The organism is Hyphococcus aureus (genome assembly GCF_042643165.1).
GTDB lineage: Bacteria > Pseudomonadota > Alphaproteobacteria > Caulobacterales > Parvularculaceae > Hyphococcus > Hyphococcus aureus.
Genome location: NZ_JBHRSH010000002.1, coordinates 458,847 through 574,189, shown reverse-complemented (window position 1 = coordinate 574,189; position 115,343 = coordinate 458,847). Strand labels below are relative to the sequence as shown.

Below are 115,343 nucleotides of genomic sequence, written 5' to 3'. Positions count from 1 at the left end.
CGCCAAAGAGCGTGCGGGCTCGCCCGCATAAATCCTTAATTTCTCCGAAGATCGGCCCCTGTCCGCGCCCATCGTGATGATGAGAGACAAGGAGAGGACGATATGCCCGCCACGATCTTCATGAATGCCGTCACCGCCGCTTTCGCGAGCGTCGCTGTCGCCGCCGCTTCTTATGCGGGGCTAAAGCCGGGCGGCGCCTATGATGATGGCGCCCTGAAGGCTCTGTCCCGCTCAGAGGCTGCGGCACACGCGCAATCCACCTTTGTTCGCGCTGATCGCAATGGCGATGAGGCTCTCGATGTGAACGAGTTCGCGGCCATGACCGTGGTCACGGCGGAGCTCGCCAATCTCAACGGATTTATATCGGTGGAAGACGAAGCAGGCGTGAAAACCATCGCGCTGCCTATCGCGGCGCCGCTGGCGCTTGGCGATGCAGAGCAGACACGCATCGACGCCGTCGCCCGCCACACCTTCTACGCCTTTGCAGGCGAAGACGGCAAAATGCAGCAGGGGGAGTATTTGGGTTTGCAGAACGCGATTTTCGCTTCTTCGGACCTCAATGCGAACGGTGCGCTTACGAGCGCCGAACTGTCGCTTTTTGCACAGCGTCAGGCTTTTCTACGCCCAAAAGCCTAGCACTGGTCTTAGTGCTGGCCTGACGCAATCCGGCGGCCGCTATTCGTCTCGCCCTAGGCGGATAGCGGCCAACCGGCGGCTTCCTTCATTGTGGAGAGAACGAAGTGGGACGAGGAGTCCTTTACGCCCGGAAGGCGCACAAGCTTTTTGAGCGCCACTTCTGCGAAGCGGTCCATGTCTTGTGCGACGACTTGTAAAATGTAATCGCCGCCTCCCGACACGGCGGAGCAAGAGACCACTTCGTCCATCTGTTTTATCTGTTTCTCGAAGGCGGAGAGATGGTCTTCCGCGTGCGAGTCGAGCTTGATGAAAACATAGGCGAGCACGGTGAGCCCGGCCTCAGCCCGGTCCACTTTGGCGCCATATCCCTTGATGACCCCTGAGGCCTCAAGCTGCTTCACCCTGCGGTGGGCGGCGGACACCGACAGGCCGACCTGGTCGGCGATTTCGGCGTTGGTGAGCCGCCCATTCTCCTGTAGCAGCATCAGGATTTTCTTGTCAGTTTCATCAATCACAGGAAGATTTCCGAAGTTATGGGATGTTTTCGAGAAAATATACCAAATTTCGCTTATTTTCCATGAAGTCTGGCAAGAAATTTCATCCAAAATCCCCATAGTACAACCTATGAGCGATATGAACGCATCCGCCGCAACGGCGCCGAAAAACCCCTTCGCTGCGAACACCAGCCATGCGCTGCGCGGCGATTACGAGCATATGCGCGAAGACTACACTGTGGCGCAGCCTTATGAGCGGTATACGGAGGCCGAGCAGGCGCGTTGGCGCTTTCTTTATGATCGCCAGAAAAAGCTGCTGCCCGGCTATGCGGCTCACGAATTTATCAGTGGTCTTGAAAAGCTGAACGCCGGCGACGCCATCCCCCGGCTCGACGAAGCCAACAAAGTGCTGGGCGACGCCACCGGCTGGCAGCTTGTCGCTGTGCCCGGTCTCATTCCCGACGACGTCTTTTTCGATCACCTCGCCAATTGTCGCTTTCCCGTGGCGTGGTGGATGCGCGGTGAGCACGAGCTTGATTATCTTGTGGAGCCGGACATTTTCCACGACTTCTTCGGTCATGTGCCGCTGCTTTCTAACCCTGTGTTTGCAGAATATATGCGCAAATACGGGCTCGGCGGCCCCAAGGCAATTGAGCATGGCGCGCAGAAAATGCTGGCGCGGCTGTACTGGTACATTGTCGAATTTGGCCTAATCAATACCAAAGACGGTCTTCGCGCGTTCGGCGCCGGGATGCTGTCATCGAAGGATGAGACGATTTTTTCGGTGGAGAACCCGAAGCCGAACCGTGTCGCCTTTGATCTCGAGCGGGTGTTGAACACCGCTTACATGGTCGACGATTTCCAGAAGACCTATTTTGTGATCGACAGTTTTGATCAGCTTTTTGAAATCTGCGATTGCGATTTCACGCCCTATTATCAGCGCGCCGACGGCAAGCCTCCGATAGATCCGGCGACGGTGCTGGCGAGCGATACAGTCATCACCAAAGGTCAATTCTAACCTGATTGCGCGCTGATATGCGGCGCCGGGGCGTCTAGGCGGAAATACGAATTTCGGTTAGGCATCGCTTATGGCGATTACATTGGACACATGGCGGCTTAACCCGGCGCTTGATCTTGCGAAATATGCTGAGATCTACGCCCGGCGGGGGATCGTTCAGATTCCAGATATCCTCACATCAGAGTCTGCGGAAACCCTGAACTCGATATTGTCAGGAAAGTTGGACTGGCGGGTTCTCGCGACCGATGCGAATGACAGGCCCGTGCATTTCACGCAAAGCGAACTTGCGGCGATGCCGAAAGATCAGCGCGATGCGTTGTTCCGGGACATCATGCTGCGCGCACGGGAGAACCGCGGTTTTTTCTATCATACCTATCCGTTGATCGAGGCTTACATGAAGGGTTGGGATCAGGGCCACCCGATCCATACCATAACAGAGTTCGTGAATAGTCCGGACTGGCTCGGCCTTGGCCGTCGGGTTACTGGCGTTGAGCGTATTACCAAAGCGGACGCCCATGCGACTGCTTACAGCCCATCGCATTTTTTGACCCGTCATCTCGATTATGGCGATGACCGGGAGCGCCGCGCCGCCTATGTGCTCGGTATGACAAAAAGCTGGCAGCCTGACTGGGGCGGGCTTTTGTTATTCCTGAATGAAAGACAGGACATCACGGAGGGCTATCTGCCCCGCTATAATGTTCTCACCATTTTCGATATCAAATATCTGCACACGGTGACGCAGGTCTCGAGTTTCGCCGGCGGCATACGCCGCGCTGTCACCGGCTGGTTCCGCGATGATCCGCCCGCTAAAGGCTAGGGCAGCTATTTAGGTTAGGTCGTGTTTTCTGACGAGGCCGCGTATCTGATCATAGGTGAGGCTAAGCGCGTCAGCAGCCTGTTTCTGGCTTTCTCCGTGCGCTGCAAGCGCCTCTGAGACGAGCCTTTTTTCGATCTCGTTCAAATGCGCGCGCAAATCATACCGCATGCCGGGAGCGGATACCGACTCCGGCTTTGCGGGCGCCGTATAGGGCGGTTCAGAATGAAGGTCTGCAAGGGGGCCAAACGCCGCTTCGAATGGATCAAGCACGATATTATCGACAGGGCCCTCGCCGTCGAGTTCAGCCCAGTGAAAGACGGCGCGTTCTGCAGCATTCTTCAGTTCACGGACATTTCCCGGCCAGTCATGTTTTTTCAATGCGGCTGCCGCTTCTGGTGAAAATCCAGGGAAGGTGATGTCCAGTTCCGCCGCGACAGCGCTGGCGAAATGCGCCGCCAGCAACATGATGTCATCCTGGCGTTTTCTCAGCGGCGGCGCCGCCACAACGTCAAAGGCGAGGCGGTCGAGGAGATCGGCCCGGAACTCGCCTTCTTCAGCTTTCTTCCGCAAGTCCACATTTGCGGCGGCGACGATCCTGACATCGGCCTGGCGCGTCTTCTCGTCCCCGATACGTTCATATTCTCCATATTCAATGACGCGCAGGAGCTTTTCCTGAACCCGTAATGAGGCTGACGAGATTTCATCCAGAAAGAGGGTGCCGCTTTCGGCGCGTTCAAACCGGCCCTGATGGCGTTTGGCGGCGCCGGTAAAGGCGCCGGCCTCGTGCCCGAAAAGCTCGCTTTCAAGCAGGGTTTCATTCATCGCCGCACAGTTGACCTTCACCAGCGGTCCGTCCCACCGCCCGGAGAGAAAGTGGATGCGCGCCGCTAAAAGCTCCTTGCCAGAGCCTCGCTCGCCCATCACCAGCACTGGGCGGTCGACTCTGGCAATGCGCGAGGCGTGATCGAGCGCGTCCAGAAAGGCGCGGGATTGGCCGATAAGATCCGGGGGGGTGGGTTGTGACGCCATAGGTAATAAATACCACATCATATGGGTAAATAATACCAAAATAGCGGTGATTTTAGCCTATAAAAATTTCAACCGTGCGGACGAAATGGAATAATATTCAACAATATCAATTGGATATGTGATCTGTCCAAAGTTGGCACGGCTTTCGCAATAGAAGAGGCAGACGGGGTTAATCAACAACCCAAACGCTGAGGAGATCAACATGAGCCGATACTCAAGATACGAAGACCGAGATTGGGAGCAGCGCATGCATACCGCGTTTCGCGGTCGCGCCGGCTTTGCCTGGGGCGCGTTCTTCCTCGGTTTCATCCTCGGCGGCATCATTTTTTAGGAGTTCTATCCATGGGCGTTTTTTCCCGACTGAGCGACATCGTCAATTCCAATATCAATTCCATGCTCGATAAGGCGGAAGACCCGGAGAAGGTCGTGCGCCTGATCATTCAGGAGATGGAAGACACCCTCGTTGAGGTCCGCTCCAATGCGGCCCGGGCGCTGGCGGACCGCAAGGAAGTTACTCGCAAGAAAGACGAGTTTGTCCGTCGCTCCGTTGAGTGGGAGTCCAAGGCCGAATTGGCCATCGCCAAGGGGCGTGACGATCTCGCCCGCGGCGCGGTGGCGGCCAAACGCAAGGCCGAAGAGATGATCGGTCTGCTGGATGGCGAATTGAAAGCCATCGACGGCACCGTCGACAAGACGAATGACGATCTCTCGAGGCTTCAGGCCAAGCTGAAAGAGGCGCGCGCCAAGCAGCGCTCGCTCGAAATTCGCCGCCATGCCGCATCGGACAGCGTCCGCATTAGCCGCCAGGTCAATGACGGCCGTATTGAAGAAGCGCTGGCCAAATTCGACCGTTATGAGCGCCGAATTGATGAGCTGGAGGCGGAAGCTGAAAGCTGGGCGCTTGGCCGTCCGCGCACGCTGGAGCATGAATTTGCTGAGCTTGAGGCCGAGGATGCGGTGAATGCCGAACTCGAAGCCTTGAAAAAGAGGGTCGCAAACCGCACCTCCACATCAGGGCAAAATTAAGGCAAGGGCAAAGGGGCATATCCCATGGAAGATGGATTTATGGCAGTCGCGATCGTAGCGATCATCTTTGTCGCTTGTCCTGCGGTGTTCATGCACTACCAGGCGGAGCTGAGAAAGACGAAGTCGATCTCCACCGACGATGAGCGGCTTGTGGATGACCTCTGGAAGACTGCGCAGCGCCTTGAGCGCCGCGTGGACGCCCTGGAGACCATCCTCGACAAGGAAGCGCCGGACTGGCGCAAAGATTATCCGGAGCGGCCCCATGCCTGAGCATCATCACCACCATCATCACTGGCGCGATCGTGACAGCTACGCCTATCGCGCCGGTCAGCCGGGGCCGGGCCCGAATTTCCACCGTCTACGGAGGAATACGCGGCGCGGAAAGATTGCGGGCGTGTGCGCTGGCTTCGCCGAGTATTTCGGATGGAATCTGAAATGGGTGCGGATCATTTCAATCCTCGCAACCATATTCTTCTTTCCCATGCCGGCGATCGCTTATCTCGCTGCGGCGGTGTTCATGAAAGCCGATACGGATTTGCCGCCGCAAACAGATTTTCGAGATGAAGAGGCGGAACGCTTCTGGCGCACTTTTTCCACACGGCCAAAGGCGACCTTCTCGGAGTTGAAACACCGGTTCCGGGCGCTTGATGCGCGCATCGCAGATCTGGAATATGCGGTGACGTCAAGCGAGTACGGATTAAGAAAAGCGTTCCGCGACCTCGAACGCGGCGCCTGAACCAAAACAGCATTACGAACGACCAAGAGGGATGCCCGCGCTGCGGGCGGATACGGGGAACGTGCATTCTCATTGCACGGACAAGGAGAGAGACATGACTTTTTTTGCGATAATTGCGAAAGGGATCGTGATGATTGCGCTGGCGGGAGCGGCGTTCATCGCACTGGCTATCGCTATTGGGTATGAGCCTGCCGCGGCGAAAACGGCGGCGCAGTGTGAGGCGAAACCCGCCCCGGCTTGCCTGTTCATGATCCTGTAGCCCTGCCGGGCTGTTGCTGCGGCGGGCCCGGGCGGGCTGTTCCATCCATGCTTGCCGCACAGCACGGCGCCGACTACCATTCACGTCAACATCAGAGCCGGATGACGGCTCCAGCGAGGACGCGAATGATGAGTGACAGTAAGCGCGGGGGGCGCGCGGGCGGTGAAAACCGTAAAGACCGCAAGACCAGACCTCCTACAAAATCCACAGAAAAGAAAGCTTCATCGCAGGGCCGTCGGCGGCGGCCTTTACGGCTTGCGGCGCTCGATCTCGGCACAAATAACTGCCGCCTGTTAATCGCGTCGCCTCACCGGAGCGGTTTTCGCATTGTCGACGCCTTCTCCCGCATCGTGCGACTCGGGGAAGGATTGTCGCAAAGCGGTGTCTTGTCCGAAGAGGCGATGGAACGCACCATCGGCGCCCTGAAGGTCTGCGCGGATAAGGTCAACCGGCGCAGCGTGTCGCATATGCGCTGCATAGCGACGCAAGCCTGCCGTGGCGCTGCAAACGGCCCTGAGTTTCTTGATGCGGTAGCGCGGGAAACCGGGCTCAAATTCGACATCATAACAACGGAAGAGGAGGCCCGGCTCGCGGTCGCCGGTTGCGCCGATCTGCTTGATCAGGACGCCGAAGCGGGACTTGTTTTCGATATTGGCGGCGGCTCGACGGAATTGTCCTGGGTACGGCGCAAGAATGGCGGCGCGGAGATTGCGGCGTGGACGTCCTTGCCTTTCGGCGTCGTCTCTATTGCGGAGAAATGGGGTGGGCATGAGATGAGCGAGGAGACATACGCCGCGGTGGTGGCGGATGTGCGCAAATCCGTGGCGCAAATCGGTGACCCCGCCGGCATGAAGGAGATTTTCGCGCGTGACGCGGCGCATCTTCTGGGCACCTCAGGCACGGTGACGTCTATCGCCGGCGTGCATCTCGGTCTTGCGCGCTATCGCCGCGACCGGGTGGACGGGCTCTGGCTTTCCATCCGCGACGCCAAAACAGTGACGTCGAAATTATGTGCGATGAACTTTTCCGAACGCGCGCGCGAGCCGTGCATTGGTGAAGAGCGAGCAGACCTTGTTGTGTCGGGTTGCGCCATTCTCGAAGCGCTTCAGGCCGAATGGCCCGCGACGCGAATCCGCGTCGCCGACCGGGGTTTGCGCGAAGGTGTGCTCGCGGATTTGGCGCTGCAGGCGAAGTCGTCTCGAAGAAATTGGGTGCGGGGAGAGGATTTGAACCTCTGACCTTCAGGTTATGAGCCTGACGAGCTACCGGGCTGCTCCACCCCGCGCCAACTTCGCAAAACTCTGTCGAGAGTTGCTGTCTCCCGCAGCGTTATGGGCGCGATCGGCGCGCCCCGCGAACGGGAGAGCGGGGTATAGCGAAGCCGGGCGGGCCTCGCAAGGGCCGCCAGCCGATTATTTTTCTTCAGCTTTTTCGGCGTTTCAGGCTGCGTCGGGCAGGTCCGCCGCAGTTTCCTCGACCAGCATGTCCACAACCTTGATCAGGGCCTCGGCGTCATCTGCGCCGTCGGCGCGGGATTTGGCGAACATCTCCACCTGACGGCAGGCGCTGGTCCCGCGCTTCAGGATGGTTCGCGCATGCTGCACTTCCTTGAGGCAGCCAAGCGCGACCGCGCCTTCCTCGATAATTTCGAGCATCTCTTCAATCAGGGAGCCGAAGGGCAGGCATTCGCCGCGGCCAAGATCAATCATGCTTTTGGTGCAGCCATAGCGCTGTGCGCGCCAGCGGTTTTCTTCGAGCATGATGCGCGGATAAATCCGCCAGCGCATGTTTTTCTGTTTGATGCGCGCGAGCATGCGCAGGATAGATTGATAAAACGCCGCAATGCAGAGCGCGTCTTCAAGGCGTGTGCAGACATCAGTGATGCGCATTTCAAGCGTCGGAAAGCGCGCGCTCGGCCGCATATCCCACCAGAGTTTGCTGGAATCCTCCATGACGCCCGCATGCACTAGGCGCTCGATCATGCGTTCATATTCCGACCAGCTTTCATAACGGTCGGGAATGCCGGTGCGCGGCATGGAGTCGAATATGCCAAGCCGGGAACAGCGCATCTGCATGTCATGACCGCCCCAGAAGGGCGACGATGTCGACAGTGCGAGCAGGTGGGGCAGGAAATAGCGTGTCTGGTTGAGGAGGTCGATGCGCAGCTCCTTGTCCTCGACGCCGGCGTGAACATGCATGCCGCAAATCAGCATCCGGCGGATCGCGCCGCCCATATCAGCATCGAGCAGGTCATAGCGCGGCGCGGCGGTGTGTTTCTGCCGGCCCCATTGCGCGAAGGGATGGGTCGAGGCCGCCATCAGCTTCATGCCATGTTTTTCGGCGGTGTTGATGATCGCGGACCGCAAGGCCGTCAGGTGATGGCGCGCTTCCTTAATGTCTGCGCAGACTGGGGTGCCGATCTCCACCTGACATTTGAGAAATTCCGGCGTGACGCGCTCGCCGAGCCGGTCTTTGCAGTCTTTCATAAAATCGGGAGAGGGCTCCGGAACGAGATCGCGTGTGTCCGGATCGATGAGGAGATATTCCTCTTCCACTCCCAATGTCAGCGCAGGCAGCATGAGCCGATCTCCCGTTCGTTCATGTCGCCTCGGACTATGAGACGATCTTGCGCACTCCCGCGCTCAGAATATCCGCCATTGCGGCGACGCCATCATTGTCCGAAATCAAATCCTGACGCGCCTCGAGAGTGATATGGGATAGTGACCGGGGTCCGATATGGCGGTCAACGGAATAATTGAACTCGCGCGCGTCATAAGGCTCATTGTCGCCGATGCGCCAATCCGTCTCCGTTTCAAGATGTCTGATCATTCCGCGCGCGGATAGCTCATCCTCGCGCCAGAGAAGGCCGAGCGCCCATGGGCGGTCTTCAGCGGCGCCCATTAGGCGATTGGTGAAGCTGTGGACCGAAATGACGAAGGGCGCGCCAGAGGTCGCGATGATATCGTCGAGGGCGGCATCCAGAAGGTCATGATACGGAACATGGAACTGATTGATCCGGGCCTCGCGGTCAGCTTCGCTTAACATCTGATTGCCGGGGATCGGAATCTGATCGCTTGTGTGCGGGATCAGCCCCTCAGCCGAGAGGGTGCGATTGGGGTCTATGATCAGGCGAGAAAATTCGCAGCGAAACAGCGTTCCCTGAAGGCGCTGCGCAAGCCCTGCGGCCAGCGCGCCGGCGCCGATATCCCAGGCGATGTGAGTTTTGAGAATATCCTCCGGCAGCCCCAGGCAATTGAGCGAGGCCGGCATGGCGTTTGATCCATGGTCGCAGAAGATAAAGACCGGCGCGGCGCCGAATTTTTCAAGCCGGGCTAATTCGAAATCACTCATGGCCTTAATCATGCGCGTCTTCGCAGGGCGCGCAAGGGCGAGGGTGACGCATCGCCTCTAAGACTCGATAATTTCGACGGCGTCTTTTTTCAGCTTCAAGGCGATTTCGCCGCGTTTGAGACGCAGCGCCGCCTCGCCATAGACATCGCGGCGCCAGCCATGAAGGGCGGGGACGTCAGCCTCATCATCAAGCGCGATGGCCTCGATATCGGCGCTCGACGCGATCAGCTTCGGCGCGACGTGAAAGGCCTCGCATTGACGCTTCAGGAGCACCTTCAACAGGTCCACCACATCTGCCGGCGCCTTTTCCTTTTCGACCTTTTCGATCGCCGGCAGGTTATCGCGGGGGATTTCCGTCCCTTCCTTGATTGCCTTCAGGATGGCCGAGCCGGACTTGGAGCGTTCAAATCCTGAAGGGATCGACCGGGCGCGGGCGAGGGATTTTGCGTCGCCGGGTTGAAGCCGGGCGAGTTCGAAAATGGACTCGTCTTTCAAGACGCGGCTCCGGGGCGTGTCTTTGGTTTGCGCCTCCTGCTCGCGCCATTCCGCGAGCTTCATGACGACGCCGATTTCTTTCGGGCGCACGCCGCGCAGTTTCAACCGCTTCCAGGCGCTCTCGGGCTGAACATGGTAAAGACCGCCATCGTTCAACGCCTCCATTTCTTCCTCGACCCATTTGCGCCGCTCGCGCTTTTCAAGGGTGTCGGTCAGGAGCGGGAAGGCGTCGCGCAGATGCGTGACGTCGGAGAGCGCATAGGTGAGCTGCGCATCGGTGAGCGGACGGCGCGCCCAGTCGGTGAAGCGCGACCCCTTGTCGATCTTGGCTTTCAACAGCGTGCGCATGAGCGGCTCATAGCCGATCTGGTCGCCAAAGCCGCAGGCCATGGCCGCGATCTGTGTATCAAACAGAGGCGCCGGCACATCGCCAATGAGGCGGTAGAAAATCTCAAGGTCCTGACGCGCAGCGTGAAAGACCTTCACCACCTTTTTATCGGTCATCAAGTCCAGAAAAGGGGAGAGATCCAGCTTGTCGGCGAGCGGGTCGATGATCGCCTCCTCGCCTTCGCCCGCCGCCTGAATGAGGCAGAGGATCGGCCAATAGGTCTTTTCCCGCATGAATTCTGTGTCGACCGCGACAAAGGGCTGTTCGCGGAGCGCCTTGGAAAACCGGGCCAATTCGTCTGTGGTGGAGATAACTTGCATGGATGGCGCTTCTATCGGCGCGGACGGGCCCCGGCAAGCATCCTTCGGCGCAGCAAAAACGCGCAACTTGCGCCGGGCCCGGGCGGGGCTGACCACCCTGTGGAAAATAAGGCGGTCAGGGGCCGGGGATCGAACCAAAATGTAAAGTAAGCTGGACATTATGCACTTGAGGTACCATGCGGGATATTGCTGACCTAATTCATATATTTTTCCACGTTCCCGGGTGTTCTCCTTGTTTTTCAGAAAGGATCATGATCCGTGAACAAATCCCCAATTCTGGGGAAAAAGTGTTCGCTAAAACGAGGGAACATGGCTAGGCGCCGGGAACATGTTCATATATTGTCCGCCTTCCAATTGGACAGGAGGCGCCCCCATGACAGGCGAAACCGTAAGCTTCGACAAGGCAAAAGCTGACACCGACAAAGGCGATTCGGCCCCGCGCCAGCAGTCTTCCATCATGTTCCCAAACGTCGATCTGGCCAACGCTGTGGAGGTCGCAAAGGCGGTATATTCTCGGCAGGGCTTGGGGCCGTGCCCTTTGGACGAGCTGGCCGCCGAAATGAACGTGACTATGAGCGGCAATTTTCGACTGCGCACATCCGCCACTCGAATGTTCGGATTTATCGAAAAAGAGGGAAATTCAGCGGTAAAGCTGACGGACCTTGGAACGCGCCTCCTTACGCCAGAGTCGGAGGCCGACGCGAAAAGCGCCGCTTTTCTTAATGTTCCGCTGTATTCAAAAATCTTCGAAACCTATCGCGGCAAACTACTCCCTCCGGCCAAGGCGTTGGAGCGTGAAATGATCTCACTTGGCGTGGTTGCAAAACAGGCCGACAGGGCGCGTCAAGTCTTTCAGCGCTCGGCTAAAGAGGCAGGATTTTTCGATAGCGGCGATGACCGTCTCGTGAGGCCGCGCACCGCTTCGTCCTCCACTTCTGAGTTGCGCGATGCTCCTTCGTCCGATCAACCCGAAACCGCCGCCGTTGACGTTGGTCAGCCTCCGTCGAGGCCCCCCTATTATGGCGGCGGAGGCGGCGGCAGCGGAGGAGACGGCGATTATCACCCCTTTATTGAAGGTTTGCTTCGCACCCTGCCAGAGACAGGGAAATCATGGTCGCACCGAGACCGCGCAAAGTGGCTGACACTCGCCGCTAACGCCTTCGACATGATTTATGAGACCGAAGAAGGCGACTTGATCGGAATAGAAATCAAGTCGGTAAAAAAGAACGGCGGCTCCTGATGGAGCCGCCGCAGAATTTCGGATCGCTCGACGGCCAGTTTCACAGGCCGGAACCGTTGAGCGGAACTCCAACAGGGAGGCCGCAAGGACGGCGACGCCTATGGTTTTAAGAGCCTAAACTAAAGACCCGGCGGTTGACGGCGCGTTAGCGTCGGTACCCCGCCGGGCATAATTTATCACTTAACTAGCGCCGGCGCCAGCACGTCGAGTGTTGGATTTTTTATGACGATGAAGTTTGGAAAAAACGGTGTCTACGTCCGGCACCCAAGGGAACCTTGGGAGGCTTTGGGCACTCCTATGCTTCATGTACATGCGCAATACGATCAAGTTAAGGGGACCTGGGGCGGCTATTCTGCGGAAGAAAAGGGGCAATTTGTAGAGACATACAGAAAGGCGAAAACAGAGTTTCAAATGGATCCCGCATTTGAAATAGTCGAGCGCGTCGTAAGTGGCGACGTTGTCGATCTGCTGATAGACGATGCATTTTCGCGTAATCGAGCCCCCATAATTGCGTTTCCTCACCCGTCCTTTGACGATGAGGATGGGGTGGGGTTTGAGGCCCCCATGCGGGGACCTACCAATGCCTTACCGTTCGCATATGCGGCATATTTGCAACAGTTACTGGGTTGTTACGTTGATAAGGCGATAATACAGGCCGCCCGTGTTGGTAGGACGAAATTAAAGCTTTTTAGCCGATTCTTGTGCCAACCTGCATTTGTTGGTGAAATTTCAAGGGGTGCTCCCTACCTTTTGATAGACGATACCTGCACCACAGGGGGTTCATTAGCGGCCCTGAGGAGCCATATCCTCAGAAACGGCGGTTACGTTGTCGCCGTAAGTGTGTTGTGTAATAAGGAAGGAAGTTCCACGCCTTTTGGTATTACGCGAGGAACTATTGGTGACCTCCATGCGTATTATGGAGATGGGTTTCAAAGCTATTGGCAGGAAACGTTTGGACATGGCCCGGAGTGCCTTTCAGAAGCTGAAGGACAAAATCTTGCGGCGTGGGCGCGCGCCCGCACCAGTGAAGGTGTGCCCGCCGGAAACCAGCTTTTACAGCGACTCCGAGATCGAATTAATGAGGCAGCAGGCAAAGGCGGGTAAAGAGCTTGCCAGAAAAGTTGCTAAAGATCGCGGTCATAAGCTACACCCCAAAGTGGCGGCCATGAGAGGCGAAGCGTAGGTTTCTTGGAAAACCCTGAACACAAAAAGCATGAGATGCTGGATGATGGTAAAATCGCGTTACGTCGCGATGAAGTCATAAAGCGCATGTTAAGAACTCTACCAAAGGAACATCCCAAGCCAGAGCCCGGCAGAAAGCCGGGCCGTCCTATCACTTCCCCTTCGTCCGCCAGCGAGCCTTCCGATTAGGCCCCTTAAGCTTGCGCGGCTTCCCGTCCAGAAGTTGCTTCATATAAAAGACGCTTCCCGACAGTTGCCTTGATAGCCTTCTCCGTGCGCTGCGTGTCGTCAATGCCTAGCGCTGCGCGATTGGAGTAGCGGAAATCAAATTCACTCAGGTAACGGTGCAGGTGTTTTTTATCGCAATGCTGATACACGCCACGCATTCCACGCTTAAAGATGCCGAAATATCCTTCAATCGTCTGGGTATGGATCGTGTTGTCTTCGCGGTTAACGTATTCGTCAGCCGAGTGATTGACGCTGTAATGCTTCGCAAACGTATCGCCGATGCCGCGATAGTGCGGGGCCTCATCGGTCATCAGATGCGCTTCACGGGCAAGGTTTTCTTCTAGGATCGGCTTGATCGTTTTCAGGCTGATGTTGTCGACCACATAACTGCGCACACGCCCTGAATTGCGGTCAACAAGCGAAACAACCTTGCACATATTGCGGATAGGCATACGGCTCTTAGGCGCATCGGGATCGCGTCCGATGAAAGTTTCGTCTGCCTCAACCTTGCCGCCACCGGAGCCCATGGAAGGCTCGAAATCTTCCGGGCGCATCGCCTCGCGGATGCGGTGAGCCATAAACCAAGCCGTCCGGTAAGAGCCGAAACCAAGGTTGCGGTGAAGCTGGGCGGCGCTGATGCCTTTTTTCGAAGAGCACATCAGGTGCGTGGCCAGTAACCACTTATGGAGCGGGATATGGGACCGCTCGTAGATCGTGCCGATGGTCACGGAAAAGGGCTTCCGGCATTCCTTGACCTTGCACTTGTAGAGGCCGGGGCGCGTGGATTTGCCCTTCAGAAGGGTCGAAAATTCGTCGCCTACCACGCCGCAGTGAGGGCAGACCCGGCCATCAGGCCAGCGCAGCGCCTCGTAGTGAGCGCGGGCGGCTTCTTCATCGTGGAAAATCGGGTCTGTGAGCTTCTTGGCCATTGTCTCTCTCCAATGACCAAAAGATAGGAAATCAGTCTTGGTATGTCAAGTGAATAATGTCCAGTAAGCTTTACTTTTTGGCTTATGGCGTGAAGCAATCGTCTCGCTTTCGAACCTGACCTCGCGGCCTTGACATTGCATGTGGTAATCGCCACTCCGGCGCGACTAATTTCAGTGGGGAATAGAATGCACGCCTATCGTAGCCACACCTGTGGAGAATTGCGCAAAACCGAGGTTGGCGAGACCGTTCGCCTCTCAGGCTGGGTCCACCGCAAGCGTGACCATGGAGGGCTCCTGTTTATCGACCTGCGCGATCATTACGGGCTGACACAGCTCGTGGTTGAGCCTGAAGCGGCGTTTTTCGCAGAGGTCGAGAAAGTTCGCCAGGAAAGCGTCATCATGATCGACGGCCGGGTGGTCGCGCGCGACGCCGAGGCCGTGAACCCGAACCTCCCCACGGGTGATATCGAAGTCCGCATGGACGCGTTTGAAGTGTTGTCCAGCGCGGACGAGTTGCCGCTGCCGGTTTTTGGCGAGCCTGACTATCCCGAAGACATCCGGATGACGCACCGTTATCTCGATCTCCGCCGTGAGACCCTGCACCGGAACATCATGATCCGTTCCAAGATCATTACGGCGATCCGGGGCGGTATGGAAAAAGCGGGCTTCACCGAGTTCCAGACGCCGATTCTGACGGCGTCATCGCCGGAAGGCGCGCGCGATTTTCTGGTGCCGTCGCGGCTTCACCCCGGAAAATTCTATGCGCTGCCCCAGGCGCCGCAGATTTTCAAACAGCTCATCATGGTGTCGGGCTTTGACCGCTATTTCCAGATCGCGCCATGCTTCCGCGACGAGGATGCGCGCGCTGACCGATCCGCCGGCGAATTCTATCAGCTCGACCTCGAGATGAGTTTCGTTGAGCGCCAGGATGTGTTCGACGCTGTCGGCCCGGTCATGGAGCAGACCTTCAAGGCGTTTGCCGGCGAGCGCGCGGTGACGAATTATCCGTTCCCGATGATCCCTTATGATGAGTCTATGCTGAAATATGGTTCCGACAAGCCGGACCTTCGCTGCCCCATCGAAATGCAGATCGTGTCGGATCATTTCCGTGGATCGGGCTTCAAGATCTTCGCGCAAATTCTCGACGCCGATCCGAAAAACGAAATCCGCGCCATACCGGCGCCGGGCGGCGGTTCTCGCGCTTTCTGCGACCGCATGAATTCCTTCGCCCAGAAGGAAGGTCTGCCGGGCATGGGCTACATGATCTTCGACGAAACGGAAGTGAAAGGTCCGCTGGCGAAGAATATCGGTCCGGAACGCGCCGAAGCGGTGCGCGCGCAGCTTGGCATGAAAGCCGGCGATGCGGCGTTCTTCCTTGCGGGCAAGGCGGAGGATTTCCAGGCGGTCGCCGCGAAAGCGCGCGTGGTGATCGGCGAGGAATTAGGCCTCACCGACAAGAACAAATTCGAAATGGCCTGGATTGTCGATTTTCCCATGTATGAATGGGACGAGGAAAACAAAAAAGTCGAGTTCGGCCACAATCCGTTTTCCATGCCGCAGGGAGGCCTTGAAGCGCTCGAAAGCGTGAAGACCGACGAGGATTATCTCGCGATCAAGGCCTATCAGTACGACCTCGTCTGCAATGGATATGAGCTTGGCTCCGGCGCGATCCGGAACCATCGTCCCGACATAATGTATAAAGCCTTTGACGTCGCCGGTTACGGCAAGGAAGTCGTCGAGGACAAGTTCGGCGGCATGTTGAATGCGTTCAAATATGGCGCGCCGCCCCATGGTGGGTGCGCCATGGGTATTGAGCGGATCGTGATGCTGCTCTGCGACCAGGTGAACATCCGCGAAGTGACGATGTTCCCGATGACTCAGCAGGCTGAAGATCTGTTGCTTCATGCGCCGATCGAAGCGTCGCCGGAACAGTTGAAGGACGTTCACATCCGTGTGGTGATGCCGATCACGGAAAAGAAAGACTAAAGGGCGAGGCCCCGAAGGGAAGCAATGATCAAGATCTCAAGCGATTTCGACAGCGGCAACATTCTCTGTACGAACGCCGACAATCCATCGAATATAGAGCTTGAGATCAAACCCGACGGCAAGGCCAACTTCTTTCAGTGGTTTTTCTATTGCGTTGAGGGTGCGGAGGGGCAAGCCCTGAAGATGCGTCTCACCAATGCGCAAGGGGCGTCGTATCTTGGCGGCTGGAAAGACTACCGCGCCGTCGCCTCCTATGATCAGGACGACTGGTTCCGCGTGGATACGGCGTTTGACGGCCGCGAGCTGATAATCACGCATAAGCCGGAAAAAGATAAAATCTATTACGCCTATTTCGCGCCTTATCCGACCAGCCGCTACCGCACCTATATTGAAAATATCAAAGAGTCGCCGGTGCTCTCGCATGAGGTTCTTGGCGAGACTTTGGACGGTCAGGAAATCGATTATTTCAAAGCCGGCGAAGGCGCGCGGCACTTCTGGGTGATTGCGCGCCAGCATCCGGGCGAGACCATGGGCTCGTGGTGGATGGAAGGCTTTCTGGAGCGTCTCACCGATGAAGGGGATGGCGGCGCCAAGACCCTGCTGGAGCAGGCGACGTTCCATATTGTGCCGTGCATGAATCTCGACGGCGCCCAACGCGGACATTTGCGCACCAACGCCGCCGGAAAAGACCTCAATCGCGCATGGCGCAACGCTAGCATGGAGGAAAGCCCGGAAGTCTTCCTCACGCGCGAAAAAATGCGCGAGACCGGCGTCGATTTTTTCCTCGACGTCCATGGCGATGAGGCGATCCCCAACAACTTCCTTGACAATGCTTTTGGCATTCCGTCGTGGGATGAGCGCCACGAGAAGCTGTTCAGTACGTATTCCTCGCGGCTGCTCGACATCTCCAAGGACTTCCAGACCAAGCAGGGCTATCCGCCCGCCGCGCCCGGCAAGGCCAATCTCGATATCGCCAATTCCTATGTCGCGGAGACATGGAACTGTCTGTCCATGACTCTTGAAATGCCGTTCAAGGACGCGAATGTGAACCCGGACCCGGTTCATGGCTGGTCGCCTGAACGCTGCCGCAATTTTGCGCGGGAGCATCTGACGGTGATGACCGAAATCGTGGATATGGTGCGCTGAGAAAGCCCGCCCCCATAGGGCGAGCGGCTGTTTCGGAAATTCATCATTTCTGTTGAAAAACAGCACTTTTGCCCAGTGTTGGTGAATAGTTATCCAACACCTTCGGCGCCGCCCTATACTCTCTCAACGGTCATTCGCCATGCGATCTCTGGAATCGTTCGGGATGACAAACGAGGCGACGGATATGATGACGGAGCAGAAAATTCCAAATGGCGCCACATCGCCCGCAACCCCGCATAAAACAAGGGCGCAGACAGGCTCGGGGCCCGCTCGCAGCGAGGAGCAGCGCCTATTTATCGCGGGAGGCGGCCCTCGCAGAATCCGGACGAAGCCTCTATTGAAATCGGCTCGTACAAGGACCGCTCCATGACCCCAGAAATCGGACATTTCGCGCTGATCCTCGCTTTCGCGCTATCGCTGGCGCAGGCGCCGGCGCTGCTGATCGGCGCACGGGCGCAGGATGCACGCTTCGCCGCTTTTGGCCAGCGCGCGGCGATCCTGATTTTCGGTCTCGTGGCGGTCTCGTTTTTCAGCCTGATGCACGCTTACGCGATTTCGGATTTTTCCGTGTCGAATGTCTTTGAAAATTCCCATACGGCGAAGCCCTTCATCTACAAGCTGACCGGGACATGGGCGAACCATGAGGGCTCGATGCTGCTCTGGGCGCTGATCCTCACCTTGTTCAGCGGGGTTCTGGCGGCGCAAGGGCGCGCAGCGCCGCGCGATCTGTTGTTGCTGACGCTTGGCGTACAGGCGCTGATTGTCTCCGCCTTCCTCGCTTTCATTCTGTTCACATCCAATCCGTTCCTGCGGCTGTTCCCGGCGCCGCTGGACGGGACGGGACTGAACCCGTTGCTGCAGGACCCCGGCCTCGCGATCCATCCGCCGTTTCTCTATCTCGGCTATGTGGGCTTCTCGATTCCGTTCTCCTTTGCGGTCGCCGCGCTCATTCGCGGCAAAGCCGATACGGTCTGGGCGCGCCTGGTGCGTCCCTGGGCGCTGATCGCCTGGGTGTTTCTCACCATCGGCATCGCGCTCGGGAGCTGGTGGGCCTATTACGAGCTTGGCTGGGGCGGCTGGTGGGCGTGGGACCCGGTGGAGAACGCCTCTCTCATGCCGTGGCTCGCGGGCACCGCGCTGATCCATTCGGTTCGCGTGGTTGAACGCCGCGACGCCATGAAGGGGTGGGCGGTCCTCCTTGCCATCACCGCATTTTCGCTCAGTCTTGTGGGCACTTTCCTTGTGCGCTCGGGCGTTATCACCTCAGTCCATGCCTTCGCGGTGGATCCGACGCGCGGCGTGTTCATTCTCATGATCTTGATGGCGGCGATCGGCGGATCGCTCAGCCTTTTTGCGCTGCGGGCGAATTCACTCTCGGCGACGGGCGCGTTTGCTGCGGTCAGCCGCGAGGGCGCGCTTGTCGTCAACAATGTCTTGATGCTTGTGGCCTGCGCGGTTGTTTTCGTCGGAACATTCTATCCGCTGTTCATTGATGTGTTGTCGAGCGAGAAAATTTCCGTCGGCGCGCCTTATTTCAATTTCATCTTTGCGCCGCTTGCGTCTGTAACGCTGATCCTTGCTGCTGTCGGAACATTGCTTGCGTGGAAGAAGGCCGATCTCGGCGCCAGTGTTAAAAAACTCTGGCCCGCCGCCGCGGCGGCGCTCGTGATGGCGATCATCGTCGCGGTGATCGCGGACCGCGCCCGCATCAGCGGCGCCTTCGCCATGGGGCTTGTGGTCTGGCTTGCGGGCGGCGCGATGATCGACATCGCCGGACGCATCAACCTTTTTCGTGCGCCTTTCTCGCAAAGTCTTGCGCGCGCCAAGGGCCTTCCCGGCGCCGCCTGGGGCGCGGCGATAGCCCATTGCGGCATCGCGTTGTTCGCTGTCGGCGCCGCCAGCATGAGCCTCTGGAAAACTGAAGTGGTTCAACTCATGGCCGAAGGCGATAGGGCTGAAATCGCAGGCTACTCTGTCACCTTGCAGTCTGTTGAGCGCATCAGTGGTCCGAATTATGAAGCCGAACGCGCGACGTTTCTCGCAACGAAAAATGACCAACGCGTAATGCTGGCGGGTGAACGCCGGTTTTACCCCGTGCGCGGGATGGAGACGAGTGAAGCGGCGATCCGCGCGCGCGGCATGAACGATCTTTATATTTCATTCGGGGCCAATAAATCCGGCAATGGCTGGCCGGTGCGTCTGTTCTTTAATTCCCTTGTCGGTTTTTTATGGCTCGGCGCGGCTGTGACCGCTTTTGGCGGACTTGTGGCGTTTGGCGACAGGGGCCGAAAACCGGCAAAGTTGCGCGACCGCAAACCGGCGCCTGCAGCAGTCGAGGCGGCGCCCGCATGAACCGTGTTGTCCTGATCATTCCGGTGGCTTTATTTTTGGTGATCGGCGCCTTTTTCGCCTGGGGCCTGACGCGCGATCCAAGCGCGATACCTTCGCAGTTAATCGACAAGCCTTTGCCGCAATTTGAAATGGCGGCGATTGAAGGGCTGGATCAGGGATTTTCGTCGGATGAATTGAAAAAGGGCGAGGTCGTTCTTCTAAATATCTTCGCGTCCTGGTGTGTGAGTTGCCATATCGAGCATCCATTTCTGATGCAGCTCGCGAAAAACGACACCATCAAGATTTATGGTCTCAATTGGAAAGACGAACCGGGCAAAGGCAAGGAATGGCTCGACCGGCTCGGCAATCCGTACACAAAAGTGGGTGACGATTATTCCGGCCGCGTCGCCGTCGATCTCGGCGTGACGGGCGCGCCGGAAACCTTCGTGATCGATAAGCAGGGCAAGGTGCGTTTCCGCGTCGCGATGCCGATAACCGAGCAATATTGGAATGACACGCTTGGGCCCATGATCGAGGAGTTGCGCGGTCAATGAGGGCTCTTGTTTTTATAGTCACGCTTTTTTGCATGGGCGCCGCCATCGCGGCGGAGCCGGACGAATTGCTCGACGACCCAGCGCTTGAAGCGCGCGCAGAACAGATTGACGCGCAATTGCGCTGTGTTGTCTGCCAGAGTCAGTCCATTGCAGAGTCAAACGCGCCGCTGGCAAAAGATTTACGCCTGCTCGTACGAGAGCGGCTTGTCGCGGGTGACACGAATAAGGAAGTCATCGCCTATGTCGTCGAACGCTATGGCGATTATGTGCTTCTGAAACCGCCGGTGCAGGGCAATACGCTGTTTCTCTGGGCGTTTCCCGCGCTGGCGCTTGCAGCAGGCGGGGCGGGCGCGTTCTTCTTTTTGCGCCGTGCGAAACCGGTTCCCGCGACGCCTATCAGTGAGGAAGACGAGCAGGAAATTGACCGTCTTCTGGAAGAGCGCGGCTGATGCTCTGGATTGTCATGCTTGTTTTGGCGGTAGCGGCGCTTGGTCTGTTGATTGAGCCTTTCCAGCGCTCGCGCCCAGGGGCGGAGCCGCTTGACGAAGAGGATTATCTGGCGGCGCAGATCGCGGATATCGCCCGCGACCGTGAGGCGGGGCTTATCAGCGCAGAAGATGCGCAAACAGCAGAAAAAGAGGCGCGGCGGCGTCTTCTTGCGGCGCATCGGGCGGCGGAAAAGAAAACTGACAAAGCGATCGGCAAGTCTGTTCAATACGCGGCGATGGCGCTGACCGCGGCCGCGCCGCTGGCGGCGTTTATTCTATATGGTGCCCTTGGCAATCCCGCGCAAGAAGAAACGCTGGCCGGCCAGGAAATCGCCGCGCGATCGCGCGCGCAAATGGCGGCGGATATGTCGCCGGATGATCGCGCGCAAATGATCTCCGGCATGGTGCAGGGACTTGCTGCGCGTCTGGAAGAAAACCCCGATGATCTTGAAGGCTGGACCATGCTCGCGCGTTCATATGCGGTGATGGAAGACTATGTGAAAAGCGCCAATGCTTATGCAAAAGCAATCGCCCTGTCGCCGCAAGATCCGGAACTGCATATGGGCCGGGTGCAGGCGCTTGTCGCCGCGAGTGCGGCCAGGGGTGAGCCTATTGATCAGCAGGCGGAAGAAGCCGTTGAAGCGCTTGCGGCGCTTGATGAAAACAATCCCTTTGCGCTTTATTTTCAAGGGCTCGCGGCCAGCCAGCGCGGTAATAGTGAAGCGGCGCGGAATTATTGGTCGCGACTTGTCGCGATGATGCCCGAAGACGCGCCGGAGCGCGCGCGCATTGTGGAAATGATCAACGCGCTTTGAGCGTTGAGAAATTTCGTTGCGCTGCAATAAGTGTGACGTGCATCACTTACGAACCTTGGAAAGACTGATCGTCGTCTTGCCTCAGCGCTCCGACCCGGCATAGGGTTTCGCGTTGCGCCAATGTTACGGCGGGACGAGGGGATTTAGGGCAGGATTACGACTAATGAATGACGTCGCGTTCGTCTTTGCGCTGTTATTGACCTATCAGGCCAAGCATTTCATCAGCGATTACCTTCTGCAAACCACCTGGATGGCCAATGGCAAGATGAAGCCGGGCTGGGGCTTTTTGTATCCGCTGACATTGCATGTGCTTATTCATGCGCTCCTGACCCTGACGATTGTGATGACGGTCAACCCGCATCTGTGGTGGCTGGCGCTGGTCGATTTCGGCGCGCATTTCACCATGGACCGGATCAAATCTGCGCGCGCGCTGCTTGGCCGTTTCGGAAATCCCCAAAAACAGTCTTTCTGGATTTCTTTCGGTTTCGATCAGATGGTTCACCATCTAACCCACTATTTTATCATCTGGCAGTTGGTGACGAACCGGTAAGGTGCTGAAAACGCCCCGCTTTCGCCGCAGTTTCGTGGTTAACAGCGGCGAGAAAACGGTTGCGGGGGAAATTGCTGCATCGCATAGTCTCGTGAGAGAGACATCGCTCAACGCGCTTCATGCGCGTTTGCGCTGTATGGGAATGGCGACTTACCTGGGGTGAGCGTTGCTCGCGCCGGGCAAGGGGGAGTTTATGGGAGAGAAATCCCGAAAATCTGTAATTCGGCGCCTCGGCGTTGCCGCGCTGGCGGCTTTTTCAGCATCCGGCGCCGCGAGGGCGCAGGAGCCCGAAGAGGCGGCGCGCGAAGCTGTGGATCGCGACCTTTACGAAGCGCAACGCGACCTGCAGACGAACCGTTACAGAGACGGGCGCATCCCGTTCGAACAGATTCTGTCTGCGCCGGAAAATGTTCAGCTGAATATTGATTATGCCCGTCAACAAATTGCGGCAGGCGACCTCAAGGAAGCCGGCGCCACGCTGGAGCGCATTCTGCTTCTCAATCCGACCTATTATGACGTGCGCGTTTTATATGGTTTGGTGCTCTACCGTCTCGGGCTTTACGATCGCGCGCGTTATGAGCTTGAGCTGGCGCTTGAAAGCGGCCAATTGCCCGGGCCATTGGCGGCGGAGGCGGAAACTTACCTCAAACGTATTCGCTATGAGCAACGTCCGACGCGCGGCGCGCTGACGATCACCACCGGCGTCGATTACGAGACAAACCGTAATCAGTCGCCGTCTAGCGGCGAGGTTTTGTTCTCTCTGCCCAATCCGTTTGTTCCGGGCCAGTTTGTCACCACAACGCTCAACGCCAATCCGAAGGTCGATGACTTTGCATTTGTCGTTTCGGCGCAGGGGCGTCTGCAGCATGATCTCGGCACTCAGGAGGGAAGCCTTCTTCATGCGGATGTCGGCTTTTATCATTCGGACAAGATGGAGGTCGACAATCTCGATCTCGACGTCGCCACGCTGGCGTTGGGCGGGACATGGTATTCCGGCAACTGGTCCTTCACGCCGCGTGTGCGTGGCGGGTTTTACTGGCTCGATGGCGATGACTATCTCGCGACCTATGGCGGCGATCTTGAGGTCGCCTATCGGTGGACCCCGCGCTTTACGACTTATGCGATTGCGCGCGGCGAGCAGGAAGATTTCCGCGACACAAGTGATTTCGGCGCAGCGAGTGAGCGCACTGGCCGGCGGATCAGCGGGCGGCTGGGCGCCACATGGCGTTTCACCTCAAGTCAGAAACTGACGGTGGAAGGTCTTTACGCCGATAAAAACGGCGAGGAAGTCTACGAATCCTATAACCGCTACGGCGTCCATGCCCAGCATAGCTGGCTGCTTGGGCGCGGCGCCTTTTCGATGGTCGGCGTCTGGGCGGAGAACTCCTCTTATGACGGGCCGGACAATTTCATCACGCCGCTGATCACGCGGGATGAATGGCTTTATCGCGGCCGCTTCACGCTGGGCGCGCCGATTTCTTTCTTCGCGCCGGGCCTGCCTGAAGCGGTGAAAGACATCACGCTCATCGCCCAATATGAATATGAGACAGTGGACTCCAACATTATCAACTTCGATTACAAGACGCATAAGGCGGCGTTCCTGATTTCGAAGCGAATTGCGTTTTAGGGGGGACGGCATGAAACAGAATCACATCGCCTCCATGCTGAAAGCAACCGTCGCAGTGGCGGGATTGATTCTTTTCGCAGCGCCTGTGATGGCGGCGGAATGTTTCGACGAAGATACTGACGATCCGAAAGCGGGGAACGCCACTGCCGTCGTCGGTCCCGAGGTCGGCGTTTCGCGTAGCTCGCGAAGCGGCGTGTTCCGGCCGGAATCGGGCGATGACATGTTCTCCGAAGATTATGTGCGCACCGGAGATGACTCCCATCTACAGCTCAAACTGTGTGACTGGAGCACCTATTCATTTTCGCCGAATTCGGAATCGGCCATCAGCGAATTCTATGACGCCAGCGGCGCCGGGCGCCGGCGTGTCGTCAATTTCGTCCGCGGAGGCGTGCGATATTCATCGGGCCGTGATACGGAGCCTGGTTCGACGGAAGTTGAAATTCAGGATAGCGGCGTCACCATGGGTGTGCGCGGCACCAATGTCATCGTCGTTGAAATAGAAGGTTTTGTGTATGCCCTCCTTGAGGGGCCCCTGCGCGACAATAGCGGGCTTTCGCCGAAAGGTTTGGTCGATTTCTGGATTGACGAAAACCGGGATCAGATCGAAGCGAGCCTGAAACGTCCGGGCTGGGTCGTGCGAATTGGTCCCGATGGTATTTCCGAGCCCTATCGCGCTGACGAAGAACTCTTGAAGAAAATCTATGATGCATTCCTGCCTGTCATTCCGGAAGGGGATGGCGATGAGCAGGATTACGCTGGCGATCCGCTCAATGAGTCTGGTCAAGGAACGCAGGAAGGTGATGACGGCCAGCAACATGCTAGCAAGCGTGGCCTCCAAAAAAATAGCGATACGGAATATTATCCTGAACGGCCTTTCGGGAATGATGAGGGCGACCCTGACTTTACGGTGCCGGTTGGCGATATTCTGCCGCTGGACCTCCTCGATGATTACGCCGGGCTACAAACAAGTCCGGATGGGAACCTGTTCGTCATTGCGCCTGCGCAACTAACGGTAGGCTCCGGTTCGTCGCCGGTGACGCAGGACGGGGTCGTCATGTTCCAGATCGCGATTGACTGGGCGAACCGGACGATTGCACCTGAGGCGTTGGCCTCTTTTGTGAAGTTTGACTTTACAGTAACCGATCCGAGCGATCTTACACAGCGCAGCATGACCGGCGTTGAACCCTCGCCGGAGGTGATAGAAGCTTTCCTGGAAGCGCAATTAGCGAGCGCCGGCGTTTCTTTCATGTTGGGCGAGGGCGGTCTTTCGGCTTTTGATACGCCTGCTTTTAGTCTGACGGTGCGTCAGGGTGAAAATGGCGCGGTGACGGTTGATGTCAGCAGTGAATTTGAAGGCAGCGACCCGAATAACACGCCTTATATTCTCGCGGGCGGCGCCGATGATGTCCTTTTGACGCCGGGGACAGGCGAGCTTGCCTATTTCAGCGAGGACCTCGCGGATGTCTACACACTGACAGAGCTTGATTCTGTTTCAATACGCGGGGGCTCGGTGATGTTAGAGGGCGCCTCCACCAATGTTATTTCAACGCTCGGCGCTCCGGCGCGGCTCACCGGCTGGTCTGTCGCACAGCTGGAGGTTGATTTCGCCAACCGCACAGTTGGCGGCGGATCGTCTTTCGTCGCTGTTTCCGCCGCCGCAGATCCGGCCATCGGCGGCGATAATGCTGTGCAATATGTGGCCCTCGATCAGGCGGCGTCTTTCGATTCCGGTCTGTTCGGACTCGCTTTTTACACATTGGCGTCGCTGAGCAGCGATCCGGTGGTTGTCGCGGGCGAGGCGATGGTAGGACCAGGCGACGATTACCTGGGGGATCTTGCGGCGATTATTGAAGATGGTGAAGGCAATCATCTTTATACTGAAGTCAATCTGTCTGATTCCAACTTTAATATAGGCGCCATTTCGTCGATGGCCGACTTTGAGGCGCGGGGGGCTGTGCTCGGCGGCGGTGTCTTTAATTTCGACGGTGGTTTCGATTCCGCACAGGTGCAACGCGCCGATGGCGGCTTTTCATTTGGCAATGCATTCGCTGGCATCGACATCGACTTTGCCAGCCGGACCGTTGGGGGCGGTGATTCATATGTTGAAATCATCATTTCTGATGCCCTGAACAGTTATGCCTTTAATAGTGTCGAATTCCTCAGCGCTGTGAGTTTCGATGATGCAGCCAACGGCGCCGGCGTGTTCGGCTTCGGTGCGGATGAATTTTCCGGCTCGAATATAGAGAACGCTTTGTTCCTGATCCGCGATGGTGTTGGGGGCGCCGGGGAAACGGCTGATATATATTTCAACTTCCAGGACGGAATGGGCGGCGTCGGCGTCGGCGCTATCGAACAAATGACACGGCAACCGGGCGCGACCGATTACTAGAGTTGCGCTAATGGGCGGAATGCGATGAAGCGGCGGATATTTGGACCGCGTCTTGCCGGGGTCATCGGCGCCGCCCTTGCTCTGGCGATGGTGTTTTACGAGCCGGCGCTGATCAATTCCGCGCGCGACCGCCTGTTCGATCAATATCAACGCCTCAGCCCGCGCACCTATGACTCCGCCCCGGTGCGGGTCGTTGAAATTGACGACGCCGCGCTGGAAAAATATGGTCAGTGGCCTTGGCCACGTCATCGCCTCGCGACGATTGTGGACCGCCTGAGCGATGCAGGCGCCGCCGTGATCGTGCTCGACATCATTCTCGCCGAACCGGATAGAACCAGCCCTGTCAATGTCACTGCGAACTGGCTCGAAGCGCCGCAACTTGCTCCGGTTGCGGCGGAACTTTCAATGATTGACCTCTCTGCCGTCGATCACGATGCAAGACTTGCCGCATCGCTTGCTTCGGCGCCGACTGTCCTCCATTTGACGGCGCGCGCTGGCGCTACAGGCGGGGCGTGCCCTGCGCCGCTAGATGGCGCAAAAATCGGCGGCATGACGGCGGATGAGCTGACGCGGATCGCGCCAAGTTTCCGGAGCGTCGTCCCTTCGCTTCCGCAATTTCGCGCTGCGGCCAGCGGTGAGGGATTTGCACGCACCGGCCTTTCCAATGATGCGGTCGTTCGCGGCGCTCCTATGGTCGCGCTCGCCTGCGAAGGCAAGGAGATCTATCCGGGCCTTGCGATTGAAGCCTTGCGGGTTGCGGCCCCGCGCCTCGATCCGCAGTTAGCACCGCGTGGCTTCAAAGTGGCGGCGGATCGGCCCTGCCGCGCTCACGTAAAGGGCATCGCCGGACAGTCCATATCAGAGGTGTCCCTTTGCGGCCTCCATATTCCCACGACTGAGGATGGCGAGCTTTGGGTGCATTACGCCTCGCCGGAGGCGATGGCGGTGCGCTGGATATCCGTCGTTGATATTCTTGAAGGCGATGCAAAAGATATTGAGGCGGCGGTGAAGGGGCGCATCGTCATGATCGGCGCTTCGGCTGAGGGGCTGCGCGACGTGATGGTGACGCCGCTCGGCGATGAACGCCCCGGCGTTCATATCCATGCGGAGATCATCGAGCAGGTGTTGAGTGGAAAGACGCTGTTTCGCGCCTGGGACGTGATGCGGCCGATTGAGATTGCCGTGGCCGGGTTTGTCGTTCTGCTCTTGCTTTTGTTCCTGCCGCGGATGACGGCCGCCGCCGGGTTTGCTGTCTGGCTGGCGCTGGCTGCGGCGCTGTTTGGCGGCGCCTTTACGGCTTTCACGACATCACGGCTTCTGATTGATCCGGTCGCGCCGGGGCTTGTGTTGACGCTCTCTTTTCTCGGTGCCTTTGTGGTGCTGTTTCAGCAGGAACAGATTGCACGGCGGTTTATTCGCGGCGCCTTCGGGAAATTCTTGTCACCGCTAATCTTAGAGCGACTTGAACGTGACCCCGGATTGTTAAAGCTTGAAGGTGAAACCCGGGAGATTACGGCTTTCTTCTCCGACATTCGCGGGTTTACGACAATTTCTCATAGCCTGTCGGCGGTGCAGGTGACCTCGCTCCTAAATCAGTATTTCACCGAGATGACGAAAATCGTCACCGACCATAATGGTCTCGTCGATAAATATATGGGCGATGGCATGGCGGCCATGTGGAATGCGCCGATCGATGTCGCCAACCACCCGGCGCAGGCGGCGCGGGCGTCTCTTGCGATGTTAACAGCTGTAGACAAGCTGAATGCCGAATGGCGCGGCAACTCCAAGCACGGCCTGCCGGAGATCCGTATCGGCATTGGTCTCCATACGGATGAAGCGCAGGTCGGGAATTTCGGGTCCGAAGACCATCTTGAATATTCCATGCTCGGCGACATGGTGAACCTCACCTCGCGGCTTGAAGCATTGAACAAGGTCTATGCTGCGCCGATCATCATCTCTGCGTCGACGCAGGCCCGCATTCCCGATTTCGCTGCCGTGCCGCTGGGTCGGTTCACGGCCGCCGGACGCAGTGAGATGACAGAGATTTACGCCCTCGCCGGGGACGAGGCGCTGGCGCGCCGTCCGGCGTTCCAGACCTTCACGGAAACCTTCGCTGCGGGACTTGCGGCGCTCGAAGCCGGCGACGGCGCCGCCGCGCGGCGTTATTTTGGGGCCCTGAAGCAGGGCGAGGCTTTCGGGCTTTCCGGCGCGATTGATGTATTTCTCGCCCGGGCAGACCAAATCAACAGCTAACTATCTGTAATTTCAAAATAATCCAGATTCATGCAGGAACCGGATCAAGCTGTGACGGCCATCACAGCGAGAAATCCGGAGCTCTTTTATCTTTTCCTCATCGGCGGCCGGGAGAGGCCGAAATGAGGGAAATAGGAGAGAGCATCATGGGTATCGTGGAAATCATCCTGATCGGTTTCATCGGCCTCAACGTCACGCTCGGCCTGTCGAGCCTCGTTACGGTTGGCCGCTAACACCTGCGCCACGCGGCAGGGAGAGAGCGGCGCGCCCGATCGGGGGAGAGGGCGCGCCGAAACTCTCAAAAAAATAGAAATTACATAGGCTTAGATAAAGAAACACAAGCTGTGACGGCCATCACAGCGCGAAAGGAAGGACGGTTCTACCCTTCAAACATCGGCGGACGAAAAAGGCCGGCAGGGAAAGAGGAGAGAGCGTTATGGGTATCGTGGAAATTATCTTGATCGGTTTTATCGGCACAAATGCGGCGCTTGGGCTTTCCAGCCTTTTCACAGCGAACCGCTAAAACGGAGCCCACAGAGCCGGCGCATGCCCCGCACCGGCTCAATCTGAGAGCGGCGCGTCCTCGCCTGGGGGAGAGGACGCGCCAGCTTTCAACCCATAAAGGGGACAATTCTCCGAATTTTCACTAGACTTGGCGCAACGGGAACTAGACAAGCGCGGGTGTTATGCGCGGCGCCGCCACAGGACTGATCTGGGAGCTAAAACGGCATCCCTTTTTCGAAGCCATTTCAGAGGACAATCTGAAAGGGCTGCTCGACCATGCGCAGCCGGTTGTGTTCGGGGCGCGAAAGCAGATTTTCGCACAGGGCGACGACAGCGACTGCCTCTACATCATCCTGTCGGGCCGGGTGAAAATCTCGTCCTATTCTGACGCCGGCAAGGAAACCGTGCTCGCCTTTATGGGCGAGAACGAGGTTCTGGGAGAACTCGGCGTGTTTGACGGCGGCGAGCGGTCGGCGACAGCGACCGCGTTACAGGAAACGCGGGCGCTTCGGCTTTATCGCCGGGATGTTCTCGACTTTCTCGATCGTAATCCCGGCGTCGCCCTGCAGATTATCTCCGCCCTTTGCCTCAGGCTGCGCCACACCAATTTCCTGCTGGAAGACATTGCGACGCTGCCCGCGGGGCCGCGGCTCGCCCGTGCGCTGATGCGTATAGGCGAGCATTACGGCCATCATGATGATGACGGTGCGCTCCATATCGACATGAAGCTGAGCCAGGGCAATCTCGGCGCCCATGCGGGGCTGATGCGCGAAAACGTCAACCGCCAGTTGAAGCTGTGGGAGGCGGAAGGCCTCGTGCGTCAGGAGGGCGGCGTCATCGTTATTAATGACCCGGAAAGCTTTGCGAAGATCGGAGAGGAATAGGCGCACGGCGTGTTGTTGACCTGCGCCAGCTGTTTTGGCGATCATTCTAGCCATCTTGCAAGTAAAATATGGTACCATGCCTGAATGACGCTGCTTATTTTCTATCTTCTTCTCGCCATTCTGGTTTCGTTTTTCTGTTCCATCGCTGAGGCCGTACTACTCTCTGTGAGGCCTTCTTACATCAAGATGCTGGAACGCAGGGGTGCGCGGGGCGCCAGATCGCTTCAGCGGTTAAAAGACAATCTCGACCGGCCACTGGCGGCTATCCTGACGGCTAACACAATAGCGCACACAGTCGGCGCCGCGGGTGTCGGCGCCCAGGCCACCAAGGTCTTCGGCAGCGCCTATCTCGGGGTCACGTCAGGCGTTTTGACGCTCCTGATCCTGATCTTTTCCGAAATCATCCCGAAAACGCTCGGGGCGACATACTGGCAGGCGTTGGCCCCGCTATTCGGCCGGTTGATTTCATGGCTCACGGTGCTCTTGTTTCCCTTTGTCTGGCTTTCCGAAAAGCTGACGCGGCTGCTCGCGCGCGGCAACGCCGGTGCGTCATCTTTCAGCCGCGACGAGATGGAAGCGATGGCCGAGATCGGCGCGCGGGAAGGGCTGCTTGAGAAAAAGGAGCTCAAGATCGTCCAGAATCTGATGCGCCTCAAACTCCTTTCGGCGCGGGACATCATGACCCCGCGTTCTGTGATCTTCTCGGCCCCGGCGGCGATGACAGTCGGGGAGTTTTTCTCAAAACACGCCGACAAACCGTTTTCGCGTATTCCCGTTTACGAAAAAGGGACAGACGATGTGGTCGGGTTTGTCATCAAATCCGATCTTCTGGTGGCGCAGGCGAAAGATCGCTTCGAGGCGCTGCTCTCGGAGTTCCGGCGCGATATTCTCATCCTAACTGACAGGCTCTCCGCATCGGAGGTATTCGATCAACTGATGCATGAGAAAAGCCATATCGCAGTGCTGGTCGATGAATATGGTTCGGTGCAGGGCCTTGTCACACTTGAAGACGTCGTTGAAACGCTGATTGGTCTCGAGATCACTGACGAGTATGACAAAGTCGAAGACATGCGAGCGCTCGCCTATAAAAAATGGCGTGAACGCATGGAGGCGATCGGCGTAGACCCTGACAGCATGGGATCGCCGGCGCAGTAAGCAACAGCGTTAAACCGCCAGTGCTCGTTGATCCGCGCGGCCCATGGCGATTAGGAATGGGTCTTCTTTCTGCATCGCCGAGAAGTCGGCCTTGGAAGATAAGCCTAGCCATTCATGCCGTATCAGTTCCTGCGCGATGGGTGCGCCAAGTGTTGCTCCGGGCCCGGCGAGGATCAGTTTGTCCGGCGCGAATTCCTTCACTGCGACTTCGATGGATTTGGAGAAGTCGTAAGTTTCTATGATCTGATGACCGAAGGTGTAGTTATAAAGTGCGCCGAGGTCGCTTGCATGAGGTGACCAGATTGCACCGCGCCCGTCGATCATTGGCAGATTCGGCGACTGGAAAATTTCGGGTTCTAGCGTGTTGAAGGCTGCATCTGAAACATGACTGAGAAGCGGTGTGTGGAACGCCGCGTGACGCGCCAGCCGGAAAGGATAACGCCCTTCAGCCTGCGGCAAGACGCGCTCCATGGCAGCCATGCCCGCGTCATCGCCCGCCAGCACCGCCATGCCGCCGAGGCGAATGGACAGGTATGCTTGCCCTTCCGTGCGCCCGGCGTGAATTGCGTCGCTGATGGCTTTGAGGTTGGCCCGGCTCTCGCGCCAGTCCTCGCCGACGAATGGATAGATGAGTTGTCCGCCTTTGCCTTGCGTTTCCATCAACGCGCCCATGGTGTCCACAAGGCGGATGGCGTTCACAGGGTTTACGGCGCCAGCGCCGGCAAGTGTCAGATACCAACCCAGCGAATTGCCGCAGACCGCGGCGATGTCGAATTCATCGCGGTTGATCGCGGCGAAGTCAGCAAGCGCGCATGTATAGATCAGCGCCGAGGCGTTGATCGAAGACGCATGTTTCGCAGCGGAATAGGTTTTCGCGTTGTCGAGCGCGGAGACTGTCTCGCGGTCTTGGCGCTCGCGCCAGTCGTCGACGCCCTTGATGAACGCCGCCTTATCTGTGTGATGGCGCGTCAGATAACCCAACTCATCCTTGCCGTAGGTGCCACGGCCCGGAAAAATAACGACGGCTGACTTTTTCATTCCGCGGCTCGTTTGTTTGTCTTACCTGTCAGCGCAAGCGCCGCATGGACGATATCGGCCTCGCTGATCAGCACTGTATCGGCGGCGGGCCCTAATGGGATGAACGTGTCGACGCCGGTAATGCGAGAGAGATTGCGGGAAACTCCGCGGTCGGCGAACTGCGCAATGATTTCCTCACTCACGGAGCCTGACTTGCGGCACTCATCGACGATGAGGACATTCTCGCAGGCGCCGATTGCGTCGATGATCGCGTCCATGGGCAGCGGCGCGAGCCAGCGTAGATCGATAATGCGCGCGGAGACGCCGTTCTCAGTAAGCGCTTTCGATGCGCGCTGAGACAGCCATGCGCCATTGCCATAAGTGACGATGGCGAGATCGGTTCCGTCGCCAATCTGGTTGACGGCGCCGAAATCGGCCTTGCCTTCAATCTCGTTGAAAACGGAAGTCATCTGTCCGTCCCCTTCGGCGTACAGATCTTTCACTGGATAAAGCGCGATGGGTTCGAGGAAGACAACGACGCGGCCTTCTTCGCGCGCAAGCCGGAACGCCTCGCGCATCATCTTGACGGCTTCGGCGCCTGAAGACGGGCAAGCCAGAATGATACCCGGAATATCGCGGAAGATGGCGACGGAATTGTCATTATGGAAGTGCCCGCCGAAACCTTTCTGATAGGCGAGGCCGGCAATGCGCACCACCATTGGATTTGTAAATTGTCCATTGGAAAAGAAAGACAGAGAGGCGGCTTCTCCGCGCAACTGGTCCTCGGCGTTGTGTACATAGGCGAGGAATTGAATCTCGGGCACAGGGATGTAGCCATTATGACCGAGACCAATGGCCATGCCCAGAATGGATTGTTCGTCGAGAATGGTGTCAAACACACGCGACGGCCCGAATTTTGGCTGTAGCCGTGTGGTTGCGCCGTAAACGCCGCCTTTCTTCGCGACATCCTCGCCGAAGATCACGACATTTTCGTCGCGCTCCATCTGCTCGGCGAGGGCAAGCGAGATCAGCCGTGACATATGTTGCGGCTCGGTTCTGGCGCGGGCGTCGTCCGGCGCATTCGGCATGGTCTTGCCCGGGCGGATCGCGCGCCGAGGTCGGGCAGGTGGAAGCAGGGAGGCAGTCACGGCTGAAGCGCTTGTGAGTTTTGGGCGCGTAGTTGCTTGCTCCATGGCGCGGTAAACCCGCCCGCCGATATCTGTATAAAGAGCTTCGATATCTTCAAGGGACATGACGCCTTCTTCGATGAGGCGGCGTGCGGTGTGAAGCAGCGGGTCCTGATCAGCTTCCTTTTCGATTTCAGCGCGCTCGCGATAGGTGCTTTCAACATCGGAACCGGCGTGGCCCATGAGGCGCACAGTGCGCAAATGCAAAAAGACAGGCGCCCTAGCGCCCCGGGCGCAGCGTTCCGCAGCACGGGCCGCGCGCATGGCGTCCACCACGTCGCGCCCATCGCCGAAAATGTAACGCAATCCCGCTCGCGCACCGTAATTGGCGGCGATCCAGTCCTCGGGCGTCTTCACCGAAATGCCGATGCCATTGTCCTCGCAAACAAAGACCAGCGGCAGGGGAAGACCGCGATAGCCCGTATGGGCGGCGGCATTGATAGCTCCAACGGCTGTTGAGTGGTTCGCCGAGGCGTCGCCGAAGGAACAAAGGACAACGCTGTCGCGCGGCAGTTCGGGGTTTGGCCGCCTGTGCGTGCGTGACAGGGCGATGGAAAAGGCCGCGCCCATGGCCTTGGGCAGGTGTGAGGCGATGGTGGATGTTTGCGGCGGAATGAAAAGCGGCTTCGAACCGATAACCTTGTGGCGCCCGCCCGAAATCGGGTCTTCCGAGGAAGCGACGAAGGATAACGCCATGTTCCAGATGGGGTTTTGGCCCGGCAGTTTCGACGCGCGTTCCACATAAAATGCGCCGGAACGGTAATGCAGAAACGCCAGGTCATCGATCCGGAAAGCGCGCGCAACGGCGGCGTTGCCTTCATGGCCGGAGGAGCCGATGGAGTAGAACCCGCGTTTTTCCGCGCCAAGCCTGCGCGCTTCAAGGTCGAGGCGGCGGCTTGTAAGCTGGCTCTCGAACAGAGCAGCTAAGTCGCGTGCGGTCATCCCGGCGTCCGCAAGAGTTGTTTCCGCTAGCGGTGCGGGCAGTCGCCCCGCCTGAAGCCGTGTTAAAAATCCGTCCGCCGATGCGGCAATCGCCCCAGCCATGAATAGGTTTCCCACCTTTAATAACAGTCACTTCCCCCTATCATCATCCGGCCTTCAGGAGGGGCCTTGTGGATGAGCGGGGGTTGCGTCTACTCCTTATCAGGCACATTTCATTTGCCAAGTAGGAGAGCAAAGGCGGCATGGCGGACGGCATAAAATATCCGGAATTGGGTGAGACTCTGGCCTCGGCGCATCCGAGCCAAGCAACCCTGGAAGCGTTGCGGACGCGTCGGTCAACACCGGCCGATTTCCTCACCGGGCCAGGACCGGACGCGGAGCAGTTGCAGGATATTCTGACTATCGCCGCCCGTGCGCCCGATCACCGCCGCGTGGTTCCGTTTCGTTTCATTGTGTTTGAGGGGGAGGCGCGGGCGCGTTTCGGCCTCGCCCTGAAAGAGGTTTTTGTGGAAAATGAACCTGAAGCAGACGAGGCGAGAGCAGAATGTGAGGGTAACCGGTTCCTGCGCGCGCCGGTCGTTGTCGCTGTCATTTCCAGCACTAATCCTAACCATCGTACGCCGGAATGGGAACAGATTTTGACCTCCGGGGCGGTCTGTCAGAATATGCTTCTGGCTGCCTCGGCTTATGGATTCGCCGCGCAATGGCTAACAGAATGGTATGCCTTTGATGAAAAGGCGCTCGCAGCTTTGGGGCTTGAACCTGGTGAAAAAGTCGCAGGCTACGTTTATATTGGAACCGCAACAGAAGATCCCAAAGAGCGTGGGCGTCCGGATATGAAAGCGATCATCAGCCGCTGGGGCGAATAAGCTTCACGCTTGTGTGATGCCGCTGCGCAAGGCGACGGATCAGTTTATAGTTTATCGTTGGAATGATTGAAAAACGAGAAGGACGGACTTCATGATGTTGAGAGAATTTGCCCTTGCTTCTGCCGCGACGCTTGCTCTTGCGGCCTGCGGACAATCCGCCGACAGCCAGAGCGCGAGCGAGGTGGCGGCTAATGAGACGGCGAGTGCGCAACAGGACGCAGACGCTGCTGAATTCGAAGCGATCTCTGGCGCTTATGAGCCGGACTACAAGCACCGCTACATCACTTTTTCCTATTTCCACCAAGGTTATTCCAATCCGTGGCTGCGCTGGAACGATTGGACCGGGACGCTGAACTGGGACGCCGAGGCGCCTGAAAATTCCAGCGTCAACATCACGATTGATACGACATCTATTGATAGCGGCGTTGAGGAATTTGACGGGCACCTGAATGGTGAGCGCTTTTTCGACACGGCTAATTATCCCGAAATTACATTTGTTAGCACCAGCGTGGAAAAAACCGGCGCCAACACCGGCAAGGTCACTGGCGATCTGACAATGAAAGGCGTCACCAAGCCGGTGACTCTCGAAGTGGTGTTTCACAAAGGCGCCTATGACGAACGCGGCAATAAATACAAGCTTGGCTTTTCAGGTAAGGCAAAACTTTTGCGGTCGGAGTTTGATCTGGGCTTCCTGGTTCCCATCGTCAGCGATGAAGTTAATGTAGTCATCGAAACCGAGTGGGAAATGCCTGCTCCTGCGAGCGAGTAAATCTTGGCTGGCGTGCGTTACAGCCCAGTCGCGGCAATCCTCCACTGGACGATTGCCGCGCTCATCATTGGGCAGATCATTGGCGGCAAATATATGCACGGACTGGCGAATTCTTCGCCAGTAAAATTTGATCTCTATCAGCTGCATAAATCCTTCGGGCTGACGATCCTGGTCTTGTCTTTGCTGCGGCTGGGCTGGCGTTTTACACATAAGACGCCGGCATTGCCCGCCGCTATGCCAGACTGGCAAAAGCTCGCCGCGCGCGGAACGCACTGGCTTTTTTATGCGTTGATGATTTTAACTCCGCTCGCCGGTTGGGCGATCGTCTCGGTTTCGCCCACTGATATTCCGACCAAATGGTTCGGTTTCATCCCCGTACCCCATCTTCCGTTCTTCGGCGGCGTTACTGATCGCGAAGCGGTTGAACATATTATGGAAGAGCGTCACGAACTGCTTGCCTATGCGATTCTGGCTCTTTTAGCGCTGCATGTGGGCGCGGCGCTGAAACATGCTTTCATCGACAAGGACGGTGTCTTTGCGAGCATGGCGCCTGAACGCAGAAGCACATGGTTTGGGCTTGCAGGAGTTTTCGTAATACTCGGAGCAGCGTCGCTCTTTTATCTTTCAACCAGCGGCGCGCCGCCGGCGCAGGCTAGTGCATCGCATTCGCATACACATGGCGCCGGAGGCGGCAACTGGATCGTCGACTATGATATAAGCAAGCTGGTTTTTGTGGGGTCTGAAAACGGTAATGAGTTCAAGGGTTCATTTGGGAATTTTCAGGCGGATATAGAGTTTGATCCCGCTGATCCGGGCGACGCTGAAATTCGCGTCATCGTCTCAACGGCGTCTGCGTCTACGGGCGATTCATTGCGTGATTCCAACCTTCCGGGCTCGGAATGGCTTGATGTCAAAAACCATCCGCAGGCGACATTCGAAACTTCCTCGGTGCGCGCGCTTGGGAATGGCGAGTATGTCGCCGATGGAACGTTGATCATCAAGGATATAGAGCGGCCGGTTACGCTCAACTTCACACTTGATTTCAAGGAAGACAAGGCGCGCGCCATTGGCGGCGCTGATCTGACCCGAACTGATTTCGGTCTCGGAGAAAACGCTTCGTGGCTCGATGAAGAGGGCGTGGCGCTAGCCGCGCGTGTTGAATTTGAAATTCACGCCAAGCGGAAAGATTAAGCCGCGCGGCCTCGGCCTTTTCGCTCTGGCGCGTCTTCATCAAAAAGCTCAGCGAGCTTATCTATGATGGCTCCGCCAAGCTGGTCCACGTCGACGATGGTGAGTGCCCGGCGGTAATAGCGCGTCACATCGTGGCCGATGCCGATAGCGAGAAGCTCCACCGGCGAGCGGTTCTCGATGTAACCGATCACCTCGCGCAGATGACGCTCCAGATAGGCGCCGCCATTTGCTGACGAGGTTGTGTCATCCACCGGCGCGCCATCGGAAATCACCATGAGAATGCGCCGTGACTCGGGCCGGCCAAGCAGGCGCTGATGCGCCCACATGAGCGCTTCGCCGTCGATATTTTCCTTGAGCAAGCCCTCTTTCATCATCAGACCGAGGGACGTGCGCGCCCGCCGCCATGGCGCGTCAGCTGACTTGTAGATGACATGGCGCAAATCATTGAGACGGCCGGGTTTTGCGGGACGTCCGTCGGCGACCCATTTCTCGCGGGATTGTCCGCCTTTCCATGCGCGGGTCGTAAAGCCAAGGATCTCGACCTTGACGCCGCAGCGTTCCAGCGTGCGCGCGAGAATGTCAGCGCAGATCGCGGCGATGGTGATCGGCCGGCCGCGCATGGAGCCGGAATTATCAATGAGGAGCGTCACTACCGTGTCACGGAAATCCTGCTCCTGCTCCATCTTGTAGGAGAGCGGCTGCATGGGGTCGGCGACAATCCGCGCCAGGCGCGCCGCATCGAGGACGCCTTCGTCAAGATCGAACATCCAGCTGCGATTTTGTTGCGCCATCAATTTGCGCTGGAGCTTGTTTGCGAGACGCGAGACGACAGCGTGAAGGTTCTCCAGCTGGCGGTCGAGAGAGCGCCGCAGGCGCTGTAATTCTTCCGGATCGCAAAGCTCGACCGCATCAGCGATTTCATCAAATTCGGTTGTATAGGCAGAGTACGCTGCGCCTGAATCGCCTTCAAACTTCGTTCGGAGGGAGGATATTTTAGCATTCTCACTCGCGCCGTCATCTTCCTCCAGCGCGCTTTCCATGTCCTGTTCTGACATTTCCGAATCCGACGCATCAGCCTCGCCGCTGCCCGGATCGTCCGGCATTTCGTCGGCGCCGGTTTCATCGTCGCCCTCATTGCCATCGTCTTCGGTGTCGCTCTCGGATTCTTCGCCACTCTGTTCATCGTCGCTTTGTTCATCGCCGCGATCTTCATCATCGAGGTCGAGATCGCGAATGAACTCCCTGGCGAGCGCCGCGAAGGCTTGCTGGTCGTCAACAGCGGCGGCGTTCGCTAGGGCATCGAGCGAGGCGCCGGCTTTGCTTTCCAATTCGTCGCGCCATGTGTTCATGATGCCTTGCGCGGAGGCGGGTGCCGTGCGGCCGGTTAGGCGCTCGCGCAAGAGCAGCGCAGCCACGTCCGCCATGGGCATGGCGTCGGTCACGGACTGGCGGTCATAGCCCTTATCAGTGATGATTTTTTCAAGTGACGCGGCGAGATTGTCGCCGACCCCTTTAAGCGCCATGGCGCCGATCGCCTCGCAACGGGCGTTTTCGAGGGCGGAGAAGACCGCGCGCGCTTCAGCGCCTTTTGGGGCCAGGCGGGCATGGGCCGCGCTGTCATGATGGGCGAGGCGCAAAGCCGCGGCGTCACTCTCCCCGCGGGCGATGGCGGCCGATGTGGGATCGAGCACACGCGCAGGCAGCGGGATCCGCGCCGTTTTCCCCTGAACGGCGGCGTGCTCCCCGCCAAAGGCGACATCGACGTCGCGCTGGGCCGATAGCGCTCGCGTCGCGTGCAGCAATGCACGCTTAAAGGCCTCGCGGATTTGTTCTTTGTCCTGCATGGGGCTGGTTATAGGACGCCCAGGCGCAAAGCCCAAGAGGGCGCAGCATCCAGAAAGATTGTGTCTTTAAGATGCGATTTTCGCCTGCTCCGCCGCCAGCGGGAGACGCATGCGGAAGTGACAGCCCTGGCCGGGTTCGGATTCAACCCAGAACTCGCCGCCCATGCGGGTGATGGATTTGCGGCAGATCGCAAGCCCGAGCCCGGTGCCACCTGCGTCGTCATCCGTGCGCAGGCGTTCGAGCGGCGTGAAAAGCTTATCAATCTGCTCGCGCGACATGCCGGGGCCATTGTCCTTGACCCCTAAAACAGCTGCGCCATCTTCGACGATACAGGTGAATTCCGCATGGGCCCTGACGCCAGGCATTGAATGTTTCCAGGCGTTTTCAATAAGGTTCTTGAAAACATGGGTGAGGCTGTGCGGGTCCGCCATCACGTCATGGGAACCGGTGAACCGAAAATCGAGTCTGCAATCGGCTTCGCTGAGATCGGCGAGATCAATCGCCGCTTCAATGCAATCTCGGACGACCACCGGCTGCAGTGAAATTTCGCCAATAGGAAGGCGTGACATGTAAAGAACATCTTTTATGAGCGCGCCCATTTTCTTGGCGGCAGCGGTGACCGCGGCAAGGTCAGTGCGGGTTTTGGCGGACGCCTGAATCTCGGGCGATTTTATAAGCGCTTCGGATGTCATAATGATGCGATTGAGCGGCGCCTGAAGGTCGAGGGAAGCGACCCGTGCGAAATGGTCGATTTCACGGTTCTGCGAACGGATTTTTTCTTCCTGAAAATGTTCTTTGGTTACGTCGCGCATGGTGGCGACAGCGCCAATAAGCTCCTTTTTATCGTTGTATAGGGGCGTTGCATTCGCGGTCATGAATCTGACTTCGCGGCCAGGCACGGCGATCGCCATTTGACGCCCGATCACTTTTTGTCCCTGCATTGCGCAAAAGAGCGGCACATTTTCGAGTTTCATCGGTGTTTCGCCGTCGGCCTCGAAAAGACTGTAGGTTGAAGGCCAGTCCTGACTGTCCAGAGGCTGCGCATCAATGCCGTGAATCTCTCGGGCCGCATGATTGAAAATTGAGAGTTTGCCGCTAGCGTCTGATGCGATGATCGCATCGTGAGCGGCGTCCATAACCGTCGCGAGAAATTCCTGACTTTGTTCCAGTGCGTCGGCTTTTTGCTCTACTTCGCGTTTTGCGCCCTCCGCTTCCTTAACGGCTTTCAGGATGAGATTTTCATATATGATGGCATAGGCGGTGACGCCTATAGCAAGCAACACACCACCTGAAGCGAGCAAAAGGCGAAGCTCTTCAATCGTGTGGGGTGAAGGCGGGGCTAGTCCGGTCTGCGCAGCGTAAGTGCAAAAAATAATCGCGACGATGCTTAGGTGTAAAGATATAGCGCCGGCGCTTCGTCCAAGAAGCACCGTGGTCACGATGGGTAGGAATGGCACATAGTTAAGCGTCGGTGCGGGAGAACCGCCTTGTTTCAACGAAGCATAGACTGACCCTGCATAAGCGACAGCGATCAACACAATGGATGCAATCTTGAGTTGACCTGTGAGCCGGTAATAGGCGGCGATGACGGCGAAAAAGAACAGGGCGACAATGCCGGTCATGCGCGGTTCCGTCATCCCGGGAACCGCCCCCTGCATCAGAAAGGTCTGCAATAGATCAACGCCGACGAAAACCAGCGTGACAAGATAAAAGACGGCCCCGCGCTGGCTTTTAAAAACAGGCGATGTATGAGGAGAGGGCTTTCCCGTTTCCACGCTTTTTGCTCTTGATGCTGACCGTACAACTGAGAGTAGCATCTTCGCATATGGTTAATTTATACTAGCCGAATTCTTCATTGAGGAACACATTTCAAGCTTTTCGAAACAGACGAGTTACCAACTCGTTAACAAGCTAGTCCGCTCGGCGTCGATCAACACCCAAAAGGCCGATTACAAAGTACTGAGATGTTCAGGATCAGCGGCGCTTCAACTCTCTGTCATAAGCGAGGAAGCCTTCCTCGAGCTGTTGAATTTCCGGAGACTTGCAATCGTATTTGCTCATGAGCTTTTCCGTATCAAGACGCAGACGAGAGATTTTTGCGTCATTAAGGAAGAGATCGAATAGCCGCGCCTGCGCCGTGCCTGTCGCAGCGCCGAACAGCGTATTGAAGTGACCTGAAAGTTCTGGATTCACACGATAATAATCGCGATCCGTCCAGCCTCTGCGGCGGCTGATCTCGTTGCCGAAACCGTCGGTGGTCACATAGTCTGTGCGTCTGGAAATTTCGATGGTTGTGGCGCCGGGCTTCAAACATTTTTTATAAACGTCCTGATATTCGACAAGATAAGTTCCGAATACAGCGTAAAGTGCGGACAGATTTTGGACCCAGTGCGCGATATCAGACTCTACTTGTCCAGCCTTTTGTCCGCTAAGAGCGTTAATCAGGGGGCCAAGCTCAATGACCTGTTGTGCGCCAAATGACATTAAGGGGCGAATGCCCGCAACATATTCACGATCAAGCGCGCGTAAAGTCGCAAAGTCCTGATTGTAAAGGGCGTTGAAATATTCACCGCCAGCGATGCCCGAGAAGGGCTTCGTTCCCGCAAGGCCTTTATCAACCGCGGCGGCGATCTGACGTAGCGCTGGCGCTTCAAGATCGTTCCCGACAAAATACTTATCTTCTATTGCCCGTATAGCCGGCGCCATGTTGGCGCTCTCGATTTCCGTGCGAATAGTGCGAATATTTTTCTGCTGAAGTGAGTGTCGCGCCTTCTCGCGTTGCTTTCGGCCATTCTCGAACGGCGCGAGGGTCAACAGTTCGCCGTACTCTTTGTCTAGACGATTTTCAAAAGCGACAAGTTCAGCGAGGCCGTCTGTTCCACTGGCTTTTTTGGCAATGTTTTGAAAAGCCTGAGTTTCTAACTTGGCGTATGCTGCAGCAAGGTCCTTTATTTTATTGGAGAATACGGACGCTGCTTCCTGGCAGGTCGACTGGCTTGCCGCGGGACAGGATTTGCTGGCCGCGAACTGGCTCGTCCAGGAATGCATGTACACGGCGTCCTGCACCTTATCGGCATTGTCAGCAAAACTTTGCGATGCGTCGGCGAGATAATAATCCAGCCCTGCTGCGACAATGCTCATATCGATGTCGCCGCGGCTTTGCGCTTCCAGCGGTATATTGACCAGGGTTTTGAAATTTTCTTTCTGGTCCTCTATGCGTTTCGCAAAATTGTCAGTGCTCTTTGATTTTTCCGCCTCTTCCACAAGGGTGGCGAGGCGCTTGTCGAAGTCGGTTATTTTTGGATCGCCGCGTAAACCTGTTCGAATTGGCGCCGCGCGCAGGGCGACCGCAGTCGAGTAATCATAATAAACCCCGCGTTCGATCTCACCATTTACCCATGAGGTCCAGTCATCAACTATTGCATCTTTCAAATAGCTCTGATTAGCAGCGTCATATTCCTTGTAGTTGCGAAGCGTTGCTCCAATACGCAAGACTTCGATATTTTTTGCGCGGTCGTCAGTCTCAGCGCAGGAGCCTGAAATGAGTGCACTCGCAGTAAGAATCTTTTCTGCATCAATGTCGCGAAACGGTGCGCCGAAAGCCGGTGCAAAAATGGCGTCGTCTAAAGCGTTCGCGCCAGCGCCAATCTGGTCTATCCAGTTGCGATATTTCGGCGGGCATTTTTGTCCCTGGGTCACTGGCCGCCGGTCGGCGCGAATGAGCGCGGAATTTTCCCTGAATGATCTTATTTTTGCGGCCGCTTCATTGCGGGCGGCGAGGCCGCTACACTGGCGCTGGGACCTGGCGCCGCTTGTTTCCGAAACATTGATAATCGCCATGTCGCCTTTCGATGGAGAAAGCAGGGCTTCAAGGAAGATGCCGCGCTGCTGTCGCGGGTCCGCGCCAACCTCCGGCTCGGAGCGGAAGGTGAAGCTTTGCACCGCGGGGCTATATTTTCCAGCGCCTTTGCGCTCGCGATGCTCTATATAAAAAGGCGTTGTGCGCCTTTCATCACCGATGGCGCTGCCTATCGTTGCGACCCCTTTTACGGCCAATGCCGTTTGGCCGAGATCGATGGAAATCGGAAATACGCCGGAGGGGCAAAACAGAACTCCTTCCCACGCGCCTGAAACCTGCAAAGACTTGGCCGGTTTAGCCTTCTGGAGAGAGGCTTTATAATCTTCGAAGAATGACCCTGTCTTCCGCTTGATTGGTGCGAACTGTTCGCTTGTGCTTGAGTCATTTGCGGCTTCTCCGCCGCAACCTCCAGCTAAAACCAGCGCAGCAAAACAAAACACGGCAACTCTAAAGATCATTCTATCTTCCCCTGTCACTGATGAAACTTTAATGTCCGTTGCGCTATTCGGTCAAACCGGGCCGGGAAAGAAAAAGCCCCGACGGTACGGGGCTTTTTCTTTCTTAGGCATATTTCCAGAATTACCAGATCTGCACACGGTCTGCCGGAGGAAGATAGAGATCGTCTTCTTCCGTGACGCTGAAAGCGTCGTACCAGGCGTCCATGTTTCTGACGACGCCATTGACGCGATAGCGCGCCGGGGAATGAGGATCGGTGGCCACCTGGTTTTTTAGCGCCTCTTCGCGGTTAAGGCGTTTCCAGACTTGCGCCCACGCCAAAAAGAAACGCTGATCGCCGGTATAGCCGTCGAGCACTGGCGCCTCATCGCCATTGAGAGAAAGTTTATAGGCGTGATAGGCCATGGCGAGGCCGCCCACATCACCGATGTTCTCACCCATGGTGAGTTCAGGATTGACGTGGAATCCCGGCACCGGCTCATAGGTTGCGTATTGCGCGCCCAGCTTTTCGGTGAGCACATGGAAATTCGCGGCGTCTTCTTGGGTCCACCAGTCGCGCAACACGCCGTCACCATCTGACTTGCGGCCCTGATCATCAAAACCGTGGCCGATTTCATGACCGATCACCGCGCCGATGCCGCCATAATTTACGGCCGGATCGGCATTCGGATCGAAGAACGGCGCCTGCAGGATCGCCGCTGGGAACACGATTTCATTGCGCGGCGGAGAATAATAGGCGTTCACCGTTTGCGGGTTCATGCCCCATTCGGTCTTGTCGACCGGCCCGCCCAAGCGTGAAATCGACCAGTTCCATTCGAACACGTTAGCGGCCAGCGTATTCTCATAGGCTTCGCCTTCGGCAACGGTCAGATCGGAATAATCGCGCCACTTGTCGGGGTAGCCGATTTTCGGCGTGAATTTCTGCAACTTGGCCTGGGCTTGGGATTTGGTTTCATCACCCATCCAGGGGAGCGTATCGATGCGTTGCGACAGAGCCGCTCTGAGGTTCGCGACAAGGTCCTGCATCTGCTCTTTTGAGGAGGCTGGAAAATATGTTTCTACGTAAACCTTGCCGACGGCTTCGCCCATGGCGTCGTTAACAGCAGCGACGCCGCGCTTCCAGCGCTCGCGTTGCTTCGGTGTGCCGCGAAGTTCGGTGCCAAAGAAAGCGAAGCTTGCTTCGTCCAGATCAGACGGGAGCACCGCAGCATTGGCGTTGAGAAGGTGGAACTTCATATAGGCTTTCCATGTTTCCACCGGCGTTTCAGCAAAGATTTTCGCTAAATTCTGGATGGCGTCGTCCTCGCGAACGATAAAGCTGCTCACATCGCCTAAACCAGCAGCGTCAAAGGCTGCGTCCCAAGGCATTTCCGGGGCGAAGGCCTTTAACTCGTCGCGTGTTTTCAGGTTATAAGTGAGGTCGCGATTGCGCCTTTTAGCCGGCTCCCAATGAGCTTCGGCCATTTTTGTTTCAACGTCCAAGATAGATTGCGCCTTCGCAGCGGCGTCATCGACGCCGGTGAGAGTGAGGGCCTTTTCAATATAAGCGAGATATTTCGGCCGTTTGTCGGCGAATTTGTCATCGAGATAATAGTCACGGTTCGGCATTCCAAGGCCGGCCTGCGTCAGATATACGGTGTACTGATCAGTCTGTTTCGAGTCGACGCTGATAAAGGCGCCCACAGGTGAATCCGCGCCGATGCGTGGATTGCCAAGCAGCGCCGCAATGTCTTCATGATTTTGTGCGGCGTCTATTTTCGCAAAATCGTCTGCAACAACGGCAAACCCTTTTGCGTCAATAGCGGCTGTGTCCAGAAATGAGGCGTAGTACTCACCGATTTTTTGCTCCAGCGATCCTGGGCGGGCATCGCTCTTTGCGGCGTCCTCGATGATGCTTTTCACACGATCTTCAGATCGTTCGAACAGTACGGTGAAAGATCCATAGCTCGAAAACTCTTCAGGAATTTCGAATGTGTCGAGCCATTTGCCGTTCACGTAGCGGAAGAAATCATCGCCCGGATCCACTTCCGGATCGATGTCAGCGAGGTCAACGCCAAAATCCCCGAGCTCCGGCGTTGTTGTGGCGGCGGCCATTTCGGTTTTATCGGCCTCTGCGCCTGATTGCTGGTCTTTATTTTGGCCGCAGGCCGCCAGTGCAAATACGGCGACGCCGCATAATAGAAATCTTTTCACGGGTGATCCTCCTCGCGTGATTCCGGTGATGCTTCAGAGATAGCGCATTCTGCCCCGTTGGCCAGTCTCGCCAATTCGGCTGAAAGGGCAAGTTTTGAGGGATAAAGCGAGGTAAATCAGCGGTGAAGCGGTGATTTTTAAGCGGTTGCAGAGGGTTGTTTGTGTTGCGTTGCAGCGCTTGCCCGCAAGAGGCGATTCCGCCATGGTCGGCGCTGGGGCGCGGCAAGCCCCGACAGCATGGCGCGGAAATCTCTTATGGATTTGAAATCAGTCATTCGTACGATCCCCGACTATCCGAAAAAGGGGATCATGTTCCGGGATATTACGACCCTGTTGACCGATGCGCGCGGGTTTCGCCGCGCAGTTGACGAGCTGGTTCAACCGCTGGCGGGCCAGAAAATCGACAAGGTTGCGGGGATCGAGGCCCGGGGCTTCATCCTCGGGGGCGCCATCGCTCACCAGCTTTCAGTTGGTTTTGTGCCGATCCGCAAAAAAGGCAAGCTGCCATATAAAACTATCGCCGAGTCCTACGAACTGGAATATGGCGTTGATGAGGTCGAAATTCACGTCGACGCTGTAGAGAAAGGCGACCGTATTTTGCTCGTTGATGATCTCATCGCAACGGGCGGTACGGCGGGCGCAGCTATAAAGCTGCTGGAGCGCGCAGGCGGTGAGGTTATGCTATGCTCCTTCGTGGTCGACCTGCCTGATCTTGGCGGCGCCGACAAATTACGGGCGTTAGGCAAAAAAGTGACGGCGCTGGTGGAGTATGAGGGCGAATAATCGCTCCTGCGCCATTCAAACAAGAGGAAACAACAATGGCGCTTTTCCTGACAGGACTCATCATCTTTTTTGGCGCGCATCTATTTACGGGTCTGATGCGGGCCCCGCGCGCGGCAATCATCAGCAAAGTCGGAGAGATGCCCTATAAAGGGCTTTACTCCCTTGTTTCGATAGCTGGTTTTGTACTCATTATCATGGGCTGGAAGACAGCCGATGCGAGCGTCATCTATACGACGCCTTATTGGCTGCGCCATGTCACGCATCTGTTAATGCTGATCGCCTTCATTCTGTTGACGGCGGCCTATATCCCTGCTGGGAAGATAGCGGCTGGCGCGAAGCACCCTATGCTGGCCGGGGTTAAAATCTGGGCGTTCGCCCATCTCCTGGTCAATGGCGAATTGCGATCAATCATCTTGTTTGGGTCGTTTCTCGCCTATGCCGTCATTGACCGGATCGCAGTCAAGAAACGCGGCGAGACCGGACGCGCAGCGGGGCCGGTGATAAACGATGTAATCGCTGTTGTCGTTGGCGGCGCCGCTTTCGCCGCCGTCGCCTTCTACGGCCACAAATATATTGCTGGCGTCGCCCTCTTTTAAGGAAACGATAGAGATGAAAAAGACCGTTCTTGCTTTGGTGACGTTACTGGTTACTGGAAGCGCCAATGCGGCCGATTTCGACGAGATTAAGCAGCGTGGAATCTTGCGTGTCGCCGTCGCTGCGCTGTCGCCTTTTGTGATTAAGGCGGAAGATGGAACGCTGTCCGGCTTCGAGATCGATTCCACCCAGGCGCTTGGCGAAAAGCTCGGCCTCGATATTGAATATGTTGAGAAGCCTTTTTGCGATCTCGCGGAATCCGTCCTGTCCGGTGAGGCGGATATGATCGCATCAGGCTATTCGAATATGCCGGAGCGACGGCGGCTTCTGGACTTTTCGCTGCCCTATCATGACACGGAATATTTCCTCATCATGTCTCGCGCAAAGGCGAAGCAGGGCAAGACCCTGCGCGGCCTGAACCGCAAGGACACCTCTATCGGCTTTCAACATGGCGGCGTTTCCGGCATGGTCGCCAATGGCGAGTTCCCGGGTTCGGATCTCAAGGGATATTCGTCCTTCACCGAAATTCTTGAGGCGCTCGCCTCCGGTGAGATCGATGGGGCGGTCCTTTTTGACCCCTATCTCGATATGGCCAAAAATCTCGGCGGCGTGAAGCATGTCATCCCTCATGAGTTCGCCTTGACGCGCACCATCGAAGCGTTCGCCACGGATCAGGACTCCGACGCACTCCACGAAGCATTGAACGAATGGGTGATTGAAAAGGATCTCTCCGGATATTGGGATGAGCTCGAAGAGAAGTGGTTCTCCGACGCCTACGCCATTGCGTCCGCGCCGCCGCCTTACGCCTGTCCCGCCGCCGCGCAGGTGCAGTAACAGGTTTTACGCCGGCGCCTCACCGGCGATCGTCGTGCGATAGAGCTCACGGCGATGGCCGTCATAATCATTGAACGCCTGGTGGATTGAAATCCGGTTGTCCCAGACCGCGAGCGTTTTCGGCGCCCAGCGCAGGCGGCAGGTGAAAGCCGGCTGAGTCATGTGTGCTGACAGAAAGCCGAGCAGCGCATCTGCCTCCGGCTCGATCATGCCTTCAATGCCGATAGAGTAGGACGGATCGCAGTACAGCGCCTTTTCGCCCGAACCCGGATGCGTTCGCACGATCGGGTGGAAATTGCCTTTGACCTTTCGGATCACGCCTTCGGGAAGGTCGTTCATCCCGACGCCTTTCAGTTTTGCAAGTTTGCCGACCGGCGTGTCATCCGCTTCGCCATGTTCCATGGAGCTTTCAAAGGCGCGCTTCATGGACATATGCACGCGCAAGGGCGCGAGAATTTCTTTCATCACCGGGGACAGTGTTTTGTAAGCGAGCGCGGTGTTCGCCCAGATCGTGTCGCCGCCATAGGGCGGAATATCGACGCCGTATAAAAGCGCGATCGCCGGCGGGTTGACGAGAAACGGCCCGTCCGAATGCCAGCCTGAACCAAAAATATGCGCGCCCTTTGCGTTCGCTGCACGCACCAGCGGCTGAATGTTCAAATGCCCCGGTATGCCATCCGTATAGGCGTCTTCGGCCCACTCACCGAAGCGAAGCGAAAATTCTTCATGCTGGGGGTGGGTAAGATCGACGTCGCGAAAATAGATCATCTTGTGATGAAAAAGCGCGTCTTCAATCTCGCGGAATTGTTCATCGGACATGTTCGCGAAATCGGCGCCGCGTATCTCGGCGCCCATGGCGGCGGCGAGAGGGTGCGCGGTGATGGTTTTGTAATCTCGCGCGTGATTGTCGAACTGGCCGGTGGGGTGGATGAGCATGGTGCGTCCTCACATTTTTCCGCCATTCTCGCCGGATTTCGCCGCGCCGCAATGCGTCAAGGGGAACCGGAACGCGGGCGCCCGCGAATTGCGGGCCGGAAAGGCTTGGGCTAGCTTGGCGCAAACTGGTTTGGCTGGAGGAGAGATCCGGCGAGAGGGGAGATCACAGATGAAACAGGCTTTGCGGTTTTCGGTCATGGGCGCCGATGACAATATCCATGAAGTGTCGATAGAGCGCGATGCGAACGATCTTGGCAATCTCCAGGCTTTTTGCTCCTGCGGCCATGCGCAGGAGGGTGAAATCTGCACTCATCGCTTCGAGATTCTGGAAGGCGCCACAGCCAATATCGTTTCCGAGAATCTCGATGACGTCCACAAGCTGCGCGACTGGATTCGCGGCTCTGACATTGAGGTCGCCATGCAGGAGCTTTCCAAGGCGAAAACCGAACTCATGCTCGCCCATGAAAAGGTCGCCCGATGCCGGGCGCTCCTCGCCAAGCGGATGCTGGACTAGCCGTTCGTTGCTGTCTGATCGCTCCAGGGTCGACAAACAACCAAGGTCGACAAACAAAAAGGGGCGGAAGTTCATCCGCCCCTTTCGACTATTGATCCGGTCTTTCGCTTTACGCGTTGGCGCGCTTGCGGCGGCGAATGGCGGCGATCCCGCCGAGCCCCATGAGCATCAACGGCGCGGCGGCGGGAAGCGGAACTTCTGAGGCGACAGCGTCGCCGAAGACATCCACCTTGAAATCGAATTTAAAGCTGTATCCAGAGGTAGACGCCGCCGCACTGAGGTTTTCGATGGTGAGAACGATTGAGGTGATAACGAACCCCTGAAGGTCGATGCCATTGAGGCTTGCCGAAGACATGGAGCCAAACACTCCGGATTCAGGACCCCAGCCTACTGTAGATTGCACAGGCGCGCCGCCGATGTTTCTTGCGAGGCCTATAAAAAATTGTTCATTCGTTCCGTTAGTGGCCAAATTCGCAAAATTATCGAAACCGGCGCCGGATGTAACATTGATGACCGTATCCGCAGCGATCAGCGTATCGCCAAAAATGGAAGGAAAGGCGCCAAAGACATCCAAAGTCCCCGGGCTCGGGTCAATCCCGAACTCGAAGAACATGCCGCCATCGTTCGATCCGCCAGACGATGAAGAGATATAGTCTGTTGCGCTATAACTCACGAGCAGCGCGGCGTTGGCGCCGGTCGCGGTGAACATTGCGGCCGCAAGGCCGATAAGAAATCTTTTCATGGATGCCCCCAATTGAATGACCCTTTCTTGGTGGCGTTACGCGTCGACAGTGTCAACGTAAATCAATGTTTTGCCTGCAAGAAACAGAAGAACACCCGCTTTGGGATATGCTGGCCGCCGCCAGCCCACGCCAGGGTTGCATCTGTCGCCGGCGGGCCTCATGTCATGGTCACTGAAGCATGGGGCGCTGTTTCGCCGGGGCCGGCGCCCGCAAACTAATGTTTACGCGTGAGGCAGGCTGTTTTTGGTCTCGCGCGAGCGCGCAAAGCCCAATCTAGCATGAGCCATCGTCACCGCCTTTCGAGGTGAAAGCGAGTGGATAAGGGCGGAGAGGCTGCGCGGAACGCGAAACATCCTCATCGCTTTAGGAAAGCACATGGACGCATCGCGTCCCGCGCCAGCGGCGTTTTGTCGGACCGGCGGGCCCGGCCGTAAGGACGACCCCTGACGGTTTTTACGCGCCAGAGTTAAGCCGCCAGAAAGCCCGGGCTCTGCGACCGGCGAGGCCCGCCTCTTTCCGTGAAGGCTGCCCGCTCCCAAAGGGGCGAACCGCCAAGAGACGAGGGCTCACGCGCCGCATCCGGACCGAAAGGAAACGGCAGGCCTTCCGCCTCTCCATATCCGGATGCCGCGTACTATAAGGCCTTCAGAAAAGTGGTGAAAAATTATCCACGGGGTCCGGAATGGCCTTATACTGTCGCGCGCCCCCTGCGGTCCCCCGTCACCTCAATCGCTCCGACGCCAGCCGCCGTCATCCCGTGCGCGGCGCGGCATGAAATGACGTGCTGCAGACACGGGATCGCTGTCGGGGTTGCGCTTGGTCGAGAGAGATCCCGGATCTGCGCAGCAACATTTCATGTTGCAGCGCGTCCGGGATGACGGAGGGGGTATTATTCGAGCAAGCTTTCAACCCCCATCCCCGGCTTCGCCGATACTTCCCCCGTGAACGGGGGAAGAGGGAGCGCGCCGCAAGTTCAACGCTCCTTCGCCTCCCCCGCTTGCGGGGGAGGTGGCCCGAAGGGCCGGAGGGGGGTGATTGTAGGATGTGTCTTGGACTGCGGGGATGCTAACGCGAATTGGTGACTGTTTCACATGAGGGGAAATTTCGCCGATGGACACCATTTCCCCCGACATAACTATCGTAAGTGCCACTATAATTTATTGCGTTGAATATGATGCGCGTGAGAATTTCTCTGGCGAGATAAATTAGATCCCAACCATCATCTTCAAGCCACTTGCCACGATGCACAAGGTTATTTCTGCTCTTGACTAACCACTTGATTTCTTCGTCGGATATGCCCGCAAGAGATATATCTCTGATAGAAAATGCCTTAGCGGTCTTTTGCCGAAGTGAAAAACGCCTTAAGTCGTGCAATTTCGTTTCTGCATCGCTTTTCATTGCATCAGATATATTCAGAATCTTAATGACTGAAAGCAATGCTTTGTATATTGGCTTAAACTCATTTTTCGTCATGTGTAAAAAATTTTGACGTTCATCAAATTCTGAAGATAGCCAAAATTCAATGGCGGTCATCGCACCAAGAAAACGACCTTCGTTGTTATTCGTTGGAAGGTACATCCAGCTTACAGCGTCCCAAAAATTTTCTGCCAAGGGCGGCGTACGAAAATATGATTCAAATAGAGTTTTCAACATTTCGCTGTTATTCAAGGAATGTTCAGGAGGGAACTCTCTTGGCGATGATGTGACGGATAGAAAGCGCCATAATGATCCATTGGGCGATGCAAATCGTTCGACTGGAAACTTAACCCAACCGCCATCAATGAAAGAAATTCCAGGACCGATGTAAGAGAGGTATTTGCTAGCTTCGGCCCACCAATCCAGTGGGGCGCTAATGTCATCCGAGATTACCGCAACTCGAGCCGAAAGCGCTTGTCGGTCTTCGGAAGTCGCTGAAGCACTGATTCCGGCCACACCTAACGGCGTTTCAATCCTAACCCCGTCCCAAGAGTTGAAGCCTCGAAAAAATCTTTCAAAGACCAGTTTTTCAGAGCATTTGTGATCAGGGCTGAAGACATAAGCGGAATAGATTTCACCGGAGAGAACATCGCCATTAGGATGATCTGGAGCAAAATCATCAGTCCAGAACAACCACCCATCGCTAGAACGACCGATAAGACAGCAGGTCTGCACCTCAGTTCCCGGTGTGCTGTCCAAAGTCCGAATTGCCTGCAAGAGTGCGGAAGAGGGAGACTCAAATTCAAGTTCTAAATTGTGCCTTGAGTCAGTTGATACTCTGAAGCGAATTTTGAAATCCTTACTCCCCAGAGTAAGTTTTCCTCGAAATAGCTTGGCTTCGGCGAGAACTCTTGCGTTTGGCATATATTTCTAAGCCACCTTCCGTTTCACCGCCTTTTTCTTCGTCGTCGTTTTTGTCTTCGCGGCGGCGGTTTTGGCGGGTGTTTTTGATTTCCGCTTGAGGAGCGGCTTCAGGAATTTGCCGGTGTAGCTGCCCGCCGTGTCGGCGACGTCTTCGGGCGTGCCCGCCGCGACGATCTCGCCGCCGCCGTCGCCGCCCTCGGGGCCGAGGTCCAAAATCCAGTCCGCCTGTTTGATGACGTCGAGATTGTGTTCGATGATGATGACGGTGTTGCCGTTCTCGGTCAGCTCCTGAATGACCTCCATGAGTTTGCGCACATCCTCGAAATGGAGGCCGGTTGTCGGCTCGTCCAAGATATAAAGCGTGCGGCCGGTGGCGCGCTTGGAGAGTTCCTTAGAGAGTTTCACGCGCTGGGCCTCGCCGCCGGAGAGTGTCGTCGCCTGCTGTCCGATCTTCACATAGGAGAGGCCGACGCGGTTCAGGGTCTCCATCTTTTCACGGATCGACGGCACCGCCTTGAAGAACTCGGCGCCTTCCTCGACCGTCATGTCGAGGACGTCGGCGATGGACTTGCCCTTGAACTTCACCTCCAGCGTTTCGCGGTTGTAGCGCGCGCCCTTGCACACATCGCAGGTGACATAGACGTCGGGGAGGAAGTGCATCTCGATCTTGATGACGCCGTCGCCCTGGCACGCCTCGCAGCGCCCGCCCTTGACGTTGAAGGAGAAGCGCCCCGGTTTATATCCGCGCGCTTTTGACTCCGGCAGGCCTGCGAACCAGTCGCGGATCGGCGTGAAGGCGCCCGTATAGGTCGCAGGGTTGGAGCGCGGCGTGCGGCCGATGGGCGACTGGTCGATGTCGATCACCTTGTCGAAATGCTCAAGCCCGGTGATTTTGTCATGCTCCGCGGGGGCGTCCTTCGAATTATAAAGACGGCGCGCGGCGGCTTTATATAATGTCTCGATCACGAGGGTCGACTTGCCGCCTCCGGAAACCCCGGTGACGCAGGTGAGAAGGCCGATGGGAATTTCGGCTTTCACATTTTTCAGGTTGTTGGCTTTCGCGCCGGTGATCTTGATCGACTTCTTTTTATTGAACGGCCGGCGCTCGGCGGGAACGGGCACTTCGCGGCGCCCGGCGAGATAATCGCCGGTGAGCGATTGTTTCTCGTTCATGATGTCCTTGACTGCGCCCTGCGCGACAATCTCGCCGCCATGAACGCCGGCGCCGGGGCCGATATCGACAATATAGTCGGCAGCGCGGATCGCGTCTTCGTCATGTTCGACCACAATCACCGTGTTGCCGAGATCGCGCAGGCGCACCAGGGTTTCGAGGAGGCGGGCGTTGTCGCGCTGATGCAGGCCGATGGAAGGCTCATCCAAGACATAAAGAACGCCGGTTAGGCCTGAGCCGATCTGCGAGGCGAGGCGGATGCGCTGGCTCTCGCCGCCTGAAAGCGTGCCCGATGCGCGGCTCAAGGTCAGATAATCGAGGCCAACATTATTGAGGAAGGAGAGGCGGTCGCGGATTTCCTTGAGGACGCGAACGGCGATTTCCTTTTCTTTCTTGTTCAGTTTGGTTTCGAGGCCGTTGAACCAGTCGCCGGCCTTTTTGATCGAAAACTCCGTCGCGTCGGAGATGGAAAGCCCGCCGACCTTCACCGCTAGCGCTTCGGGTTTGAGGCGCTGGCCGTTGCAGGCCTCGCAATGGGTGACGGACTGGAACCGCGACAGCTCCTCGCGCACCCAGGCTGAATCCGTCTCGCGCCAGCGGCGCTCAAGATTGGGGATCACGCCTTCGAAGGGTTTCACCGTCTCGAATTTGCGGGCGCCATCGGCATAGAGAAATTTCACTTCATCTTCGTCGGTGCCGTAGAGGACGACTTCGCGGGCGATGTCGTCGAGTTCGTCCCAGGGGACGGTGATCTTGAATTTGTAGTGGCGGGCGAGCGCCTGCAGCGTTTGCGCATAATAAGGAGAGGTGCCCTTGGACCACGGCGCGATGGCGCCATTATTGAGGGCGAGCCCGCCATCGGGCACCACAAGCTCCTCATCGAAGATCATTTCCGTGCCGAGGCCGTCGCATTGGGGACAGGCGCCGGCGGGCGCGTTGAAGGAGAATAGCCGCGGTTCGATCTCGTCAATCGTAAAACCGGAGACCGGGCAGGCGAATTTCGCGGAGAAAATGCTGCGTTGCGGCGCGCCTTTCGCATCCTTCTTGTCGGCGCTCTCGGCAATGGCGATGCCGTCAGCGAGTTCAAGCGCGGTTTCGAAGCTTTCGGCGAGGCGCGATTCAAGGCCCGCTTTAATGACGACGCGGTCCACGACCACTTCGATATCGTGTTTGAGTTTCTTGTTGAGCGCGGGAACGTCTGCGATTTCGTAATATTCGCCATCGACCTTCACCCGCTGAAAGCCCTTTTTCAAAAGCTCGGCGAATTCTTTCTTATATTCGCCCTTGCGGCCGCGAATGATCGGCGCGAGCAGGTAAAAACGGGCGCCATCGCCTTCCGCCATCAGGCGATCGACCATTTCCGTCACTGTCTGGGAAGAAATCGGCTCGCCCGTTGCGGGAGAGTATGGAACGCCGATGCGCGCCCAGAGGAGGCGCATGTAATCGTAAATCTCGGTGACGGTGCCGACCGTGGAGCGCGGATTGCGCGATGTGGTCTTCTGTTCGATGGAAATAGCAGGGGAGAGACCGTCAATCTGGTCGACATCCGGCTTCTGCATCAATTCGAGGAACTGACGCGCATAAGCGGACAGACTTTCCACATAACGCCGCTGTCCCTCAGCATATATAGTGTCGAAGGCGAGGGATGATTTGCCGGAACCTGACAGGCCCGTCATGACGATCAACTCGTCGCGCGGCACCTCCAGTGTGATGTTTTTCAGATTATGTTCGCGTGCGCCGGCGACGCGGATGGTTTTCGAACTCATATTTCCGATCTCATGGGGGAAGCTGTTGTCACTTTATATATAGGGGCGGACAGGAAGCGGGATGTCAGCGTCTCTATATATCGACGTTGACAGCAAGAACAAGGTGTGAACATTTGTCCGCCGCACAACGTTCCTTCCCGGGTTCATTCATGGGGAGAACCAATCATTGAGCGCGCGCCGAATCCGCGCGATTAGCTTTGAAAATTCAGATTTCAGGAGAGTGATATGGCAGGCAGCGTCAACAAGGTCATTTTGATAGGCAATCTCGGCGCCGATCCGGAAGTGCGCAAATTTCAAAACGGCGGCTCTGTTTGCAACCTGCGGATTGCGACTTCCGAGAGCTGGAAAGACAAAAACACCGGCGAACGCCGTGAAAAAACCGAATGGCATACGGTTGCGATCTTTTCCGAAGGCCTTGTTCGTGTTGCAGAGCAATATTTGAAGAAAGGTTCCAAGGTTTACATCGAGGGCCAGCTGCAAACGCGTAAATGGCAGGATCAAAACGGCAATGACCGCTACTCAACCGAAGTAGTATTGCAAGGTTTCAACGGTACGCTCGTCATGCTCGATGGAAGAAGCGGCGGCGGAAGTTTTGATCGCGACTCAAACCGTGATGCAGGCGGAATGTCCGAACGAGGAGGTTCTTCAGGCGGACAAAGTTACGAGTTAGACGACGACATTCCGTTTTAATCGCGAAAAAAACGCCAAAACGAATCAAAAAACGCAAAAAAATGCGCATGCATGCGTTTAACAACGCATGCATAGAATACTTTTTTAGTAAATTGAGTTATGTTTTCGCTTTCGACACATGATTCGGAGGTGAACCATGGCGGTCAAAAGAAAAACGACCAAGAAGAAAGCGGCTAAGAAAACCGCGAAACGTAAAACTGTAAAGCGTAAGACGACGAAGAAAAAAGCGCCGGCGAAGCGTAAAGCTACAAAACGCAAAGCCGCCAAGCGCAAGACGACAAAGAAAAAAGCCACAAAGCGTAAGGCGACGAAGCGCAAGGCGGTCAAGCGGAAAACCACCGCAAAGAAAAAGACCACCAAGCGTAAGACGGCCAAGCGCAAAACGGCCAAGAAGAAGACTGCAAAGCGGAAAACCGCCAAGCGCAAGACAGCGAAGCGGAAAACCGCCAAGCGTAAGGCGCCTGCCAAGCGGAAGACTGCTAAGCGCAAAACGGCCAAGCGCCGCACCAAGCGCAAGTAGGCTTCAAACGCTGAAAAGGGCGCGAGCTTCTTGATTTTACAAGGGTTTTCGCTCCGCCGCTCGCGCTGAACGTGTTTTGAAGCACGGAAAAAGCGCAGTCAGAGGGGCTATTTCATCGGGCCGGCGTATCGCTAAGTAAGCGGGCCGATGGCAGCGGAGGGCGCTTCGCAAACAGAATACCGGACGCGTTTCGCGTTTGTAGAAACAGAATTCAGCTCTTTGATCTCAGGATCATGAGTTGCTTTTCGCCAAAAGCCCCGGCGCGAACACCGCCGGGGCTTTATTTTTGTGCATCATTCCGGCGCCGTTTCTTTTACGTCGCGCGCGGCGCCCATTGCTGCTACGGGGTGAGCAAGCGCCTGGTTGAGTATCGCCAATGGCGCCTTTTGTGTTTGATCCGTATCTTTGCCACCAAATCCTGTGGTGATGCTTCTTTCGGGCGCCGTTTTTTCGCCGCGCTGTTGATGTTGTATAACAACACCGGAACAGGGGAGAGACATTATGCGCGATGAAAGCGATTTCTGTTTGTCGCGGCGGGCGGCGACATATTTTCGCGTTGCAACAATCCTGGCGCTGACTTGCGCTGCATCCGCATGCGCAACCCAGCATCATGTCGTGCATGAATGGACGGCGCAGGGATATCTTTCACCTGCGCCGACCGGCGAACCCGAAATTATCGGCGTTTATGACAATGAAGATGACTGTGTCGCCGCCGGTGAGGCCTGGATGAGCCGGCAAGTTGTCGGAAACCCGGTTTACGCGGATTGCCTGCCCGTGGATCACGATTAGGCGGCGACGCCGACCTTATTCTCTGCGCTGGTATTGGAAGCTTCGCCTTTCCGGGCTTTTTCGCTGGCGAGGAATTCTTCAACGAGCTGTTCCGCGAATTTCGGATCGGCTGCGGCCAACAGGCCGAGTTCCATCATCTCAATATTATCGATCAGTTCAAAGCGGTTCATGGTTCTCTTCCCTTTTTCTGTGCGGACCGCCGGGCTGGCTGTCCCTGAAGTCCTCCAGAGATTGCGATTTTCCGTCTGATCGTTCATTGGTCAGGCTATGATCAGTTCTGATCAGATCTGATGAGAGGGGCGAGATTGGCGGCTGAGGTCTACGAATTTGGCGGATTCCGGCTGGATTCAACCCAGCGGACGCTTATGGACGGGGCGGGCAAGACGATTCCCCTGGCTCCGAGGGTCTTCGACACGCTTTTGTATCTGGTGGAGAACGCCGGAGAACTGGTCGAGAAAAACGCGCTGATCGACGCGGTCTGGCCGGATGTGACGGTCGAGGAAAACAGCCTTTCGCAAAACATTTCCACGTTGCGCCGAACGCTCGGCGACAAGACGGGCGACAACCGTTTTATCGTGACAGCGCCGGGCAGGGGCTATCGTTTCGTGGCCAACGTTTCCGTTGTTGCGCCGGACGATATCAATGTGTCTGCAGATGAGGCAACGCCTGCGGCGAAACCGCTGGCGCCTGCGTTGGACAAAGTCCGCGTTTCCGTCGCCGTCATGCCTTTCGCCAATCTTACCGGCGATCCGGAGAAGGAATATTTCTCCGACGGCATGGCGGAAGAGATCATTAATCTATTAACGCGAACAACAGTGATTCAGGCGCCGTCGCGGACGTCGAGTTTCGCCTATCGGGGCCGGAACATCGATGTGCGGCAGATCGCGGAAGATCTAGGCGTTGATGCGGTTCTCGAAGGAAGCGTGCGCGCAGCCGGCGAGCGGGTGCGCGTCACAGCGCAGCTTATTGATGGCGTTTCGGGATTTCATTTGTGGTCAGACACATTCGACCGCGACATGACGGACGTCTTTGCACTTCAGGACGAGCTGGCGCTCTCCATTCTTGAGGCGATGCAAACCCATCTGAATGCGCCGGTCTCCAGGAAAAGGCGCCTTCGAGCGCGTCCGAAGGACCATGAGGCATATCGGCTTTATCTTCAGGGCGAGTATCTGCTTCGAAATAACGATGCAGATATTCCCGCCGCCATCGAGCTTTTTCGTGAGGCGCTGGAGCGCGATCCGGACTTCGCCGGCGCGCAGGCGGGGCTTGCCCGCGCCAGGGGGTTCGGCCTTTCTTACATCAAGCCGACGCGGGCCGGACTGAAAGAACTTGAGAAGGAGGCGCGACGTGCGCTCTCGCTTGATCCGCAAAACGAAGCCGGCCATGGCGCGCTTGGCACCTTCTACGCCCTTACAGGAAAACTCTGCGAGGCCGAGGGGCATATGCGCATGGCGTATGAGATCGGCCGTGATCCGATGCTCGCAAATGCAATGTCGGTGATTGTCTTTGGCAATGTCGGCCAGGTCCGCCGGGCGATACAGATTTCGCAGGAAGCCTATCAGTCGTTCCCGCTGGCGCCGTTTCTGCTTGTCACCATGGCCATGTTCTATATCTCCGAAGGCGACGAGGAGCGGGCGCAGCTTTTCGCGGCGCGGGCGATGGAGCTGGGCCATCTGAAAAACTCCGTCCCGATGTGCGATGTGCTCGCGCTCATGGCGGCGCGGAACGGCCGTTATGACCAAGCCGCCGATCTCGTTCTCGGGAGCATGCCGCCGCATGAACTCTCTGGCGGCGTCACGCTCGCGGTGCGGGAGGCTTATCTCGCGTTCGGTGACGAAAGCCGACGCGAACAGGCGCTGAAACTTCTCTACGATCCGGGCGTTACGGAACGCCTTGGCATTACGCCGATCAACTACAAGCGCATGATGCTGTGGCGGACCATGCTGGGGGATATCGACGGCGCCTATGAATGGACGGATCGCATAGTCGCGACGCTTGAGGAAGAGGGGGCGGTCGGCATGATCTGGGCCGTGATCTGGCTTGAGGAGATGGAGCCGTTCCGCGCCGATCCGCGCTTTATGAATATCGCGACGCGGCTCGGTTTTGTCGACTATTGGAAAGTTTATGGGCCGCCGGATGGTTATGACTTCAAGGACGGCAAGCTGACCAAACTTTGAAGCTATTCGTCTACCGGAAAAGGGCCGTCCTCAAAAACTTCGTCGTGATAGCCCTTTGCGCCGATAGCGTCTTTTAGGGGGCTGAACGGGCTGTCATTGCGTTTGAGACGCTCCAGCGCGGTGAAAAAGTCGATTTCAGGTTTCCAGCCGAGTTCAGACCGCGCGAGATCGTTCACATAAAGCCGGTCGAGCGTTTCGAACATGCGCCAGCCGCGTCGGGCGTATTCTTCTTCGTAATCGGCATAGCGCTTTAGAACGGACGGCGCATCACGGCCAAGATCGGGCAGGTCGGCGGCTGAAAACGGCGTCGTCGCGCTGATGATGTAACGGCCGAAACCAATGTCATTGGCGCGGTCGAGCGCGACCAGATGCGCAGAAACTACGTCGGCGATATCAACGCGGCGATAGAGCAGTTCATTGACTTTTGCGTTAAGGTCTTCGTAACCGCCCCGGATCGCAGCGTTGTCATCTTGCTCGGGAAAGAACCGTGAGGTGCGCAGGATGAGGCAGGGGAGTTTGTGTTTCTTATGCACGAGCCGGCAGATATTTTCCGCCGCGAGCTTGGTGACGCCGTAAATATTTTTCGGGATTGGCGCCAGATCTTCGGTGACAAGCACGGCAGGCGCGCCTTTGGGCGGGCGCATCGCCTCGCCGAAGGTGCTGGTGGTGCTGGTGAAGATGAAACTATCGACTCCCTCGCGAACCGCCGCTTCAAGGAGGTTCAGCGTGCCCGTCACATTGGTGTCGATGAAGGCCTGCATCGAATGGGTCGCCACATGGGGTTTGTGCAGCGTGGCGGTGTGCAGAACACTGCTCACGCCCTTCATTATCTGCTGCGCGAACTCTGCATTGGCAAGATCGCCGACTTGATGGGTAAACGGCCCCGGTTTGATATCCGCGCCGATATGCGCGCGCCCTTCGGCTTTGAAGGTTCGGCAGAGCGCTTCGCCGAGATGGCCGGAAGAACCTGTAATCAGGATGGTCATGCGGAACTTTTGGCCCCGCCATGACCCGCGGTCAACATGGGAGGAATACCTCGTTAGGTTCCTTTAGGAGTAGGCGCCGCTGTTCGATAAAAGTCTACGTGAAAACTTACGGGTCCGAGGGGCCTCACATAGTGCTTCACTTCCGGTTCGATAATTCCAGAATCGCCTGCCTTAATGCGCGCCGTTTCTTCAGGCGGGCCTGGAATGACATAGTCGAGCGCGCCGTCGAGAACAACGAGATTGCCCCAGACGCCGGGTTTTGTGTCATGAGCGCGCAAAAGCTTTACCGGCACGGTCTTTTCCGTGAACACCGGCGTGCCGCCATATTTCACAAGCCCATCCGGAAGGCGTTGGAGCATCATTAGCCGCCTTGTATTTTCTTCGGGCCGAGACTTGGTTGGCCGTACATGGCGAGTTTGAGGCTTTCGGCAATGCGTCCTGCGCGCTCGATGAAATAGGCGGCGGCCTCAGGCGACGGCGCGGTGTCGTCGAGCGTCGCCTTGAACAGCCCCAGCCAGATATCGAAATGCCAGGGCTGAACCGATGTCAGCGCCCTGTGTTTCGGGACCGGCTTTCCGGAATAGCGCCCGGCGTTGAGTGCAACCGACGCCCAAAAATCCTTCATCTTGGCAAGATGCGGCCCCCAGTCGCTGATGGTCTCATCGAAAACCGGGCCGAGCAGGTGATGGGCGCGCACGCGCTCGTAAAACGTATCGACGAGGTTGGAGATATAGTCCTCGTCTATGCCCATTCTCGTCGCTGCGGCAGCGATCTCCTGACGGCGCTCTTCGGTGGTGCGAATGCGGGTTTCCATCAGGCGGCCTCCTCTTCGAGCAACAGGCGCAGGCGCGCATTGCGGCGCACGAGATCGTCAAGCGTGTAGTGATCAAGCGCGGCGAGAAACATCTTCACTGCTTCGTTCAAAACAGATTTCAAGCGGCATGACGGGGTAATGAGGCATTCGCCGGCGCCGCCCTCGAAACATTCGACGATCGCGAAATCCGCTTCCGTGCGCCGGACGACGTCGCCGACATTGATCGTGACGGGAGCGTGCGCCAGTCGGAGCCCGCCAGTGCGGCCGCGGACCGTTTCGATGTAGCCTTCCTTGCCGAGAAGATGCGCGACTTTCATCAGGTGGTTTTTCGAAATGTCATAACGCGCGGCCACTTCGGCGATGGTGCAGAGGCGGTCTTCGTTAACTGCAAGATGCATCAGCAGGCGCAGGGCGTAATCGGTTTGCAGGTTGAGGCGCATTGTCGCTCCTAAAAGATGTATTATATATATTGGATATTGTCGCCGAAGGCAATATAAAAGATGTATATAAAATACATGAAAAGGATGACTGTCATGGCGATGCTTGCGGAAGTGATGGAAACGGGCCTGATGGAGGCGGAACTCGATGTTGATCGTAAAGAGAGGGTGGCGCCCGCCATAAGTCTCGTCAAAATGACGCGGCCGAACACGACCATGCACGGCGGCGTCTTCAAAAGCCTGGCGCTCGTTTACGCGGCGCTGCTCGCGGTGTTCTGGCTGGCCTTTCAGGGCGACCGGGAGGCCTTGTTCATGGTGGCGATCAGCGCCGTTTATCTCGCCGCCTATATGGGGACGCCGTTCATGTTGAGCCGCGTGGGCGGCCGCGTTGATCCAGCAGAGGACAAATCCTTTGCGGCGTTTTTGCGCGAGCCTTTCGAAACTTGGACCGGGATTGTGACGGGGCGCGAGGCAATGCTGCAGGTTCTGCTCATTCCTATGGCGATCCTCATCGCTGGCTGCGGTATGGGCGTCATCATCGCCGTCAGCCGTTAGAGGGCGCCGAGATCGAAACGCAGGCGCGGCAAAAACCGGCCGGGAATCGAGCCGGATAGCGAAGCGCCGTCATCGACGGCGTCCATGCGCCGGTAAAACGCCGCGGCGTCGGGATCGGCGTCGATAGTCATGACCTTGGCGCCGGCATCGCGCGCCTGGCGCACCGCCCATTCGAACAGCGCGCGGCCGATCCCGGCGCCGATGAAATTCGGATGAACATAAAGCTTGTCGAGTTCCGCAGTTGCTCCTTCAATCTGAAGCTGCGCCATGCCAGCGAGTTTTCCGCCCTTATCAGCGACCTGAATTTGCGAGCTTTCGAAATCCGCCGCCGTGATCGTCAATTCCGCGCGGCAAGCACCCATGAATGCCGCGTCATAGCCCCAATAGGCTTTTGACGTCATGCAGAGTTCGGACAGGGCGGAGGCTTCGTCAGAACGTGCGGGGCGGTAAGTAAGCAATGTTGTTAGATCTCGAACTTGTCCAGCACCGCACTGGTTTGACGGCCGCTATATTGTTCGCCGCCGCCGAGAACATAAATGGCTTCTCCCAGCGCGACGGCGCCGTGGCCGTGACGGGGATGGGTCATCGCTGAGACGCCGCGCCAGTGATCGGTGTCCGGGTCATATTCCCAGACCTCCGGAAACACGCCGGGCTCCGGTTGTGAATATTCACCGCCAAAGGCGTAGATTTTTCCGTTCAGCACCGCCGCCGCAAGTCCGCCTTGCGCTTTCGGCATGGGCCGCGCCGCCTCCCACCGGTCGGAAAGCGGGTCGTAGACTTCGACGACATTCGTATTGCCGCCATTCACCGTGCGTCCGCCGATAACATAGAAGACGCCATTGGCGACGACGCCCGCTGTGGAGTTACGTGCTGTCGGCATCGGCGCGAGCGCGCGCCATCGATTGTCGCCTGCATCGAAATACCAATGCTGATCGGTATCGATGTGATCGCGCCATTCGAGATTGGCGCTGCCTATAGGCGAGCGCCCGCCCGCCACATGAATAAAGCCATTGAAGGAAACAGTGGCGCTTTCGGCTTGCGGGCCTGGCATGGGCGTCATCGCCTCCCACCGCCCTTTCAAGTCGGTGAGCCGCCAGCATTGCGAGCGCATTTGCCAGCCGCCGGCGGCGTTCCGCGCGAATCCGCCGACGCCGTAGAGAAAGCCGTTATTATTGACGAGCGCGATATGGTGGCGCGGTTCGGGCAGAGGCGTCGCGAACCCCCAGGCGTCATAAGCGGGGTCATAGAAAGTCACCTGGTCCGTGACTCGATAAGGCATGTCCGGCGTCAGACCGCCCGCATTAACGAGAAGGTCCAACGGTTTCGGTTTCAATGATGGTCCGGGATCGGAGGATTTACGGAACGGCGCCGGATAAATTTCCTGCACCGGGAACGGCATCGACGCCAGCGGCGTCCAGGCGCCCATAGGCAGGATCGGGTTCAGCGCATGTGCGGGCAGGGACGCGCTCACGCCAATCCCTGCTGCGCTCGCAAGTAATTTTCGCCTGTTGAGCTTGAAGCTGTCTGTTTCTGTCATCTCATCCCCCCTTACGCCACTAACCCCTGAATTTATTCCCCGAGAGAAAACGCCGCGCAGGCGACGCGTGAACCGGCGCCGCCGATTGGCTGCGTCATGTGATCGTCTGCATTCTCATGAACCACGACCGCAAACCCATCCGCATCGAGAAGCGGACCGCCATCGCTTAACGACAAGGAAGTGTTCAGGAGCGATGCCACAGCGACGCCATCGGCGCCGGCGTAAATATTCGGCAGGTCAGCGGCTTCATAGCCGTTCGGATTTAAAAGCCCGTGTTCCTTGCCTTCCGGATTGATATGGCCGCCTGACGCCTTGAATCCTGCGGCGCCGTCGCTGCAATCGCCGATCTGGTGAAGGTGCATGCCGTGCCAGCCTTCGGAAAGGCCGCTGATGGAAACCCGGATCAGGATCGCGCCATGGGGCGTGTCCTTGAGGGCGATTTCACCGGCCTTTTCCCCATCGACATTGACGAGGTCAGCGGAAGCGTCCGCCCATCCGGAAGGCGCCGCCATGGGCGCTGCAGCAGCGGACGTTTGCGTTGGTGCGCCGTCGCTTTTTCCACAGGCGCCGAGAAAGATCGCTGAAATGGCTGTTATTACTGCAAGATTTTGTGCGATCTTCATGTAGGCTCCCAATGTTCTTCCCGGTTTCATGATAGCTCATCGCGCGGCGCGAATAAACCAAGGGATAAACCGCGCTTATTGGGCCCGAAAACCGGGCCAAATGCTTGGCTTTGAGGAGGGCGGGTGCTAAGCCGGATCGTTCTTTTACGACTGATTCCAAAAGGTTTTTAACGTGGCCGAAGACAACGGCGATATCCCCGAAAATTCAGCGCCAACCCCGCCTTCAACCCCAAGCGAGGGTGCGTCGATCTCCATCGAAGAGGAGATGAAGAAGTCCTATCTCGATTACGCCATGAGCGTGATCGTGAGCCGGGCGATCCCCGATGCGCGTGACGGGTTGAAGCCCGTACACCGCCGCATCCTGTGGTCGATGCATGAAAACGGCTATGCGTGGAACAAGCAGTACCGCAAATCCGCGCGGGTTGTCGGTGATGTTATCGGTAAATATCACCCCCATGGCGACCAGTCGATTTACGACGCGCTGGTGCGCATGGCGCAGGATTTCGCCATGCGCCTGCCGCTGGTCGACGGGCAGGGCAATTTCGGCTCTATCGACGGCGACCCGGCCGCCGCCATGCGTTACACCGAATGCCGCATGGAAAAGGTGACGAGCGCCATTCTCGACGACATCGAGAAAGACACGGTTGCCTTTCAGGATAACTATGACGGCTCCGAGCGCGAACCGTCAGTGCTGCCGGCGAAATTTCCGAACCTTCTGGTCAATGGCTCCGGCGGCATTGCGGTCGGCATGGCGACGAATATCCCGCCGCATAATCTTGGCGAAGTGATCGACGCGACCATCGCCATGGTCGATAATCCGGACATCAGCGACGAAGAACTGATTGAGATTGTTCCGGGTCCTGACTTTCCGACAGGCGGCACGATTCTCGGCCGCGCGGGCGCGAAAGCCGGGCTCCTTCTGGGGCGCGGCTCGGTGGTCATGCGCGGGCGCGCGACCATCGAAGAGGTCAGGAAAGACCGTTACGGCATCATCATCACCGAAATTCCCTATCAGGTGAACAAGGCGATGATGGTCCAGCGCATCGCCGATCTCGTGCGCGAGAAAAAAGTCGAGGGCATTGCCGATATACGCGACGAATCCAATCGCCACGGCATTCGCGTTGTTGTCGAACTGCGCCGCGACGCTGCGCCGGATGTGGTGCTGAACCAGCTTTACCGTCACTCACAATTGCAGACGAGTTTCGGCGTCAACATGCTGGCGCTCAATGGCGGCAAGCCGCAACAATTGAGCCTGCGCGACGTGCTTGCCGCCTTCATCGACTTCCGCGAGGAAGTGATCACACGGCGCACGAAATTCGATCTCAACAAGGCGCGTGACCGCGCTCATATCCTTGTCGGTCTCGCGATCGCCGTCGCCAATATTGACGAGATTGTCGCCCTGATCCGCGCCGCGCCGGACCCGGCGACGGCGAAAGAGCAATTGATGGCCAAGGCCTGGCCGGCGAAGGATCTGGCGCCGCTGGTGCTGTTGGTCGCCGATCCGCGTCACATGATGAGCGACGGCAATGTGCTCAAGCTTTCAGAGGAACAGGCCAAAGCCATCCTCGATCTTCGCCTGCAGCGCCTCACCGCGCTCGGCCGCGACGAGATCGGCGACGAGTTGAAAGGTCTCGCGGAGAAGATCGAGGATTATCTCGACATTCTGCGTAACCGCGATCGTGTTCTGACGATTGTCAAAGAGGAGCTGTCGGGCGTGCGCAGTGAATTTGCGACACCGCGCAGGACCGAGATTGTCGACGCCGAAGGCGAGGTTGAGGACGAAGATCTCATCGCCCAGGAAGAGATGGTCGTGACGGTCACGCATGCGGGCTATGTCAAGCGCACGGCGCTTTCGACCTATCGCGCGCAAAAACGCGGCGGCAAGGGCCGCGCGGGCATGAAGTTCAAGGACGAGGATTTCGTCAACCAGCTTTTTGTCGGCAACACCCACACGCCGCTCTTGTTTTTCACCTCGACGGGCATGTCCTACAAATTGAAGCTGTGGCGCCTGCCCGAGGGAACGCCGAATTCGCGCGGCAAGGCGTTTGTGAATCTGTTGCCGCTCGGACCGGACGAACGCGTCACCAATATTCTGCCGCTGCCTGAAGACGAAGAGGCGTGGGATCAGTTGCACGTCATCTTTGCGACTAAGTCAGGCAATGTCCGCCGCAACAAATTGTCGGACTTCCAGCGCGTCAATCGCAACGGCAAGATCGCTATGAAGCTCGATGAAGGCGACCGCCTTGTCGGCGTGAAGGTCTGCCGTGAAGATGAGGATGTGCTGTTGACCACCGCGTCCGGCATGTGCATCCGGTTCCCCGTGGATACGGTGCGCGTCTTTGCGGGCCGCACTTCCACCGGCGTGCGCGGCATCCGGCTGGACAAGGACAATCACGTTATCTCCATGGCGATCCTGCACCATGTGGAGACGACCTCGGAAGAAGCGAAAGCTTATCTGAAACACGCGGCCGCCATGCGCCGCGCGGCGGGCGAGGCCGATGCGGAGGAGCCCGAAGACACCGAAACGCCTGATGTGGCGATCAGTCCTGACCGCGTCGCGGAAATGGGCGGGCGCGAACAGTTTATTCTGACCGTCACCCAGAACGGCTATGGCAAACGGACCTCGTCCTATGAGTACAGAACGTCCGGCCGCGGCGGCAAAGGCATAATCGCCATCCAGACGACGGACCGGAACGGTCCTGTGGTCGCCGCCTTCCCGGTCGAGGACTCGGACCAGCTGATGCTTGTCACCGATGGCGGGCAATTGATCCGCACAACGGTGGACGGCATTCGCGTCGCAGGCCGCAACACGCAAGGCGTCACCATCTTCCGAACGCGCGAGGGCGAGCATGTGGTCTCGGTTGGTCGCGTTGAGGATGTGGACGGCGATGAAGAAGAAGGCGAGGGCGAGACTGACGGCGGAGGCGGCGAAGAATAATGACCAACCTCATCGGTCTTTATCCCGGCACTTTTGATCCGCTGACACTCGGTCATGTCGATCTCGTGGAGCGGGCGGTGAAGCTGGTCGATGAACTCGTCATTGGCGTTGCTATCAATCGCGACAAAGGCCCGCTCTTTTCCCTTCAGGAACGCGTCGCCATGGTCGAAAAGGAAATGGCGCGCATCTCTAAGGCGACGGGCACGCCCATCCGGGTCGTTCCTTTTGAAACGCTGTTGATGAAATTCGCTGAGGAGTTGAACGCGAATATCATCATCCGCGGTCTTCGCGCCGTATCGGACTTTGAATATGAGTTTCAGATGGTGGGGATGAATCAGGCCCTCAATGACGATATTGAAACAGTGTTCCTGATGGCGGACGCCCGGTATCAGTCGATTGCATCAAGGCTGGTGAAGGAGATCGCCCGGCTTGACGGCGAGATTTCCTCTTTCGTGCCCGGCCATGTGGCGACGGCCCTTAAAGCCAAATTTTCCAGCTAACCGGTTCGCATTTTCGGCGGGGGCGCCTTATATGGTGCCCAAGTCTGCTCGGGGCGAGTTACGACAGGGAGTTTATATGCGTTTTGGATCAATAGGTTGGGGCGTTATGACGTTCGCTCTCGCGGCGGTTTCGCCAGCCTTTGCGGATGACGATGACGAGAACAAGCCGACCCCGCGTTCGATCATCGAGAACGCCCCTGACAGCGACTGGCGTTCCCTCGATCCGGAAAACACTCTTTATATGGACCTGCCGTCCGGCCAGGTGGTGATCGAACTGCGGCCTGATTTCGCCCCCGGCCACGTTGCGCGCATCAAGGAGCTTGTGCGCGAAGGCTTTTACGACGGTCTCACCTTTCACCGGGTGATCGAAGGTTTCATGGCCCAGGGCGGCGATCCCAAAGGGGACGGCACCGGCGGGTCTTCCAAGCCTGACCTTAAAGCCGAATTCACGCGCGACAGCGCCGAAGTCGAAGGGTTTCATGAAATTGGCCGTGACCGCATGGCGCCGCGTCTAGGTTATGTGAACGGCATGCCTGCCGCCGCCGCGCCGGAAGGCTTGCGCACCTTTCTCAAAGGTGGGCGCGTTGACGTCTGGCCGGTGCATTGCCCGGGCGTCATGTCCATGGCGCGCGCCACAGATCCGAACAGCGCCAACAGCCAGTTCTTTTTGATGATCGGCGACTCGCGTCTCAATCTCGACCAGCGCTATACGGGCTGGGGCTGGATCGTCGACGGATTTGAAGCCACGCGGCGCATTGTGCGCGGCGAACCGCCTTCACGTCCGACGCCGATTATCCGTATGCGTATCGGATCGGATATCCCCGCGTCCGAGCGCGAAGACATCAAAGTCCTGAAGACGGACAGCGCGACCTTCACCGACTATCTGAAAGCGGATGGCGATCTTTCCGATGACGGCTTCGTCAAGGACATCTGTGAAATCAAAGTGCCCGTGAAAGCGGAAGGAGAACTCGAACTATGAGCGATAAACTGATCCTAACCCTAGATACGGGCGAAGTTGTCATTGAAACCTATCCGGACAAGGCGCCGGGTCATGTGGCGCGCATCACCGAACTTGCCGATGAGGGCTTTTACGACGGCCTGACCCTGCATCGTGTGATCGAAGGCTTCATGGCGCAGATGGGTTGTCCGCGCGGTAACGGCACAGGCGGCTCCGACAAGCCGAACCTTAAGGCTGAGTTCAACGACACAAGCCATCAGCGCGGCGTCTGCTCCATGGCGCGGGCGCAAGACCCGAACAGCGGCAACAGCCAGTTCTTTATCGTCTTTGACGACGCCTCCTTCCTCGATGGCCAGTACACGGCCTGGGGCAAGGTCGTGGAAGGCATGGAGCATGTGGACACGGCTAAACGCGGCGAACCGCCTGCGAACCCGACGAAAATCGTGACTTTCCGCTCTGCGGCCTAGATAATCGACAAGGAATTCTTCATTTCGAAGTGGCAAAAAGGCGCGAATCCAACGCGCCTTTTTGTTTGCCCGAACTAAGCGACGCCCCTGTGACTGACAAACCCAATATTGCCTATCTCATGAACACCTATCCGCTGACCTCGACGACGTTTATCCGTCGCGAGATCGAGGCCCATGAGCGGCGCGGGATGAATGTCACGCGATACGCGCTGCGCCAATGGGACGGCAAGTTGGTTGACCCGCTCGACATCGCGGAGATCGATCGCACCCATTACATCCTCAGCGGCAACGCCGGGGGTCTTCTCAAGGCGTTCTTCCGTGAGCTGACGACCAACACAGGCGGTCTTGTGAAGGCCCTTGGGCCGTGGTGGTCGCTTTTGAAGCATGCGCGCGGCGGCGTCATCCGTCACGCCGCCTATCTGATGGAAGCCTGCTATTTCCGTCAGCGTTGCGAGGCTGATTATATTGACCATGTACATGTGCATTTCCTGACCAACTCAACGGCGGTCGCGATGCTGGCGAGGATCATGGGCGGGCCAACCTACAGCGCGACCGTGCACGGGCCAGACGAACTCACCGATGCGCCGCTGCTCGACTTTCCGGCGAAGATCGAGCATGCGGCCTTCATCGCCGCGATCACGAATTTCTGTAAATCGCAACTAATCCGGTTCTCGTCGATCAAGGCGGCGGAGAAGATCAAGATTATTCATTGCGGCCTCGATCTTTCGGGCTTCGAAGCGACGCCGCCGCCGGATAATCAAACGCTGGTCTGTGTTGGACGGCTATGTCCGCAAAAGGGACAGGCGCAGTTGCCCGCCGCTGTCGCCGCCCTGCGCGACGAATTTCCGCACATGCAAGTTACGCTGATTGGCGACGGCGAAAGCCGCGCGGAAATCGAAGCCGAAATTGCGCGCCTTGGCGTTGGCGATCAGATTGAGATAACAGGCTGGATGGAGAATCTTAAAGTCCGGGACGCGGTGAAGAACGCGCGCGCGTTTTTGTTGCCGAGTTACGCCGAAGGCCTGCCCGTCGTCATTATGGAGGCGCTGGCGCTCGGGCGACCGGTGATCTCCACCTATATCGCCGGCATTCCGGAACTTGTCGATGAAGGCTGCGGCTGGATTATTCCCGCTGGCGACGGCGATGCGCTTGTCCACGTCATGCGCGAGGCGTTGACCGCATCGCCGGAAAAACTGCGCGATCTCGGCGCCGAAGGCCGCCGCCGCATTGAAGAACGCCACGATGTCGATAAGGAAGCGGCAACGCTTGGCGAGTGGTTCGTCGATGTCTTCAAGCATCACCGGCTTTAGGCGCGCTACTTCCCCAGCCCGCCGAACAGGCCGTATTTGATATTGAGATAATCCTCGAGCCCGTATTTCGAGCCTTCGCGGCCAACGCCTGAATCCTTGACGCCGCCAAACGGCGCGACCGGCGTTGACAGGATGCCTTCATTGATGGCGACCATGCCATATTCAAGCGCCTCCATCACGCGCCAGGCGCGGCCAAGATCGTTTGTGTAGACATAAGAGGCGAGACCGAACTCGGTGTCGTTGGCCATCCTGACCGCGTCTTCTTCACTGTCGAATTTGAACAGCGGCGCCACAGGGCCGAAGGTTTCGTCTTTCGCGATCACCATTTCGGGCGTAACGCCGGTGAGGACGGTCGGCTCGAAAAAGGTGCCGCCAAGTTTGTGGCGTTCGCCGCCAAGGGCGACTTTGGCGCCTTTTGAAACGGCGTCGCTGATATGTTCTTCGACTTTTTCGAGGGCTTTTTCTTCGATCATGGGTCCCTGTTCAACGCCCGCTTCCATGCCGTCGCCGACCTTCATGGCGGCGACTCGCTTTGCGAATTTTTCGGCGAAGGCGTCATAGATGCCAGCCTGAACGAGAATGCGGTTGGCGCAGACGCAGGTTTGTCCTGCATTGCGGAACTTGCAGGCGATAGCGCCCTCGACGGCGCGGTCCAGATCGGCGTCGTCGAAAATGATCAGCGGCGCATTGCCGCCGAGCTCCATGGAGACGCGCTTCATATTGCCCATGGCGCGCGCTGCGAGCTTTTTGCCGACGCCGGTGGAGCCGGTGAAGGTGATCTTGGCGACCGACGGGTTGTCGCAAAACTCCTCGCCGATCGGCGCCGCCTCGCCGGTAATGACGGAGAAGACGCCTTTGGGTAGGCCGATCTCGTCGGCGATCACGCCTAGCGCCAATGCCGAATAAGGCGTCTGACTCGCCGGTTTGCAGATAATGGGACAGCCGGCGGCGAGCGCCGCGGCCGCCTTGCGTGCGATCATCGCATTCGGGAAATTCCACGGCGTGATCGAACAGACCACGCCCACGGGTTCTTTGGTGACGACAATGCGCTTATCGGCCCAGGGCGAGGGGATGACGTCGCCATAAATCCGCACGGCTTCTTCAGAGAACCATTTGAAGAAGGCGGCGCCATAGGCGATCTCGCCCTTAGCCTCAGTGAGCGGCTTTCCCTGTTCCATGGTCAGGAGTTCGCCAAGCGCATCTTGGTTATCCATCAACGCTTCATAAAAAGCGCGGCAAAGTTTGCCGCGTTCGTCGGCGGTTGTCGCGCGCCAGCTTGGGAAAGCTTTCGCCGCCGCAGTAATCGCGGCGCGAGCTTCCTCGCGGCCGAAGTCAGGAACATGACCGATGGTTTTGTCATTGGCGGGATTTGTCACCGCAATTTTCTTTGAGCTGCTAAGCCATTCGCCGCCAATATAGCCTTCTTCGCGGAAGAATTTCTCAACGGTCATGGGGGCGCTCCTTTTTCACTTTCGGCACAGGCTTAGCACTGCGCAGGAGTTTTGCAATCACCGGCGGCAGGCGGCATGATGGGTCTAATTTCAGGCCCTTAGCGACAGGAATGGCTTTATGACCGTAACCTATGAAACTGCGAAAGACGGCGTTGCGCTGATCACGCTGAACCGGCCAGAGAAGCTCAATTCTTTCAACCGGGCGATGCGAGCGGATTTGACCGGCGCTCTGGCAAAGGCGTCAGCTGACAATGCGGTGCGCGTCGTCGTTCTCACCGGGGAAGGGCGCGCTTTTTGCGCAGGCGCTGACGTTTCCGCCGTCGATGAGATGACCAATGTGGAAGATGTTCTGAATGCGGAATATGGCGGGTTCTTGAACATTCTTCAGTCGACGCCTAAGCCTGTGATCGCCGCCATCAACGGCCCCGCCGCCGGCATCGGTATGACGACAGCGTTGACATGCGATCTGCGCGTCATGGGCGAGAGCGCTTATCTTATGAGCGCCTTCGCCAATATAGGGCTTGTGCCCGACGGAGGGTTATCGTTTTTGTTAACGCGTGAGATCGGCTATGCGCGCGCCTATCAGCTTGCCATTGAAGCGGAAAAAATTGATGCGGGCCGCGCGCAGGAATGGGGCCTCGTCAATAAGGTTGTTCCAGATACGGATGTTTTGGCGAATGCGCTCAATTGGGCGGAGAGTCTTTCCGCCCGTGCGCCTGTCGCCATGGCCCTGACCAAGCGTAGTTTTCGCGCCGCGGCGCAGGACGGATTGAAAAACGCCATGGCGTATGAAGCCATGCTGCAGCGTCAGGCGATCACGACCGAAGACTGCGCCGAAGGCGTCGCCGCCCTCATGCAAAAGCGAAAGCCGACCTTCAAGGGAAAATAGCTCAGGCGAAATAGGGAAGCCGCAATCCGTGCGCGATCATGGCGCTGGCGGCGGCGGCGGCGAGCGCAGGGCCGAAGGGGACGGGCGTTTCCTTGCCGATTTTTGCGCCGCGCAAGGAAGCAATACCGACGCCAATCAGGGCGAAGATAGCGGCGAGAAAGACCACTGGCGGCAGCACAGGCCAACCGAACCACGCGCCGATTGCGGCGAGCAGCTTGGCGTCGCCCTGTCCCAATCCCTCGATGCCGCGCAGTTTGAGAAACACAATATCAACCAGCCGGAAGGCGCCATAGCCAATGATGACGCCGAGCACCGCGCCGCCGAGGGTTGCGTTGAAAAGATCGAAAGCGTTGGCGATGATCCCGATGATCAGCAGCGGCAGAGTGAGCATATCAGGAAGGTAGCCAGTCTCCGCATCGATCGCCGCCAATGCGATCATGACCATGAAAAAGAAGAAGACGCCCGCCGCCTCCATGCTCAACCCGAAAAGGGCGAGGGCAGCGACGCCTGACAGCGCGCCCGCAAGCTCCACCAACGGATAGCGGAGCGCAATCGACGCGCCGCAATTGGCGCATTTGCCGCCGAGCATCATATAGCTCGCCAAGGGAATGAGATGAACGCTGCGAATCGTTTTGCGGCATGACGGGCAATACGAGCGCGGCGAGATCAGATCTCCGCGCGTCTCGTCATCGACAAGTTTCCAGAAGGCCGGCCCACGGTGAATCAGTACGTTGAGGAAACTGCCGATCACAGCGCCGAAGGCGGCGGCTGTGACGTAAAAGACCCAGTTCAGCGTCATTGCGCCGCTGCTTTCCATTGCGGTTTTCCGTGACCTATTTGTTGCGCTGGAATCTGACGGATTTCGTCACAGCCCGCAATCATATGAGTCAAAAACGATTTTTTAAGGCAAGCGCAAACAGTGCGTTTCATTGTGCGCGCGCAGTGCGCACTTAAAGCTATGCACGTTGTGCGCTTACGAAAAATTGCGGCGTGAAGGATGTCATGGAACTGAAACAAACCTGTCACCGCCCTGTCAAATGCTTGCTCTAACCGCAACCCCGGCGACGCGTGGGGCGTCGCACTGTGCATGAAACCATTTTCCCCCGGGGGTCTCATCAATGAGCCAGTTCTCCAATCTAAAATCTATTCTTCTCGCCGGCGCGGCGTTAACGATCGCAGCCTGTACCCAGGGCAGCGACATTCAATCGCCGGGCGCCTCTAACCCTGGCACGCCCCCGACCGGCGGCGGCGGAGGCGGTTCTGGCGGAACGGTTTCCGCTGACACATGTCCGGCCGGTTTTGCTGCAGGCGATGTTGTCGACCTTCCTTCCGGTCCTGATCAGGTTGCTTGCGACATTGCAGGCACGATCCTTACGAATATTGCTCTACCTTACAAAGATGATGACGGCGACGGCGTTCCGGTTGCATACCGGCTCAGCGGGCGCGTCAATGTCGGTATTGATGTCGGCGCAGACGGTGCGGCTTCTGACGGCGATCCGGCGGTGTTGACCATTCAACCCGGCGTAACCGTATTCGGTGAGTCAGGCAGTGACTTCCTGGTGATCAACCGCGGTTCGCGCATTGAAGCGGAAGGCGCGGAAGATGCGCCGATCGTCTTCACCAGCCTCGACGATCTGGAAGCTGGCGGCGCATTTCGCGCGGACGCCATTGGCGAATGGGGCGGTCTTGTTCTTCTCGGCCGCGCACCGATCAACCGCTGCGAAGGCGGCGGCACACCGGGCATGGCTGACTGCGAAAACGTCATTGAAGGCGTGACCGCGCCGGAAGCGCCTTATGGCGGCGGCGTGACTGACGACAATTCCGGCACGCTGCGCTATGTGCGCGTTCAATATTCAGGTTTCCCGCTTTCTTCTGGCAACGAACTCAACGGCATTTCCTTCGGCGGCGTCGGCACCGGCACCACTGTCGATTACGTCCAGGTGCATAACAGCTCCGACGACGGCATCGAAATGTTCGGCGGCACCGTTAACCTCAAGCATATCGTTCTGACCGGCGAAGATGACGACTCGCTCGACACCGACAATGGCTGGTCCGGCAAGGTGCAGTTCCTGCTTGTGAGCCAGGCTGACAATCGCGGTGATAACGGTTTTGAAATGTCGAGCGCCGGCACGAGTGTTTCGCCGGCGACAAACCCGACCATCGCCAACTTCACAATCGTTGGTTCGACGAAAGCGACCGATCCGGGCAACGGTCTGCGCATCAACTCCGGTCACATCGGCCGTTTCCTGAATGGTGTTGTGCAGGATCAGGATGAATGCTTCCGCTGGCAGGACGCCGGCAATGACAATGCTACATTCGACGGCATCGGCACGGACCCGGCCTTTAACTCGGTTCTGTTTGATTGCGGCGCCGGCGGGCTCACTATCGAGGATCCGGAAACACCGGCGGCTGTCGCTTCGGTTGCGGCTGACCCCAACAACTCGGAAGATACAAGTTCGATCACAATGAACTTCCAGCCTGGCGCGAAAGAGCTTTCGCCAATGGCGACGCCTTTCGCGGTTGAAACGCTCGATCCTGCGTTCTTCGTTGAGGCTGACTATCTCGGCGCGTTCAGCCCGGATGAGACGGAAACCAACAACTGGGCGACCGGCTGGACGAACCATGTGTTCACCGATCCGGGCTGCCCGGACGGCACTAGCGACACCGGCAACACCATCAACGGCACGCGCGTTTGCCTTCTGGCGGGCAACTTTGACGGTGATCCTGTGATGGGCACGCCGAGCTACACGGAAGTCAACATCACTCGCGGCAATTTCTACGAACTCGACGGCCGCGTGGATATTGGGTCGGATGTCGGCAATGACGGCCTGAACGCAGACGGCCAGTCGATCGCCCTCAACATCGAGCCGGGTGTTTCGATCTTTGGCAACTCCGGTTCTGACTTCCTGGTCGTAAATCGTGGGTCGCAGATCTTCTCCAACGGCACGCGCCAGAACCCGGTTGTCTTCACCTCCGAAGCTGACCTTCAGGATACGGTTTCTCCTTCGCTTCGCCTCGACTCCATCGGCGAATGGGGCGGCCTTGTCATTCTCGGCCGCGCACCGATCAACCGCTGCGAAGGCGGCGGTACGCCGGGCATGGCTGACTGTGAAAACGTCATCGAAGGCGTGACGGCGCCGGAAGCTCAGTATGGCGGCGGCGAAGCAGCCGACAATAGCGGCATGCTGATGTACACCCTCGTCAAATTCGCCGGCTTCCCGCTGTCTTCGGGCAATGAGCTGAACGGCATCTCCTTCGGCGGCGTCGGCTCCGGCACCAAGGTTGAGTATGTCCAGGTGCACAACAACTCCGACGACGGCATCGAGATGTTTGGCGGCACAGTTGACCTCAAGCACATCGTGCTGACGGGCAATGACGACGACTCGCTCGACACGGACAATGGCTGGAACGGCAATGTTCAGTTTGTCATCGTGAAACAGCGTGACGGCCGCGGCGACAACGGCTTTGAAATGTCGAGCGCAGGCACCGGCGTTTCGCCAGCGACGAACCCGACCATCGCCAACTTCACGATTGTCGGTTCGACTAAAGCGACGGACCCTGGCAACGCCTTCCGCATCAACTCCGGTCACATCGGCCGCTTTATCAACGGCGTCGTTGAAGATCAGGATGAGTGCTTCCGTTGGCAGGATGCGGGCAATGACAACGCCACCTTTGACGGCATCGGCGTCGACCCATCCTTTGACAACACCCTTTTTGATTGCGGAACGGGCGGTCTGACGATTGACACCCCGGAAACACCTGCGGCTGTCGCTTCGGTTGGCGCCGGCGCAGACAACACCACAGCTATCGATGTGAACCTGATTAACGGCTTCATCAACGATACTGCAGCGGCGGGGCGTACAGCCTTCACCGATCTTCCGACCAATGTCGATCTGTTCTTCGAGGACGTCAGCTATATCGGCGCCGTCGAGAATGCGAGCGATGACTGGTGGGATGAATGGAGCTGCGGTCTGGTTGCGGACGATTGCTAAGACGCGTGACAGCGCGGCGCGCTCCATCTGGAGCGCGCCGGCCTTTCATCCTCATGAACTCAGATCAGGGTATTTAATGTTATGAATCCGTATCACAAACTAGGGAGCTGGCTGCTCGCGTCGTCGATGCTGATTGCTCCTCCCGCCTTTGCGCAGGACGCCGGAAGTTCAGGCGGCCTTTCGATCCAGCCGACCTATACCGACGAGATCGTCGTTCTCGGGCGAAACATTCCCGAACCGCAACGCGCGACTTCCCAGGTTGCAACCTTCCTCAGCGCTGATGACCTGGCGCGCACGGGCGACGACAACGCCGCCTTGGCGCTGACCCGCCTCTCAGGCCTCAGCATTGTCGGCGGTAAATTCGCCTATGTCCGCGGCCTTGGCGACCGTTACTCCTCGGCTCGCCTTAACGGCTCGCCTCTGCCAAGCCCGGAACCGTTGAAACGCACGGTGCCGCTTGACCTTTTCCCGTCCAACATTCTTGCGGGCGCGACGGTCCAGAAAACCTTTTCGCCGAACTATCCCGGCGAATTCGGCGGCGGCATCATCGACCTTGAGACACTCCGCAAGCCGAGTGAGAACTTCCTCAACGCCAAGATAGGGATCGGCGCCAATCTCGTGACGACGGCGCGTGACGGCCTCTACGTGCGTGGCGGCGGTCTTGACTGGCTCGGTTACGATAATGGAACCCGCAGCGTGCCGGATGCGCTCGCCGCTGTTATCGCCACCGATACCCAGCTCGCGGACCTTTCTGACGCGGAACAGGAAGCTGTTGGCGAAAGCCTCGAAAACTCCCCGCTTTCCGTCATCCAGAACGGCACGCTCGGTCCGAACTTCGAAGGTTCGCTCGATGGCGGCAAATTCTGGGAAATGGACAGCGGAGCGACCTTCAGCATCGCCGGGGTCATCGGCTACAAGCAGGACTGGACGACGAAAAATTCGATCCGGCAGCTTGCGTCAGAAGAACGTGTCGGCATCAACTCGACACAAATGGAAACGGCTCTCGACGCGACTGTGAACGGCTTGCTCACCGCCGCCTTGGAGACAGATCAGCATACGCTGACGCTGACGGGTCTTTATATCCATTCGACCCGCAAAGAAGCGCAGATTCAGGAAGGCTTTAACTTCAACGCCGAAGGCGCAGGCGGCTTCGTAACCGAAGCCAATTCCTGGCTGGAGCGGGCCTTGATGATGGGGCAGGCGGCTGGTGAGCATAATCTCAGCGATCAGTTTGCAGTGAACTGGCGCGGCGCCTTCGCACGGTCGACACGGGACGCGCCTTATGAGCGGTCACTGGAAAACCGTTCTGCGCCGATAGATGAAAACGACAATGTCGTCGGCCCGGCGTCGATCGTCTTCAACACACGTCACAACATCAACTTCTCTGAACTGACCGATGACACCTGGAGCGGCGGCGCAGACATTTTCTGGTTTGCTCCGATTTCAGGCGCACGGGAGCTGACGCTTTCGGCTGGTTATGAATATAGCGACAATGACCGCGAATTCATCTCCAACCCGTTCAACTTCACGTTGAACACGTCGATCCCGCTGGACGTTGCGCAGGCGCGCATCGATTTCGCCTACTCACCGGACAATATCGACCCGAACCGGTTCAAGCTGATCGACACCAACACGCAAGGCGTCAACTCCTACAATGGCGAGCTGACGACCCATGCCGGTTACGCCCAGATCGACGCCGAGCTGATCCCAACGGTCCGCACGACCGCCGGTGTTCGCTATGAAACAGCTGACCAGCTTGTTGACGTCTTCGACCGCTTCGCGGACTCGACGGCGTTCGACACGACGATTTCCAATGATTACTGGCTGCCATCGGCCATGGTCACCTGGAACTTCCTTGATAACATGCAGCTCCGGGCTGGCTATTCGCATACGATAGCGCGTCCGCAATTCCGCGAACTTGCTGCGTCGCAATTCACCGATCCCGAAACGGACCGGACTTATTTCGGCAACAGCTTCCTCACGGACAGCAAATTCCGGAACTATGACGCCCGCTATGAATATTATCTCGGACGGAACCAGTTCCTGACGCTGGGTGGCTTCTACAAAACCATCGACAGCCCGATCGAGGAAGTTCAATTCACGACCACGGACTTCTCGTTCCAGTCGAGCTTCATCAACTCTCCGAAAGCCAGACTTTATGGGGGCGAGTTTGAATATCGCACGCGCTTCTCGATGCCGGGCGACAATTGGTTGAGTGAACAGGAATGGCTGTTCTCGGTAAACTACACCTACACAGAATCGGAAATTGTTGTCGGCGCGTCCGACATGATTACCGAACGTGACGGCGATACGGTGCTTGCCTCCACTTACGGGCTTGACGGTTCGTCCATGGTGGGAACGCCGAAGCATATCGTGAACACACAGTTTGGCTGGGAGGGGGAGAGCGTTCAGTTCACGCTCCTCGGCGGCTGGGTTTCGGAGCGTCTACTGGCCCGGGGTGAAGCCCTGACCAAGGCGAACCGTCTGCTCGATGTCTATGAGAAACCTGGCTTCCAGCTTGACGCGGTGTTCCGTCAGAATGTGAATATTCACGGTACGGATTTCACGATCGGTCTTTCCGCGCGCAATCTCCTTGCGACCAAGCATATTGAGGAACAACGGGGAACCAATGACGCCGTCCGCGCGCCGGATGGTGTTGTCGATTTCCGCACCTATGAGCGCGGGCGCAGCCTGTCTGCGAGCCTGACGGCTCATTTCTAAGTCTCGGGACGGTGGAGAGAGCCAAGTAGCGTTAACCTTGTCGTGTACGAGACCCGGCGGGCCTTATGGGGGCCGCCGGGTTTTGCTTTTACGGCCGTATAACCGTCATGGCCGATAATCGGCCTCGCCAGGCCCCTAAAAACCGGAAAATTCAAGGAATTTCACGGGCTTTTAGGGGGTTTTTGGAATAAAAATTGAATGGATGCCGACACCATAGTGAGTGGGCCGGCCGCCATAGGTTTGCTAAAGCCTTTCTGGGTTCCGCCGGGAAGCCGGGGAGAATGTCTGAGATTGAGCGCTGGGCCCGGCGACGGGCGGCGTAAGGGATTAGGAAGTGGCGGGTTTTCAGCTGCATAGCGATCTCGGGGCGCCTGCATTCTTGCGGGGCGCAAAGGCGCGCACCCTCGCGCCGCGCATCGCCGAATGGGTGTTGATCGCGCTGATTGCATTTCTGCTGGCCCGCGCCGCGATTGCGTTTTTTGCGCCGCTCCCGGTTCCGGCTGGCGATCAAATGGCGGCGCTTCCGGCCACGGCGAAAACCAGTGCAGCGGTCGAAGGCCGCAATCCATTTCCAAAAGCGGTCATCGACCCGACGGTCGTCGAGACCGGTCCGGAACTCGCGGAAACGGCGCTTGACCTCACGCTCACCGGCGTTTGGCCGGAAGCGGGTGACGGATCAGCAATTATCCAGCGGCCCGATGGCAAGCAACGTCGTTTTGCTGTGGGAGACGAAATCGTGTCGGGCGTGCGTCTGGTCGCGGTCTATTCGGATCAAGTGGTGATCGAACAGAACGGCGTTCGCGAGTCGCTGCGCTTTGAATCGAAGGCGCCAATTGATCGTGTCGCGCGCCCTGCGCACAACGCCGACGCGCAAACGCAACGCCCTGCGCCGGCCGAGGACAAAATCCAGAACGCAGCTCCGGGCGTCCCCTTCAGCATTTCACCGGGTCTCGATTCCGCTGGGCAACCGGCGATTATTTTTAGTGCAGGCGAGAACCGCGCCGCGTTCGAAGCCTCGGGTCTTCAGGAAGGCGATATTTTGCGCAGCGTCAACGGATCGCCGCCATCTATGGAGCCGGCTGAACTTGCCGCGATGATGAGCCAGTTTATGAAATCAGGCGCCGCAACGCTTGTCGTGGAGCGAAACGGCGCCCTTGAAACAATCCAACTGTCGAAAGACGGATAGGGGATGAGTAATGCCGTCGTATCGTAAAAGTCTTACCGCCGGGTGTTGCGTGTTGCTGAGCGTGTTTGCGTCTTCGGCGGTTTATGCGCAGGAAAATTGTGGAGAGGCCCTCAATTACGAAGATGCGGATATACGCGCCGTGATTGACGAAATTGCGATCCGCACAGGACGCACCTTTCTGCTCGATCCTGCGGTGCAGGGACGCGTGACGGTGAAGTCGCCTCCCAATGGCGGCCTTTGCGCCGACGAGGCCTGGGAGCTGTTTCAGGCGATGCTACGCGTCAATGACTTCGTGGCGGCGCCGGTCGGCGACGGCAAATACCGAATTGTTCCCCTGCAAGAGGCGGCGCGCACCGCGGGGCCCGTGGGCGAGGGGGTTGGCTCCGATCTGACAACGCAGATCGTGCGGCTCAATTATGTGGATGCGCGCGAGGCGGCGGCCAATCTTGCGCAAATTATCGGCAATAACGGCGTTGTCAGTCCGGTCCGTTCCGGCAACGCGGTCATCATCGTCGATACCGCAGACAACGCCGCGCGCATTCGCGAAGTGCTGCGTCAGCTTGACCGCGATGTCACTATTTATCGCACGATCCCGCTGCAGCATGCTTCGGCGTCTGAAGTCGCACGGCTGGTGCGCGAGCTGGCGCAGGAATTATCTGAGGAAAATGGCGGCCGCGCCACCTATAGCGTTGTTCCTGTGGAAGCGAGCAACTCGCTTCTTATCCGCGCCGAGCCGGCCCTGATGCGCCGGCTTGAACTCGTCATCGGCGAGCTTGATCAATATGGCGAGGCGACTTCGGAACTGACGGTTGTTTATCTTAAACATGCAGACGCGGAGGAACTGGCGCCGTTGCTTGAGGACGTCGCAAACAATACGCGCAGCGGAACATCGGCCGAAGGGGCGGTTTCCAACAACCGCGCTACTGTTTCTTTTCACAAGCCTACCAACTCCATTATTATCAATGGCGACGCCAGCCTTCAACGCACCTTGCAGAATGTCATTGGCCAGCTTGATGTCCGGCGGGCGCAGGTTCTGGTTGAGGCGATCATCGTCGAAGTGTCGGACACGACGGCGCGCAATCTCGGCGTTCAATATTTCCTCACCGGCAGTGAAGAAAATGGCGTTCCTTTTACTGCCACGAATTTTTCCTCGGCGCAGCCGAATATTCTCGGCGCGGCGGGCGCAGCCTTGTTGCGGGGCGGCGGATATCCGACCGGCCTCTCAGACGGCGCTGCGGATGATGTGGCGGACGATCTCGCCGAAGCGGCGCTGACGTCGCTCCTGGGCGTAAACGGCTTTTCTCTTGGCGGCGGCGTAGACCTCGGCGGCGGCAACATCTTTGGCGGCATTCTGACTGCGATCAAAGCCGACACCAATTCCAATGTGCTTTCAACGCCGTCGGTCGTGACCCTCGATAATGAAACGGCGCGGCTTCAGGTCGGGCAGGAGATTCCGATCACGACGGGCGAAGCGGTTGGCGATAATTTCTCCAACGCTTTTCGCACCGTCAGCCGGGAGCAGGTGGGCGTCATTCTTGAGGTGACGCCGCAGATTAATGACGGCGAAACAGTAACGCTGGAAATCGTGCAGGAGATCTCGTCCATCGCCGGGCCGATCATCGCCGACTCGACGGATCTGATCACCAATAAGCGCGAGATTACGACGACGGCGCTGGTCGATGACGGCGATATCCTCGTCATCGGCGGGTTGATTGATGATCAGCGAGAAGATGTCGAAGACAAGGTGCCGTTTCTCGGCGATATTCCGGGCGTCGGCAATCTTTTCAAGTCGAGTTCAAAGGAGCGGCGCCGTCAGAATCTGATGGTGTTTATCCGCCCGACGATTATCCGCGACCGCGAAACGGCGAATGCGGCGACGCGGCGTAAATTCGATTACATGCGTGCGCGAGAACTCCTGCGCAGCGGAGAGCCGACTTCGGAAATGGAGCGCTTGATCAACGACGTGACGGGCGCTGAGTTGCCCGCCGCGCAACCGGAATAGGCGCAACGGAAGACCTTATGAGTGAAACAACCGCCAGAGCGGCGAGCAGGCTCGCCTACGCCTTTGCAAAAGAGCGCGGTCTAATCGTGCTCGACGGCGAAGCGCGGCCGGTTGTTCTGGGCGCGCGCGGCAAGGCGCCTGACCCCTGGGCGGTGATCGAGGCGCGCCGCACCGTGGGCGCGCCCGTCGCGGTCGACATTCTGCCGTCCGATGCGTTTGAGCGGCGCCTGTCCGAGATTTATTCGGTTGAGGGCATTTCGACGGCTGATCTCGATCTTGACGGCGATGACGCCGACCTTGCCTCACTCGCCGAAGGTCTGCCGAAGACGGCGGACCTGCTCGATAGTGAAAACGATGCGCCGGTGATCCGGCTTATCAATGCGCTGATCGCCGAAGCCGTGAAGGTCAAGGCCTCGGACATTCATATCGAACCTTATGAAAAGGCGCTGTCCGTCCGGCTGCGCATCGATGGCGTCCTGCGCGAAATCCTTTCTCTGCCGGCGCGAATGACGCCGGTGCTGACCTCGCGCGTGAAAGTCATGGCGCGGCTCGATATCGCTGAACGCCGGGTGCCCCAGGATGGACGCATCTCGCTGGCGCTTGGCGGCAAGACGGTGGATGTGCGGGTGTCGACCCTGCCAGCGCGCTTTGGCGAGCGTGTGGTGATGCGTATCCTCGACAAGGATGAGGCGCGGCTCGATCTTGACGGCCTCGGCATGCCGCCGGAGATTTTAACGCGCTTCAAACATGCGCTGACCCGTCCGAACGGGATTATTCTCGTCACGGGCCCCACCGGCTCGGGCAAGACGACGACGCTTTACGGCGCGCTGACTTTATTGAATGAGCCGAGCCGGAATATTCTCACTGTCGAAGACCCGGTGGAATACGCGATTGAGGGTGTCGGCCAGACCCAGATCAATCCGAAAGTTGGGATGACCTTCGCAACGGGCTTGCGCGCTATTTTGCGTCAGGACCCGGACATTGTGATGGTCGGCGAAATTCGCGACGTTGAAACAGCTGAAATCGCGGTGCAGGCCTCGCTCACCGGTCACCTCGTTCTCTCGACCGTGCACACAAACTCTGCTGCTGGCGCGATCACGCGGTTGCGCGATATGGGCGTAGAGGCGTTCTTGCTGTCATCGACCATCGCCGCCGTGATGGCGCAGCGCCTCGTGCGTCGCCTGTGCCCGTCCTGCAAGACGCCTTACATGGCGGATGCGGCAACGAAACGGATGATTGGCGCTGACGAGCACGAAGAGGTGACGCTCTATCATCCCGCCGGTTGCGGGCGCTGCAACCAGACCGGCTATGAAGGTCGTGTGGGTGTTTACGAACTGATTGTCGTCGATGAAAAACTGAAACGCCTCATTCATGACGGCGCCAATGAACAGGATATTGCGGCGCACGCTTTCGCCCATGGCGAAACGCTCCAGCAATCAGGCCTGCGCCATGCGCGGGCGGGGCTGACCGCGCTCGAGGAAGTCTTGCGGGTTGTGCATCAGGAGGAAGATGATGCCGGCCTTTGAGTATGAAGCCCTCGATCTTGGTGGGCGCTCGAAAAAAGGCGTCCTCTCCGCCGAAAGCCAGCGTCAGGCGCGTCAGGAATTGCGGCGCATGAAGCTGACGCCGTTGCGGCTTTCCGCGCCGCGCAGCGAAAAAAAGTCCGGCGCTTTTGGCGCTGAGAAACCGCGCGTCAAACCGGGGCAACTGGTGATGATGACGCGGCAATTGTCAGCCTTGATTGGCGCTGGCACGCCGCTGGAAGAAGCGCTAAGCGCTGTCGCGGTGCAATCGGAATCCGGGCCCGCCCGCACCCGTATGATCGCTGTGCGCGAGCGCGTGATGGAGGGGTGGCGCTTCGCCGACGCGCTTGGCGAAGACGAGAAATCGTTTCCGGCACTTTATCGCGCCGTGATCGCCGCCGGCGAAACCTCCGGCGATCTTGGCGGCGTGCTCGACCGGCTCGCATCCATGCTGGAGAAAAACCGGGCGATCAAAAACAAGGCGGTCGCGTCGATGATCTATCCGCTGGCGCTGATGGTGATTGCAGGCGGCGTCGTGACTGCGCTGATGGTTTTCGTCGTGCCGAAAATTATTGATCAGTTCAACAGCTTCAACGCCGAGCTGCCCTTGCTGACTAAAATCGTCGTCGGCCTCTCGAACTGGACAGTAAGCTATGGCTTGTTCGCCCTTCTTCTTATTGCTGTTTTGGCCGCCGCCTTCTGGCGCGCCATGAAGCAGCCAGGCTTCAAGCTGGCCGTGGATCGGTTCATGTTGAAGGTTCCGGTGCTGGGACGGTTATCGCGCGCTGTCGACGGCGCGCGTTTCGCGCGCACCCTGGCGACCTTGTTTTCCGGCGGCGCGCCTTTACTTGACAGCCTGGTGGGCGCGCAGCGCACCATTTCGAACAGCTATATCCGCTCACGCCTTGACCGCACGGTGACGATGGTGGGCGAGGGCGCCTCCCTCGCCGCCGCGATCAAGCGCGCGGATGTCCTGCCGCCGATGCTGACCCATATGATTGCGGCGGGCGAACGCGCAGGGGCGTTGTCCGAATTGCTGGACAAGGCGGCGCTGCAATTGGAAGAAGAATTCGACACGGCGTCGACAGTGGCGCTAAGGCTATTGGAGCCCGCGATTATTGTCGCTATGGGCGGAGCGGTGCTCGTCATCGTTCTGTCAATTTTGATGCCGATCCTGCGTATCAATACGCTGGCTGTCGGTTAAGGGAGACGACCATTATGAAGAGAAATATGAAACGCCGTCAGAAAGGCTTTTCGCTGGTTGAACTGCTCGTCGCACTGGCGATCCTGGCGCTGATTTCCGCAATCGTCGTGATCAATGTCCTGCCGGCGCGAGACAAGGCGGCGGTCGATACAACGAAGATCGATATCGGCGTTATTGAGAGCGCGCTCGACCAGTATCGCCTCGACATGATGAACTATCCGACGTCGCAGCAGGGACTGGAAGCGCTGATTAACGTTCCGTCCGATGCGCGCAATACGGGCAATTACCGGCCCGGCGGATATCTGCGCGGCGAACTGCCGACGGACCCTTGGGGCAATCCTTATGAGTACCGTTTTCCGGGCGAGCGCGGCGGCGCCTATGACCTCTATTCTCTTGGCGCCGATGGAGAGCCCGGCGGTGAGGGACTGAACGCCGACATCGGCAACTGGACGAATGACGACAGATAAGCATATCGCGCCGCCATTGTTGCGTCGGAACGCCCAACGCGGTTTTTCGCTTGTCGAGATTCTGATCGTGCTGGCGCTTGCGGCCATGGTGGCGGGGGTGGTGGTCATCAACGCCCCGCCGGGCCGCAGCGATGTGCGCCGCGCGGCGGAGCGGCTGGCGGCGCGGCTCGATTTCGCGGCGCAGGACGCCATAACGAAAGGCGCGCTGATTGGCGTGCGTCTCGGCGAGGATGGATATGCGTTCTATCGCTATGAGCGCGGCGAGTGGAAAGAGAATGCCGAACCGCGCCTGACGGCGGAAAACTTTTCTGCGGATTTTTCCGTCGCGGTGACGCGCGAGGAACCCGCTAAAAAGAATGAGCCAGACGATACAAGGCGCCGCGAACGGCGAGACGAGGATGATAAAATTGTCCGGCCTGATCTGCGGTTTCTCCCGACCGGGGAGTCAACGCCGGTAACAGTTGTGTTTCAGGACCGGCGCGAGGTTTGGCGGGTGACGCTGGACGGCGCCGGTCATGTGGATGTGCGTGATGAAGACGGCGCGTGAGAGCCAAAAAGGCGTAACGCTGGTTGAGACCCTGGTGGCGCTTGCCGTCATGGGGCTGGTAATTGGCGCGCTGCTAGTTCTGTTGGGACAGAATACGCGCTTCGCTTCCTCCATGCGCGAGCGCGCCATGGCCTCCATCGCGGCTGACAATCTCATGGTCGAGGCGATGGTCCTCGAAGAGGCGACGGAGCTCGGGGAGAGCGAAGGCGATGTTACGGTTGGCGGCGAGACCTTGCATTATCGCCGTGCGATCATCGAAACCGGCGTCGACAATATTGTGCGGATCGAGATCGACATTCTGGCGCCGTTGAGCGGTCAGCGGCTTGGTCACGCCGTCTCCATGCGGAGGACTTCATGAGCCGCCGCGCGCAAAAAGGCCTGACCCTGCCGGAGGTGCTGATTGCGCTGCTGGTGTTCTCCGCGATTGCGGCGACGGCGGTTTACGCGTTGCGCCTTGGCGTCGACAGCCGCGATCAGCTCGCTGTGGTGGATGACGATCTGAAGAGCTTCCAGATCGCCCGCAGCCTGATCAAGGAAGACTTAGCACAGGTGGTCATGCGGGAAGTGCGCGATGAATTCGGCGATGGCCGCCCCGCAGCGTTCATGGGCAATCTGACGAGCTTTGGATCGCGGCGTGAGGATGATGAGCGCCTGCTTGCGTCTTTCGTGCGCGCCGGGTGGATCAATCCGGGTGCCGAAGAGCCGCGCAGCGCGCTTCAATATGTGGAATATGTTTACCGCGCCGGCGCCCTTATTCGTCGCAGCCGCGCCTATCTGGACGAGGCGACGAACGCCGATACGACCGAGCGTGTTCTCTTCGAGAATCTTCTCAATGCAAATGCCGTGTTTTTGCTCGGCGAACAGCGCGGCGAATTGGAATGGTCAGATATCTGGCCGGTGTCGGGCGGCGGCGCCCCGCCGCGGGCGCTTTCAATCACTCTTGAACGCGAAGGTCGCGCGCCTGTTGAACAGCTTTTCTGGATTGGCGCCGTGGAGCAACTTTCATGAGGCGGCGTGAACAACAGAAAGGCGCCGCGCTCTTGATCGTGCTTTTACTGGCGGCGACGCTTTCGTTTGTGGCGCTGTCCGCCATGGAGCTGACAACGCGCGCCGCCGCGCGCACGGGCAATGTGTTGTCGCGCAGCGAAGCCTTGTGGCGCGCCTTTGCGGTTGAAACGCTTGCGCTCTCCGCTATTGACGAGATTGCATCCGATGATAGCGGCGTCATGTCGCTCGATGCGCCATGGGCGTCGAAGCCGGTGGAGCTTCCTTTTGATGATGGCGGCGCAAGAGTTTTCCTTGGCGACGGCACCGCCTGTTTCAACATCAACACGCTCGGCGCCGATAGCGCCGGAACCGGGGGCGACCAGTCGCGGGAGGAATTTGTCCGTCTCGCCGGTCATCTGGGGATTGACGAGTTCGAGGCGATCGCGCTTGCCGAAACGGTTGGCGATTGGGTTGATGAAGACACAAACCGGCGCCCGCAGGGGAGTGAGGATGAATATTACACCGCGCTTCCATCGCCCTATCGCACAGGAAATCAGCCGATGGCTTCAGTTTCTGAATTACGCGCAGTCAAAGGCGTCACCCGCGAACTGTACGGAACGCTGAAGCCTTATCTTTGCGCCATGGACGGCGATACGGCCTCGGTCATTAATGTGAACATGCTGTCGGAGCGTCACGCGCCGGTGCTCTCCGCCGCGCTCGGGGGCGCCGTGCCCGTGCAGGTCGCTGCGGATTTGATCGCCGCCCGCCCGCCCGGCGGCTGGCTGACGGTGGAGGCTTTCCTGGAAACGCCGCCAATCGGGGATCTGGACCTTCAAAATTCGGCGCGTTTCGCGGTGACCTCGCGCTTCCTGATCGCCCGTGCAGAGATTGTTTATGGTACTGCCTTACTTGAAATGACGTCAGTGATTGACGCCAATGGAGGCAGGGCGAGAGTTCTGTCGCGTCGTCTGGGGGCGGAAGAGTGAACGAAACCTTAATTCTTCTTCTCGGCGAAACGCCGGACGATCCCATCCGGTGGGCTTTCGTTGGCGAGAACGATATTCTGGAGGCCGACACGGCTGCCAACGCTGCCGCCCTTTCGGTCATAGCGGAGCGTGCGGGCGCCGCCCGGCTTGTCGTGTGTGTCTTGCGCGGGGAGAGGGCGACCATGCGCGCTCTGCCGGTGCCTCCGAAATCAGCGGCCCAGTTCCGGGCTGCGGCGAGCATGCTTCTCGAAGACGAACTCGCGGAAAGCCTTGAGCAGATTCACGTTGCGACGGTGCGCCACAACAGCGGGGCTGGGATCGCGCTCGCCGTAAAAAAATCCGACATTGAGACGTGGGTGACGACGCTGACGGCAGTCGGCCTGTCGCCGGACGTTGTCACTGTCGATTATGCGCTGGTCCCCATGTTCGATGGGCGCGCGTTAATTATCGAAACGCCGGACCGCGTGTTCGGCGTCGTTGGCCTTAGAGGATTTGCAATCGAAAAACCGCTTGCAGACACCCTTATGCCGGCTCTGTTGAATGACGAGGAGGTGCGCAAGGTTATCGCCTTTAGCGAGCAAAGAGTGGCGGGCCTGCGCGGCGATGTGGAAATCGATCAACGCGGCCTGATGAATCCTGACGCTCTGATCGGATTTTTCGCCGAAGGGGTGAACAATGCGCCGAACCTGATGCAAGGGGCGTATCGCAAGCGGCGCGACTGGCGCGCAACGGCAGGCCCCTGGCGGCGCGCCGGGCTTCTGGCGGCGGCGTCTGTTGCCGCGCTTATGCTTGTGAATGTCGCCGGGTTAGTGCGTGACCTGCGCACGGCGGACCGCCTGAAGCAGGATACGATTGCGCTTCATGAAACGGCCTTTCCTGATGCGGCGGACGCCGATCCGCGCGCCTATGCGCGGCAAGTGCTCGGCGCTGGCGGCGGCGGGCGATCGTTCCTGAAGATTTCGAATGCGTTGGCGGAAAGTCTTGAGGGCTCCAGCGGCGTTCAGATTGATCGCATCCGCTATAATGGCGCGCGCGACGAATATTCGATCAATTTGCGCTTCGGCGACATCACCCAGATCGAAACCCTGAAACGCATGCTCGAAGCGCGCGGCCTGCAAGCGACAGAGACCGGCAGTGTGCGTCGCACCGGCAATAACGCTTATCTCGGCGAGTTAAGGGTGAGCGCGTCATGAGCTGGTGGCATGATCTTTCCGCGCGAGAGCGCCTGTTGATCCTGATTGCGGGCGGACTTGCAGGTTTGTTGTTCCTGTCTCTCGGGATCATGCGGCCCCTTGCTGACCTCCGGTCGGACGCGGCGCGTAAAGCCTCATCGGCCCGTGACGGTTATGAGCTTACCGCAGCGGCAGCGGCGGTTGCTGGCGGCTCAGATGCGACGGCCCCTCAAGGGGCTGCGCCGTTGCGTCAGGCGATCCTTGAAACCGCGCGCGGCGCCGGCGTCGAGCTGGCGCGTATCGGCTCAGAGAATAATGGCCAGATTGAAATTCAGGTCGCTGCGGTGAGCGGCGATGTCTTCTTCGAATGGCTGGCGCTGCTGCAAAACCGGTATGGCGTCAGCATCGCGTTTGCGGATATTGCGCGCGGCGAGGACGGCATGGTGACGCCGCAGGTTCTGGTGCTGGAGCGTTGATGATGACCCAGCCTCACCCGCCTGAGACATCGAAAACCCTGCGCGCGCCGATTATCGCCGGCGTCTTCATTTTTCTGGCGACGCTGATAGCGTCAATTCCGGCCAGCGCTATTTCGCTCTTTGCCGATAAAAGCGGCGGCGCGTTGTCCTACGCCGAAGCGCGGGGCACGATCTGGAAAGGCGAACTCAGCTCGGTTTCTGTTGGCGGGATTGCGCTTGGCGATGTCGGGTTCCGTCTGGCGCCGCTATCTCTCTTGCGGTTATCGCCGGAAATGACCTTATCAGCCAATGGCGCTGTGCGTGGTTCGGGAACGGTTTCTCTCGGCGGCGAGCGCGCGTCGTTACGAAATGTAAAAGCTGATATTAATCTGGCTACTGTCGCGGTGCGCGGTCTTTTGGGCGAACCGGCGCAAGGCGAGGCGCGGCTTGATATCGAGCGCCTCGATTTCAGCCTGAAAGACGGTTGCCGTCAGGCGTCTGGAAGCTTGTGGACCAACGCCCTCGACGGGCCGACGAAACGGTATAATCTGCCGCCTTTGCCGTTAAGCGGGCGCGTTGCTTGTGAAGGCGACAAGCTGGCGGTGACATTGGCGGGTGAGAATGTGCAAATGGCGGCTGATCTTCGCCTGCTTCTCAATCCCGCGCTTACTTATGAAGTCACGGCGACGGCGCGCGCCTCGGAAGAAAATATCGCATCCGCTTTGCGCGTGTTTGGTTTTGAAGACGATAATGGTGCGCTGACCTATGGTTCGGCTGGCGTGCTGACAGGAGCAGGATCATGAAGGCGTTAACGCTCGCATCATATGCGCTGTTTGCTCTGGCTGGCGCATGCGCCACAACCGCTTCGGGGTCCAAGGCGCGTCAGGCTGAAACCGGCGCTGGCGTCGATCTCGCCAGCGAGGCGGCGGGCGCGCAAGGCCTGCGTCCGATTGCCGATGCGAAACTGCCGGATAAATCCTGCGGCATGGTGTTATGGACGCTTGAAGGCCGGCGCCCGGCGGCGGTGTTCCGATTTGTCTCGGGGGACCAAGCGGAAATCAATATCGCCGGCGAGCCCGTGACCCTGAAGCGTATCGATTATGCCGGGGCCGCCGGGTTTGGTGTTTTCGAACAGCAGAGCTTTGCCAGCGGAGACGGGGTGACGGTTGATGTGACGGCGCGTTTTGGCCTTGGCTTTGAAGGCGGCGCCTATCTCGAGCAGGGGCTGATCAAGGTCCGTGACAATAAGGGCTGGAGCATGGTCTCGCCGACAGCCGGAATCGCCGGCTGCAAGGACTAGATCGTCTGGCGTTTACGTCGATCCCACATTTTAGTGGAAATGACCGCCAGCCATTTTCTCGAACAGGATGGCGGCGGTGCCGATGACGACGCCAAGCATGGCGACGTCATAGCCTCGCTTGTTCGGCGTTTTCGTGGCGTGGGGTCCGAGATGAAAGATCAGCACATAGATCAGGGCGCCGGCGGCGGCGCCTAGCATTGCCGCAAGAGGCGGCGCGCTGGCGAGGCCGAAGATCGATTGTGCGGTGATTGTTCCCGCTACGGTTGTTAACGCTGCCGCTATTAACGCAAGAATAATGGCGCGTGCGCGCGCCAGGCCTGCCTGCGCCAGTAGAGCGTATGCAATCACGCCCTCGGGAAACTCATGAAACAGAAGCCCGCCGGTTGCGAGCCATCCGGTAAAGGCTTCGTCCCAGAACGAGGCCGCGTAAACAGCGCCATCTAGAAATGAATGCGCCGCGAGACCGATGATGGAGACATAGCCGAAGGTGAGCGCGGCGCCTTCCGGTTGGCGCGCGACGGCTGTCTGCACACCCATGCCGATCAGCACCATGGCGACAAAGCCCGCCAGCACCCAGCTCAAGGCCGATATGGAGATGTTCGTCGCTTCGGGAATGAGGTGGAACATGACGCCCACGCTCAACAGTCCCACGGCGAAAGCGGCGCAATAGGCGCTATTGCGCTGCGCCCAGCCGCTGAACGACGCCATGGCGAAAATGCCAAACGCGCTCATGGCTGCGGCCGCTAGGCTCGCAAGCAGCCCATTAATGATGACGCTATCCCCAAACAAACCGCAGGGCCCCTTCCTGCTTTTAGTACGCTAACACTTCGAACGAGTTGTCCTACCCCCAAAACACTCGGGATGATAGCAATGAAAATGTTATCACGTCACCTTTTTTTGTCCCGGACCGGCGCCGGTATGGTGAACGAACCCTGTTGAATTTCCTGTGAAATGTCGGCGGTTTACCTTGCTCTGGCGGGCGCGTGCAGACTAAAGTCCCGCCAACTTGTAAGCCTTCCGCGCGTAGAAAACGACGAAAACCGGCGAGCGCATGGACAATTGCACCCACCAGCACCACCAGCAGCCTGTCGGCAAAGTGACGGGCCGTCTCCTCATGGCCCTGGCGGTGATTGTCGTCTTTATGGTGATCGAGGTTGTGGGCGGGGTGATTTCCGGATCGCTCGCGCTGCTTGCCGATGCTACTCATATGCTGACCGATGCGCTCGCGCTTGGTCTTGCCGCAAGCGCCCAGTTTTTTGCTGCGCGTCCGGCCGATAGCCGCCTCCATTTCGGATATCGGCGCGCGCAGGTTTTAGCGGCTTTCGTCAATGGCGTTCTGCTCGCCATCCTGCTGGTGTGGATTGTGTTTGAGGCCGTGCACCGGTTTCTCACCCCTGTAGAGGTCGACGCCACTTTGATGTTGTGGGTCGCTGTCGCGGGGTTCATCGCAAATGCAATTGCATTTTTTATTCTCCATCGCCGCGACGAGCAAAACCTCAATATGCGCGGCGCCATGCTGCATGTGGTGAGCGATCTTCTTGGCTCAGTGGCGGCGATCATCGCAGCGCTTGTGATTGCGGGAACGGGCTGGCTCGCGATCGATCCGATTTTGTCCATCGCCGTCGCCTTCCTGATCGGCGTGTCCGCGCTCAGGCTTGTGCGGGAAACGGGTTACATACTTCTGGAAGGCGCGCCCGCCAATATCGATATCGCCGAACTCGAAACAGATCTTCTAAAGGCCGTTCAACAGATCAAGAGCATCCACAATATTCAGATTTCTCAGATCACGCCGGAGCAGCCGCGCCTCACCATGCATGTGACCGTCGCCGATGCGCGCGATGCGGCTGGCGCGCTGGCCGAGGCCAAGGCCTGTCTTGAAAAGCACTACAACATTCATCATTCCACGATTCAGGTGGAGATTGGCGAAGAGTGCCCCGATATGGGCGCTGTCAGTGATGACGCGCATGAACACGCTCATAATCACGAAAAGGCGCATCGCGGCGGATCGATGAAAACACAGAGCGGGGCTGCGGCGTTCGCCGCCGATTAAGATCGCCGGTCTATGGCGCGGGCTGGGCCGGGCTTTCTGTTTCTCCGAGAATTTCCTTCAGACGTTTGCGGCCGCGCCAGTTGCGGATGCGCGCTTGTTGTAAGGCATGGCCCTCGGGTTTGCCGTCAGTGACCGCCATTTTGCTCAACGCTGAGACAAGCGCGATGATGACAAGATATCCATCCCACATTTCCAGCGAAACGGAGGCGCCGCCAATCGCGAATACAGCGAGCGACATTTGCGCATAATAGGCGAAACGCCATTTCCATGGCGCCAGGCGTTCATTGGCGCGGGAAAGATAGATACGCCATGCGGTGAGCTGCGCCGCCGCCAAAAGCGAGAGATAGATGAATAGCCCGACGAACCCGGAACCGCCCAGCACTTCGAAATAAATGCTGTGCGCTGCTTTTGCGCTTTCGGCGCGTTCTATATCAACGGATTGCGCGATCTCTTTTTCATAAGAGTTTCTGAGGCCGGCGCCGGTCATCGGATGCGCGACGGCCAGCTTGTAATTGATTACCCAGGCGTCAACGCGCCCCATGAAAGAGGCGTCCTGCGTCGCTTCACCGATGGTGCTCATGCGCTCCGTCCACTTGCCTGGCATGAACGCGATGGTGGGCGCCATGACAAGGATCAGGCCGGCGAGAATGGCGAATTTGTGTTTCGCGCGGAGCCAGAAAAAGCCGCTGAAAGCGATCAGCGACAGGAAAGCGCCGCGGGACTGGGTGCCGATGATGGCGACGACTGCGAGGCAGAACAGCGCTAGAAGGCCCTGGCGAATGATCGGCCGCGCGGATTCTTCGCGCAGATAAAGAATGAGCGGCAGGATGGTCGCGACGGCGATGCCGAAATGGTTGTTGTCTTCTAGGACCGTGTTGGAGAGACCCTGCACATGATACTGGCCAAGCGTCATGAAGGTGAAGGCGGCGCCTTTTGCCGCCAGAAACCCGATGGATACGACGATGGTCCAGACCAGCGCATTAAAGCGAAGCTTACCGGCTGCCATTTGCGCGCAAAGAATGACAAATAGCAGCGTCTTGATGAAGCGGTCATGATAAATGGCGGAATTTTCAGGATTCAGGGAAAAGGCCTGTGCGATCATTAACCAACCGCCGAACAGGATGATCAGCACTGTCAGCGGATCGAAGCGGAACTTCGCGATTTCGCCGGACACGATGTAAGAGGCGATGGTGACCCCGGCGATGATGACATTTAATGGGACGCCATAGACGCCGAACGCGGCCTGATGCGGGGTCATCAGCGTAAACCACGCCCAGGTCAGAAGGCCGGCAAAAGGGTGGCGGATCGCGGCCGCAAGGCAGAGCGCCGTAAACCCCAGAAGAATAAGATCGCGCATGCCAGTCGCCGCCGGTTCATTGCGGGAAAATCCCGCCTCCGATTAAGCATATATACAAAGAACAGGCCGTGACGTCAGTTCGAGGCGCGGAGATCGCCGAACTTGGTTAATCGCGCGCTTCGTAAATGGCGCGGGCGATGGCGCGGGTCAGGCAATCGGAGGCCGCCGCGCCGATCCGCACGACAAGACCATGGCGCAAGGGCTCCGGATCGAAGGGCAGTTCCTTTTCGGCAGTCGCTATGGCGAAAACGATGTCGCCGTCAAAGGCCGTATGCGCCGGGCGCACCGCGCGGGCGATCCCGTCATGGGCCATCATGGCGATGCGCTTGGCCTCCACATTGGTTAAATCGGCGTTGGTCGCGACGATGGCGATGGTGGTGTTGGCGCCGGCTTTGGCGCGGAAATGCAGCCGCGAAAAATCCGGAAAGGGTTCCGGCAGTTCATGAAGCGTCGGCGGGCTTTTGCCGCCAAACTCGCCGCGGATCTCGTAGGGCCAGGCGTGGAAGGTTTCGCCATCCGCCATATAGACCGACCCGACCGGATTGGCTGCAACGAGCGCGCCGACAGTGACGCCGTTTTCAAGGACTAGCGAAGCGGAGCCGAGGCCGCCTTTGATGACTCCCGCCATGGCCCCGCGTCCTGCGCCCTCGGACCCGAGTTCAAATTCGGCGCCTGCATTTCGGGCGGCCTTCATGCCGAGGACGCGATAGGGTGGCGTTTCCCCCCATTGCTTGTCGCCGTCATTGCCGAGATCGTGGAGCACGGCGGCCGGCACAATCGGGATCGCTGGTCCCTTGTCGCTGAGTTTCAGGCCGACGCCATCGACCGACAGGGCGCTGGCGGCGCCGTCAGCCGCGGCGAGGCCAAAAACAGAACCGCCGGTCAACACAATCGCGTCGGCGCGGCCCACCAGATTTTCAGAGGAAAGAACGTCGATCTCGCGCGTTCCCGGCGCCCCGCCGCGCACATCGGCGGCGGCGATGAAAGCATGCGCGCAGCGCAATACGGTGACGCCGGTTTGCACCTTTTCATCTGTTGCATTGCCGACGCTTACGCCAGTGACGTCAGTGATCAAGTTGCGCGGGCCAGGCTTCAATATGTCGTCGCTCATTTTCCATCTCCGGCGGCGGTGTTTCGCCATCTTATCACAGGGACAGCCGCAATGAGGCGCCTTGTGTAGTCATTTTCCGGCGCTGTGAAAATGCGCGCCGTATCGCCGCTTTCGACGATGCGGCCAGCTTTCATCACCAGCACCCGGTCAGCGATGTCGCGGATAACCGACAAGTCATGAGTGATGAACAGGAACGATACGCCGCGCGAGGAGGACAGAGATTGCAGGAGCTCAAGGATGTGATTGCGCGACGCAATATCGAGGGCGGATGTCGCTTCATCAAGGATGATGACTTCGGGGTCTGTCGCCAGCGCGCGGGCGATGGCGATGCGCTGGCGCTGGCCGCCGGAAAAGGCGTGCGGATATTTGTCGAGCGCCTCCAGTGACAGGCCCACGCTTGTCAGCAGCGCCGCTGCGCGCTCGCGCTTTTGAACTTTGCTCATGGGCGCATCCAAAAGATGCAACGGTTCGGCAAGAATATCCACGATGTGATGGCGCGGATTGAAGCTGGAATAGGGGTCCTGAAAGACAATCTGGATTTTCCGCCTGAGGCGGCGCATCGCGGCCTCGTCTTTCACTGGAAAGCCTTCGCCGCCGATTGTGGCGCACCCTTCCGTGATGGGGTGCAGTCCGAGAAGCGCCTTCGCCACGGTTGACTTTCCGCAGCCGGACTCGCCGACAAGGCCGAGCGTCTCACCTTTCCGGATATCAAAGCTGACATCATGCACAGCGCGAAAAATCGATGGCTTTGCGAAGAAGGAGCGCCGGGAATTCACATAGTCGCAGGACATATTATCAACGCTCAAAACTGTTTCTATTTTTGGCGTCGATCTATCTTCCCGCTTGACGCGACCCGGAATGAATTCTTTCGCGAGTGATGCGTCGACATGGGCGTAGAAATCATCAGCGCTTTCGTCGGCGGCGACGCGGCCTTCTTTCATCACGGCGATGCGGTCCGATATATGAGAGACAACCGCGAGATCATGGGTGATCAGGAGAAGGGCGCATCCTTCTTCTTTGGCGAGGCTTTTCAATAGATCGAGAATTTCCGCTTGTGTTGTCACGTCGAGCGCGGTTGTCGGTTCATCCGCGATCAGGACTTTCGGTTTCATGGCGATCGCGATGGCGATGACTGCACGCTGGCGCTGGCCACCGGACAGCTCATGGGGGCGGCGCTCGGGCGAGACTTCCTCGGGCGGCAACCCGGCGCGGGCGAGGGCGGAAACTGCCTTTTCCATAGCCTGTGCGCGGCTGATTTTTTCATGGGCGAGATAGGTTTCGGCTACCTGCGCGCCAATGCTCTGTAACGGGTTGAGCGCCGTCATAGGCTCCTGAAACACCATGGCGATGTTGCGTCCGCGTAAGTCACACAAGCGTTGCTCACTCATGGACAGAACATTCTCGCCATTGATTGCGATCTCTCCGGAGAGAGTCGCCGCGCGAGGCGCCAGCCCCATCATGGCGAGCGCGGTTATGGACTTGCCCGACCCCGAACGTCCGATGAGGCCGGTGATTTCGCTTTCGCGCAGGACAAGATTGACGCTGTTGAGAATTTGCGTCCCGCCAATAGTCAGCGAAAGATTGTTGAGGCGAATGGCGTCCGTCACATCGCCCCCACAATGCGGTGCGGGTCGAACCGGAGGCGAAGCCCGTCGCCGAGCAGGTTGAGTCCAAAAACAAAAAGGAAAATCGCGAGACCCGGAAAGATCGCGAGCCACGGCGCAAAACTCACCATAGTCTGACTTTCCGCGAGCATGCGTCCCCAGCTCGGCGCTGGCGGCTGGGCGCCAAGACCTACATAAGAAAGCGCGGCTTCGGCCAGCACGGCGAGAGAGAACTGCACCGTCGCCTGCACGATCAGGGTCGGCGCAATGTTGGGCAGGATGTGTTCCAGGGATATGCGGAACCGGTTTTTGCCCGCCGTCTTCGCGCTCATGACATAGCCGCGCGTCCAGATAGGCAGCGCCGATCCGCGTGTAAGCCTTGCGAAAACAGGAATGTTGAAGACGCCAATGGCAATTACGGCGTTGACGGCGCCGGGACCGTATACGGCGCTGATAAGAATAGCGAGGATGATCGCTGGAAAGGCGAACACCACATCGCTCATCCGCATGACGATGTCTTCAATGACGCCGCGGGTTCCCGCCGCCAGCAATCCCAGAGGAATGCCTATGCACATGCCGATGCCGACGGCGAAAAGGGCGACGGTGATCGACGTGCGCGCGCCAACCATGATCATCGAAAGGACATCACGACCGAGGTGATTGGCGCCGAACGGATGGGTGAGAGACGGCGCGGCGAGGCGCGCATCGGCGTCAATCGCAGCGACGTCATGGGGCGTCCAGACAAGGGAGACAAAGGCCATCAGGATGAAGACCGCGACAAGGGTTGCGCCAGCCGTGAGGCTTTTGTCATTGCGTAAGGTGTCGGCCAGAGTGGAGGCAAGCGCGGTCATCGTCCGCTCCCTTGCAGACGCGGGTCGACGATGGCGTAGGCGAGATCAATCAGGAATGCGATGACGACGACGGCGAAGACCAGCACCATCACGACGCCTTCGACAACGATAAGGTCGCGTTGTGCAATCGCCTGAAACACCATGCGCCCAAGGCCGGGCAGGTAAAACACATTCTCGATGATGACGCCGCCGGCGAGAAGAAACGCAAATTGAAGCCCCAAAATCGTCAGCACCGGGATGAGTGCGTTCCGGAGCGCATGCCCAATCAGGGTTTCGCGGCGGGTCAGGCCCTTGGCGCGTGCTGTTCTGATGTAATCTTCGCGCAAGGTTTCAATCGTCGAAGAACGCATGATCTGAGTCAGGATGGCGGCTTGAGGGATGGCGAGCGCAATGGCGGGCAGGAGCAGCGCTTTGAAAGCCGGAAATATTCCTGCGTCCCAGCCGGGAAACCCACCGGCGGAAAACCAGCGCAAGGTCACTGCGAATACCATCACCAAAAGAATCGCGAGCCAGAAATTCGGGATGGCGACGCCTGCTTGCGCGGCGGCGACGATGGTTTTTCCGCTTGTTTTTTCGCGCCTTGCGGCGGCGGCCAAACCTGCGGGCACCCCAATGGCGGTTGAAATGGCGAAAGCGAGCAGCGCTAGCGGCAAGGAAACCCAGATGCGCTCTGCCATCAATTCAGCAACAGGCGTTCTGTATGTGTAGCTGATCCCGAAATCGCCCATGGCGAGACCGCCGATCCAATGCGCATAGCGTGTGATCAGCGAATGGTTGAGTCCGAGCTCTTCCCGCAAGGCTGCGACAGCCGCCGGATCGGCGTTCAACCCCATCATGAAGGATGCGGGATCGCCGGGCGCAATTTCGATCAGGAAGAAAATAACCAGCGATGCGATGAACAGCGTCAGCGCCATGGAAGCGGCGCGGCTCGCGAGGTAAGCGGGGCTCGCTTTGGCGAAGATGGCGACGAGGGCGAAGGCTGCGGCGATGAACACGAAAATCGGCCAAAGCGGAAAGCTTGTGGTCCCGTGTTCACCGGGCGCCAGCGCCGCGCGGCCCGTCACATCCGCCTTGGTCAGATCATTCGCCTGAACGGGCGCATTGGCCCAGACGCCCGTCACATCGTTTGACCAGACGGCGATCTTCGGACCCGACGCTATGAACACATTTACGGCGTCTTCGGCGATGATTTTTTGCGCATCGCGCAACAGGGCGTCGCGCCGCGCCGGATCATTTTCACCTCGTAAATCAGCGATCACCTTGTTGAAGGTATCGCTGTGATATTGAAAATAATAATCGTCGCGGGCGTAGATATCGATATCGAGTGGCTCCGTGTGAGAGACGATTGTCAGATCATAATTTTTGTTGGCGAAGATCTGATCGAGCCATTGCGCCCATTCGATGTTGCGAATCTGAACTTCAATCCCGACCGCTTCGAGCTGCGCCGCGATCACCTCGCCGCCGCGCCTTGCATAAGCTGGCGGCGGCAGGGCGAGGGTGGTTTTAAACCCATCTGGGTAGCCGGCTTCTGCAAGAAGACGCTTAGCCTCCGCCGGATCATAGGGGTAAAGGCCCGTCAAGTCCTCGTAAGCAGGGTGATGCGGCGGAAAGTGACTGCCAATAGGTGTTCCGAAGCCGAACAGTCCCGCTTTGATGACCGCTTGCTTGTCGATGGCGTAGTTGAGTGCGCGCCTTACGCGAATGTCGTTGAAGGGGGCCTTGCCGTTGTTGATGACGAGGATCATTTCCCCTTCGCCGGTGCCCGTGACGATCTTGAATCGAGCATCCCGCTCGATCAGGCCGAGATTTTCCGCCGCCGGATAATTGGGAAAACCGTCAACATCGCCGGCCATCAATGCGGCGAAGGCGGCGGTCGGGTCGGGAATGAAAATGAAGTTGATCTGATCAAGGGCCGGGCGCTCTCCCCAATAGTCGTCATTGCGGACAAGCGTCGCAGAGGCGCCCTTGCGCCAGCGAACAAATTTGAAGGGGCCAGTACCGACGGGATGGCTCGCATTCGTTGCGGCGCTTTCGCTCGCCACGATCACAGCGTCGCCCCAGCCCAGATAAGTCGTAAAGGCGCCGAGCGGTTCCTTCAGCGTCACACGCACGGAATAGGGGCCGGTCGCCTCGGCGCGGTCGATCATGTCGAAGATCGGGCGTTGCGCATTTGTGGAGGCGGGCGCCTTTGCACGGTCGAGCGTAAAGACAACATCATCTGCATCGAAGGGTGTGCCGTCATGAAACGTCACGCCCTCGCGCAGTTTGAAGTCATAAACACGCCCGTTCTCAGACACGCGCCAGCTCTCAGCGAGCAGTGGCGAGACCGAGCCGTCCTCATTGATGCGGGTCAGCCCTTCGAACAGATTGGCGTAAACCACCTCGTCAATGGCGGCGGCCGCTCCGCTGGTCGGGTCGAGATTGGGCGGTTCAAGCTGAACGCCGATATTGAGCGCCCCGGCGGCGAGCGCCCCAGACGGCGACGCCATCAGCGCCGCCAGGAAGAGCAGGGCGCGCAGCGTCGTCAGGCGAAACATGTCGGCCATGGCCGGCATTGGCGCTCCTTCAAGGGCGTCGTCGGATTTCGTCTGTTTATCAGGGTTTTAGGCTAGATCAAGAAACGCTTTTGAGAGCAATTCCTTGAGGTCGTTTCCTCATGGCCATTTCGCTTCCGGCGGCAGGGAGGACAGGATCGATTTCACGTTGCCGCCGGTCTTGAGGCCGAAGGTCGTGCCGCGGTCATAGAGGAGGTTGAATTCCGCGTAGCGCCCGCGCTGGATCAGCTGTTTTTCGCGGTCGTCATCGCTCCAGGGCTGGTCCATGCGTTTGGCGACGAGTTTCGGGTAGATGTCGCGGAACGCCTTGCCCACATCCTGCGTGAAGGCGAAGTCCTTGTCCCAGTCGCCGGAATTGTGGCGGTCATAAAAGATGCCGCCGACGCCGCGCGGCTCGTTCCGGTGCGGCAGATAAAAATACTCGTCGCACCATTTTTTGTACTTTGGAAAATACTCCGCATCGTGAGCATCGCAGGCGGCTTTGTAAGCGGCATGGAATTCCTGCGCATCTTCATGGTTTTCATCGCGATACGCCGGGTGCATCGGGTTCAAATCGCCGCCGCCGCCAAACCAGGACTTCGTCGTTACGATCATGCGCGTATTCATATGCGCGGCAGGCGCGTGAGGGTTGCGTGTATGGGCGATCAGGGAAATGCCCGACGCCCAGAAACGAGGATCTTCCTCAGCGCCCGGAATTTGCGTGCGAAATTCTTCGGAGAACTCACCATAGACAGTAGAGACATGGACGCCCGCCTTTTCGAAGACGCGGCCGTGAAGCATGCCCATCTCGCCGCCCCCCTGGTTCGGGCCCCGCTCCCATGGGGTGATCTCGAACTTGCCGGGCGCCATATCCGCGTAAAGCGGCCCGGCCTCATTCTCGAGCTTTTCGAATGAGGCGCAGATCTGGTCGCGCAAGGCTTCAAACCAGGCCTTGGCGGTTTTTTTCTTTTCTTCGAAATCGGACATTGAATGCTCCACTTAAACGCTGCGCCGCCCATCGCCGCCTCCGGACTTTATTTCATTGCGCCGGATCAAGTGACGCTGCGTCAGACCAACCCACCTGGCGGCGCGCTTCGGCCAGCGCCACCGCCGCTGCGACAGCCACATTAAGAGAGCGCGCCTCCGGAGCGAGGGGAATTCTCAGCCGCGCATCGGCGCGGTGATGGACTTCGTCGGGCGCGCCTGCGCTTTCGCGGCCCATGAGAATGATGTCATCCGGGCGAAAGGCGAAGTCCCAGATCGTTAGATCAGCCTTGGTGGTGAGAAGGATCAGCCGAGCGGTCCCGGCGGCCTCCAGAAAGCTGTTCCAGCCTGAATGGGCCATGGGAGCCGCCCCCGCGCCGTAGTCCATGGCGACCCGCCGGACCTCGCGCGAATCAAGCGGAAATCCGCAGGGCTCGATCACATCCATCCCGGCGCCGAAACAGGCTGCGGCGCGAATCGCCGCGCCCACATTCTGGGGAATATCCGGCTGGTAGAGGGCGAGGCGCATGAAGCTGTTTTTCCACGAAATTCCGGCGCTATGGCGGGTTCATAGCGACGCTAGGCCGCAGCGCCTCGTCGCCTAGACTTTGTACATAGGACATGTCAAACACCCCGGCGATTCTTTCCTTCCGGGGCACACATTTCCAAGGGCGTGAGACGAACATGACCACATCGGACGTGAGCGAAGACGGCGAACCGACCCGCCGCGACTTTATCCACATTTTCGGCGCGGCTACGGCCGCCGCCGGCGCCGGCGCGGTTCTCTGGCCGCTGGTGCATCAGATGAACCCAGACGCCTCGGTGCTGGCGCTGTCGACCAAAGAGGTCGATCTCTCAGCTGTGCCCGTGGGCCAGGCCATCAAGGTGATGTGGCAGGGCAAGCCGGTCTTCATCCGTCACCGCACGCCAGCAGAGATTACTGAAGCCGAAGAGACTCCGTTGTCGGCGCTGAAAGACGATGTCGCCCGCAACGACAATCTGTCCGGCAAACTCGAAGCGACGGACGATGCGCGCGTCACCGCGTCTGATGGCGTCGCCCGCCCCGAATGGCTGATCCTTGTCGGCGTGTGCACCCATCTTGGTTGCATTCCGCTCGGCACCAGCGCTGGTGAAAACCGCGGCGATTACAATGGCTGGTTCTGCCCCTGCCACGGATCGCATTACGATCTGGCCGGCCGTATCCGCAAAGGCCCGGCTCCGGAAAACCTTCCCGTGCCGCCTTACCAGTTCGTATCCGACACTGTCGTCAAGATCGGCTAGGAGAGCGAGACAAAATGAGCCACGTTTCTACTTACAAGCCCTCCACCGGCATCGAAAAATGGTTGGACAAGCGTCTGCCAATCGTTCGCTTCGGCGCGGATTTCATGGAATTTCCGACGCCGAAAAATCTGAATTACTGGTGGACCTTCGGCGCCATCCTCGCCGTGTGTCTGGTGATCCAGATTCTCACCGGCGTTATTCTCGCCATGCATTACACGCCGCATACATCCATGGCGTTCGACAGTGTCGAACACATTATGCGCGATGTGAACTATGGCTGGCTCCTGCGTTATGTTCACGCCAATGGCGCATCGATGTTCTTCATCGCCGTTTATATTCACATGTTCAGAGGGATCTATTACGGATCGTATAAAGAGCCGCGCGAAGTCGTGTGGATGCTTGGCGTCGTTATTTACCTGTTGATGATGGCGACCGCGTTCATGGGCTATGTGCTTCCCTGGGGACAGATGTCCTATTGGGGCGCAACGGTGATCACCAACCTGTTCTCCGCGATCCCGGTCGTGGGCGAGTCGATCCGCACGCTTCTCTGGGGCGGCTTCTCGGTCGACAATCCGACGCTGAACCGTTTCTTCTCGCTGCATTACCTCTTGCCATTCGCGATCTTCGGTGTCGTGGCGCTGCATATCTGGGCGTTCCACACCTCGGGCAACAACAACCCCGCCGGTGTCGAAATTAAAGACGTGAAGAAAGACGCGGTGCCGTTCCATCCGTATTACACGGTGAAAGACGCGTTCGCGATTGTGGTGTTCCTGATCCTGTTTGCGGCCTTCGTGTTCTTTAATCCGAACAGCCTTGGCCATGCGGACAACTATATTGAGGCGAACCCGCTCTCGACGCCTGCGTCGATCGTGCCCGAATGGTATTATTTGCCATTCTATGCGATCCTGCGCGCCATCACGTTCGACATCGGCCCGATCTCGTCAAAGCTTGGCGGCGTGATCGCCATGTTCGGCTCGATTCTGATCCTGTTCGTCCTGCCCTGGCTCGACACATCGAAAGTCCGCTCCATGCGCTACCGTCCGGTTGCGCGGATGTGGTTCTTCCTGTTTGTCATCGCCTGCCTTGCGCTGGGCTGGCTCGGCGGCAAGCCGGCGGAAGGCTCCTATGTCATGTACGCCCAGATTGCGACGGCGTACTACTTCGGCTTCTTCCTGATCATTTTGCCGTTGCTTGGTATTCTGGAAACGCCAAAACCGCTGCCGCGCTCTATCTCCGAGGCAGTGCTGCACAAATCTGCGAAAGTTGAGACCTCGGCGGCGCCCGGTGCGCCGGCGGCGGCTGAATAAGGGACGCCTTGCGTGATGAAAGCCATGAAGATTACAAAAACGCTCATCGCTGTCCTCGCCGCCGGTCTGGCGTGCAACACGGCGGCGCTCGCCGCCAGCGGCAAGTCGAAACATCCGCATGAACAGCACTGGCACTTCTCCGGGCCGTTCGGCACCTTCGACCAGAACGCGCTTCAGCGCGGCTATCAGGTCTATGAAACGGTCTGCTCGAACTGCCACAGCCTTGATCTCGTGGCGTTCCGCAATCTCGGACAAAAGGGCGGGCCGTTCCATCTTGACGCTTGCCCTGCCGGTTTTCCTGAGAACCTCGATTGTTCGAACCCGAACGACAATCCGGTCGTGAAAGCGCTGGCGGATAAATACAAATATCAGGTGACGGACGGTCCTGACGATTCAGGCGATATGTTCCAGCGCAACGGCGTTCCGTCGGATCGGATCCCCGGCCCCTACGCCAACGAGCAACTGGCGCGCCTCGCCAACAACAACGCGCTGCCGCCTGATCTGTCGCTAATCACCAAGGCCCGCCATGGCGGCCCGGATTATGTCTACAGCCTTCTGACTGGTTATGAGGACGCCCCCTCTACGGTCGAGATTGGCGTCGGCCAGCATTACAATCCGTATTTCCATGGCGATATGGCGCAAGCCATGAAGCCGGAATATATGCATGACGGTCATCCTGTGGAAGGCGTTTCGGTGCCGCTCGGCGGCGTTCTCGCCATGGCCCCGCCGCTTGCTGACGGCATCATCGAATATGGCGACGGCAGCCCGCAAACCGTTGAGCAATACGCAAAAGACGTGACCGAGTTTTTGATGTGGGCCGCTGAGCCGAAAATGGAATCGCGCAAGGCGCTGGGCGTCATGTCGATTATCTATCTCGTGATCCTCGCCGGCATCCTCTACTGGTCCTACCGCAAGATCTGGGCGGACCAGCACTAGGCGTCGATCATTCGTGATTTGAAGATTTGACGGCGGCGCATAAACTGCGCCGCCGTTTTAGTTTGAGGGGCTGATGACCGAACAACAACGCGTCCTGGGATTTTTTGGCGGGTCCGGCGTCTATTCCATGGATGCGCTTGAAAACCCTCAGCGTCTGGAGATCGATACGCCTTGGGGGCAGCCGTCAGACGCGTTGGTGAAGGGCAAGCTTAGCGGCGTCGACGTGGTTTTCCTTGCGCGCCATGGCGCCGGACACACGCTGCCGCCGAGCAATGTGAATTACCGGGCCAATGTTGACGCCATGAAGCGCGCGGGCGTCACTGATCTGGTTTCAGTCTCTGCTTGCGGATCGTTCCGCGACGAACTGGCGCCCGGAACCTTCGTGATTGTCGATCAGTTCATCGATCGCACGAGCGCGCGCGAGAAAAGCTTTTTCGGCCCCGGTTTTGTCGCCCATGTCTCCATGGCCGATCCGGTCTGTCCGGCGCTCGCTTTTGCTTTGGCGACTTCCTGCGCAGCGCTCGATATTCCACACCAAAGGGGCGGAACCTATATCTGCATTGATGGCCCGCATTTTTCCTCGCGGGCGGAGTCGCATCTATACCGCTCCTGGGGCTGCGATGTGATCGGCATGACCAACATGCCCGAGGCCAAACTCGCGCGGGAGGCGGAGCTGCCTTACGCCAGCGTCGCCATGGTGACCGATTATGATTGCTGGCGCGAACATGACGGCCCTGTAGAAGTGGGGCTTATCCTTGAAACGCTGAAACAGAACACGGCGAACGCTGCGCGGCTGATCGCCGATCTGGCGCCTCGCCTTGGGGCGACGCGTAGGCCGTCGCCGCTTGGCGTTGAAACCGCGCTCGATATGGCGGTGATCACGCCGCCGGAAGCGCGCGATCCTGAGATAATGAAAAAACTTGATGCAGTTGCAGGGCGCTTTCTTAAGCGCTGACAGCCATTTTCATGGGCGAGAGCGATTCAAGATGCTCTGCGATGGGCTCGGCGTCGATTTCAAGCGTCCATTCGCGACGGTCTTCGGTCATGACGCTGATTTTGAGGCCGTAGGCGGCGCCCATATGAACCTGCCAGTCATTGAGGCTCATCACCGCGATGCCGCGATTGTTGCGGCGCTCAAATTTGAGCGCGCTTGCGGTCCAGCGAACGTCATCGGCGTTGATGCGGATCGCGGAAATATTTTCAAGCGCTTCAAGATCAGGCGTCACAATCGACAGAAAATGCCGGTTATATCCCGGTTGATAGCCGACCCCGGAGGAGATCAGCGCGCGGGAAGGCACGCTTGACCGGGTACGGATGAACGGGCTTGTCACGGTCTCCACCGGGCCAGCGGCGCCGGCGGCGTGGAAAGCGCTTTCGGAGCAGTCGGGATGCGCATGGGCCATGAGCGCCAGCGAGTCCTGACCGAGCAAGACGGCGAAGCCTTCGGGAAAGACGCGAACGATTTCGCCTTCCAGCGCTGGCAGCCCGCCGAAATAAACGGTGATCCGATCGCCTTTCTGGGCGAGGACATCGCTGCGGATAGCAAGGCTGCGCGATGTGAAATTCAACGCATTGCTGACAATTTCCGCGCCGCCATTGATGGAGAAGCAGATGTTGAAATCAGCCTGGAAGCGCTGCGCCTGACGGCGATCGATTTTCTGAACAACGGTCATGGTCCGCAACTATAGTTGATGCGGCTTAACCATGCGTAAAAAATACCGTGAACGGAGTATTAACGCGAAAGGCGCCGGTAAGGGGCTAGGTGTTGAACCGGAAATGCATCACATCGCCGTCCTTGACGATGTATTCCTTGCCTTCAAGTCGCATTTTCCCGGCTTCTTTGGCGCCTTGCTCGCCTTTGAGCGCAACATAGTCGTCAAAGGCGATTGTTTCGGCGCGGATAAAACCCTTTTCAAAATCCGTATGAATGACGCCCGCCGCCTGCGGCGCCGTCGCGCCGCGTTTTACGGTCCAGGCGCGCGCTTCCTTAGGTCCAGCCGTGAAATAGGTCTGGAGACCAAGGAGATCGAAGCCTGTGCTGATGAGACGGTTGAGGCCCGGTTCTGACAGTCCGATTGTCTCGAGATATTCCGCCTGTTCCTCATCTGACAGTTGAGCGAGTTCGGATTCAATCTTGGCGGAAATAACGACGGCGGCGGCGCCTTCCTTTTTCGCGCATTCCTCGACATGTTTCGAATAGTCATTGCCGGAGGCGGCTGAGCCTTCATCCACATTCGCGACGAATAGCACCGGCTTTGACGTCAGCAATTGCAGGCCCGCCCATGCTTTTTTGTCGTCGTCAGCGACTTCGGCGTTTCGGGCGGGGTGGCCTTCGCGCAGCTCCTCCAGAGCCTTGTCTACAAGAACGATGAGCGCTTTGGCTTCCTTGTCCTGACCCTTTGCTTTCTTTTCCAGGTTGACGCGGCGTTTCTCGAGGCTTTCGAGATCGGCGAGCATCAGCTCGGTCTCGACGGTTTCAAAGTCGGCGATCGGATCGATCTTGTTGGCGACATGAGTGACGTCGTCATCGTCGAAGCACCGCAAGACATAGACCACTGCGTCGACTTCTCGGATATTGGCGAGGAACTGATTGCCGAGGCCTTCGCCTTTGGAGGCGCCTTTGACCAGACCGGCGATATCCACGAACTGCATGCGCGCAGGCAATATCTCTTTCGAGCCCGCAATCTCGGCAAGGGTTTTAAGGCGCGGCTCCGGTACTGCGACATCACCCACATTGGGTTCTATCGTGCAGAAGGGATAATTCGCCGCCTGCGCCGCCGCCGTCTTGGTGAGTGCGTTGAAAAGCGTTGACTTGCCCACATTCGGCAAGCCGACAATGCCGCATTTGAAACCCATGATGGATGCCTTCTATTTCTTGTCGCCGAGCAGTTTCTTTAATGCGTCGGTGAATGCGTTGTCGCCAGAATTTGTTTTCTCAGGCGCGGGAGGCGCGTTTTTATCAGTTCTCTCGGCTATGGCGCCTTTCGCCGCCACGCCAGAGGCTTTCGCTGGTTTCTTTGCGGGCGCGAGTTTGTGTGCGACCGCCGTCTGGAACCGGTTATGGTCCGTTTGCGCGAGATAGGGGGCTTCACTTGCGATGGCCGCGAGCATCGGCTCCAGCCAGTCCTGATCGGCTTTGGAAAAATCGCCGAGCACATGGCCTGTGACGCGCGACTTGTCACCCGGATGGCCAATGCCGATTCGGACCCGGTGAAAGCCATTGCCGATATGGGAATCGATGGAGCGGATACCGTTATGGCCGGCGGCTCCGCCGCCGGTCTTCATCCGCAGCTTGCCCGGCGCGAGATCGAGTTCGTCGTAAAACACGATCACGTCGGTTGGTTCGAGCTTATAGAAGCGCAACGCTTCACCCACGGAACGGCCGGAGTCGTTCATATAGGTCTGGGGCTTCAGGATCAGCGCCTTTTCGCCGCCAAGAGCGCCGTCGCGAATCTCACCCTGAAATTTTGTCCGCGCTGGCCCAAAGCCGTTCGCGTCGCCAATGGCGTCAACGGCCATAAAGCCGACATTGTGCCGGTGGCGTGCGTATTTTGCGCCGGGATTGCCGAGCCCTACGAGCAGCAGCATGGGGTGCTCCGTTCTATCCCGGGGCCGGAAAAGCGCAAAGAAACCGCGAAGAAGACTAGTCTTCTTTCTCGTCTTCTTTCTTCTCTTCGCCCTCTTCGGCTTCCGCAGATGCGTCAGCGTCATCATCAGACGAACGCAGCGCCGACGGAGCCGCAATCGTTGCGATGGTGAAGTCGCGATCGGTGATCATGAAGGTCACGCCCGCGGGCAGATTGATCGAAGAGGCGTGAATGCCGTCGCCAACATCGAGACCCGTAACATCGATTTCGAAGACTTCGGGGATCGCCGTCGCAGGCGCGTAAACTTCGACTGCGTGACGCACGACGTTGAGAACGCCGCCTTTTTTGAGGCCCGGCGACTGTTCTTCATTGATGAAGCGAACCGAAACATCGACGTTGATGCGGGTTTTCTCGTCAACACGCATCAGATCCACATGAACCGGGAAACCCTTGACCGGGTGCACCTGAACATCGCGGGCGATGACTGGCTGCTGGCCGTCTTCACCGGGAACGTCGATTTTCGCCAGGTGAGCGAGCAGACGGCCGTTGAGGTAAGCCTTGTTCACTTCATTAGACTTCAGGTTAACGGCCACCGGATCGGCGCCGCCGCCATAAAGCACGCCTGGGATCCAGCCTTCGCGCCGCGCTGCGCGGGCGCCGCCAGTGCCAGTGTTCTTGCGGGGTTCACAGTAAAAAACGTCGGTCTGTGCCATCGGTCTAGGCGTCCTTCGCGCAAAAACCGCCACTTCGGCGAGCCATATCCGGCTCCCGGGGCGGCGGAGAATTCCTGATTGAGCGGCGGTCTATAGTGGAAAGGCTGGCGGACTGCAAGCCGTCAACCACCGCCTTTTCAGCCCTTTTCGGGCTTGTCTGGCCCTGCGCGCCGCAGGGGCTGATTTGCCAAGGGTCCAAGGGGGCCGCTCGGCACGCAGTGTCCTAATCGACATATCTCATAGCGGAAAAGGTTTCCCGCAAACTGGCGTTAACCATCACAGGGTAGGCTGAGGGTGAACTAGTCAGTTTACGGGGCGACATGGCAGCAGCAGGCAAGGTTGTAAACGACCGGCGGGACGCCCCGTCAGGCGCCCGGCTTATGGGGGCTGCGCTGGCTGCGGGCGCGCTCGCTGTCATTTTCGTCTTTTTTGTCTTCGCTTTATATCATGACTTCTCTGAAGGCCGCTTCCGCCGGCAGGAGCTGGAGAAATCCCTCCAGACCATCGGCGCTACGACGGCCTGGGGCGCTGACAACTGGCTGAGCCAGCGGGTCACATTGGCTGAGGGGCTGGCGCAGTCGGTTTCGGACCGGTTCGATGGCAAGGATGCGACCAGCATCGTTCACAAGCCGGTCTACGAAAAAAACTTTATCTGGACTTATTTCGGCGAAGCGAACGGCGTCTATCACATCTGGCCGCTGGATGATTCCCTGCCGGACGACTACGACCCGCGCACGCGTCCCTGGTACGCCGCCGCCATGCTTGCGGGGGAAACCACGCTGACCGAGCCCTATTTCGATATTACGACCAATGTGGAGACCATCACGGTCGCCGGACCGGTCTATCGCGACGGCAAGCTTTTGGGCGTTGTCGGCGCGGATTTTTCAACAGACTCCTTGAGCGAAATTCTCTCTCAAACCGACATGGGCGGGCTGGGACACGCTTTTCTCGTCAGCGGGGAGGGCAAAATTCTTGCTCATCCAAATCGCGGGCTCGTGTCGAAAGACATCGCCGCCGTTTATCCTGGACAGCGTCCGGTCATTTCAGATGACGTACAGTATCTGGACGATCTCGAAACGCCGCAAATCGTTGTTTTTCACCGCATTCCGTCACTGACCGCTGTCGACTGGTATCTTGCTCTTTCTGTGGATAAGGCCGCTGCGTTTCACTCGATCACTGAATTCAGAGAGTCCGCGCTGATTGCGACTCTGTCCGCAGCGTTATTGCTTGTGATTGTACTTGGTTTTGTCATTCATCGCATGCTTGTCCGTCCGCTGATGAATGCGCGCATCGCCGCCGACGCCGCCAATGTGGCAAAATCGGAATTCCTGGCCTCCATGAGCCATGAAATCAGAACGCCCATGAACGGCGTCCTCGGCATGGCCGAAGTCCTGATGAACACAGATCTGGATAAGCGCCAGCGCGAGCTGGCCGGGATCATTGTCTCCTCGGGCAACGCGCTCATGACCGTCATCAATGACGTGCTCGATTTTTCGAAGCTCGAAGCCGGCAAGTTCCGGTTGTCGGCGCAGCCTTTCAATTTGCGTCAGACCATCAATGAAGTTGCGATGATGATGCAGGCGCCGGCGCTCGATAAGGATATTGAGCTTATTGTGCGTTACGCGCCGGATCTCCCCGAGGGGGTCATCGCGGATGAATCCCGCATGCGCCAGGTGCTGGGCAATCTCATCGGCAACGCCGTAAAGTTCACCGAGCACGGTTATGTGCTGATCGAGGTGACGGGCGAGAGAATTGGGCAAAACGTCAATCTGACGATCAATGTTTCCGACACCGGCGTCGGCATCCCTGAGGATTTGATTCCGCGCATGTTCGAGAAATTCGAGCAGGCGGACGCCTCCCACACCCGCAAATTCGGCGGTACGGGTCTCGGCCTCGCCATCTGCAAGAATATTGTCGATCTGATGGGCGGGACGATCAACGCGGAAAGCGAAGTGGGCAAGGGCTCGCATTTCCGGGTGGCCCTGACCCTGCCGGTGGATGATACCATCTGCTCAATGCCGGAAACGGCGTCCGCCGCCTTTACCGGCGTGCGCCTGCTTGCGGTCGATGATAACGCCGTCAACCGGCGTATTCTTCAGGAGCTGTTTGACGGATGGGGTTTCCGGTCCACCGTGGTCAGCGATCCGGTGCGCGCCATGGCAGCGCTGGAGCGGTCTGCGAGCGATAACGATCCCTATCACGCCATGGTGCTCGACTTCCAAATGCCGGGGGAGAATGGGGCCGAACTGGCCATGCGCATTCAGGCCGATCCGAAATTTGGCGCCATTCCTGTTCTCATCCTGTCTTCAGTGGACAATGCGCCGGCCGTCAGCGCCGCGGCCAATGTGCGTGTCGCAGCCTATCTGTCAAAACCTGTTCGTCCCTCACAATTGATGGATGCGCTCGCACAGTCGCTCGCCGCCGAAGCGCCAAGATTGCTCCGGGGCGCCGCGCCTTCCTCTAAGGCGGTTGAAGAGGCCGCGTCAGGCCCCGCCGCCGCTATTGCAAAACCGAAACTGCTTATCGTCGAAGACAATCCCGTCAACCGTATGGTGCTCACACAGTTCATCGATGAGGATCAGTTCGAGATTGTTATTGCAGAGAACGGCGCCGAAGCGATTGAGCGCTTCAAGTCAGATACGCCGGCCATCGTGTTTATGGATGTATCCATGCCGGTCATGGACGGTTTGGAAGCGACAAAAGCCATTCGCGTCTATGAAGAAGGCGCAGGTCTCCCCAGACGCCCGATCATCGCGACGACGGCCCATGTCCTTGAAGAGGACCGCCGCCGCTGTCACGCCTCGGGCATGGATGACTTCATGACCAAGCCCATGAAAAAGGCGACGGTGACGGCCACCCTGGAAAAGTGGCTCGGCGATGGGCCGCAACTGGCCGCCAACGACGTCTGACCTTTTATCCGAGAAAAAGATTCCTAATCCGCCGCTTGACAGCGTCGGATTAGAATGTATTAGCGTAGTAATACGATGATACATGAGAGAACCCTGGCTTTGAAAGCAAAATCAAGATCGAGCGTGCAATCAGGCGCAGGCGGCCCGGCAAGCGGCGAAAACGCCTTGTTTGACGCCTTCGCAAAGCTCGAATCCGGCAAGGAGGCGGCGCGTTTTCTGCGTGATCTCGCGACGCCCGGTGAGCTCGCCGCTTTTGCAGAGCGTTGGCGCATCGCCCGGCTTCTGGATGAGGGCCGTCTTTCCTATCGGGAGATCGCGGCGAAAACAGGCGCCTCGACAACCACCGTCGGCCGGGTCGCGCGGTTTTTGCGCGAGGAAAACCATCAGGGATACAGGCTTGTGCTGGATCGCATGGCCGGACAATCGGGAGCAGGACATGAGTGAGCAAAGGTTGCGTATCGCCATTCAGAAATCGGGCCGCCTGTCGGATGGCAGTTTCGAGCTTTTGAAAAGCTGCGGACTGACGATCTCGCGCGGACGCGACAAGCTTTACGGGCGCGTGCAGGAAATGCCCATCGACATATTGTTATTGCGCGATGATGACATCCCCGCTTTCGTCGCGGACGACGCCTGCGACATCGGCATTGTCGGCCAGAATGTTTTCGAAGAAGAGCTGCTCAATGAAACCCACGAGGCGCCTGCTCAGGAAGTCATGCGCCTTGGTTTCGCGCGTTGCCGTCTGATGCTGGCGGCGCCGAAAGAATGGACATTTGACGGCGCCTCCATGCTTGAAGGCAAACGCATCGCCACTTCCTACCCGGCGCTGACCCGCGCCTGGCTTGAGCGTGAAGGGGTTAACGCCAAGGCTGTGATGATGAAGGGGTCGGTCGAAGTGGCGCCGCGCCTGAAAATCGCCGACGCCGTCTGCGATATTGTCTCCACGGGCGCGACGCTCGACGCCAATGGGTTGAAGCCGGTCTCGACGGTGTTTGCTTCCGAAGCCATCCTGATCCGCAATCAGAATGCGTTTTCACCGGAAAAACTGGTCGTGTTCGAGTCCCTGCTGAAGCGCATCAATGGCGTTCTGACATCAAAAGACGCAAAATATATCATGATGAATGCGCCGCGTTCTGCGGTGCCGGCGATCACCGAGTTTCTACCCGGCGCCGATGCGCCGACCGTTCTCGAGCTTGCCGGCAATCCCGAGAAGGTCGCCATTCATGCTGTTTGCCGCGAAAGTGTTTTCTGGGATACGCTGGAGCGGCTGAAAAAACTCGGCGCCAGTGCGATTCTGGTTTTGCCGATTGAAAAGATGATGGCGTAACGCGTCATTGATTCGGTATGGCGTGTTCAATATGCGCATGCATTGCGCTTGTTATTTTCATGAACACGCACGGCTTGCGCATATTCAAAAAACTTTTCCAAAGAAAGCAGGTTTATAGCCCGCTTTCGTTCTCATGTCATATTCCTGAAAATATCGCCGCATAGATATGACGCAGTAGCGTAAAACAAATCCGTACACAAACAGATAAGCGCATTCGTTGCGCCGCCACGCCAGCTTTTGCAGGCAGGATAGGAGAATCTATGTCTAATTTTAGCGCGCCGAACATTAATCGCGGCATGAGCCGCCGGGACATGCTGCGCAGCGGCGCAGCGCTGGCCGGCGCTGCGGCGATTGCGACGCCCCTTCGCGGTCTTGCAGCCTTTCAGGGCGGCGTTTCATCCTATGCAGAACCGATCCCCAGCCCCTATGGCGCAATTTCGCCGAAGCTTGACCAGACGACAGGCTTGCCATTGCTGCAGCTGCCAGACGGTTTTTCATACCGCTCCATGGGCTGGACAGGCGACCTGATGAATAACGGCCAGCCGACGCCGCCGCGTCATGACGGCATGGCGGTGGTCGAGCAACGCGGACAGCTGACGATGCTGATACGCAACCACGAAAACGGCGTCGTCAACGATCTGGAAGGAAACCCGTTCGGCCTTATCGACGCTCGCGCCATCTATGACGATGTCGTCAGCGCCGATCAGGGCGCGCCCAAAGGCATTTCAGGAGGAACAACAACACTCGTTCTGCGCAAAGGCGAATACTACAAGACCATCCCGAGCCTTGGCGGCACGCTGACCAACTGCGCGGGCGGTCCGACGCCTTGGGGCACATGGCTGACTTGTGAAGAGACAACGACCAATCTTGAACCGCTCGGCGGCAAGAAGCACGGTTATGTCTTCGAAGTGGCGTGGAACGGCAACAAGCGCTCGCAACAACCGATCGTCGAAATGGGCCGCATGGCGCATGAGGCTGTGGCGGTCTACCCGCATACGGGCGATGTTTATCTGACCGAAGATCGCCGCAACGCCGCGGGCTTTTATAAATATGTGCCTGATTATCCCCAGTTCCGTTTCGGCGCGCTGGAAAAAGGCGGAATGCTTTACGCCGCAAAAGTCGTCGGCGAAAACAATGTGGACATCAACAACCCGTCGATCGGCGATTGTTATCAGCTCGAATGGGTTTTGATTGAAGAGCCCGACGCCGATCCTGCGCAATATACCGATGACATCGTCGACACCGAAGCGAGCGGTCCGTTCCTGCAGGCGCATGCAAAGGGCGGTCTTCGCATGAGCCGGGGCGAGGGCTGCTGGTACTCGAAAAATGACGGTCTCATCTATTTCGTGGATACGGCTGCAGGCGTCGACGGTTCCGGCCGTCCGGGTCGGGGTCAGGGCGGCGTCTGGGCGTTCGATCCGGTGCGCAACCTGCTGACCTGTATCTATGTGTCGAGCAATCCGCTCGCCGGAAACAACGCCGACAATCTGACAATCAGTCCACGCGGCGGCATCGTCTTGTGCGAAGATGGCGGCGGCGTTGAGGACTCGTTCGGTTTTGGCGAACGGCTTCTCGGGCTTACGCCTGCGGGTGCGCCGTTTATCCTCGCCAAGAACAACATCCAGCTGTCGACTTCGGATTTGAAGGCGGCGGGTAAATCAACGCTCCTGATCGCGGAAGATGATTATCGTGACCGGGAATGGTGCGGCGCCTGCTTCGACCCCACCGGATCGACGCTTTTTGTGAACGTACAGACGCCAGGCGTCACTTTCG

General features: G+C 58.2%; 103 protein-coding genes and 1 tRNA gene (1 of these 104 only partly in view). 64 read left to right on the top strand and 40 right to left on the bottom strand.

Annotated elements, in window-relative coordinates:
- Positions 1 to 102: 102 nt before the first annotated feature.
- Complete coding sequence (locus tag ACFOOP_RS15760) at positions 103 to 636, top strand: hypothetical protein (RefSeq protein WP_379882087.1); 534 nt, start codon at positions 103 to 105, stop codon at positions 634 to 636.
- A gap of 53 nt (positions 637 to 689) precedes the next feature.
- On the opposite strand, the gene ACFOOP_RS15755 is transcribed toward ACFOOP_RS15760, so the two are convergent.
- The gene (locus ACFOOP_RS15755; RefSeq protein WP_379882086.1) at positions 690 to 1,151 is read right to left on the bottom strand and encodes an Lrp/AsnC family transcriptional regulator; all 462 of its coding nucleotides are present in this window, start codon (positions 1,149 to 1,151) and stop codon (positions 690 to 692) included.
- Positions 1,152 to 1,269: 118 nt separating this feature from the next.
- Here ACFOOP_RS15755 and phhA point away from each other — a divergent pair, with 118 nt between their 5' ends.
- On the top strand, positions 1,270 to 2,148 hold the full coding sequence (phhA, locus tag ACFOOP_RS15750) for a phenylalanine 4-monooxygenase (protein WP_379882906.1): 879 nt from the start codon (positions 1,270 to 1,272) through the stop codon (positions 2,146 to 2,148).
- Positions 2,149 to 2,218: 70 nt separating this feature from the next.
- Positions 2,219 to 2,965, top strand: a complete 747-nt coding sequence (locus tag ACFOOP_RS15745; protein ID WP_379882085.1) for a 2OG-Fe(II) oxygenase — start codon at positions 2,219 to 2,221, stop codon at positions 2,963 to 2,965.
- 9 nt (positions 2,966 to 2,974) lie between these two features.
- Here ACFOOP_RS15745 and pspF read toward each other — a convergent pair whose 3' ends face one another.
- On the bottom strand, positions 2,975 to 3,994 hold the full coding sequence (pspF, locus tag ACFOOP_RS15740; protein ID WP_379882084.1) for a phage shock protein operon transcriptional activator: 1,020 nt from the start codon (positions 3,992 to 3,994) through the stop codon (positions 2,975 to 2,977).
- Between the two features lie 202 nt (positions 3,995 to 4,196).
- On the opposite strand from pspF, the gene ACFOOP_RS15735 reads away from it, so the two are divergent.
- The 6 genes from ACFOOP_RS15735 to ACFOOP_RS15710 all read left to right on the top strand — a co-directional run bounded on the left by ACFOOP_RS15735 (position 4,197) and on the right by ACFOOP_RS15710 (position 7,253).
- Positions 4,197 to 4,325 (top strand): hypothetical protein, encoded by a 129-nt coding sequence (locus ACFOOP_RS15735; RefSeq protein WP_379882083.1) that lies wholly within the window; start codon positions 4,197 to 4,199, stop codon positions 4,323 to 4,325.
- An 11-nt stretch (positions 4,326 to 4,336) separates the two neighbouring features.
- Entirely contained in the window at positions 4,337 to 5,020 is a 684-nt protein-coding gene (gene pspA, locus ACFOOP_RS15730) for a phage shock protein PspA (protein ID WP_379882082.1), read from the top strand.
- Between the two features lie 24 nt (positions 5,021 to 5,044).
- Positions 5,045 to 5,290 carry an envelope stress response membrane protein PspB gene (gene pspB / locus ACFOOP_RS15725; RefSeq protein WP_379882081.1) on the top strand — a complete coding sequence of 82 codons (246 nt, stop codon included), beginning with the start codon at positions 5,045 to 5,047 and terminating at the stop codon, positions 5,288 to 5,290.
- Positions 5,283 to 5,756: an envelope stress response membrane protein PspC gene (pspC, locus tag ACFOOP_RS15720; protein WP_379882080.1), complete on the top strand. Its 474-nt coding sequence runs from the start codon at positions 5,283 to 5,285 to the stop codon at positions 5,754 to 5,756. Before pspB ends, pspC begins: the two co-directional genes overlap by 8 nt.
- Before the next feature lie 94 nt (positions 5,757 to 5,850).
- Entirely contained in the window at positions 5,851 to 6,015 is a 165-nt protein-coding gene (locus ACFOOP_RS15715; protein ID WP_379882079.1) for a hypothetical protein, read from the top strand.
- A gap of 125 nt (positions 6,016 to 6,140) precedes the next feature.
- Entirely contained in the window at positions 6,141 to 7,253 is a 1,113-nt protein-coding gene (locus ACFOOP_RS15710; protein ID WP_379882078.1) for a Ppx/GppA phosphatase family protein, read from the top strand.
- On the opposite strand, the gene ACFOOP_RS15705 is transcribed toward ACFOOP_RS15710, so the two are convergent.
- From ACFOOP_RS15705 to rnd, 4 genes are all read right to left on the bottom strand, one after another.
- Positions 7,224 to 7,300: transfer RNA gene (locus ACFOOP_RS15705), tRNA-Met, on the bottom strand. The genes ACFOOP_RS15710 and ACFOOP_RS15705 overlap by 30 nt on opposite strands.
- Before the next feature lie 154 nt (positions 7,301 to 7,454).
- A complete protein-coding gene (locus tag ACFOOP_RS15700) occupies positions 7,455 to 8,594 on the bottom strand; it encodes a carboxylate-amine ligase (protein WP_379882077.1) in 1,140 nt (379 codons plus the stop codon).
- Positions 8,595 to 8,628: 34 nt separating this feature from the next.
- Entirely contained in the window at positions 8,629 to 9,366 is a 738-nt protein-coding gene (locus ACFOOP_RS15695) for an N-formylglutamate amidohydrolase (RefSeq protein WP_379882076.1), read from the bottom strand.
- 57 nt (positions 9,367 to 9,423) lie between these two features.
- The gene (gene rnd / locus ACFOOP_RS15690; RefSeq protein WP_379882075.1) at positions 9,424 to 10,569 is read right to left on the bottom strand and encodes a ribonuclease D; all 1,146 of its coding nucleotides are present in this window, start codon (positions 10,567 to 10,569) and stop codon (positions 9,424 to 9,426) included.
- A 373-nt stretch (positions 10,570 to 10,942) separates the two neighbouring features.
- On the opposite strand from rnd, the gene ACFOOP_RS15685 reads away from it, so the two are divergent.
- Entirely contained in the window at positions 10,943 to 11,809 is an 867-nt protein-coding gene (locus tag ACFOOP_RS15685) for a helix-turn-helix domain-containing protein (protein ID WP_379882074.1), read from the top strand.
- A 222-nt stretch (positions 11,810 to 12,031) separates the two neighbouring features.
- Complete coding sequence (locus tag ACFOOP_RS15680; RefSeq protein ID WP_379882073.1) at positions 12,032 to 12,913, top strand: phosphoribosyltransferase; 882 nt, start codon at positions 12,032 to 12,034, stop codon at positions 12,911 to 12,913.
- Between the two features lie 272 nt (positions 12,914 to 13,185).
- On the opposite strand, the gene ACFOOP_RS15675 is transcribed toward ACFOOP_RS15680, so the two are convergent.
- Entirely contained in the window at positions 13,186 to 14,148 is a 963-nt protein-coding gene (locus ACFOOP_RS15675; RefSeq protein ID WP_379882072.1) for an IS1595 family transposase, read from the bottom strand.
- A gap of 186 nt (positions 14,149 to 14,334) precedes the next feature.
- Between ACFOOP_RS15675 and aspS the strand changes: the two genes are divergently transcribed.
- The 12 genes from aspS (at position 14,335) to ACFOOP_RS15615 (ending at position 30,830) form a co-directional block, all read left to right on the top strand.
- Positions 14,335 to 16,134 (top strand): aspartate--tRNA ligase, encoded by a 1,800-nt coding sequence (gene aspS / locus ACFOOP_RS15670; protein WP_379882071.1) that lies wholly within the window; start codon positions 14,335 to 14,337, stop codon positions 16,132 to 16,134.
- Between the two features lie 24 nt (positions 16,135 to 16,158).
- Positions 16,159 to 17,280, top strand: a complete 1,122-nt coding sequence (locus ACFOOP_RS15665) for a M14 family metallopeptidase (RefSeq protein WP_379882070.1) — start codon at positions 16,159 to 16,161, stop codon at positions 17,278 to 17,280.
- A gap of 366 nt (positions 17,281 to 17,646) precedes the next feature.
- Positions 17,647 to 19,632 carry a heme lyase CcmF/NrfE family subunit gene (locus tag ACFOOP_RS15660; protein WP_379882069.1) on the top strand — a complete coding sequence of 662 codons (1,986 nt, stop codon included), beginning with the start codon at positions 17,647 to 17,649 and terminating at the stop codon, positions 19,630 to 19,632.
- Positions 19,629 to 20,165 carry a DsbE family thiol:disulfide interchange protein gene (locus ACFOOP_RS15655; protein WP_379882068.1) on the top strand — a complete coding sequence of 179 codons (537 nt, stop codon included), beginning with the start codon at positions 19,629 to 19,631 and terminating at the stop codon, positions 20,163 to 20,165. Before ACFOOP_RS15660 ends, ACFOOP_RS15655 begins: the two co-directional genes overlap by 4 nt.
- Positions 20,162 to 20,614, top strand: a complete 453-nt coding sequence (locus ACFOOP_RS15650) for a cytochrome c-type biogenesis protein (protein WP_379882067.1) — start codon at positions 20,162 to 20,164, stop codon at positions 20,612 to 20,614. Before ACFOOP_RS15655 ends, ACFOOP_RS15650 begins: the two co-directional genes overlap by 4 nt.
- Positions 20,614 to 21,468, top strand: coding sequence for a c-type cytochrome biogenesis protein CcmI (gene ccmI / locus ACFOOP_RS15645; RefSeq protein ID WP_379882066.1), 855 nt, complete (start codon positions 20,614 to 20,616; stop codon positions 21,466 to 21,468). The genes ACFOOP_RS15650 and ccmI overlap by 1 nt, the downstream gene beginning before the upstream one ends.
- Before the next feature lie 163 nt (positions 21,469 to 21,631).
- Positions 21,632 to 22,018 carry a DUF3307 domain-containing protein gene (locus ACFOOP_RS15640; protein ID WP_379882065.1) on the top strand — a complete coding sequence of 129 codons (387 nt, stop codon included), beginning with the start codon at positions 21,632 to 21,634 and terminating at the stop codon, positions 22,016 to 22,018.
- Positions 22,019 to 22,211: 193 nt separating this feature from the next.
- A complete protein-coding gene (locus ACFOOP_RS15635) occupies positions 22,212 to 23,645 on the top strand; it encodes a surface lipoprotein assembly modifier (RefSeq protein WP_379882064.1) in 1,434 nt (477 codons plus the stop codon).
- 10 nt (positions 23,646 to 23,655) lie between these two features.
- Positions 23,656 to 26,034: a FecR domain-containing protein gene (locus ACFOOP_RS15630; protein ID WP_379882063.1), complete on the top strand. Its 2,379-nt coding sequence runs from the start codon at positions 23,656 to 23,658 to the stop codon at positions 26,032 to 26,034.
- A 24-nt stretch (positions 26,035 to 26,058) separates the two neighbouring features.
- Positions 26,059 to 28,287, top strand: coding sequence for a CHASE2 domain-containing protein (locus tag ACFOOP_RS15625; RefSeq protein WP_379882062.1), 2,229 nt, complete (start codon positions 26,059 to 26,061; stop codon positions 28,285 to 28,287).
- A gap of 686 nt (positions 28,288 to 28,973) precedes the next feature.
- Positions 28,974 to 29,675, top strand: a complete 702-nt coding sequence (locus tag ACFOOP_RS15620; protein ID WP_379882061.1) for a Crp/Fnr family transcriptional regulator — start codon at positions 28,974 to 28,976, stop codon at positions 29,673 to 29,675.
- Positions 29,676 to 29,759: 84 nt separating this feature from the next.
- Positions 29,760 to 30,830: a hemolysin family protein gene (locus tag ACFOOP_RS15615; RefSeq protein WP_379882060.1), complete on the top strand. Its 1,071-nt coding sequence runs from the start codon at positions 29,760 to 29,762 to the stop codon at positions 30,828 to 30,830.
- 9 nt (positions 30,831 to 30,839) lie between these two features.
- On the opposite strand, the gene ACFOOP_RS15610 is transcribed toward ACFOOP_RS15615, so the two are convergent.
- Positions 30,840 to 31,868: an ACP S-malonyltransferase gene (locus ACFOOP_RS15610; protein WP_379882059.1), complete on the bottom strand. Its 1,029-nt coding sequence runs from the start codon at positions 31,866 to 31,868 to the stop codon at positions 30,840 to 30,842.
- Positions 31,865 to 34,078, bottom strand: coding sequence for a thiamine pyrophosphate-dependent enzyme (locus ACFOOP_RS15605; protein WP_379882058.1), 2,214 nt, complete (start codon positions 34,076 to 34,078; stop codon positions 31,865 to 31,867). The genes ACFOOP_RS15610 and ACFOOP_RS15605 overlap by 4 nt, the downstream gene beginning before the upstream one ends.
- Positions 34,079 to 34,218: 140 nt before the next feature.
- Between ACFOOP_RS15605 and ACFOOP_RS15600 the strand changes: the two genes are divergently transcribed.
- From ACFOOP_RS15600 to ACFOOP_RS15590, 3 genes are all read left to right on the top strand, one after another.
- Positions 34,219 to 34,845, top strand: a complete 627-nt coding sequence (locus ACFOOP_RS15600; RefSeq protein ID WP_379882057.1) for a nitroreductase family protein — start codon at positions 34,219 to 34,221, stop codon at positions 34,843 to 34,845.
- Between the two features lie 91 nt (positions 34,846 to 34,936).
- Entirely contained in the window at positions 34,937 to 35,614 is a 678-nt protein-coding gene (locus ACFOOP_RS15595; protein WP_379882056.1) for a YceI family protein, read from the top strand.
- Between the two features lie 12 nt (positions 35,615 to 35,626).
- A complete protein-coding gene (locus ACFOOP_RS15590; protein ID WP_379882905.1) occupies positions 35,627 to 36,805 on the top strand; it encodes a cytochrome b/b6 domain-containing protein in 1,179 nt (392 codons plus the stop codon).
- On the opposite strand, the gene cobT is transcribed toward ACFOOP_RS15590, so the two are convergent.
- The 4 genes from cobT to ACFOOP_RS15570 form a co-directional block, all read right to left on the bottom strand.
- Positions 36,802 to 38,649, bottom strand: a complete 1,848-nt coding sequence (gene cobT / locus ACFOOP_RS15585) for a cobaltochelatase subunit CobT (RefSeq protein ID WP_379882055.1) — start codon at positions 38,647 to 38,649, stop codon at positions 36,802 to 36,804. The genes ACFOOP_RS15590 and cobT overlap by 4 nt on opposite strands.
- A 66-nt stretch (positions 38,650 to 38,715) precedes the next feature.
- Positions 38,716 to 40,425 (bottom strand): sensor histidine kinase, encoded by a 1,710-nt coding sequence (locus tag ACFOOP_RS15580; protein WP_379882054.1) that lies wholly within the window; start codon positions 40,423 to 40,425, stop codon positions 38,716 to 38,718.
- 199 nt (positions 40,426 to 40,624) lie between these two features.
- Positions 40,625 to 42,706 (bottom strand): hypothetical protein, encoded by a 2,082-nt coding sequence (locus ACFOOP_RS15575; RefSeq protein ID WP_379882053.1) that lies wholly within the window; start codon positions 42,704 to 42,706, stop codon positions 40,625 to 40,627.
- Between the two features lie 382 nt (positions 42,707 to 43,088).
- Positions 43,089 to 45,158 carry a M13 family metallopeptidase gene (locus tag ACFOOP_RS15570; protein WP_379882052.1) on the bottom strand — a complete coding sequence of 690 codons (2,070 nt, stop codon included), beginning with the start codon at positions 45,156 to 45,158 and terminating at the stop codon, positions 43,089 to 43,091.
- Between the two features lie 255 nt (positions 45,159 to 45,413).
- Between ACFOOP_RS15570 and ACFOOP_RS15565 the strand changes: the two genes are divergently transcribed.
- Genes ACFOOP_RS15565 through ACFOOP_RS15555 form a run of 3 tightly spaced genes read left to right on the top strand, consistent with a single transcriptional unit; the run spans position 45,414 to position 47,369 of the window.
- On the top strand, positions 45,414 to 45,941 hold the full coding sequence (locus tag ACFOOP_RS15565; RefSeq protein WP_379882051.1) for an adenine phosphoribosyltransferase: 528 nt from the start codon (positions 45,414 to 45,416) through the stop codon (positions 45,939 to 45,941).
- Between the two features lie 35 nt (positions 45,942 to 45,976).
- Positions 45,977 to 46,537, top strand: coding sequence for an NnrU family protein (locus ACFOOP_RS15560; protein WP_379882050.1), 561 nt, complete (start codon positions 45,977 to 45,979; stop codon positions 46,535 to 46,537).
- 13 nt (positions 46,538 to 46,550) lie between these two features.
- Positions 46,551 to 47,369 (top strand): substrate-binding periplasmic protein, encoded by an 819-nt coding sequence (locus ACFOOP_RS15555; protein ID WP_379882049.1) that lies wholly within the window; start codon positions 46,551 to 46,553, stop codon positions 47,367 to 47,369.
- 6 nt (positions 47,370 to 47,375) lie between these two features.
- On the opposite strand, the gene ACFOOP_RS15550 is transcribed toward ACFOOP_RS15555, so the two are convergent.
- A complete protein-coding gene (locus tag ACFOOP_RS15550; RefSeq protein ID WP_379882048.1) occupies positions 47,376 to 48,305 on the bottom strand; it encodes a TauD/TfdA dioxygenase family protein in 930 nt (309 codons plus the stop codon).
- A gap of 169 nt (positions 48,306 to 48,474) precedes the next feature.
- On the opposite strand from ACFOOP_RS15550, the gene ACFOOP_RS15545 reads away from it, so the two are divergent.
- Positions 48,475 to 48,819, top strand: coding sequence for a hypothetical protein (locus ACFOOP_RS15545; protein WP_379882047.1), 345 nt, complete (start codon positions 48,475 to 48,477; stop codon positions 48,817 to 48,819).
- A gap of 109 nt (positions 48,820 to 48,928) precedes the next feature.
- Here the strand turns inward: ACFOOP_RS15545 and ACFOOP_RS15540 are convergent, their stop codons facing one another.
- From ACFOOP_RS15540 to uvrA, 3 genes are all read right to left on the bottom strand, one after another.
- Positions 48,929 to 49,561: a VPLPA-CTERM sorting domain-containing protein gene (locus ACFOOP_RS15540; RefSeq protein WP_379882046.1), complete on the bottom strand. Its 633-nt coding sequence runs from the start codon at positions 49,559 to 49,561 to the stop codon at positions 48,929 to 48,931.
- A gap of 1,066 nt (positions 49,562 to 50,627) precedes the next feature.
- Positions 50,628 to 51,902 (bottom strand): hypothetical protein, encoded by a 1,275-nt coding sequence (locus ACFOOP_RS15535; RefSeq protein ID WP_379882045.1) that lies wholly within the window; start codon positions 51,900 to 51,902, stop codon positions 50,628 to 50,630.
- Between the two features lie 6 nt (positions 51,903 to 51,908).
- Entirely contained in the window at positions 51,909 to 54,839 is a 2,931-nt protein-coding gene (gene uvrA / locus ACFOOP_RS15530) for an excinuclease ABC subunit UvrA (protein WP_379882044.1), read from the bottom strand.
- 225 nt (positions 54,840 to 55,064) lie between these two features.
- Here uvrA and ssb point away from each other — a divergent pair, with 225 nt between their 5' ends.
- Positions 55,065 to 55,529, top strand: a complete 465-nt coding sequence (gene ssb / locus ACFOOP_RS15525) for a single-stranded DNA-binding protein (RefSeq protein WP_379882043.1) — start codon at positions 55,065 to 55,067, stop codon at positions 55,527 to 55,529.
- 84 nt (positions 55,530 to 55,613) lie between these two features.
- On the opposite strand, the gene ACFOOP_RS15520 is transcribed toward ssb, so the two are convergent.
- A complete protein-coding gene (locus ACFOOP_RS15520; protein ID WP_379882042.1) occupies positions 55,614 to 55,979 on the bottom strand; it encodes a hypothetical protein in 366 nt (121 codons plus the stop codon).
- A 571-nt stretch (positions 55,980 to 56,550) separates the two neighbouring features.
- Here ACFOOP_RS15520 and ACFOOP_RS15515 point away from each other — a divergent pair.
- Complete coding sequence (locus ACFOOP_RS15515) at positions 56,551 to 56,838, top strand: hypothetical protein (RefSeq protein WP_379882041.1); 288 nt, start codon at positions 56,551 to 56,553, stop codon at positions 56,836 to 56,838.
- On the opposite strand, the gene ACFOOP_RS15510 is transcribed toward ACFOOP_RS15515, so the two are convergent.
- Positions 56,835 to 57,008, bottom strand: coding sequence for a Rossmann-fold NAD(P)-binding domain-containing protein (locus tag ACFOOP_RS15510; protein WP_379882040.1), 174 nt, complete (start codon positions 57,006 to 57,008; stop codon positions 56,835 to 56,837). The two genes, ACFOOP_RS15515 and ACFOOP_RS15510, sit on opposite strands and share 4 nt — an antisense overlap.
- 135 nt (positions 57,009 to 57,143) lie before the next feature.
- Between ACFOOP_RS15510 and ACFOOP_RS15505 the strand changes: the two genes are divergently transcribed.
- Positions 57,144 to 59,015, top strand: coding sequence for a winged helix-turn-helix domain-containing protein (locus tag ACFOOP_RS15505; RefSeq protein ID WP_379882039.1), 1,872 nt, complete (start codon positions 57,144 to 57,146; stop codon positions 59,013 to 59,015).
- 2 nt (positions 59,016 to 59,017) lie between these two features.
- Here ACFOOP_RS15505 and ACFOOP_RS15500 read toward each other — a convergent pair whose 3' ends face one another.
- Genes ACFOOP_RS15500 through ACFOOP_RS15485 form a run of 4 tightly spaced genes read right to left on the bottom strand, consistent with a single transcriptional unit; the run spans position 59,018 to position 61,255 of the window.
- On the bottom strand, positions 59,018 to 60,001 hold the full coding sequence (locus ACFOOP_RS15500; protein WP_379882038.1) for an NAD-dependent epimerase/dehydratase family protein: 984 nt from the start codon (positions 59,999 to 60,001) through the stop codon (positions 59,018 to 59,020).
- Between the two features lie 53 nt (positions 60,002 to 60,054).
- Positions 60,055 to 60,363, bottom strand: coding sequence for a TehB family protein (locus ACFOOP_RS15495; protein WP_379882037.1), 309 nt, complete (start codon positions 60,361 to 60,363; stop codon positions 60,055 to 60,057).
- Positions 60,363 to 60,815, bottom strand: a complete 453-nt coding sequence (locus tag ACFOOP_RS15490; RefSeq protein ID WP_379882036.1) for a group III truncated hemoglobin — start codon at positions 60,813 to 60,815, stop codon at positions 60,363 to 60,365. Before ACFOOP_RS15490 ends, ACFOOP_RS15495 begins: the two co-directional genes overlap by 1 nt.
- The gene (locus ACFOOP_RS15485) at positions 60,815 to 61,255 is read right to left on the bottom strand and encodes an RrF2 family transcriptional regulator (protein WP_379882035.1); all 441 of its coding nucleotides are present in this window, start codon (positions 61,253 to 61,255) and stop codon (positions 60,815 to 60,817) included. The genes ACFOOP_RS15490 and ACFOOP_RS15485 overlap by 1 nt, the downstream gene beginning before the upstream one ends.
- A 93-nt stretch (positions 61,256 to 61,348) precedes the next feature.
- Between ACFOOP_RS15485 and ACFOOP_RS15480 the strand changes: the two genes are divergently transcribed.
- Positions 61,349 to 61,807, top strand: a complete 459-nt coding sequence (locus tag ACFOOP_RS15480; protein WP_379882034.1) for a hypothetical protein — start codon at positions 61,349 to 61,351, stop codon at positions 61,805 to 61,807.
- On the opposite strand, the gene ACFOOP_RS15475 is transcribed toward ACFOOP_RS15480, so the two are convergent.
- The 3 genes from ACFOOP_RS15475 to ACFOOP_RS15465 are packed head-to-tail and all read right to left on the bottom strand — an operon-like array spanning position 61,804 to position 63,967.
- On the bottom strand, positions 61,804 to 62,265 hold the full coding sequence (locus ACFOOP_RS15475) for a GNAT family N-acetyltransferase (protein ID WP_379882033.1): 462 nt from the start codon (positions 62,263 to 62,265) through the stop codon (positions 61,804 to 61,806). The two genes, ACFOOP_RS15480 and ACFOOP_RS15475, sit on opposite strands and share 4 nt — an antisense overlap.
- Before the next feature lie 5 nt (positions 62,266 to 62,270).
- Entirely contained in the window at positions 62,271 to 63,344 is a 1,074-nt protein-coding gene (locus ACFOOP_RS15470) for a Kelch repeat-containing protein (RefSeq protein WP_379882032.1), read from the bottom strand.
- A 32-nt stretch (positions 63,345 to 63,376) separates the two neighbouring features.
- Positions 63,377 to 63,967, bottom strand: coding sequence for a superoxide dismutase family protein (locus tag ACFOOP_RS15465; RefSeq protein ID WP_379882031.1), 591 nt, complete (start codon positions 63,965 to 63,967; stop codon positions 63,377 to 63,379).
- Positions 63,968 to 64,139: 172 nt separating this feature from the next.
- On the opposite strand from ACFOOP_RS15465, the gene gyrA reads away from it, so the two are divergent.
- From gyrA to ACFOOP_RS15440, 5 genes are all read left to right on the top strand, one after another.
- Positions 64,140 to 66,905, top strand: coding sequence for a DNA gyrase subunit A (gene gyrA / locus ACFOOP_RS15460; protein WP_379882030.1), 2,766 nt, complete (start codon positions 64,140 to 64,142; stop codon positions 66,903 to 66,905).
- The gene (coaD, locus tag ACFOOP_RS15455; RefSeq protein WP_379882029.1) at positions 66,905 to 67,405 is read left to right on the top strand and encodes a pantetheine-phosphate adenylyltransferase; all 501 of its coding nucleotides are present in this window, start codon (positions 66,905 to 66,907) and stop codon (positions 67,403 to 67,405) included. Before gyrA ends, coaD begins: the two co-directional genes overlap by 1 nt.
- A gap of 76 nt (positions 67,406 to 67,481) precedes the next feature.
- Positions 67,482 to 68,384, top strand: a complete 903-nt coding sequence (locus ACFOOP_RS15450; protein WP_379882028.1) for a peptidylprolyl isomerase — start codon at positions 67,482 to 67,484, stop codon at positions 68,382 to 68,384.
- A complete protein-coding gene (locus ACFOOP_RS15445; protein ID WP_379882027.1) occupies positions 68,381 to 68,830 on the top strand; it encodes a peptidylprolyl isomerase in 450 nt (149 codons plus the stop codon). The genes ACFOOP_RS15450 and ACFOOP_RS15445 overlap by 4 nt, the downstream gene beginning before the upstream one ends.
- Before the next feature lie 89 nt (positions 68,831 to 68,919).
- Positions 68,920 to 70,140, top strand: coding sequence for a glycosyltransferase family 4 protein (locus tag ACFOOP_RS15440; protein WP_379882025.1), 1,221 nt, complete (start codon positions 68,920 to 68,922; stop codon positions 70,138 to 70,140).
- Between the two features lie 5 nt (positions 70,141 to 70,145).
- On the opposite strand, the gene ACFOOP_RS15435 is transcribed toward ACFOOP_RS15440, so the two are convergent.
- On the bottom strand, positions 70,146 to 71,591 hold the full coding sequence (locus tag ACFOOP_RS15435; RefSeq protein ID WP_379882024.1) for an NAD-dependent succinate-semialdehyde dehydrogenase: 1,446 nt from the start codon (positions 71,589 to 71,591) through the stop codon (positions 70,146 to 70,148).
- A gap of 118 nt (positions 71,592 to 71,709) precedes the next feature.
- Between ACFOOP_RS15435 and ACFOOP_RS15430 the strand changes: the two genes are divergently transcribed.
- Positions 71,710 to 72,480 (top strand): enoyl-CoA hydratase/isomerase family protein, encoded by a 771-nt coding sequence (locus ACFOOP_RS15430; protein ID WP_379882023.1) that lies wholly within the window; start codon positions 71,710 to 71,712, stop codon positions 72,478 to 72,480.
- A gap of 1 nt (position 72,481) precedes the next feature.
- Here ACFOOP_RS15430 and ACFOOP_RS15425 read toward each other — a convergent pair whose 3' ends face one another.
- Positions 72,482 to 73,297, bottom strand: coding sequence for a prepilin peptidase (locus tag ACFOOP_RS15425; protein ID WP_379882022.1), 816 nt, complete (start codon positions 73,295 to 73,297; stop codon positions 72,482 to 72,484).
- 301 nt (positions 73,298 to 73,598) lie between these two features.
- Here ACFOOP_RS15425 and ACFOOP_RS15420 point away from each other — a divergent pair, with 301 nt between their 5' ends.
- From ACFOOP_RS15420 to ACFOOP_RS15350, 15 genes are all read left to right on the top strand, one after another.
- A complete protein-coding gene (locus ACFOOP_RS15420) occupies positions 73,599 to 76,472 on the top strand; it encodes a beta-helix domain-containing protein (RefSeq protein WP_379882021.1) in 2,874 nt (957 codons plus the stop codon).
- An 81-nt stretch (positions 76,473 to 76,553) separates the two neighbouring features.
- Positions 76,554 to 79,193, top strand: a complete 2,640-nt coding sequence (locus tag ACFOOP_RS15415) for a TonB-dependent receptor domain-containing protein (RefSeq protein ID WP_379882020.1) — start codon at positions 76,554 to 76,556, stop codon at positions 79,191 to 79,193.
- Positions 79,194 to 79,527: 334 nt separating this feature from the next.
- On the top strand, positions 79,528 to 80,379 hold the full coding sequence (locus ACFOOP_RS15410; RefSeq protein ID WP_379882018.1) for a type II secretion system protein N: 852 nt from the start codon (positions 79,528 to 79,530) through the stop codon (positions 80,377 to 80,379).
- A 10-nt stretch (positions 80,380 to 80,389) separates the two neighbouring features.
- On the top strand, positions 80,390 to 82,381 hold the full coding sequence (gspD, locus tag ACFOOP_RS15405) for a type II secretion system secretin GspD (RefSeq protein ID WP_379882017.1): 1,992 nt from the start codon (positions 80,390 to 80,392) through the stop codon (positions 82,379 to 82,381).
- A gap of 17 nt (positions 82,382 to 82,398) precedes the next feature.
- The gene (gene gspE / locus ACFOOP_RS15400; RefSeq protein WP_379882016.1) at positions 82,399 to 83,907 is read left to right on the top strand and encodes a type II secretion system ATPase GspE; all 1,509 of its coding nucleotides are present in this window, start codon (positions 82,399 to 82,401) and stop codon (positions 83,905 to 83,907) included.
- Positions 83,891 to 85,108 (top strand): type II secretion system inner membrane protein GspF, encoded by a 1,218-nt coding sequence (gspF, locus tag ACFOOP_RS15395; RefSeq protein WP_379882015.1) that lies wholly within the window; start codon positions 83,891 to 83,893, stop codon positions 85,106 to 85,108. The genes gspE and gspF overlap by 17 nt, the downstream gene beginning before the upstream one ends.
- Before the next feature lie 14 nt (positions 85,109 to 85,122).
- Positions 85,123 to 85,575: a type II secretion system major pseudopilin GspG gene (gene gspG / locus ACFOOP_RS15390; protein ID WP_379882014.1), complete on the top strand. Its 453-nt coding sequence runs from the start codon at positions 85,123 to 85,125 to the stop codon at positions 85,573 to 85,575.
- The gene (gene gspH / locus ACFOOP_RS15385; RefSeq protein ID WP_379882013.1) at positions 85,562 to 86,122 is read left to right on the top strand and encodes a type II secretion system minor pseudopilin GspH; all 561 of its coding nucleotides are present in this window, start codon (positions 85,562 to 85,564) and stop codon (positions 86,120 to 86,122) included. The genes gspG and gspH overlap by 14 nt, the downstream gene beginning before the upstream one ends.
- Positions 86,106 to 86,480, top strand: coding sequence for a type II secretion system minor pseudopilin GspI (gene gspI, locus ACFOOP_RS15380; protein ID WP_379882012.1), 375 nt, complete (start codon positions 86,106 to 86,108; stop codon positions 86,478 to 86,480). The genes gspH and gspI overlap by 17 nt, the downstream gene beginning before the upstream one ends.
- A complete protein-coding gene (gene gspJ, locus ACFOOP_RS15375; RefSeq protein WP_379882011.1) occupies positions 86,477 to 87,130 on the top strand; it encodes a type II secretion system minor pseudopilin GspJ in 654 nt (217 codons plus the stop codon). Before gspI ends, gspJ begins: the two co-directional genes overlap by 4 nt.
- Positions 87,127 to 88,095: a type II secretion system minor pseudopilin GspK gene (gene gspK / locus ACFOOP_RS15370; RefSeq protein WP_379882010.1), complete on the top strand. Its 969-nt coding sequence runs from the start codon at positions 87,127 to 87,129 to the stop codon at positions 88,093 to 88,095. The genes gspJ and gspK overlap by 4 nt, the downstream gene beginning before the upstream one ends.
- Positions 88,092 to 89,288, top strand: a complete 1,197-nt coding sequence (gspL, locus tag ACFOOP_RS15365; RefSeq protein ID WP_379882009.1) for a type II secretion system protein GspL — start codon at positions 88,092 to 88,094, stop codon at positions 89,286 to 89,288. The genes gspK and gspL overlap by 4 nt, the downstream gene beginning before the upstream one ends.
- The gene (locus ACFOOP_RS15360) at positions 89,285 to 89,743 is read left to right on the top strand and encodes a type II secretion system protein M (RefSeq protein WP_379882008.1); all 459 of its coding nucleotides are present in this window, start codon (positions 89,285 to 89,287) and stop codon (positions 89,741 to 89,743) included. Before gspL ends, ACFOOP_RS15360 begins: the two co-directional genes overlap by 4 nt.
- Complete coding sequence (locus tag ACFOOP_RS15355; protein WP_379882007.1) at positions 89,743 to 90,525, top strand: type II secretion system protein N; 783 nt, start codon at positions 89,743 to 89,745, stop codon at positions 90,523 to 90,525. Before ACFOOP_RS15360 ends, ACFOOP_RS15355 begins: the two co-directional genes overlap by 1 nt.
- The gene (locus ACFOOP_RS15350) at positions 90,522 to 91,022 is read left to right on the top strand and encodes a hypothetical protein (protein WP_379882006.1); all 501 of its coding nucleotides are present in this window, start codon (positions 90,522 to 90,524) and stop codon (positions 91,020 to 91,022) included. Before ACFOOP_RS15355 ends, ACFOOP_RS15350 begins: the two co-directional genes overlap by 4 nt.
- A 30-nt stretch (positions 91,023 to 91,052) precedes the next feature.
- Here ACFOOP_RS15350 and ACFOOP_RS15345 read toward each other — a convergent pair whose 3' ends face one another.
- Positions 91,053 to 91,754 carry a ZIP family metal transporter gene (locus tag ACFOOP_RS15345; RefSeq protein ID WP_379882005.1) on the bottom strand — a complete coding sequence of 234 codons (702 nt, stop codon included), beginning with the start codon at positions 91,752 to 91,754 and terminating at the stop codon, positions 91,053 to 91,055.
- Between the two features lie 319 nt (positions 91,755 to 92,073).
- Here ACFOOP_RS15345 and ACFOOP_RS15340 point away from each other — a divergent pair, with 319 nt between their 5' ends.
- Positions 92,074 to 93,072, top strand: a complete 999-nt coding sequence (locus ACFOOP_RS15340) for a cation diffusion facilitator family transporter (protein WP_379882004.1) — start codon at positions 92,074 to 92,076, stop codon at positions 93,070 to 93,072.
- A gap of 10 nt (positions 93,073 to 93,082) precedes the next feature.
- Here ACFOOP_RS15340 and ACFOOP_RS15335 read toward each other — a convergent pair whose 3' ends face one another.
- The 7 genes from ACFOOP_RS15335 to ACFOOP_RS15305 form a co-directional block, all read right to left on the bottom strand.
- On the bottom strand, positions 93,083 to 94,429 hold the full coding sequence (locus ACFOOP_RS15335; RefSeq protein ID WP_379882003.1) for a putative O-glycosylation ligase, exosortase A system-associated: 1,347 nt from the start codon (positions 94,427 to 94,429) through the stop codon (positions 93,083 to 93,085).
- A gap of 106 nt (positions 94,430 to 94,535) precedes the next feature.
- On the bottom strand, positions 94,536 to 95,540 hold the full coding sequence (locus tag ACFOOP_RS15330) for a P1 family peptidase (RefSeq protein WP_379882002.1): 1,005 nt from the start codon (positions 95,538 to 95,540) through the stop codon (positions 94,536 to 94,538).
- A complete protein-coding gene (locus ACFOOP_RS15325) occupies positions 95,537 to 97,147 on the bottom strand; it encodes a dipeptide ABC transporter ATP-binding protein (RefSeq protein ID WP_379882001.1) in 1,611 nt (536 codons plus the stop codon). Before ACFOOP_RS15325 ends, ACFOOP_RS15330 begins: the two co-directional genes overlap by 4 nt.
- Positions 97,144 to 97,995, bottom strand: coding sequence for an ABC transporter permease (locus ACFOOP_RS15320; RefSeq protein WP_379881999.1), 852 nt, complete (start codon positions 97,993 to 97,995; stop codon positions 97,144 to 97,146). Before ACFOOP_RS15320 ends, ACFOOP_RS15325 begins: the two co-directional genes overlap by 4 nt.
- Positions 97,992 to 100,541, bottom strand: a complete 2,550-nt coding sequence (locus ACFOOP_RS15315) for an ABC transporter substrate-binding protein (protein ID WP_379881998.1) — start codon at positions 100,539 to 100,541, stop codon at positions 97,992 to 97,994. The genes ACFOOP_RS15320 and ACFOOP_RS15315 overlap by 4 nt, the downstream gene beginning before the upstream one ends.
- Positions 100,542 to 100,649: 108 nt before the next feature.
- Positions 100,650 to 101,516 (bottom strand): oxygen-dependent coproporphyrinogen oxidase, encoded by an 867-nt coding sequence (hemF, locus tag ACFOOP_RS15310; protein WP_379881997.1) that lies wholly within the window; start codon positions 101,514 to 101,516, stop codon positions 100,650 to 100,652.
- A 52-nt stretch (positions 101,517 to 101,568) separates the two neighbouring features.
- Entirely contained in the window at positions 101,569 to 102,042 is a 474-nt protein-coding gene (locus ACFOOP_RS15305; RefSeq protein ID WP_379881996.1) for a tRNA (cytidine(34)-2'-O)-methyltransferase, read from the bottom strand.
- 155 nt (positions 102,043 to 102,197) lie between these two features.
- Here ACFOOP_RS15305 and petA point away from each other — a divergent pair, with 155 nt between their 5' ends.
- From petA to ACFOOP_RS15285, 4 genes are all read left to right on the top strand, one after another.
- Complete coding sequence (petA, locus tag ACFOOP_RS15300) at positions 102,198 to 102,794, top strand: ubiquinol-cytochrome c reductase iron-sulfur subunit (RefSeq protein WP_379881994.1); 597 nt, start codon at positions 102,198 to 102,200, stop codon at positions 102,792 to 102,794.
- 14 nt (positions 102,795 to 102,808) lie between these two features.
- Positions 102,809 to 104,101 carry a cytochrome b gene (locus ACFOOP_RS15295; RefSeq protein ID WP_379881993.1) on the top strand — a complete coding sequence of 431 codons (1,293 nt, stop codon included), beginning with the start codon at positions 102,809 to 102,811 and terminating at the stop codon, positions 104,099 to 104,101.
- Positions 104,102 to 104,116: 15 nt separating this feature from the next.
- Positions 104,117 to 105,037, top strand: a complete 921-nt coding sequence (locus ACFOOP_RS15290) for a cytochrome c1 (RefSeq protein ID WP_379882904.1) — start codon at positions 104,117 to 104,119, stop codon at positions 105,035 to 105,037.
- 73 nt (positions 105,038 to 105,110) lie between these two features.
- Positions 105,111 to 105,992 carry an S-methyl-5'-thioadenosine phosphorylase gene (locus ACFOOP_RS15285; protein WP_379881992.1) on the top strand — a complete coding sequence of 294 codons (882 nt, stop codon included), beginning with the start codon at positions 105,111 to 105,113 and terminating at the stop codon, positions 105,990 to 105,992.
- On the opposite strand, the gene ACFOOP_RS15280 is transcribed toward ACFOOP_RS15285, so the two are convergent.
- The 4 genes from ACFOOP_RS15280 to ACFOOP_RS15265 form a co-directional block, all read right to left on the bottom strand.
- Positions 105,982 to 106,710: a hypothetical protein gene (locus ACFOOP_RS15280; RefSeq protein WP_379881991.1), complete on the bottom strand. Its 729-nt coding sequence runs from the start codon at positions 106,708 to 106,710 to the stop codon at positions 105,982 to 105,984. The two genes, ACFOOP_RS15285 and ACFOOP_RS15280, sit on opposite strands and share 11 nt — an antisense overlap.
- Positions 106,711 to 106,795: 85 nt before the next feature.
- The gene (ychF, locus tag ACFOOP_RS15275) at positions 106,796 to 107,893 is read right to left on the bottom strand and encodes a redox-regulated ATPase YchF (RefSeq protein ID WP_379881990.1); all 1,098 of its coding nucleotides are present in this window, start codon (positions 107,891 to 107,893) and stop codon (positions 106,796 to 106,798) included.
- 12 nt (positions 107,894 to 107,905) lie between these two features.
- Positions 107,906 to 108,625 (bottom strand): aminoacyl-tRNA hydrolase, encoded by a 720-nt coding sequence (pth, locus tag ACFOOP_RS15270; RefSeq protein WP_379881989.1) that lies wholly within the window; start codon positions 108,623 to 108,625, stop codon positions 107,906 to 107,908.
- A gap of 55 nt (positions 108,626 to 108,680) precedes the next feature.
- A complete protein-coding gene (locus ACFOOP_RS15265) occupies positions 108,681 to 109,337 on the bottom strand; it encodes a 50S ribosomal protein L25/general stress protein Ctc (protein ID WP_379881988.1) in 657 nt (218 codons plus the stop codon).
- A gap of 320 nt (positions 109,338 to 109,657) precedes the next feature.
- On the opposite strand from ACFOOP_RS15265, the gene ACFOOP_RS15260 reads away from it, so the two are divergent.
- The 4 genes from ACFOOP_RS15260 to ACFOOP_RS15245 form a co-directional block, all read left to right on the top strand.
- Positions 109,658 to 112,246: a hybrid sensor histidine kinase/response regulator gene (locus ACFOOP_RS15260; protein ID WP_379881987.1), complete on the top strand. Its 2,589-nt coding sequence runs from the start codon at positions 109,658 to 109,660 to the stop codon at positions 112,244 to 112,246.
- A gap of 123 nt (positions 112,247 to 112,369) precedes the next feature.
- Positions 112,370 to 112,690 carry a YerC/YecD family TrpR-related protein gene (locus ACFOOP_RS15255; RefSeq protein WP_379881985.1) on the top strand — a complete coding sequence of 107 codons (321 nt, stop codon included), beginning with the start codon at positions 112,370 to 112,372 and terminating at the stop codon, positions 112,688 to 112,690.
- A complete protein-coding gene (hisG, locus tag ACFOOP_RS15250; protein WP_379881984.1) occupies positions 112,683 to 113,570 on the top strand; it encodes an ATP phosphoribosyltransferase in 888 nt (295 codons plus the stop codon). The genes ACFOOP_RS15255 and hisG overlap by 8 nt, the downstream gene beginning before the upstream one ends.
- A 260-nt stretch (positions 113,571 to 113,830) precedes the next feature.
- Positions 113,831 to 115,343: the 5' portion of an alkaline phosphatase PhoX gene (locus tag ACFOOP_RS15245; RefSeq protein WP_379881983.1), read on the top strand. It continues 35 nt past the right edge of the window; the window shows 1,513 of its 1,548 coding nt (coding positions 1-1,513); it begins with the start codon at positions 113,831 to 113,833; its stop codon lies beyond the right edge, outside the window.

Coding starts and splice junctions, on each gene's coding strand:
- ACFOOP_RS15490 (WP_379882036.1), bottom strand. CDS start 60,815: ATGGAAACCCGCATTCGCACCACCGAAGAGCGCCGTCAGGAGATCGCT.
- ssb (WP_379882043.1), top strand. CDS start 55,065: ATGGCAGGCAGCGTCAACAAGGTCATTTTGATAGGCAATCTCGGCGCC.
- ccmI (WP_379882066.1), top strand. CDS start 20,614: ATGCTCTGGATTGTCATGCTTGTTTTGGCGGTAGCGGCGCTTGGTCTG.
- ACFOOP_RS15510 (WP_379882040.1), bottom strand. CDS start 57,008: ATGAACCGCTTTGAACTGATCGATAATATTGAGATGATGGAACTCGGC.
- ACFOOP_RS15435 (WP_379882024.1), bottom strand. CDS start 71,591: ATGACCGTTGAGAAATTCTTCCGCGAAGAAGGCTATATTGGCGGCGAA.
- ACFOOP_RS15305 (WP_379881996.1), bottom strand. CDS start 102,042: ATGCGCCTCGCCCTCTACCAGCCGGATATTCCCCAGAATGTGGGCGCG.
- gspI (WP_379882012.1), top strand. CDS start 86,106: ATGAAGACGGCGCGTGAGAGCCAAAAAGGCGTAACGCTGGTTGAGACC.
- ACFOOP_RS15610 (WP_379882059.1), bottom strand. CDS start 31,868: ATGAAAAAGTCAGCCGTCGTTATTTTTCCGGGCCGTGGCACCTACGGC.
- ACFOOP_RS15450 (WP_379882028.1), top strand. CDS start 67,482: ATGCGTTTTGGATCAATAGGTTGGGGCGTTATGACGTTCGCTCTCGCG.
- ACFOOP_RS15495 (WP_379882037.1), bottom strand. CDS start 60,363: ATGATGCTCCAACGCCTTCCGGATGGGCTTGTGAAATATGGCGGCACG.
- ACFOOP_RS15625 (WP_379882062.1), top strand. CDS start 26,059: ATGAAGCGGCGGATATTTGGACCGCGTCTTGCCGGGGTCATCGGCGCC.
- ACFOOP_RS15335 (WP_379882003.1), bottom strand. CDS start 94,429: ATGCGCGATCTTATTCTTCTGGGGTTTACGGCGCTCTGCCTTGCGGCC.
- ACFOOP_RS15545 (WP_379882047.1), top strand. CDS start 48,475: ATGAAACAGGCTTTGCGGTTTTCGGTCATGGGCGCCGATGACAATATC.
- ACFOOP_RS15535 (WP_379882045.1), bottom strand. CDS start 51,902: ATGCCAAACGCAAGAGTTCTCGCCGAAGCCAAGCTATTTCGAGGAAAA.
- gspF (WP_379882015.1), top strand. CDS start 83,891: ATGATGCCGGCCTTTGAGTATGAAGCCCTCGATCTTGGTGGGCGCTCG.
- cobT (WP_379882055.1), bottom strand. CDS start 38,649: ATGCAGGACAAAGAACAAATCCGCGAGGCCTTTAAGCGTGCATTGCTG.
- gspH (WP_379882013.1), top strand. CDS start 85,562: ATGACGACAGATAAGCATATCGCGCCGCCATTGTTGCGTCGGAACGCC.
- ACFOOP_RS15465 (WP_379882031.1), bottom strand. CDS start 63,967: ATGAAGATCGCACAAAATCTTGCAGTAATAACAGCCATTTCAGCGATC.
- ACFOOP_RS15560 (WP_379882050.1), top strand. CDS start 45,977: ATGGCGCTTTTCCTGACAGGACTCATCATCTTTTTTGGCGCGCATCTA.
- ACFOOP_RS15555 (WP_379882049.1), top strand. CDS start 46,551: ATGAAAAAGACCGTTCTTGCTTTGGTGACGTTACTGGTTACTGGAAGC.
- ACFOOP_RS15350 (WP_379882006.1), top strand. CDS start 90,522: ATGAAGGCGTTAACGCTCGCATCATATGCGCTGTTTGCTCTGGCTGGC.
- rnd (WP_379882075.1), bottom strand. CDS start 10,569: ATGCAAGTTATCTCCACCACAGACGAATTGGCCCGGTTTTCCAAGGCG.
- ACFOOP_RS15420 (WP_379882021.1), top strand. CDS start 73,599: ATGAGCCAGTTCTCCAATCTAAAATCTATTCTTCTCGCCGGCGCGGCG.
- ACFOOP_RS15640 (WP_379882065.1), top strand. CDS start 21,632: ATGAATGACGTCGCGTTCGTCTTTGCGCTGTTATTGACCTATCAGGCC.
- ACFOOP_RS15745 (WP_379882085.1), top strand. CDS start 2,219: ATGGCGATTACATTGGACACATGGCGGCTTAACCCGGCGCTTGATCTT.
- ACFOOP_RS15485 (WP_379882035.1), bottom strand. CDS start 61,255: ATGCGCCTCAACCTGCAAACCGATTACGCCCTGCGCCTGCTGATGCAT.
- ACFOOP_RS15660 (WP_379882069.1), top strand. CDS start 17,647: ATGACCCCAGAAATCGGACATTTCGCGCTGATCCTCGCTTTCGCGCTA.
- ACFOOP_RS15685 (WP_379882074.1), top strand. CDS start 10,943: ATGACAGGCGAAACCGTAAGCTTCGACAAGGCAAAAGCTGACACCGAC.
- ACFOOP_RS15540 (WP_379882046.1), bottom strand. CDS start 49,561: ATGAAAAGATTTCTTATCGGCCTTGCGGCCGCAATGTTCACCGCGACC.
- ACFOOP_RS15295 (WP_379881993.1), top strand. CDS start 102,809: ATGAGCCACGTTTCTACTTACAAGCCCTCCACCGGCATCGAAAAATGG.
- ACFOOP_RS15280 (WP_379881991.1), bottom strand. CDS start 106,710: ATGACCGTTGTTCAGAAAATCGATCGCCGTCAGGCGCAGCGCTTCCAG.
- ACFOOP_RS15340 (WP_379882004.1), top strand. CDS start 92,074: ATGGACAATTGCACCCACCAGCACCACCAGCAGCCTGTCGGCAAAGTG.
- pspA (WP_379882082.1), top strand. CDS start 4,337: ATGGGCGTTTTTTCCCGACTGAGCGACATCGTCAATTCCAATATCAAT.
- hisG (WP_379881984.1), top strand. CDS start 112,683: ATGAGTGAGCAAAGGTTGCGTATCGCCATTCAGAAATCGGGCCGCCTG.
- hemF (WP_379881997.1), bottom strand. CDS start 101,516: ATGTCCGATTTCGAAGAAAAGAAAAAAACCGCCAAGGCCTGGTTTGAA.
- petA (WP_379881994.1), top strand. CDS start 102,198: ATGACCACATCGGACGTGAGCGAAGACGGCGAACCGACCCGCCGCGAC.
- ACFOOP_RS15620 (WP_379882061.1), top strand. CDS start 28,974: ATGCGCGGCGCCGCCACAGGACTGATCTGGGAGCTAAAACGGCATCCC.
- ACFOOP_RS15615 (WP_379882060.1), top strand. CDS start 29,760: ATGACGCTGCTTATTTTCTATCTTCTTCTCGCCATTCTGGTTTCGTTT.
- ACFOOP_RS15630 (WP_379882063.1), top strand. CDS start 23,656: ATGAAACAGAATCACATCGCCTCCATGCTGAAAGCAACCGTCGCAGTG.
- ACFOOP_RS15655 (WP_379882068.1), top strand. CDS start 19,629: ATGAACCGTGTTGTCCTGATCATTCCGGTGGCTTTATTTTTGGTGATC.
- ACFOOP_RS15735 (WP_379882083.1), top strand. CDS start 4,197: ATGAGCCGATACTCAAGATACGAAGACCGAGATTGGGAGCAGCGCATG.
- gspE (WP_379882016.1), top strand. CDS start 82,399: ATGAGTGAAACAACCGCCAGAGCGGCGAGCAGGCTCGCCTACGCCTTT.
- ACFOOP_RS15480 (WP_379882034.1), top strand. CDS start 61,349: ATGGCGATGCTTGCGGAAGTGATGGAAACGGGCCTGATGGAGGCGGAA.
- ACFOOP_RS15285 (WP_379881992.1), top strand. CDS start 105,111: ATGACCGAACAACAACGCGTCCTGGGATTTTTTGGCGGGTCCGGCGTC.
- ACFOOP_RS15680 (WP_379882073.1), top strand. CDS start 12,032: ATGACGATGAAGTTTGGAAAAAACGGTGTCTACGTCCGGCACCCAAGG.
- ACFOOP_RS15665 (WP_379882070.1), top strand. CDS start 16,159: ATGATCAAGATCTCAAGCGATTTCGACAGCGGCAACATTCTCTGTACG.
- ACFOOP_RS15415 (WP_379882020.1), top strand. CDS start 76,554: ATGAATCCGTATCACAAACTAGGGAGCTGGCTGCTCGCGTCGTCGATG.
- ACFOOP_RS15360 (WP_379882008.1), top strand. CDS start 89,285: ATGAGCTGGTGGCATGATCTTTCCGCGCGAGAGCGCCTGTTGATCCTG.
- ACFOOP_RS15445 (WP_379882027.1), top strand. CDS start 68,381: ATGAGCGATAAACTGATCCTAACCCTAGATACGGGCGAAGTTGTCATT.
- ACFOOP_RS15550 (WP_379882048.1), bottom strand. CDS start 48,305: ATGCTCATCCACCCCACCGGCCAGTTCGACAATCACGCGCGAGATTAC.
- gspK (WP_379882010.1), top strand. CDS start 87,127: ATGAGGCGGCGTGAACAACAGAAAGGCGCCGCGCTCTTGATCGTGCTT.
- ACFOOP_RS15700 (WP_379882077.1), bottom strand. CDS start 8,594: ATGCTGCCTGCGCTGACATTGGGAGTGGAAGAGGAATATCTCCTCATC.
- ACFOOP_RS15605 (WP_379882058.1), bottom strand. CDS start 34,078: ATGGCTGGGGCGATTGCCGCATCGGCGGACGGATTTTTAACACGGCTT.
- ACFOOP_RS15595 (WP_379882056.1), top strand. CDS start 34,937: ATGATGTTGAGAGAATTTGCCCTTGCTTCTGCCGCGACGCTTGCTCTT.
- ACFOOP_RS15355 (WP_379882007.1), top strand. CDS start 89,743: ATGATGACCCAGCCTCACCCGCCTGAGACATCGAAAACCCTGCGCGCG.
- ACFOOP_RS15515 (WP_379882041.1), top strand. CDS start 56,551: ATGCGCGATGAAAGCGATTTCTGTTTGTCGCGGCGGGCGGCGACATAT.
- ACFOOP_RS15650 (WP_379882067.1), top strand. CDS start 20,162: ATGAGGGCTCTTGTTTTTATAGTCACGCTTTTTTGCATGGGCGCCGCC.
- ACFOOP_RS15265 (WP_379881988.1), bottom strand. CDS start 109,337: ATGGCACAGACCGACGTTTTTTACTGTGAACCCCGCAAGAACACTGGC.
- pspF (WP_379882084.1), bottom strand. CDS start 3,994: ATGGCGTCACAACCCACCCCCCCGGATCTTATCGGCCAATCCCGCGCC.
- ychF (WP_379881990.1), bottom strand. CDS start 107,893: ATGGGTTTCAAATGCGGCATTGTCGGCTTGCCGAATGTGGGCAAGTCA.
- uvrA (WP_379882044.1), bottom strand. CDS start 54,839: ATGAGTTCGAAAACCATCCGCGTCGCCGGCGCACGCGAACATAATCTG.
- pspB (WP_379882081.1), top strand. CDS start 5,045: ATGGAAGATGGATTTATGGCAGTCGCGATCGTAGCGATCATCTTTGTC.
- gspD (WP_379882017.1), top strand. CDS start 80,390: ATGCCGTCGTATCGTAAAAGTCTTACCGCCGGGTGTTGCGTGTTGCTG.
- gspJ (WP_379882011.1), top strand. CDS start 86,477: ATGAGCCGCCGCGCGCAAAAAGGCCTGACCCTGCCGGAGGTGCTGATT.
- ACFOOP_RS15315 (WP_379881998.1), bottom strand. CDS start 100,541: ATGGCCGACATGTTTCGCCTGACGACGCTGCGCGCCCTGCTCTTCCTG.
- phhA (WP_379882906.1), top strand. CDS start 1,270: ATGAACGCATCCGCCGCAACGGCGCCGAAAAACCCCTTCGCTGCGAAC.
- ACFOOP_RS15320 (WP_379881999.1), bottom strand. CDS start 97,995: ATGACCGCGCTTGCCTCCACTCTGGCCGACACCTTACGCAATGACAAA.
- ACFOOP_RS15290 (WP_379882904.1), top strand. CDS start 104,117: ATGAAAGCCATGAAGATTACAAAAACGCTCATCGCTGTCCTCGCCGCC.
- ACFOOP_RS15565 (WP_379882051.1), top strand. CDS start 45,414: ATGGATTTGAAATCAGTCATTCGTACGATCCCCGACTATCCGAAAAAG.
- coaD (WP_379882029.1), top strand. CDS start 66,905: ATGACCAACCTCATCGGTCTTTATCCCGGCACTTTTGATCCGCTGACA.
- ACFOOP_RS15715 (WP_379882079.1), top strand. CDS start 5,851: ATGACTTTTTTTGCGATAATTGCGAAAGGGATCGTGATGATTGCGCTG.
- ACFOOP_RS15330 (WP_379882002.1), bottom strand. CDS start 95,540: ATGAGCGACGACATATTGAAGCCTGGCCCGCGCAACTTGATCACTGAC.
- gspG (WP_379882014.1), top strand. CDS start 85,123: ATGAAGAGAAATATGAAACGCCGTCAGAAAGGCTTTTCGCTGGTTGAA.
- ACFOOP_RS15600 (WP_379882057.1), top strand. CDS start 34,219: ATGGCGGACGGCATAAAATATCCGGAATTGGGTGAGACTCTGGCCTCG.
- pspC (WP_379882080.1), top strand. CDS start 5,283: ATGCCTGAGCATCATCACCACCATCATCACTGGCGCGATCGTGACAGC.
- ACFOOP_RS15760 (WP_379882087.1), top strand. CDS start 103: ATGCCCGCCACGATCTTCATGAATGCCGTCACCGCCGCTTTCGCGAGC.
- ACFOOP_RS15500 (WP_379882038.1), bottom strand. CDS start 60,001: ATGACCATCCTGATTACAGGTTCTTCCGGCCATCTCGGCGAAGCGCTC.
- ACFOOP_RS15710 (WP_379882078.1), top strand. CDS start 6,141: ATGATGAGTGACAGTAAGCGCGGGGGGCGCGCGGGCGGTGAAAACCGT.
- ACFOOP_RS15425 (WP_379882022.1), bottom strand. CDS start 73,297: ATGGAAAGCAGCGGCGCAATGACGCTGAACTGGGTCTTTTACGTCACA.
- ACFOOP_RS15260 (WP_379881987.1), top strand. CDS start 109,658: ATGGCAGCAGCAGGCAAGGTTGTAAACGACCGGCGGGACGCCCCGTCA.
- ACFOOP_RS15430 (WP_379882023.1), top strand. CDS start 71,710: ATGACCGTAACCTATGAAACTGCGAAAGACGGCGTTGCGCTGATCACG.
- pth (WP_379881989.1), bottom strand. CDS start 108,625: ATGCTGCTGCTCGTAGGGCTCGGCAATCCCGGCGCAAAATACGCACGC.
- ACFOOP_RS15470 (WP_379882032.1), bottom strand. CDS start 63,344: ATGACAGAAACAGACAGCTTCAAGCTCAACAGGCGAAAATTACTTGCG.
- ACFOOP_RS15675 (WP_379882072.1), bottom strand. CDS start 14,148: ATGGCCAAGAAGCTCACAGACCCGATTTTCCACGATGAAGAAGCCGCC.
- ACFOOP_RS15695 (WP_379882076.1), bottom strand. CDS start 9,366: ATGAGTGATTTCGAATTAGCCCGGCTTGAAAAATTCGGCGCCGCGCCG.
- aspS (WP_379882071.1), top strand. CDS start 14,335: ATGCACGCCTATCGTAGCCACACCTGTGGAGAATTGCGCAAAACCGAG.
- ACFOOP_RS15635 (WP_379882064.1), top strand. CDS start 22,212: ATGGGAGAGAAATCCCGAAAATCTGTAATTCGGCGCCTCGGCGTTGCC.
- ACFOOP_RS15345 (WP_379882005.1), bottom strand. CDS start 91,754: ATGAGCGCGTTTGGCATTTTCGCCATGGCGTCGTTCAGCGGCTGGGCG.